This is a genomic window from Chlorobaculum sp. MV4-Y, assembly GCF_025244685.1.
Classification (GTDB): Bacteria; Bacteroidota; Chlorobiia; order Chlorobiales; family Chlorobiaceae; genus Chlorobaculum.
The window spans coordinates 243,400-358,742 of record NZ_CP104202.1; the positions used below are offsets into that span (position 1 = coordinate 243,400).

The 115,343-nt window shown below is 56.5% G+C and carries 92 protein-coding genes, 3 tRNA genes and 10 pseudogenes (2 of these 105 only partly in view); 59 read left to right on the top strand and 46 right to left on the bottom strand.

What is annotated here, in order from left to right; all coding sequences use genetic code 11:
* Both murI and ychF read right to left on the bottom strand, forming a co-directional pair.
* A protein-coding gene (murI, locus tag NY406_RS01195) for a glutamate racemase (protein ID WP_260534777.1) crosses the window boundary here: on the bottom strand, positions 1-683 show its 5' portion. The gene continues 136 nt to the left of window position 1, outside the view; only the first 683 of its 819 coding nucleotides appear in the window; it begins with the start codon at positions 681-683; its stop codon lies off the left edge, out of view.
* Positions 684-689: 6 nt separating this feature from the next.
* A complete protein-coding gene (gene ychF, locus NY406_RS01200) occupies positions 690-1,781 on the bottom strand; it encodes a redox-regulated ATPase YchF (RefSeq protein ID WP_260534778.1) in 1,092 nt (363 codons plus the stop codon).
* Positions 1,782-1,881: 100 nt separating this feature from the next.
* Between ychF and cmk the strand changes: the two genes are divergently transcribed.
* Both cmk and rpsA read left to right on the top strand, forming a co-directional pair.
* A complete protein-coding gene (cmk, locus tag NY406_RS01205; RefSeq protein ID WP_260534779.1) occupies positions 1,882-2,577 on the top strand; it encodes a (d)CMP kinase in 696 nt (231 codons plus the stop codon).
* A 231-nt stretch (positions 2,578-2,808) separates the two neighbouring features.
* Positions 2,809-4,461, top strand: a complete 1,653-nt coding sequence (rpsA, locus tag NY406_RS01210; protein WP_260534780.1) for a 30S ribosomal protein S1 — start codon at positions 2,809-2,811, stop codon at positions 4,459-4,461.
* Between the two features lie 153 nt (positions 4,462-4,614).
* On the opposite strand, the pseudogene era reads toward rpsA, so the two are convergent.
* Positions 4,615-5,531: pseudogene (gene era, locus NY406_RS01215) on the bottom strand (GTPase Era).
* 120 nt (positions 5,532-5,651) lie between these two features.
* Between era and rodA the strand changes: the two are divergent.
* On the top strand, positions 5,652-6,881 hold the full coding sequence (rodA, locus tag NY406_RS01220) for a rod shape-determining protein RodA (RefSeq protein ID WP_260534781.1): 1,230 nt from the start codon (positions 5,652-5,654) through the stop codon (positions 6,879-6,881).
* A gap of 97 nt (positions 6,882-6,978) precedes the next feature.
* Here the strand turns inward: rodA and NY406_RS01225 are convergent, their stop codons facing one another.
* The gene (locus NY406_RS01225) at positions 6,979-7,434 is read right to left on the bottom strand and encodes a hypothetical protein (protein ID WP_317618659.1); all 456 of its coding nucleotides are present in this window, start codon (positions 7,432-7,434) and stop codon (positions 6,979-6,981) included.
* A gap of 195 nt (positions 7,435-7,629) precedes the next feature.
* On the opposite strand from NY406_RS01225, the gene NY406_RS01230 reads away from it, so the two are divergent.
* The 4 genes and pseudogenes from NY406_RS01230 to NY406_RS01245 all read left to right on the top strand — a co-directional run bounded on the left by NY406_RS01230 (position 7,630) and on the right by NY406_RS01245 (position 11,065).
* Entirely contained in the window at positions 7,630-8,682 is a 1,053-nt protein-coding gene (locus NY406_RS01230) for a MiaB/RimO family radical SAM methylthiotransferase (protein WP_260534782.1), read from the top strand.
* 47 nt (positions 8,683-8,729) lie between these two features.
* On the top strand, positions 8,730-8,969 hold the full coding sequence (locus tag NY406_RS01235) for a hypothetical protein (protein ID WP_260534784.1): 240 nt from the start codon (positions 8,730-8,732) through the stop codon (positions 8,967-8,969).
* Positions 8,970-9,063: 94 nt separating this feature from the next.
* The gene (locus NY406_RS01240) at positions 9,064-9,597 is read left to right on the top strand and encodes an adenine phosphoribosyltransferase (RefSeq protein WP_260534786.1); all 534 of its coding nucleotides are present in this window, start codon (positions 9,064-9,066) and stop codon (positions 9,595-9,597) included.
* Between the two features lie 23 nt (positions 9,598-9,620).
* A pseudogene (locus NY406_RS01245) lies at positions 9,621-11,065 on the top strand (sodium:proton antiporter).
* A gap of 198 nt (positions 11,066-11,263) precedes the next feature.
* On the opposite strand, the gene NY406_RS01250 reads toward NY406_RS01245, so the two are convergent.
* The 3 genes and pseudogenes from NY406_RS01250 to ftsH form a co-directional block, all read right to left on the bottom strand.
* A complete protein-coding gene (locus tag NY406_RS01250) occupies positions 11,264-11,569 on the bottom strand; it encodes an HU family DNA-binding protein (RefSeq protein WP_260534788.1) in 306 nt (101 codons plus the stop codon).
* 41 nt (positions 11,570-11,610) lie between these two features.
* Positions 11,611-11,973 carry a sulfite exporter TauE/SafE family protein gene (locus NY406_RS01255; RefSeq protein ID WP_260534790.1) on the bottom strand — a complete coding sequence of 121 codons (363 nt, stop codon included), beginning with the start codon at positions 11,971-11,973 and terminating at the stop codon, positions 11,611-11,613.
* 47 nt (positions 11,974-12,020) lie between these two features.
* Positions 12,021-13,999, bottom strand: a pseudogene (gene ftsH, locus NY406_RS01260) (ATP-dependent zinc metalloprotease FtsH).
* Positions 14,000-14,340: 341 nt separating this feature from the next.
* Between ftsH and gltX the strand changes: the two are divergent.
* The 5 genes and pseudogenes from gltX (at position 14,341) to NY406_RS01285 (ending at position 19,614) form a co-directional block, all read left to right on the top strand.
* Complete coding sequence (gene gltX, locus NY406_RS01265; protein WP_260534792.1) at positions 14,341-15,849, top strand: glutamate--tRNA ligase; 1,509 nt, start codon at positions 14,341-14,343, stop codon at positions 15,847-15,849.
* A 102-nt stretch (positions 15,850-15,951) separates the two neighbouring features.
* Positions 15,952-16,027 (top strand) — tRNA-Phe (locus tag NY406_RS01270).
* A 439-nt stretch (positions 16,028-16,466) separates the two neighbouring features.
* Positions 16,467-17,614: pseudogene (crtC, locus tag NY406_RS01275) on the top strand (hydroxyneurosporene dehydrogenase).
* A gap of 155 nt (positions 17,615-17,769) precedes the next feature.
* The gene (locus tag NY406_RS01280) at positions 17,770-18,315 is read left to right on the top strand and encodes a Rieske 2Fe-2S domain-containing protein (protein ID WP_260534793.1); all 546 of its coding nucleotides are present in this window, start codon (positions 17,770-17,772) and stop codon (positions 18,313-18,315) included.
* 36 nt (positions 18,316-18,351) lie between these two features.
* Positions 18,352-19,614, top strand: a complete 1,263-nt coding sequence (locus NY406_RS01285; protein ID WP_260534794.1) for a cytochrome b — start codon at positions 18,352-18,354, stop codon at positions 19,612-19,614.
* A gap of 95 nt (positions 19,615-19,709) precedes the next feature.
* Here NY406_RS01285 and NY406_RS01290 read toward each other — a convergent pair whose 3' ends face one another.
* Positions 19,710-23,180 (bottom strand): alpha-amylase family glycosyl hydrolase, encoded by a 3,471-nt coding sequence (locus NY406_RS01290; RefSeq protein WP_260534795.1) that lies wholly within the window; start codon positions 23,178-23,180, stop codon positions 19,710-19,712.
* A 299-nt stretch (positions 23,181-23,479) separates the two neighbouring features.
* Here NY406_RS01290 and rfbA point away from each other — a divergent pair, with 299 nt between their 5' ends.
* The 8 genes and pseudogenes from rfbA to NY406_RS01330 all read left to right on the top strand — a co-directional run bounded on the left by rfbA (position 23,480) and on the right by NY406_RS01330 (position 32,796).
* A complete protein-coding gene (gene rfbA / locus NY406_RS01295; protein WP_260633718.1) occupies positions 23,480-24,361 on the top strand; it encodes a glucose-1-phosphate thymidylyltransferase RfbA in 882 nt (293 codons plus the stop codon).
* Between the two features lie 29 nt (positions 24,362-24,390).
* Positions 24,391-24,948: a dTDP-4-dehydrorhamnose 3,5-epimerase gene (gene rfbC / locus NY406_RS01300; protein ID WP_260534797.1), complete on the top strand. Its 558-nt coding sequence runs from the start codon at positions 24,391-24,393 to the stop codon at positions 24,946-24,948.
* A 36-nt stretch (positions 24,949-24,984) separates the two neighbouring features.
* A complete protein-coding gene (rfbD, locus tag NY406_RS01305; RefSeq protein ID WP_260534799.1) occupies positions 24,985-25,860 on the top strand; it encodes a dTDP-4-dehydrorhamnose reductase in 876 nt (291 codons plus the stop codon).
* 84 nt (positions 25,861-25,944) lie between these two features.
* Positions 25,945-26,994, top strand: a complete 1,050-nt coding sequence (gene rfbB / locus NY406_RS01310) for a dTDP-glucose 4,6-dehydratase (protein WP_260534801.1) — start codon at positions 25,945-25,947, stop codon at positions 26,992-26,994.
* A gap of 56 nt (positions 26,995-27,050) precedes the next feature.
* A pseudogene (locus tag NY406_RS01315) lies at positions 27,051-28,462 on the top strand (mannose-1-phosphate guanylyltransferase/mannose-6-phosphate isomerase).
* 187 nt (positions 28,463-28,649) lie between these two features.
* Entirely contained in the window at positions 28,650-28,865 is a 216-nt protein-coding gene (locus NY406_RS01320; protein ID WP_010932002.1) for a hypothetical protein, read from the top strand.
* A 169-nt stretch (positions 28,866-29,034) separates the two neighbouring features.
* Positions 29,035-32,289 carry an isoleucine--tRNA ligase gene (ileS, locus tag NY406_RS01325; protein ID WP_260534803.1) on the top strand — a complete coding sequence of 1,085 codons (3,255 nt, stop codon included), beginning with the start codon at positions 29,035-29,037 and terminating at the stop codon, positions 32,287-32,289.
* A gap of 63 nt (positions 32,290-32,352) precedes the next feature.
* Positions 32,353-32,796 carry a TraR/DksA family transcriptional regulator gene (locus NY406_RS01330; RefSeq protein WP_411267083.1) on the top strand — a complete coding sequence of 148 codons (444 nt, stop codon included), beginning with the start codon at positions 32,353-32,355 and terminating at the stop codon, positions 32,794-32,796.
* A 156-nt stretch (positions 32,797-32,952) separates the two neighbouring features.
* Here the strand turns inward: NY406_RS01330 and purF are convergent, their stop codons facing one another.
* A complete protein-coding gene (purF, locus tag NY406_RS01335) occupies positions 32,953-34,446 on the bottom strand; it encodes an amidophosphoribosyltransferase (RefSeq protein ID WP_260534807.1) in 1,494 nt (497 codons plus the stop codon).
* 299 nt (positions 34,447-34,745) lie between these two features.
* Between purF and NY406_RS01340 the strand changes: the two genes are divergently transcribed.
* Complete coding sequence (locus NY406_RS01340; RefSeq protein WP_260534809.1) at positions 34,746-35,234, top strand: hypothetical protein; 489 nt, start codon at positions 34,746-34,748, stop codon at positions 35,232-35,234.
* A gap of 64 nt (positions 35,235-35,298) precedes the next feature.
* Here the strand turns inward: NY406_RS01340 and NY406_RS01345 are convergent.
* Positions 35,299-35,371, bottom strand: a tRNA-Ala gene (locus tag NY406_RS01345).
* A gap of 101 nt (positions 35,372-35,472) precedes the next feature.
* Between NY406_RS01345 and NY406_RS01350 the strand changes: the two genes are divergently transcribed.
* Complete coding sequence (locus tag NY406_RS01350; RefSeq protein ID WP_260534811.1) at positions 35,473-36,345, top strand: cell division protein FtsX; 873 nt, start codon at positions 35,473-35,475, stop codon at positions 36,343-36,345.
* Positions 36,346-36,367: 22 nt separating this feature from the next.
* Here NY406_RS01350 and nfo read toward each other — a convergent pair whose 3' ends face one another.
* From nfo to purN, 4 genes are all read right to left on the bottom strand, one after another.
* Positions 36,368-37,213, bottom strand: a complete 846-nt coding sequence (gene nfo, locus NY406_RS01355; protein ID WP_260534813.1) for a deoxyribonuclease IV — start codon at positions 37,211-37,213, stop codon at positions 36,368-36,370.
* Positions 37,214-37,274: 61 nt separating this feature from the next.
* Positions 37,275-38,261, bottom strand: coding sequence for a glycosyltransferase family 2 protein (locus NY406_RS01360; protein WP_260534815.1), 987 nt, complete (start codon positions 38,259-38,261; stop codon positions 37,275-37,277).
* On the bottom strand, positions 38,262-38,924 hold the full coding sequence (locus tag NY406_RS01365) for a 7-carboxy-7-deazaguanine synthase QueE (protein WP_260534817.1): 663 nt from the start codon (positions 38,922-38,924) through the stop codon (positions 38,262-38,264).
* A complete protein-coding gene (gene purN / locus NY406_RS01370) occupies positions 38,921-39,499 on the bottom strand; it encodes a phosphoribosylglycinamide formyltransferase (RefSeq protein WP_260534819.1) in 579 nt (192 codons plus the stop codon). The genes NY406_RS01365 and purN overlap by 4 nt, the downstream gene beginning before the upstream one ends.
* A gap of 222 nt (positions 39,500-39,721) precedes the next feature.
* On the opposite strand from purN, the gene purH reads away from it, so the two are divergent.
* Positions 39,722-41,293, top strand: a complete 1,572-nt coding sequence (gene purH / locus NY406_RS01375) for a bifunctional phosphoribosylaminoimidazolecarboxamide formyltransferase/IMP cyclohydrolase (protein WP_260534821.1) — start codon at positions 39,722-39,724, stop codon at positions 41,291-41,293.
* A gap of 109 nt (positions 41,294-41,402) precedes the next feature.
* Here the strand turns inward: purH and NY406_RS01380 are convergent, their stop codons facing one another.
* Together NY406_RS01380 and queG are read right to left on the bottom strand one after the other, a co-directional pair.
* Positions 41,403-41,888 carry a DUF456 domain-containing protein gene (locus NY406_RS01380; protein ID WP_260534823.1) on the bottom strand — a complete coding sequence of 162 codons (486 nt, stop codon included), beginning with the start codon at positions 41,886-41,888 and terminating at the stop codon, positions 41,403-41,405.
* A gap of 9 nt (positions 41,889-41,897) precedes the next feature.
* Positions 41,898-42,830, bottom strand: coding sequence for a tRNA epoxyqueuosine(34) reductase QueG (gene queG, locus NY406_RS01385; protein ID WP_260534825.1), 933 nt, complete (start codon positions 42,828-42,830; stop codon positions 41,898-41,900).
* Positions 42,831-42,933: 103 nt separating this feature from the next.
* On the opposite strand from queG, the gene NY406_RS01390 reads away from it, so the two are divergent.
* Positions 42,934-44,877, top strand: a complete 1,944-nt coding sequence (locus NY406_RS01390) for an FAD-dependent oxidoreductase (protein ID WP_260534827.1) — start codon at positions 42,934-42,936, stop codon at positions 44,875-44,877.
* Positions 44,878-44,928: 51 nt separating this feature from the next.
* Here NY406_RS01390 and NY406_RS01395 read toward each other — a convergent pair whose 3' ends face one another.
* The 8 genes from NY406_RS01395 to NY406_RS01430 form a co-directional block, all read right to left on the bottom strand.
* Positions 44,929-46,074 (bottom strand): serine hydrolase domain-containing protein, encoded by a 1,146-nt coding sequence (locus tag NY406_RS01395; RefSeq protein WP_260534829.1) that lies wholly within the window; start codon positions 46,072-46,074, stop codon positions 44,929-44,931.
* A 17-nt stretch (positions 46,075-46,091) separates the two neighbouring features.
* Entirely contained in the window at positions 46,092-46,970 is an 879-nt protein-coding gene (locus NY406_RS01400; RefSeq protein ID WP_260534831.1) for an MlaD family protein, read from the bottom strand.
* Between the two features lie 24 nt (positions 46,971-46,994).
* Positions 46,995-47,729, bottom strand: coding sequence for an ABC transporter ATP-binding protein (locus tag NY406_RS01405; RefSeq protein ID WP_260534833.1), 735 nt, complete (start codon positions 47,727-47,729; stop codon positions 46,995-46,997).
* A 1-nt stretch (position 47,730) separates the two neighbouring features.
* A complete protein-coding gene (locus tag NY406_RS01410; RefSeq protein ID WP_260534835.1) occupies positions 47,731-48,528 on the bottom strand; it encodes an MlaE family ABC transporter permease in 798 nt (265 codons plus the stop codon).
* A gap of 98 nt (positions 48,529-48,626) precedes the next feature.
* The gene (locus NY406_RS01415; protein WP_260534837.1) at positions 48,627-49,493 is read right to left on the bottom strand and encodes a PHP domain-containing protein; all 867 of its coding nucleotides are present in this window, start codon (positions 49,491-49,493) and stop codon (positions 48,627-48,629) included.
* Between the two features lie 243 nt (positions 49,494-49,736).
* Complete coding sequence (locus NY406_RS01420; protein ID WP_260534839.1) at positions 49,737-50,588, bottom strand: undecaprenyl-diphosphate phosphatase; 852 nt, start codon at positions 50,586-50,588, stop codon at positions 49,737-49,739.
* Positions 50,589-50,607: 19 nt separating this feature from the next.
* Complete coding sequence (gene rdgB, locus NY406_RS01425) at positions 50,608-51,288, bottom strand: RdgB/HAM1 family non-canonical purine NTP pyrophosphatase (RefSeq protein ID WP_260534841.1); 681 nt, start codon at positions 51,286-51,288, stop codon at positions 50,608-50,610.
* Between the two features lie 4 nt (positions 51,289-51,292).
* The gene (locus NY406_RS01430) at positions 51,293-52,006 is read right to left on the bottom strand and encodes a pyridoxine 5'-phosphate synthase (RefSeq protein ID WP_260534843.1); all 714 of its coding nucleotides are present in this window, start codon (positions 52,004-52,006) and stop codon (positions 51,293-51,295) included.
* A gap of 210 nt (positions 52,007-52,216) precedes the next feature.
* Here NY406_RS01430 and NY406_RS01435 point away from each other — a divergent pair, with 210 nt between their 5' ends.
* Both NY406_RS01435 and NY406_RS01440 read left to right on the top strand, forming a co-directional pair.
* Complete coding sequence (locus NY406_RS01435) at positions 52,217-52,444, top strand: AbrB/MazE/SpoVT family DNA-binding domain-containing protein (RefSeq protein WP_260534845.1); 228 nt, start codon at positions 52,217-52,219, stop codon at positions 52,442-52,444.
* Complete coding sequence (locus tag NY406_RS01440) at positions 52,444-52,827, top strand: type II toxin-antitoxin system death-on-curing family toxin (RefSeq protein ID WP_260633719.1); 384 nt, start codon at positions 52,444-52,446, stop codon at positions 52,825-52,827. Before NY406_RS01435 ends, NY406_RS01440 begins: the two co-directional genes overlap by 1 nt.
* A 470-nt stretch (positions 52,828-53,297) precedes the next feature.
* Here NY406_RS01440 and NY406_RS01445 read toward each other — a convergent pair whose 3' ends face one another.
* Positions 53,298-53,852, bottom strand: a complete 555-nt coding sequence (locus NY406_RS01445) for a hypothetical protein (protein ID WP_260534848.1) — start codon at positions 53,850-53,852, stop codon at positions 53,298-53,300.
* A gap of 381 nt (positions 53,853-54,233) precedes the next feature.
* Here NY406_RS01445 and NY406_RS01450 point away from each other — a divergent pair, with 381 nt between their 5' ends.
* The 3 genes and pseudogenes from NY406_RS01450 (at position 54,234) to NY406_RS01460 (ending at position 57,840) form a co-directional block, all read left to right on the top strand.
* Positions 54,234-56,639 (top strand): endonuclease MutS2, encoded by a 2,406-nt coding sequence (locus tag NY406_RS01450; protein WP_260534850.1) that lies wholly within the window; start codon positions 54,234-54,236, stop codon positions 56,637-56,639.
* Positions 56,640-56,763: 124 nt separating this feature from the next.
* A pseudogene (gene pgsA, locus NY406_RS01455) lies at positions 56,764-57,359 on the top strand (CDP-diacylglycerol--glycerol-3-phosphate 3-phosphatidyltransferase).
* 4 nt (positions 57,360-57,363) lie between these two features.
* The gene (locus tag NY406_RS01460; RefSeq protein WP_260534852.1) at positions 57,364-57,840 is read left to right on the top strand and encodes a phosphatidylglycerophosphatase A; all 477 of its coding nucleotides are present in this window, start codon (positions 57,364-57,366) and stop codon (positions 57,838-57,840) included.
* On the opposite strand, the gene dxs is transcribed toward NY406_RS01460, so the two are convergent.
* From dxs to NY406_RS01475, 3 genes are all read right to left on the bottom strand, one after another.
* Complete coding sequence (gene dxs / locus NY406_RS01465; protein WP_260534854.1) at positions 57,822-59,756, bottom strand: 1-deoxy-D-xylulose-5-phosphate synthase; 1,935 nt, start codon at positions 59,754-59,756, stop codon at positions 57,822-57,824. The two genes, NY406_RS01460 and dxs, sit on opposite strands and share 19 nt — an antisense overlap.
* 79 nt (positions 59,757-59,835) lie before the next feature.
* Positions 59,836-60,261, bottom strand: a complete 426-nt coding sequence (locus NY406_RS01470; RefSeq protein WP_260534856.1) for a secondary thiamine-phosphate synthase enzyme YjbQ — start codon at positions 60,259-60,261, stop codon at positions 59,836-59,838.
* 48 nt (positions 60,262-60,309) lie between these two features.
* Complete coding sequence (locus NY406_RS01475; RefSeq protein ID WP_260534858.1) at positions 60,310-61,761, bottom strand: alpha-amylase family glycosyl hydrolase; 1,452 nt, start codon at positions 61,759-61,761, stop codon at positions 60,310-60,312.
* 245 nt (positions 61,762-62,006) lie between these two features.
* On the opposite strand from NY406_RS01475, the gene NY406_RS01480 reads away from it, so the two are divergent.
* On the top strand, positions 62,007-62,342 hold the full coding sequence (locus tag NY406_RS01480) for a 4a-hydroxytetrahydrobiopterin dehydratase (RefSeq protein ID WP_260534860.1): 336 nt from the start codon (positions 62,007-62,009) through the stop codon (positions 62,340-62,342).
* Positions 62,343-62,530: 188 nt separating this feature from the next.
* A complete protein-coding gene (locus NY406_RS01485; RefSeq protein WP_260534862.1) occupies positions 62,531-64,774 on the top strand; it encodes an ATP-dependent helicase in 2,244 nt (747 codons plus the stop codon).
* Between the two features lie 90 nt (positions 64,775-64,864).
* Here the strand turns inward: NY406_RS01485 and NY406_RS01490 are convergent, their stop codons facing one another.
* Entirely contained in the window at positions 64,865-65,608 is a 744-nt protein-coding gene (locus NY406_RS01490; protein ID WP_260534864.1) for a PmeII family type II restriction endonuclease, read from the bottom strand.
* A pseudogene (locus tag NY406_RS11255) lies at positions 65,568-66,538 on the bottom strand (DNA-methyltransferase). The gene NY406_RS01490 and the pseudogene NY406_RS11255 overlap by 41 nt, the downstream one beginning before the upstream one ends.
* A gap of 143 nt (positions 66,539-66,681) precedes the next feature.
* Between NY406_RS11255 and NY406_RS01505 the strand changes: the two are divergent.
* From NY406_RS01505 to NY406_RS01535, 7 genes are all read left to right on the top strand, one after another.
* Complete coding sequence (locus tag NY406_RS01505) at positions 66,682-67,731, top strand: glycosyltransferase family protein (protein WP_260534868.1); 1,050 nt, start codon at positions 66,682-66,684, stop codon at positions 67,729-67,731.
* Positions 67,695-68,324 (top strand): nitroreductase family protein, encoded by a 630-nt coding sequence (locus NY406_RS01510; protein WP_260534870.1) that lies wholly within the window; start codon positions 67,695-67,697, stop codon positions 68,322-68,324. The genes NY406_RS01505 and NY406_RS01510 overlap by 37 nt, the downstream gene beginning before the upstream one ends.
* A 9-nt stretch (positions 68,325-68,333) precedes the next feature.
* Positions 68,334-68,918: a leucyl/phenylalanyl-tRNA--protein transferase gene (gene aat, locus NY406_RS01515; protein ID WP_260534872.1), complete on the top strand. Its 585-nt coding sequence runs from the start codon at positions 68,334-68,336 to the stop codon at positions 68,916-68,918.
* 198 nt (positions 68,919-69,116) lie between these two features.
* Entirely contained in the window at positions 69,117-69,533 is a 417-nt protein-coding gene (locus NY406_RS01520) for a hypothetical protein (RefSeq protein ID WP_260534874.1), read from the top strand.
* 238 nt (positions 69,534-69,771) lie between these two features.
* Positions 69,772-71,073 carry an ArsA family ATPase gene (locus NY406_RS01525; RefSeq protein ID WP_260534876.1) on the top strand — a complete coding sequence of 434 codons (1,302 nt, stop codon included), beginning with the start codon at positions 69,772-69,774 and terminating at the stop codon, positions 71,071-71,073.
* A 183-nt stretch (positions 71,074-71,256) separates the two neighbouring features.
* On the top strand, positions 71,257-72,138 hold the full coding sequence (locus NY406_RS01530; RefSeq protein ID WP_260534878.1) for an enoyl-ACP reductase: 882 nt from the start codon (positions 71,257-71,259) through the stop codon (positions 72,136-72,138).
* A gap of 319 nt (positions 72,139-72,457) precedes the next feature.
* A complete protein-coding gene (locus NY406_RS01535) occupies positions 72,458-74,683 on the top strand; it encodes an NADP-dependent isocitrate dehydrogenase (protein WP_260534880.1) in 2,226 nt (741 codons plus the stop codon).
* 64 nt (positions 74,684-74,747) lie between these two features.
* On the opposite strand, the gene NY406_RS01540 is transcribed toward NY406_RS01535, so the two are convergent.
* Together NY406_RS01540 and NY406_RS01545 are read right to left on the bottom strand one after the other, a co-directional pair.
* A complete protein-coding gene (locus NY406_RS01540; protein ID WP_260534882.1) occupies positions 74,748-75,395 on the bottom strand; it encodes a murein L,D-transpeptidase catalytic domain family protein in 648 nt (215 codons plus the stop codon).
* A 70-nt stretch (positions 75,396-75,465) separates the two neighbouring features.
* Entirely contained in the window at positions 75,466-76,374 is a 909-nt protein-coding gene (locus NY406_RS01545) for a pirin family protein (RefSeq protein ID WP_260534884.1), read from the bottom strand.
* Positions 76,375-76,590: 216 nt separating this feature from the next.
* Here NY406_RS01545 and NY406_RS01550 point away from each other — a divergent pair, with 216 nt between their 5' ends.
* Positions 76,591-77,409 (top strand): TIGR00282 family metallophosphoesterase, encoded by an 819-nt coding sequence (locus NY406_RS01550; protein ID WP_260633721.1) that lies wholly within the window; start codon positions 76,591-76,593, stop codon positions 77,407-77,409.
* 80 nt (positions 77,410-77,489) lie between these two features.
* Here the strand turns inward: NY406_RS01550 and fbp are convergent, their stop codons facing one another.
* Positions 77,490-78,491 (bottom strand): class 1 fructose-bisphosphatase, encoded by a 1,002-nt coding sequence (fbp, locus tag NY406_RS01555; protein WP_260534886.1) that lies wholly within the window; start codon positions 78,489-78,491, stop codon positions 77,490-77,492.
* 215 nt (positions 78,492-78,706) lie between these two features.
* Between fbp and recJ the strand changes: the two genes are divergently transcribed.
* Positions 78,707-80,413, top strand: a complete 1,707-nt coding sequence (recJ, locus tag NY406_RS01560) for a single-stranded-DNA-specific exonuclease RecJ (protein WP_260534888.1) — start codon at positions 78,707-78,709, stop codon at positions 80,411-80,413.
* A gap of 94 nt (positions 80,414-80,507) precedes the next feature.
* Here the strand turns inward: recJ and NY406_RS01565 are convergent.
* From NY406_RS01565 to purE, 9 genes and pseudogenes are all read right to left on the bottom strand, one after another.
* Positions 80,508-81,409: pseudogene (locus NY406_RS01565) on the bottom strand (lysylphosphatidylglycerol synthase transmembrane domain-containing protein).
* Positions 81,393-82,328 (bottom strand): glycosyltransferase family 2 protein, encoded by a 936-nt coding sequence (locus NY406_RS01570; protein ID WP_260534890.1) that lies wholly within the window; start codon positions 82,326-82,328, stop codon positions 81,393-81,395. Before NY406_RS01570 ends, NY406_RS01565 begins: the two are co-directional and overlap by 17 nt.
* A complete protein-coding gene (locus tag NY406_RS01575) occupies positions 82,325-83,890 on the bottom strand; it encodes an ArnT family glycosyltransferase (protein WP_260534892.1) in 1,566 nt (521 codons plus the stop codon). The genes NY406_RS01570 and NY406_RS01575 overlap by 4 nt, the downstream gene beginning before the upstream one ends.
* Positions 83,871-84,497, bottom strand: coding sequence for a phosphatase PAP2 family protein (locus NY406_RS01580; protein WP_260534893.1), 627 nt, complete (start codon positions 84,495-84,497; stop codon positions 83,871-83,873). Before NY406_RS01580 ends, NY406_RS01575 begins: the two co-directional genes overlap by 20 nt.
* Before the next feature lie 228 nt (positions 84,498-84,725).
* Positions 84,726-85,007 (bottom strand): hypothetical protein, encoded by a 282-nt coding sequence (locus NY406_RS01585; RefSeq protein WP_260534895.1) that lies wholly within the window; start codon positions 85,005-85,007, stop codon positions 84,726-84,728.
* Positions 84,970-86,178, bottom strand: a complete 1,209-nt coding sequence (locus NY406_RS01590; protein WP_260534897.1) for an aspartate aminotransferase family protein — start codon at positions 86,176-86,178, stop codon at positions 84,970-84,972. The genes NY406_RS01585 and NY406_RS01590 overlap by 38 nt, the downstream gene beginning before the upstream one ends.
* A gap of 297 nt (positions 86,179-86,475) precedes the next feature.
* Positions 86,476-87,744, bottom strand: a pseudogene (locus NY406_RS01595) (NAD(P)/FAD-dependent oxidoreductase); the annotation flags it as partial.
* 176 nt (positions 87,745-87,920) lie between these two features.
* Entirely contained in the window at positions 87,921-88,427 is a 507-nt protein-coding gene (locus NY406_RS01600) for a cupin domain-containing protein (protein ID WP_260534899.1), read from the bottom strand.
* Positions 88,414-88,941, bottom strand: a complete 528-nt coding sequence (gene purE / locus NY406_RS01605; protein ID WP_260534901.1) for a 5-(carboxyamino)imidazole ribonucleotide mutase — start codon at positions 88,939-88,941, stop codon at positions 88,414-88,416. Before purE ends, NY406_RS01600 begins: the two co-directional genes overlap by 14 nt.
* A 125-nt stretch (positions 88,942-89,066) precedes the next feature.
* On the opposite strand from purE, the pseudogene hemN reads away from it, so the two are divergent.
* The 3 genes and pseudogenes from hemN (at position 89,067) to sugE (ending at position 92,121) form a co-directional block, all read left to right on the top strand.
* A pseudogene (gene hemN / locus NY406_RS01610) lies at positions 89,067-90,496 on the top strand (oxygen-independent coproporphyrinogen III oxidase).
* Positions 90,497-90,562: 66 nt separating this feature from the next.
* Positions 90,563-91,708, top strand: coding sequence for a Gfo/Idh/MocA family protein (locus tag NY406_RS01615; RefSeq protein WP_260534903.1), 1,146 nt, complete (start codon positions 90,563-90,565; stop codon positions 91,706-91,708).
* A 92-nt stretch (positions 91,709-91,800) separates the two neighbouring features.
* Positions 91,801-92,121, top strand: coding sequence for a quaternary ammonium compound efflux SMR transporter SugE (sugE, locus tag NY406_RS01620; protein WP_260534905.1), 321 nt, complete (start codon positions 91,801-91,803; stop codon positions 92,119-92,121).
* 94 nt (positions 92,122-92,215) lie between these two features.
* Here sugE and abc-f read toward each other — a convergent pair whose 3' ends face one another.
* On the bottom strand, positions 92,216-94,171 hold the full coding sequence (abc-f, locus tag NY406_RS01625; RefSeq protein ID WP_260534907.1) for a ribosomal protection-like ABC-F family protein: 1,956 nt from the start codon (positions 94,169-94,171) through the stop codon (positions 92,216-92,218).
* 182 nt (positions 94,172-94,353) lie between these two features.
* Here abc-f and NY406_RS01630 point away from each other — a divergent pair, with 182 nt between their 5' ends.
* From NY406_RS01630 to NY406_RS01640, 3 genes are read left to right on the top strand one after another with little or no spacing between them, the layout of a single operon-like run.
* On the top strand, positions 94,354-95,628 hold the full coding sequence (locus NY406_RS01630) for a TolC family protein (RefSeq protein WP_260534909.1): 1,275 nt from the start codon (positions 94,354-94,356) through the stop codon (positions 95,626-95,628).
* The gene (locus NY406_RS01635) at positions 95,615-96,601 is read left to right on the top strand and encodes an efflux RND transporter periplasmic adaptor subunit (RefSeq protein WP_260534911.1); all 987 of its coding nucleotides are present in this window, start codon (positions 95,615-95,617) and stop codon (positions 96,599-96,601) included. Before NY406_RS01630 ends, NY406_RS01635 begins: the two co-directional genes overlap by 14 nt.
* A complete protein-coding gene (locus NY406_RS01640; RefSeq protein WP_260534913.1) occupies positions 96,598-98,553 on the top strand; it encodes an ABC transporter permease in 1,956 nt (651 codons plus the stop codon). The genes NY406_RS01635 and NY406_RS01640 overlap by 4 nt, the downstream gene beginning before the upstream one ends.
* Before the next feature lie 460 nt (positions 98,554-99,013).
* Here NY406_RS01640 and sucC read toward each other — a convergent pair whose 3' ends face one another.
* Positions 99,014-100,192 (bottom strand): ADP-forming succinate--CoA ligase subunit beta, encoded by a 1,179-nt coding sequence (sucC, locus tag NY406_RS01645; RefSeq protein WP_260534915.1) that lies wholly within the window; start codon positions 100,190-100,192, stop codon positions 99,014-99,016.
* Between the two features lie 147 nt (positions 100,193-100,339).
* Between sucC and NY406_RS01650 the strand changes: the two genes are divergently transcribed.
* Positions 100,340-100,798, top strand: a complete 459-nt coding sequence (locus NY406_RS01650; RefSeq protein WP_260633722.1) for a nucleoside deaminase — start codon at positions 100,340-100,342, stop codon at positions 100,796-100,798.
* Positions 100,799-100,854: 56 nt separating this feature from the next.
* Here the strand turns inward: NY406_RS01650 and NY406_RS01655 are convergent, their stop codons facing one another.
* A complete protein-coding gene (locus tag NY406_RS01655) occupies positions 100,855-101,862 on the bottom strand; it encodes a hypothetical protein (protein WP_260534917.1) in 1,008 nt (335 codons plus the stop codon).
* Positions 101,863-101,981: 119 nt separating this feature from the next.
* Entirely contained in the window at positions 101,982-103,244 is a 1,263-nt protein-coding gene (locus tag NY406_RS01660) for a nitronate monooxygenase (protein ID WP_260534919.1), read from the bottom strand.
* Positions 103,245-103,578: 334 nt separating this feature from the next.
* On the opposite strand from NY406_RS01660, the gene gpmA reads away from it, so the two are divergent.
* The 12 genes from gpmA to cpaB form a co-directional block, all read left to right on the top strand.
* Entirely contained in the window at positions 103,579-104,322 is a 744-nt protein-coding gene (gene gpmA / locus NY406_RS01665; protein ID WP_260534921.1) for a 2,3-diphosphoglycerate-dependent phosphoglycerate mutase, read from the top strand.
* Between the two features lie 160 nt (positions 104,323-104,482).
* A complete protein-coding gene (gene gltB / locus NY406_RS01670; RefSeq protein WP_260534923.1) occupies positions 104,483-109,087 on the top strand; it encodes a glutamate synthase large subunit in 4,605 nt (1,534 codons plus the stop codon).
* Positions 109,088-109,123: 36 nt separating this feature from the next.
* A complete protein-coding gene (locus NY406_RS01675; protein WP_260534925.1) occupies positions 109,124-110,596 on the top strand; it encodes a glutamate synthase subunit beta in 1,473 nt (490 codons plus the stop codon).
* A 64-nt stretch (positions 110,597-110,660) separates the two neighbouring features.
* On the top strand, positions 110,661-110,930 hold the full coding sequence (locus NY406_RS01680) for a DUF4404 family protein (RefSeq protein WP_260534927.1): 270 nt from the start codon (positions 110,661-110,663) through the stop codon (positions 110,928-110,930).
* A gap of 22 nt (positions 110,931-110,952) precedes the next feature.
* Complete coding sequence (gene clpX / locus NY406_RS01685; protein WP_260534929.1) at positions 110,953-112,272, top strand: ATP-dependent Clp protease ATP-binding subunit ClpX; 1,320 nt, start codon at positions 110,953-110,955, stop codon at positions 112,270-112,272.
* A gap of 50 nt (positions 112,273-112,322) precedes the next feature.
* Positions 112,323-112,396: transfer RNA gene (locus NY406_RS01690), tRNA-Val, on the top strand.
* 660 nt (positions 112,397-113,056) lie between these two features.
* Positions 113,057-113,269 carry a Flp family type IVb pilin gene (locus NY406_RS01695; protein ID WP_260534931.1) on the top strand — a complete coding sequence of 71 codons (213 nt, stop codon included), beginning with the start codon at positions 113,057-113,059 and terminating at the stop codon, positions 113,267-113,269.
* 60 nt (positions 113,270-113,329) lie between these two features.
* The gene (locus NY406_RS01700) at positions 113,330-113,596 is read left to right on the top strand and encodes a hypothetical protein (RefSeq protein WP_260534933.1); all 267 of its coding nucleotides are present in this window, start codon (positions 113,330-113,332) and stop codon (positions 113,594-113,596) included.
* 192 nt (positions 113,597-113,788) lie between these two features.
* The gene (locus NY406_RS01705; RefSeq protein ID WP_260534931.1) at positions 113,789-114,001 is read left to right on the top strand and encodes a Flp family type IVb pilin; all 213 of its coding nucleotides are present in this window, start codon (positions 113,789-113,791) and stop codon (positions 113,999-114,001) included.
* A gap of 60 nt (positions 114,002-114,061) precedes the next feature.
* A complete protein-coding gene (locus NY406_RS01710; RefSeq protein ID WP_260534935.1) occupies positions 114,062-114,328 on the top strand; it encodes a hypothetical protein in 267 nt (88 codons plus the stop codon).
* 192 nt (positions 114,329-114,520) lie between these two features.
* The gene (locus NY406_RS01715; RefSeq protein WP_260534931.1) at positions 114,521-114,733 is read left to right on the top strand and encodes a Flp family type IVb pilin; all 213 of its coding nucleotides are present in this window, start codon (positions 114,521-114,523) and stop codon (positions 114,731-114,733) included.
* A gap of 60 nt (positions 114,734-114,793) precedes the next feature.
* A protein-coding gene (gene cpaB / locus NY406_RS01720; RefSeq protein ID WP_260534937.1) for a Flp pilus assembly protein CpaB crosses the window boundary here: on the top strand, positions 114,794-115,343 show its 5' portion. 287 nt of this gene lie beyond the right edge of the window; the window shows 550 of its 837 coding nt (coding positions 1-550); the start codon lies at positions 114,794-114,796; the stop codon falls past the right edge of the window.

Genomic DNA, 115,343 nt, shown 5'->3' on the forward strand with positions numbered 1-115,343 from the left:
GCCGAGAGGAGTTCTCCAGCTTTTTCGGCGACCGCTTCGGCGGAGTCGATGATGGTGATTTCCGGCCCGGCGATGCTTTCGATGACCTTGCGGAGAATCGGGTAGTGCGTGCAGCCAAGCACCAGCGTGTTGATCTCCTTTCCGGCGAAGGCTGACAGGTACTCTTCGGCAACGAGTCGGGTGGCGGGGTGGTCGATGAAGCCCTCTTCGGCGAGCGGCACGAAGAGCGGGCAGGCTTTCGGAAAAACTTCGAGCGCGTCGTTTTCATCCCGAATCGCGCAGGTGTAGGCGTTCGAGCCGATGGTGGCCTGGGTGCCGATGACGCCGATGCGGCCCGATTTCGTGCGCCTGGCAGCCAGCTCCGCGCCCGCCTTCAGTACGCCGATGACCGGAATGCCTCCGGCGGTTTGCTCGACTACGTCGAGCGCGAGCGCCGACACGGTGTTGCACGCCACAATGATCAGCTTCGGCTGGTGCTTCATCAACAGTTCGGTGTCCTCGCGGGCGTACTTCCGAATCGTGACCTGCGATTTCGGGCCGTACGGTACGCGAGCCGTGTCGCCAAAGTATATCAGCCGCTCGGCAGGCAGCGCGGCCTGCACCGCCTTGACGACGGTGAGGCCGCCAATGCCCGAGTCGAAAATGCCGATCGGGCTGTCGGCTGAAATCTTGTGCTGCGGCATGGCGTTTTACACGTTAAACCGGAAAGTGATCACATCACCATCCTTGACGACATATTCTTTGCCTTCAGAGCGCATTTTGCCGGCCTCCTTCACTTTCTGCTCCGAGCCGAGGGCGATCAGGTCTTCGTAGGCCATCACCTCGGCGCGGATGAAGCCCTTCTCGAAGTCAGAGTGGATCGCGGCGGCGGCTTCCGGGGCGGCTGCGCCCTTGCGGATCGTCCAGGCGTGAACCTCCTTGACGCCTGCCGTGAAGTAGTTGTGCAGGCCGAGCAGGTCGTAGGCAGCCATGATCAGGCGGTCGAGGCCTGACATTTCGAGGCCGAGGCTTTCGAGGAAGTCCGGGCGCTCCTCTTCGGGCAATTCGGCGATGTCCGCTTCAGCCTTGGCGCTGATGATGAGCATCTTCGAGCCGTTTTTCGCCGCGATCTTCTCGACCGTCGCGGTGTGTTCGTTGCCGCCGGGCAGGTCGCCCTCGGCCACGTTGGCGGCGAAGAGCACCGGCTTGGCGGTGATGAGGAAGAACTGCTTCGCCATCGCCCGCTCCTCGTCGTTTTCGAGAATGCTGCGCACCGGTACGCCCTCGCCGAGGCCGGCCACGATCTTCTCTGCCAGATCGACCAGCGCCTGCTGCTCCTTCTCCTTGCGGGCGCCCTTGCGGAGCTTGTCGATGCGCTTTTCCATGCTGTCGAGGTCGGCCAGCATCAGCTCGGTCTCGATGGTGGCGATGTCGCCTGCCGGGTCGATCTTGCCCTCGACGTGGATGATGTTCGGATCCTCGAAGCAGCGCACCACGTGAATGATCGCGTCAACCTCGCGGATATGCGAGAGGAACTGGTTGCCAAGCCCTTCGCCTTTGCTGGCGCCTCTGACCAGACCGGCAATATCGACGATTTCGAGCACTGCAGGTACGATGACCGGGGTTTTGACGACGCGGGCGAGTTCACCGAGGCGCGGATCGGGCACCAGCACGGTGCCGACGTTGGGTTCGATGGTGCAGAACGGGTAGTTGGCGGCTTCGGCCTGCTTGGCCGTGATGGCATTGAACAGCGTCGATTTGCCGACATTGGGCAGACCGACAATGCCGCAGCGAAGTGACATGGGCGGAGATGTTTGTTGAGAAAAACGGTTTTAACATGTAATCAATCCGTTTGGAAAAAGCAAATTAATTTTTTACAATTGCAGGCTGTTTTAAAATGCATTGGAGAATCCTATCGAAAAGAAACCGATCATCGTCGCCATAGACGGACCGGCCGCTTCCGGTAAGAGCACGACTGCCAAAATTCTTGCTGGCAAGCTGGGTTACACCTACATCGATACCGGAGCCATGTACCGCTCGGTTACGCTCAAGGTGCTCCGTGAAGGTTTGCTCGACCTTCTTCGCAAGGACGAATCCAGGATTGCCGAACTGCTCCGGACGATCACGATTCAGTTTCAGGGGCAGCGGGTTATGCTTGACGGGGAGGATGTCTCCGAAGCGATCAGGGAGAACCGGGTCAGCCGTGAGGTCAGCTTCATCAGTTCCCTCAAGCCGGTCAGAGACAAGCTTCGCGAGCTTCAGCAGGAGATGGGCCGCAAGCGCGGTATTGTGATGGATGGCCGTGACATCGGTACCGTCATCTTTCCCGACGCTGAGCTGAAAATCTTTCTTGTCGCCGATCCGGCGGAACGCGCCAAACGGCGCCATGCCGAGCTTTCGCTCAAGGCAGGTGGTGCAGCGGTGCCTTCGGTCGAGGAGCTCGAAAAGGAGATAAAACAGCGGGATCGCGATGATGAACAGCGAACCCATGCGCCGCTTAAGCGTCATCCCGACGCGGTTTTGCTCGATACCTCGAACATGACCATCGACGAGCAGGTTAACTTTGTGTACGACCTGGTTAATAAAATTGTAAGGTAATGAGGCAGGTGACGGCGCATTGCCTTTGTTAAGTATAAAGTGTTCTTTCGTGTCATATCCATAACCATAAAAACCGGCAGTCGAAATCTCTCGCGGCTGACGGCAAATCTATCAGAGAGGAAGGAAAACATTAATGTCAGAAACAACAACGCTGGAAACGCCGAAGCCGAAAGTGCCGGGCAGAAAAAAGTCAAGATCTTCGCTCACTACGAGCCCTCCGAACTGCAGCAGATGGAGTCGCTCTACACGAGCACCCTCTCCGAGATTACCGAAGAGGAGATTGTGAAAGGACGTATCGTTTCGATCTCCAACAAGGATGTCACCATCGACGTCGGGTTCAAGTCGGAAGGTATCGTTTCGCTTCTTGAGTTCCGTGATGATGACGAAATCAAGGTCGGCGACGAGGTCGAGGTCTATCTCGAAAACATCGAAGACAAGATGGGGCAGCTCATCCTCTCCAAGAGGAAAGCCGACGTGCTTCGCATCTGGGACAAGATTTACGATTCAATCGAGAACGACACCATTATCAACGGCAAGATCATCAACCGCGTCAAGGGCGGCATGACGGTCTCCCTGTCAGGTGTCGAGGCCTTCTTGCCCGGTTCGCAGATCGACGTCAAGCCGGTTCGCGACTTCGATGCGCTCGTCGGCAAAACGATGGACTTCAGGGTTGTCAAGATCAACCCGGTCACCCAGAACATCGTTGTCAGCCACAAGGTCATCCTCGAAGAGGAGTATGCGGCCAAGCGTGAGGAGATGCTTGCCAACATCAAGGTCGGCATGGTTCTCGAAGGCACCGTCAAGAACATCACCGACTTCGGTATCTTTGTCGATCTCGGCGGTCTGGATGGTCTGGTTCACATCACCGACATCACCTGGGGCAGGATCAACCATCCTTCCGAGGTGGTTGAGCTCGACCAGCCGATCAAGGTTGTGGTCGTCGGCTTCGACGAGAACACCAAGCGTGTTTCGCTCGGCATGAAGCAGCTCGAAACCCATCCGTGGGAGAATATCGAAATCAAATATCCGGTTGGTATCAAGGCTACGGGCCGCGTTGTCTCCATCACCGATTACGGCGCTTTTGTCGAGATCGAGAAGGGCATCGAAGGTCTGGTGCACATCTCCGAGATGAGCTGGACGCAGCACATCAAGCATCCGAGCCAGTTTGTGTCGCTCAATCAGGATGTGGAGGTCATCATTCTCAACATCGACAAGGAGCACACCAAGCTGTCGCTGTCGATGAAGCGCGTGTCGGAAGACCCGTGGATCGCCCTCTCCGAGAAGTATGTCGAGGGTTCGCTGCACAAGGGCACGGTCAGCAACATCACCGACTTCGGTGTGTTCGTCGAGCTGGAGCCTGGCGTTGACGGTCTGGTGCACATCTCCGACCTGTCGTGGACCAAGAAGATTCGCCACCCCAGCGAGCTGGTCAAGAAGGGCCAGGAGCTTGAAGTCAAGGTGTTGAAATTCGACGTCAACGCACGCCGCATTGCGCTTGGCCACAAGCAGATCAACAACGATCCGTGGGGTGAGTTCGAGCAGAAGTATGCTGTCGGCGCAGAATGCAATGGCGCTATTTCGCAGATCATCGAGAAGGGCGTCATCGTCATTCTCCCCGGCGAAGTCGATGGCTTCGTGCCGGTGTCGCACCTGTTGCAGGGTGGTGTGAAGGATATTCACTCCTCCTTCAAGATTGGTGACGAGCTGCCGCTCCGCGTCATCGAGTTCGACAAGGAGAACAAGCGCATCATTCTCTCGGCTCTTGAATATTTCAAGGACAAGAGCAAAGAGGAGATCGAAGCGTATCTCCAGGCTCATCCGAACGAGAAGAAAGAGATCGAGGCCGCCAGCGCCGAGCTTGAGCCGCAGCCGAAAGGCCGCTGATTTTTCACCGGTTGTTACAGCCAAAGCCGGAAAGACCCCTTCCATAGTGGAGGGGTTTTTCTGTTTGGGGTGAGGGCAGTGGACTTTGTGGACGCTGTGGACAAGAAAGAAAAAGAAGTTTTCCGCTGCTTTGTCCACCCAGTCCACCTTTGCTTAGTACCCGTAACTCTTCAGGAGGTTCTTTTTTTTGCGCCAGTCTGGGCGGATTTTTACGAAAATCTCCAGGTACACCGGTCTGCCGAGCAGCTCTTCGATCTCTTTTCTGGCCGCTTGGCCGAGTTTTTTGATGGCCGAGCCTTGCTGGCCGACGATGATCTGCTTCTGGCTGTTGCGCTCGACGATCACCGAGCAGCGGATCAGCTCTTTGCGGGTCGGGTCGTTTTCGTGCTGTTCCTTGAACTCGTCGATGACCACCTCGGTCGAGTAGGGGATTTCCCGTCCGTACATCAGGAATATTTTTTCGCGGACGATCTCGCCGACAAAAAAGCGCTCCGGTTCGGTGCTGAGGATGTCGTCCGGCCAGAGCGGTTCGTCGAGCGGCAACAGTGGCCTGAGCAGCTCGACCAGCTCTGGTATGTTGCCGCCGGTGAGGGCTGACAGGGCGAGCGTCGCCACGGGCTTGTACTTGCTTATGATCTCCGTTTGCACCTCTTTTATGGTCGGTTCCGGCACGAGGTCGGCTTTGTTCAGCGCGATGACGAAGGGTTTGCCTGCGGGCTTTACCCACTGTTCGATCAGTTCGCTGGCGAACTTCCGGTCGAAGGGCTCGTCGCCTTTCTGGAACGGGATGAGGGCCACGATGGTATCCGATTCCCGAAGCGAGCGCCGGGTGATTTCGAGCATCGACTCGTGCAACGACTGCTTCGGCTCCATGATGCCGGGGGTGTCGAGAATGACGATCTGGCTCCGGTCGTCATGGTAAATACCGGTAATTTTTTTCTTGTCGTTTGCGGTTTTGGGGTGACAATCGATAGCTTGTGATCCAGCAGACGGTTCAGCAGGGTCGATTTGCCCGCGTTTGGCGCGCCGACAAAGGTTACGTGGCCGCAAGAAAATGGTGGTAGCTGCACAATAATGATTTTTCTTGTATGATTCGGGAGCAGGGATATGCGTTGAAAACCTGTTCCGGTGGTTTATGGAGCTGTTTTCCGGCAAGATAACATGATCTCTCTCCTCTTTACTGACAAGTGATGGAAAAGCACAATAAATTCGATCTTTTATGGCTCCTGGCTCCCCTGTCGGGACTGATTGTCATGGGGCTTATGGCCGTGTACAGCGCTACCAATGGTTCTGCCGAATCGGTTTCTCTTTTTTACAAGCAGCTCCTCTGGGCGGTGGCCGGCGTCATGGCCACATCGGTCATGTACTCTATGGACTATCGTTTTGTTAAAGACAATGCCTATATCCTCTATGCCGCCGGTCTGCTTCTGCTTGTCGTCGTGCTGGTTTTCGGCAGGAAAATCGCCGGACAGACCAGTTGGGTGCGCATTGGCATGTTCAGTTTTCAGCCCTCCGAGCTGACCAAAATGTTTACCATCATCGCGATGGCGAGGTTTCTGTCCGATGACCAGACCGACATCGGCAACATGATGGATCTGGGCAAAGTGCTTGCCATGGCGCTGGTTCCCGCCGGTCTGATCATGCTTCAGCCGGATATGGGCACGACCCTGACCTGCCTGTCATTCATAGTTCCCATGATTGTTCTCGCCGGTTTCGACCTGTACTATATCCTGCTCGCGGTGGTTCCGGTGGCCTTGATGCTTTCGGGGTTTTTCAATTTGACCATTCTTGCCACCATTGCTGTTCTTTCGATGGTCATATTTGTTCTGTTCAGGCAAAAGTTTTATATCCACCAGTTGCTTGTTACCGGCGGTGGCTTTTTGGGTGGGTTGTTGACCTGGAAGTTTACCTCGATTATTCTCAAGCCTCACCAGATCAAGAGAATACAAATATTTCTCGACCCGACAGCCGACCCTCAGGGCGCGGGCTATAATGCGCTTCAGGCTAAAATTGCCATTGCCTCAGGCGGGATTTTTGGCAAGGGATTTCTTCACGGCACCCAGACGCAGCTTCGATATATTCCCGCGCAGTGGACGGATTTCATTTTCTGCGTGATTGCCGAAGAGCTGGGGTTTTTTGGCTCGACGTTATTGCTTCTGTTCTTTGTGGCTCTTGTGCTTCGTCTCGTCTGGATGGTCGGAGTCATCAAGAACCGTTTCGTCGAACTGTTGCTTGCCGGATATGCCTCGTTGCTTCTGACTCATGTGGTGATCAATATCGGTATGACTATTGGCGTCATGCCTGTTATCGGTGTTCCCCTTCCGTTTATTTCATATGGTGGTTCGTCGCTGGTCGCGAACATGATGATGGTTGGTCTTGCCATGAATTTTTCAAAAAACCGGAGACATATCGGTTATTGAGATGATGATGAGCTTGTATGAGAAATAAAAAAAGGCCATCGTCTTGGATAGCCTTTTTGTCGAAAAAATAATGTGTTTTATTTCGTTGTTTTTTCGATCATTTTTTGATCTGATAGATAAAGCGTTTGCCACCTTCTCCAACAGGAATGCGTTCGATTTCAGGATCCTGATTGCCATATTTGTTGAACCAGAGGCTGACTGCGGTACCTTTCGTCTGAAGTGCAGCAGCGATTTCACGTGGTTTGAATGCTTTATCCGGGTTTGCCTGAAGCAGATTCTTGATCGATATACCGAGTTTACCGCGTCCGAACTTGGCCTTTGCCGGCTTTGCTGCCGGACCGCCTTCCATTTTTGAAAGATTGATTTCAAGCTTTTTTATAATGGCATTCAATTCGGCTTCGTAAGGCTGAATGCTTTCTTCAAACTGACGCTGCATTTCAGCAATTTTTTCCTTTAGCTCATTTTTCTGCTGGTTCAGTGCCTTGAATTCATCTACATTCAGAATGTAAAGATCGAATTTGTCCGGAGCAGCTTCTTTTTTCATAGTGTTCATGATTTGCTTGTGTAACAGGTATAGTTTGGAAAACGAAAGAAATATAACAGGTTTGTATGCAATACTGCAATAAAAAAAATATGAGTTAATTTTTGGACTATAATGCAAGTGCTGTATTATGAATGTATATGAGTTGTGCGCTCAGCTTGCGGTGTTTTTGTTATTATTCCGTTGATTAAAAAGATCATATGTTTTATGAAACAGAAAAGTGTTGCTGCGGTAACTCTTGGTTGTAAAGTGAATTATGCTGAAACATCGTCCATAGTTGATGCGTTGGTTTCCAATGGGTGGCAATTGAATGCAATCGATGACGGGGCTGATGTGATCATTATTCATACCTGTGCTGTTACCGGTGAAGCAGAGCGAAAGTCAAGACAACAGATAAGAAAAATCATAAGAAATCATCCGGGAAGCAGGGTTGGGGTAATTGGTTGCTACGCTCAGCTTGATCCGAAACGGATCGCCGATATTGAGGGCGTTTCATTCGTGCTTGGTACAACTGACAAGTTTGACATCGCTTGGTACGGTGGCGAATCTTTATCGGATGATTCCGAACCTTTGATAAAGGTGTCTCCCACCGATAAGGCAATAGTCGCCCATCCGGCTTGCTCGATGCTTTCTCAACCTGAAAAGGGAAGAACCAGAGCTTTTCTGAAAATCCAGGATGGTTGCAGTTTTGGTTGCGCTTATTGTTCGATTCCTCTGGCGAGGGGGCGTTCGCGCTCGGTGCCTCTTTCAACGGTGCTCGACAGGGCTCAAAAAATTGCCGATGCCGGTTATCGTGAAATCGTGCTTACCGGTATCAATATTGGCGATTACCGGGATGGAGATATCCGCCTGTCCGGTCTGCTCCGGCGTCTCGAAACGATTGACGTCAGCAGGATTCGAATAAGCTCGGTGGAACCGCAACTGCTCGATGACGAGTTGATCGATATTGTTGCGGCTTCCGGCAAGATCATGCCCCATTTCCACCTGCCGTTGCAGAGCGGCTCTGACAAGGTACTCAGGTTGATGAGGCGGCATTACGATACGGCGTTCTATCGCGAACGTCTCATGAAGGCGATTTCTTCGATCAAAGGGTGCGCTATCGGTGCCGATGTGATGGCTGGTTATCCCGGTGAAAGCGAACGCGATTTTGAAGAGATGTGCCGTTTTATCGAGTCTTTGCCGGTTGCCTACCTGCATGTTTTTACCTGTTCGCCAAGGCCCGGCACGAAGCTTTTTGCCGAAATAGCCGAAAAAAGCTGATTCGCATACCTTCTACTGAAGCGTCTTCGAGAGCGGCCCGGCTTGGAGTGATCGGTGAGCAGATCGAACGGCGTTTTGCCGGAGCGTTTATCGGCAGTTTCCTGAAGGTGCTGTTCGAGGAGGTCACGGTGCTTCCTGGAGGATCCGTGCGATGGAGCGGTTACAGCGAAAATTACCTCCGGGTGAGTGTCGATACCAGCGCAGGGGAGTTGCGAGGTCAGGTGCGGGAGGTGATCATCGATGGCTTCGGAGAGGGTTTGCAATTACAGGGTAGACTCTTATCTTGAAATTTTCCAAGCAGAAGGCGCCTTCCCGAGGTCTGGCATCGGAGGCGCCCCGTTTCTGGCAGTTTTTACCAAATCAGAAAAACCCTCCACCGTTATGCCCATCAAATCCAGAATTCGCACTGTTCCCGATTATCCGAAAAAAGGGATCATGTTCCGTGATATTACCACCCTTATCAAGGATCCGGTTGGTTTTCGCCTGGTGATCGACAACATGACCCAGCACTATCTGTCCAACGGAGTCGATTTCGATGTGATCGTGGGTATCGAGGCCAGGGGTTTCATTCTCGGCGGCGCGCTTGCCTATACGCTTGGCAAGGGATTCGTGCCGGTCAGAAAGCCAGGAAAGCTTCCGGCGGATGTGGTGCAGCTCGAATACGAGCTCGAGTATGGTACCGACAAGATCGAGATGCATACCGACGCCCTTGTTCAAGGGTGCCGCGTGCTTCTGGTTGATGATCTTCTCGCTACGGGCGGCACGGCTCTTGCCGCTGCCGGACTGGTCGAGAAGCTCGGCGGTGTCGTGGCCGGCATGGCCTTTATCGTCAACCTGCCCGATATTGGCGGTGAAAAGAAGATTCGTGAAAAAGGCTATAACATCTATTCCCTGACAGAGTTCGAAGGTGATTGATACCTTTCGATCTCGAATGACTCATGGCTTATTGCTCTGATTTTTTGAAGCGTAGCGCGGTGGCGGCCGCTACGCTTATTTTTTCTTTGGCCTTTCCTGCCGTAGCGTTTTGCGCATCCGGAGGTGGGGAGCACTCCTCCCTCCTGCCTCCGGTCTGGCTGGCGGTACCGTTCGTGGTGCTGCTTCTGATGATCGCTACCGGTCCGCTTTTCTATCCGAGATTCTGGGAACACCATTATCAGAAGGTCTCGATCGTTCTGGGGGTACCCGTGGCGCTCTGGTACGCATTCATGGCGGAACATGGTGGGCACATGCTGCTGCACACCCTCGAAGAGTACATCTCCTTCATCGCCCTGATATCCTCGCTCTTTGTTGTAGCGGGAGGCATCCTGATCAAAATCGAACGGCGGGGAACGCCGATTCTTAATGCGCTTATGCTGTTGTTTGGCGCGGTGCTTGCCAATATTGTTGGCACGACAGGCGCGTCGATGCTGCTGATCAGACCGTATCTCAGGGTCAACAAAGGACGCCTGAGGCCATTTCATATCGTTTTTTTCATCTTCATCATCAGCAATATCGGCGGTGCGCTCACTCCGATCGGGGATCCGCCGCTTTTTCTCGGCTTTCTGCGCGGCGTACCGTTCTTCTGGGTGATTCAGCATCTTTGGCTGCCCTGGCTGGTGACGATCGGGTTGCTTACGACTATTTTTCTGGTGCTCGATCTGAAGGCAGGGAAGCGCGAAGCCGAGCAGGAATATTCTGGCCGCATCACGTTGACCGGACGCAGGAATTTCCTCTACCTGATTCCTCTTATCGGCTCGATCTTTCTCGATCCTGCCGTCATTCCGGGATTTCCGAGTCTCCAGGAGATTTTTCATGTGCCGTTTGGCGTCAGGGAGGTCATCATGCTGACGATCGCGGTCGTGGCCTACAGGACGGCCAATCAGGATGCCCTCGGGGGCAACGAGTTTAACTTCGAGCCAATCAAGGAGGTCGCGTTCCTTTTCGTGGGCATCTTTGCCTCCATGATTCCTGCGCTTCAGCTGATTGGCGCGTATGCGCAGTTCCATGCAGCTGAATTCACGGTCACGAAGTTCTACTGGTTCACAGGAATTCTCTCCGGCGTGCTGGATAATGCACCGACCTACCTGAACTTTCTGGCCGGAGCGCTTGGCAAGTTTGGTCTCGATTCCAACAGCATTGCCGATGTCGTGAAGTTTTCCCGGGGCATGGAATCACCGATTGCCGGTGATGTCTCTTCGATGCTTTATCTCATGGCAATATCGGTGGGTGCGGTCTTTTTGGCGCGTTCACCTATATTGGTAACGCCCCGAACTTCATGGTCAAGAACATTGCCGAACAGACCGAGGCCGACGTTCCCTCTTTCGTGGAGTATATTTACCGCTATTCGATTCCGGTGCTGCTGCCGGTATTCGGCATCATCTGGTTTGTGCTGTTCCACTGGTAGCCACGCTTTTCCTGCCGTTCCAGACAGCAAACGGCAGGATCGAAAGCCATTAAACGCACGGTCACTCTCATCCGGCACTCAAGACAAGAGTGACTGACTCTCTCCGTTTCGCCGTTATCCTGAAATACCCCGATCCTTTTGCATGGGATATCCTCCGGTGAAGATCATCGCTTCGCCGGATTTGTGTTGCCGTGGCGGTTATTCGTCGGCTTTCAGGCTTTCGCTGACCGCGTGCTTGAACTCTTTGGAGATTTTGAAGGTCGGCACATTTTTTGGCTCGACGGTCACCTTCTCACCCGTTCTGGGGTTCCTAGCCTGCCTGAGACTCTTGTAGCGAATGTTGAACGAACCGAATCCCCGGATTTCAATGCGTTTTCCGGATTTGAGCGAGTCGATGATGCTTTCGAACAAGCAATCGACGACCGATTCGGTTTCGTTTTTGGTCAGACCTGTGCGTTGGGCGATCACGTTCACCAGGTCGGCTTTGGTGGTTGTCTGTCCCATGGTAGTGTGTGCTTGGGTTGTAGGTTTGCCAATACTGCTGGTTAATACCAAAGGCGGATTGCTACTAATACAAGAAATACTGCGAACATTCGTCTCAAGAGGTCACTTGAGAGCTCAATGGCCAGCTTTGCGCCGAAGAAAGCGCCGGCGAAAAGGCCCAGGGCGACGATCAGTCCGAACCAGATGTGCTCCGTCGTGATCTTGCCGGCCTGATAATATTCGTATACGCCGAGAAGTCCGACCGGCAGCAGCAACGCCATGAGGGACGTCGCGCTGGCGGTTTGCTGGCTCATGCCGAAAAAGAAGATAAGCGCCGGAACGATGATCACGCCACCGCCCACTCCGAACATGCCGGACAAGAGACCTGCGGCGATTCCCGTGATGAACAGAATGAGATACTGCATGATGCTTGTCAAAAAAAGATATTCTGTTGTTACGCTGTCAGCGGCATTCATGCCGGAGAGTTTGCAACAGCTGTTTCCGAACTGACGATAGCGTCGATTTCCTCCGAATCGAGCGACTCCTTTTCAATCAAACGGGCAGCCATCTCGTGCAGAATCCGGACATGCGACGTAAGAATTTTTCGCGCATTGTCCATGCATTCGGTTATGATGCTGCGCACCTCGACATCGATCTGAAGAGCCGTATCCTCGCTGTACTCCCTTACATGCGAATAGTCTTTGCCGAGAAAGACCTCCTTGTGTCCGTCACCGTAATTGATCGGGCCGAGCTTTTCGCTCATACCCCAGTTTTTCACCATCTTTCGGGCGATCTCGGTCGCCTTTTCGATATCGTTGGCAGCGCCGGTACTTACTTCGTCGAAGATCAGCTCTTCTGCTGCCCGACCGCCAAGTGCATAGGTGATCATGGCGATCAGGTACTCCCGGTTTTGGGTATAGCGGTCTTCGAGCGGCAGGTAGGCGGTCTGGCCGAGGCTGCGGCCCCGCGGTATGATCGTGACCTTGTGGATCGGGTCGGAGCCGCTGGTGAACTTCGAGACGATCACGTGACCCGCCTCGTGATAGGCCGTAAGTTTTTCTGGTCGGGCGAAATGAACATGCTTTTCCGCTCTGGCCCCATCAGCACCTTGTCGCGTGCCTCCTCGAAATTTGCTACGGTGATTTCTGTCTGCTCTTTTCTCGCCGCCAGAAGTGCTGCTTCGTTGACCAGATTGGCCAGGTCTGCGCCTGAAAAGCCGGGCGTGCTTTTGGCGATGACGGCTATATCGACATCTCCCGAAAGCGGGGTGTTCCGGGTATGAATCTTCAGGATTGCTTCTCGTCCCCGGATATCCGGCTTGTCGATGACCACCTGCCGGTCGAATCTGCCGGGGCGCAACAGTGCGGTATCGAGCACGTCTGGGCGGTTGGTGGCGGCGATGAGAATCACGTTGTCTTTGGTTGTGAACCCGTCCATCTCTACCAGGAGCTGGTTCAGCGTCTGCTCACGCTCGTCATGGCCGCCGCCGAGACCTGCGCCACGGCTTCGGCCAACAGCGTCGATCTCATCGACGAAGACGATGCACGGCGCGTTTTTCTTGGCGGTTTCGAACAAATCCCGAACTCTCGCCGCGCCGACGCCGACGAACATCTCGACGAAATCTGCACCGGAGATCGAGAAGAATGGCACCTTGGCTTCGCCGGCAATTGCTTTGGCAAGAAGGGTCTTCCCTGTGCCGGGAGGCCCGAGAAGCAGCACGCCTTTTGGGATTTTGCCGCCGATTTTCTGGAACTTCTCAGGATTCATGAGGAACTCCACGGTCTCCCTCAACTCCTCGACCGCTTCATCAACACCAGCCACATCGTTGAACGTTACCTTGACGTCAAACTCGCTGATGAGTTTGGCTCGGCTCTTGCCGAAGCTGAAGATGTTTTTCTGTGCGCCGTTCTGCATCGACATCCGTCTGAAGATGAAGAAGTAGGCGAAACCGAAAAGTATCCACGGCAGCATGAGCAACAGGAAATTTGAAAACTCGTCGCTACTCTGGGTGATCTTGAGCTGGACGCCGCTTGCCGAAAGGCTGTCGGCCTGGGAACGGTCGAAGCCCGGAAGCCTGACCATAAAACGGTCGGAGCGTACAGTGAAACCACTGGTCAGCCGAAGGCTGTCGGGCGCCTTGAGCTTTCCGGTCAGCAGTGCGGAGTTGTCCTGGCTGGTTTTGACGGTTACTTCGGCCAGAGACCCTTCGGAAACAATCGAACGGTACTCATTATAGGAGATTTCCGGGGAAATGTCCTGGGAGAAAAAGCGCTGGAAAACAAACAGGCCAAGCACTGCCAGCATCAGAAAAAGGATGAACCCGGGGAATCTGCCCCCGTTTCCCTCTTTTCCGGGGAAGCGGTCATCCGGATCCGTACCTCTGTCTGGCGGCATGAAACGGTTGCCGGGCCGGGTTTGCGGAGCCTTGCCGTTGCTTTTCTTTGACTGCATCGGGAGTTGTTTTGGTAACGCAAGATAACTTACGGAATAATAAGTAATTAAAAGTAAAACTATGGTGGAAACCAAAAAGTTTATCGCAAACCGCCTCTCGCAAGGTTTTTTCACCGTTATTTTCTTGCCGCAGCCGGAGATATGGCTGCCATCGGGCGCTTGCCGGAGCTTTTTGTTCCACGGTTGTTCAAATTCTCTTGTTATTGCCAAATGCAGTGAGAATTTTTTTAAATTCCCTGCGTTTCGAAAGCGCTCTTGGAATATCTGCACGTTCAGATTTTCGGAAGATGCGCCTGACGTCACAATCTGCCGAAATTATTTAACACCTGATCTTTCGTATTATGGCCGGTCAAAAGGTTAGAACGCGATTTGCCCCATCTCCAACGGGATATCTCCATGTCGGCGGTCTTCGCACCGCACTGTACAACTATCTGTTCGCCAAGAGAATGAACGGGGATTTCGTTATCCGGATCGAGGATACCGACCAGAGCCGCAAGGTCGAGGATGCTGAAAAGAACCTCATCAGTACGCTCGAATGGGCTGGCATCATCGCCGATGAAAGCCCGATGCACGGCGGCAACTACGGGCCTTACGTGCAGTCGCAGCGCCTTTCCATCTATCGCGACTACTGCACCCGCCTGCTCGAAGACAAGAACGCCTACTACTGCTTTTCGACCTCAGAGGAACTCGAAGAGAATCGCCAACTCCAGCTCAAGCAGGGGCTTCAGCCCAAGTACAACCGCAAGTGGCTTCCCGAAGACATGGGCGGCAACATGCCGGAATCCGAAATCAAGAAAAAGCTCGCCGAGGGCGCGCCTTACGTGGTGAGAATGAAGGTGCCGGACTACGTTTCGGTCTGGTTCGAGGATATGATTCGCGGTCCGATCGAGTTCGATTCCGCCACCATCGACGATCAGGTGCTAATGAAGTCTGACGGCTTTCCGACCTACCACTTCGCCAGCGTCATCGACGATCACCTGATGGAGTTCACTCACATCATCCGTGGCGAGGAGTGGCTGCCATCGATGCCGAAGCACCTCTTGCTCTATGAATTCTTTGGCTGGGAGCCGCCGAAGTTCGCGCACCTGCCGCTTTTGCTCAATCCCGACCGCTCCAAGCTCAGCAAGCGCCAGGGTGATGTGGCCGTGGAGGATTACATGCGCAAGGGCTACAGCAGCGAGGCGATTGTGAACTTCGTGGCGCTGCTCGGCTGGAACGAAGGCGAAGGCAGCGAGCAGGAAGTTTTCAGCATGGATGAGCTGATCTCCAAGTTCTCACTCGAACGGGTTGGCAAGGCTGGTGCTGTGTTCAACGTTGAAAAACTCTCGTGGCTGGAGAAGCAGTATATCAAGACCCGGCCTGTTGAAAAGATCGTGGGCAACATCAAGCCGGTGCTTCAGGCGAAGCTGGCCGAGCTTTCGCCGGAGATGTCTGTCGAGCGCATCACTTCCGACGATTATCTCGCCAAGGTGGTCGAGCTGATGCGGGAGCGCGTCAACTTCGAGCACGAGTTCGTGACCTTCAGCAGCTACTTCTTCTTCGAGCCGGAAAGCTACGAGAAGGAGGCCGTGGCCAAGCGCTGGACGCCGAACGTGCCGCCGCTGCTTCAGGAGTTTGTCGAGGTGCTCGACGCGAACAACGACTTTACTGCCGAAAATATCGAGGCGCAGCTCAAGGCTTTCGTGGCTCCGAAGGGACTGAAGCCCGCCGTGCTGATTCATCCGCTCAGGATCGCCGTCTCCGGTGTCAGCTTTGGCCCGAGCCTCTACCACATGCTCGAAGTGCTTGGCAAGGAAACAGTGCTGCGCAGGATCCGCCGCGCCATCGAGCGAATTGAAGTGCCGGTATAGCCTGATCGTCTGACCGCGGGGCATTCCGGTGCCCCGTGGTCGGAAAAAGTTCTTTTTGTTTGGCGTTAAAAAGGCAATTGCTATATTCACCTCACTCCAATTGGACAGATAGCTCAGTTGGTAGAGCAAAGGACTGAAAATCCTTGTGTCGGGGGTTCGATTCCCTCTCTGTCCACCAGAAAAACTGCTCTCAAAGCCCCTGAATTTTCAGGGGTTTTTGCTTTTATGGCGCTCCGCCCTTTCTTTTTCAGCCTTCCGGTCGGCACATAGTTTTTGCCTCTGTGGGCTATTTTTTGCAGTTCGGTTGTGCATCAAACAGGGGTGGCTCTGATTGTCTCGCTGCTTGCGGTGGAGTTCCTGAATGGATCGACAGACAGGCGAGCGCCTCATTCTCCGGTTTGCTGGTGGTGATTAAATGACGGGAAAGCGCTATCTTGATGAAGTTTTTACTGTCTCATAGCGGTTAGTTACGGCTTTAATAAGATCGTTGGCCAAGTCCTGGATATGCGCATCCGAGTCCTTCTTTTTCCTTCAATCTCTCTCGTGCAGGCTGTTCAGCCCCCATGCCCGTTGTGCGGTGATTTCGTCAGCCCGTTCTCCCATCCTCAGCTTCCGGTATGAACATCACGACCGATTCTCTTCAGGAGGCATGGCACCGGCTTGATGCTCCGGGTTCCTACGAGTGGTGGTATTTCGATGCCGAGGATGAATCAGAAGGAATCTCCGTGGTTTTTATCTGGTTTGCCGGGTTTGCTTTCTCGCCCTACTACCTGAGCCATTACGAGGAGTGGAAAGCCCATCGCCGGGACGACCAGCCTTATCCGCTGGACTACGGAGGCTTCAGCTTTCAGCTCTATCAGGATGGTTGCGAAACCATCAATTTCATCAAGGAAGGGGGCGTGAGTTTTTCGCCTCCGAAGATGGTGGAATCGGTGTGCGGTTCGACGGGAACCGTTTTGTCTATGATCCTCAACGAGATGAATACCGCCTTAGCATTGACTTTTCGTTCCCGGCTCGAGACCGCTCGGTTCAGGCTTCATTCTCTTTCCGTCCGTTGCACCGTTTTGATTATCACCTCGATACGGATGTGCACGATGGCGTCGATTTCCGTCACCAGTGGGTGCTGAGCGTCCCCAAAGCCGAGGTGCATGGCCTGCTCGATATCAAATCGCTTTCGTCGGACAATCGTCAGGTTCTGCAATTCCGTGGGCGGGGCTACCACGATCACAATCTCGGCACCGTACCGATGTACGAATCCATCGACCGGTGGTACTGGGGGCGGACCTTTTCAGAACGTTACGATCTGATCTATTACGTGGTTTTTTTGCGCGGCTGTTCCGCCAAGCCACAGGCGGTACTTATGCTTCTCGATCATGAAACTGGGCGGCAGTCAACGTTTGACGCAGTGCGTGTCCGCGAGAGCCGCTTTACGAGAGGGCTGTTTGCGCCGGTTCACGGAAAAACGTTACGGCTCGAAGCGGAAAGCGTCAGCGTGGAGGTGCAGCATCAAAAGGCGCTCGACACCGGCCCGTTCTACCTCCGGTACACCTCATTGCTCTCAATGACGATCGGGGAGGAGGCGCAGGAGGAGGTTAGAGGTATCTCCGAGTTTCTGAATCCTGCGCCGCTGAAGTCGAGGCTGATGCAATTTTTTACGGCAAGTCGTGTCTGGCGTGCTGGCAAGCGATCTGCAATGTATGTCCTGTACAATTTTTTCAAGCACCGATTTGAAAGGTTTAATAGGATAAATAGGAAAAAATTTTAAATTCGGTGTCAATCTTTACGACCAATCCGTGTTTCCGGCATCCTCATCAGGCCTGAACAAGGGCACGTTTCGGTGAAGTATTCACGAGATGCCGTCAGGCAGCCGATGCTTTCTTGATTCATACAACTCAAGTCATTTAAAGGAGATAGATAGTAATGGCGCAAACTGGTAATTTCAAAAGCCCGGCAAGAATGAGTTCGCTGGGTCAGGGAGCCGCTCCCGCTTCAGTCGGTGCGGTTACCGGCGGCAAACCTCGTGAAGAGGGACTCAATGGAGTCGATTTTGAGCGCAGAGGCTTTCTGCACAAGATTGTTGGCGGAGTGGGGGCGATCGTTGCTGTCAGTGCGCTCTATCCGGTTGTGAAGTATATCATTCCTCCCGTGAAAAAGATTAAGATCGTCAACTCAATGACGGTTGGCAAAGCCTCGGAAGTTCCGAACGGCACGGGAAAAATCTACCAGTTCAACGAGGACAAGGTCATCGTTGTCAACCACGGCGGCAACCTTACGGCGGTCAGCGCCGTCTGCACGCACCTCGGTTGCCTGGTGCACTGGGATGAAGCCGCCGACCAGCTGGCATGTCCCTGCCATGGCGCCAAGTACACGCAGACTGGTCAGATTATCTCAGGTCCGCAGCCCTTGCCGCTGAAACAGTACCAAGCCAAGGTCGAGGGTGACAGCATCGTCGTCTCGATAGCGTAATTAATCAATACCTGAAAATCAAGGGAGTCAACTCATATGGCTGAAAATACCCAGAAGCCGGCCGCAGGTACTGCGCCTGCCAAGCCGAAACCGGCGGCCCCAGGCGCGGCAAAACCTGCCGCCAAAGCGCCTGCCAAGCCCGCGGCACCGGCTGCCGCCGCACCTGGTGGCGTTTACAAACCTCCGGTAGATCGTCCGGATCCGAATCCTTTCAAGGATTCCAAAATGAGCGGCCTGGCCTCATGGTTCCAGGAGCGCTTTTACGTGCTCACGCCGATCATCGATTACATGAAGCACAAAGAGGTGCCGAAGCATCGCCTCTCCTTCTGGTACTATTTCGGCGGACTTGGGCTGTTTTTCTTTATTATCCAGATCCTCACTGGCCTGTTGCTTCTTCAGTACTACAAACCGACCGACGCGGCGGCATTTTCATCGTTTGTTTTTATTCAGAAAGAGGTGCCCTTCGGCTGGCTGATCCGCCAGATTCACGCCTGGAGCGCCAACCTGATGATTCTGATGCTGTTCATCCACATGTTCAGCACCTTCTTCATGAAGTCCTACCGCAAGCCTCGTGAGCTGATGTGGGTCAGTGGTTTTATTCTGCTCGTGCTCACCCTCGGCTTCGGCTTCACCGGCTACCTTCTGCCCTGGAACGAGCTGGCTTTCTTCGCCACCCAGGTTGGCACTGAGGTTCCGAAGGTGGCTCCGGGCGGCGCTTTCCTCGTCGAGATTCTGCGTGGCGGTCCCGATGTTTCCGGTGAGACCCTCACCCGCATGTTCTCGCTGCACGTCGTGCTGCTTCCGGGCCTGGTGATGCTGGTGCTGGCCGCTCACCTGACCCTCGTGCAGGTGCTTGGCACCTCTTCGCCGATCGGTTACAAAGAGGCTGGCCTCATCAAGGGTTACGACAAGTTCTTCCCGACCTTTCTTGCCAAGGATGGCATCGGCTGGTTGATCGGTTTTGCCCTGCTCGTCTATCTGGCGGTCATGTTCCCCTGGGAGCTTGGCGTCAAGGCCAATCCGCTGGCCCCAGCTCCGCTCGGCATCAAGCCGGAGTGGTACTTCTGGGCGCAGTTCCAGTTGCTCAAGGACTTCAAGTTCGAGGGCGGCGAGCTGCTCGCTATCGTGCTCTTCACCATCGGCGGCGTTGCTTGGATGTTGGTCCCTTTCCTCGATCGTCAGGCTTCGCAGGAGAAGAAAAGCCCAATGTTCACCATTTTTGGTCTTCTGGTTCTGGCTTTTCTGCTTATCAACACCTACAGGGTCTATGACTCTTATGTTCTGCACCTGCCGAAATAAGTGATCAGTTCGATATGCAAACAGAAAAAGCCCGGATTTCCGGGCTTTTTCGTTTTGGCGTTTTTAGCGGGAAGCGGACGTTGTGGATGACAGGCTTACTTTTTGCCTGCTACCGGTTTCAGCAGTGCTCCCAGTTCGTAGCCGCTGATGAAAGCGGACATTTCGAGCTTGTCGATGGCGTCCAGCCATGTTTGCAAAACGGTTTTGCCACTCAGCGGTTCGTTCAGCATCAGATTCTGCACCATGATCCATGAGGCAAGGAGACTGAGCCGGCGTTCGCGGAACCACTCTTTGCCGTGCAGGTGCTGTACCTGCATGAAGGTTCTGAAGTGGCGCTCCCCCGATTCATGGAGTGCTCGGATCGACTGCATGAGCTGCTCATCCGGAGTTTCATCGCTGCCGGATTTTGTCCTTCGCGAGAGCAGGCAGGAGATGAGATCAACGGCTTCCGCGCCGTTGACCGGCCAGGTGGCGGACTTCTCGGCGAAGACCTTTTCAAGTGTGTTGCCGAGCAACCATTGGTCGATGATCTGCTTTTCGAGAAGCCCGTTTTCGCGTACCATATCCTGAATGCAATTAAGGGCGATCAGGGGTTTTGCCAGCGAGTGAAATGCTTCGTCTGTTTTTTCGTCGAGACCGAGCGAAACTTGCACGCGCTTGATGTTCTCCGCTTCTTCGAGCAGTGATTCGCAGCGCAGGGCGCAGAGGTAGCTCTCCGCAGCTTTTTCGGCGATGTCGTTGGGCTGTGTCAGCGGCTGCTCCATGATCTCCGCGAAGCGTTCCGCGACGGCTTCAAGCATAGTCTGGCACTGCTTTCCGAACTCTGCAGACAGCTTTTCCGGTTTGCCGGATGCGCTCTTTTTCACTTTGACAACGCCTTCGATTGCTGCGGCCACGATCTGGTGAATCGGTCGCAGGCTCATCGAGAGTGCTTCGATTTCAACCGAAGCGACACCCCGCCCGTTCAGCTCCTCGCAGACCTGATCGTACGGCTTGAGCTTCGATGGCCGGACGACCCGGAACTCCATGAAGAGATTGTACTGGTAGCCGCCAAGCGCGACGTACAGACCATCATTTCGCAGCTGCGAGCACGACCGGATGAACTCCAGGCCGTTTCTCTGATCGCGGAAGATGACGTAGCTGCCGTGCTCACCGGGCAGCGCGAGCGCGTCGCCGAGCAGCGTCTGCTGCATCGAGCCGTTTTCGAGCCGTCCGGCGGAGAGGCGTATCCATCCTTCGGAGGCGTCGTAGCGGTTGTTGTAGATGAAGAGACTCTGCTTGCCTTCGTGCCGGTTGGTGTAGGCGAAGACGTTTTCGTTGACCCCGCCATCGGGCGCGTAGAGGTCGAAGAGCTGGAAGTGCGCGACCTCTGCGAACAGCGAACGCTGCTTCATCACCGGGAAGATTTCTTGGTAGTGCCGCTCGACCAGCTCGTGGTCGGGGTGCTCGTCGTAGTAGGCTTTGGCGTATTCCATGCCATATTTTTCGGTGAATCCCTCCACCTGGCCGTGGCCGATCATCGGCAGGCCCGGCATCGTCACCATCATCATGCAGACGCCGAAATACTTGTCGCCCCGCCCGAACTGCGCGATGGCCGTGTCTTCGTCGGGGTTGTTCATGAAGTTGACGTAACGCTTCAGAATCTCCGCGTCGAACTCCAGCGTCTTTTTGATCAGTCCGCGATAGCCCGCGTTGTCCTCCTTTTTGAGCATGTGCATGAAGGCGCTATTATAGACGCGGTGCATGCCGAGCGTGCGGACGAAGTAGCCTTCGAGCATCCAGAACGCTTCGGCGAGCAGCAGCGTGTCGGGCACCTCCTGGGCGACGCGGTCAACCACTTCGCGCCAGAACTCCTGTGGCATGGCGGCCTCGAACTCGGCCATGCTCATCGAGCAGGCACCGCGTGACGGAATGCCCGGCGCGTGGCCGTGCAGCGGGAACCAGAGGCGCTGGATGTGCATCTTTGCCAGCACCATCGCCGCATCGAAGCGGATTACCGGGAACATGCGGGCGACGTGCAGAATCTGCTGGATCACCCCTTCGCGCACCTCGGGATTGAGGAAGTTGAGCTGCGCTGTGTCGTTCCACGGCATGGTGGTGCCGTCGTTGCCGTGGTAGATGTAGCGCGTGTCGCCGGTCATGTGATCGACTCGCTTGAAGGTGACTGCGGCGTCGGAACGGTTCCAGTAGCCATCCTCGATGTGAATGCCGTAGCGGTCGCTGGCGCTCAGGTTCGGGCCGTTGTAGGTGTAGTTCGGATAGGGCGGTACGTTCGATGAGAGGAACCAGTCGGGACGGTTGCGCACCAGTTCCGAATCGATGCCGGTGTGGTTCGGCACCATGTCGCTGGCCAGCCGGATGCCGCGCTGCATAGCTCGGTTGCGCAGATCGACGTAGCCGTCATAGCCGCCCAGCTCGTGGGCGATGTCGTAACTTTCGAGCGCGTAGGCTGACGCTTTGGCTTCCGGATTGCCCTGAAGCTGCTTGATCTTCCGCGATGCGTAGCTGCGCTCCCACAAGCCGATGAGCCACAGCGCGGTGAAGCCTCGGTCGGCGAGCAGGTCGAGTTCCTCGTCGGGAATGTCCTGAAGCCGCGCGATGTGACGACCGTACTGGCGCGAGAGCTGGTCGAGCCAGACGTAGGTGCTCTTGGCGATCATCACCACCTCCGGCATCCACGACGAGTCGTGCGAGTAACGCGCCGGAGCGTTCGCAAGGTCGGTGTAGGAGGGCGCTTGCGCCTCCTTTTCGCCGAACGTGCCGCCATGAGTGGTCTGATTCTGAGCGAGATTTTCAAAAAAGAGGTAGCGATCTTCGTCTTCAATCAGCACGATAGCCTCGTCGAGCAGCTCCCGCCACGGTGAGTCGGCGAGCAAGTCCTGCCAGTTCAGCTTGATAAAACGGAGCTGGTCGAGCAACGAGTCTGGTGCGTGCCGGAACGGGCGCGTGAGCAGCTCTTCCAGATTGTCCTCCCGGTTGCTGACCGGGCCAGCGTTTTGCACGGTGTGCTGCATCGCCCTGACGAGTTGCGGGTAGGCCCGGTCGCCGTGCAGCTCCTGGTCGGAAATCAGCTCCGCAAACTGCTTCAGCGCCGGATTCCGGTTGTTGAGCCAGACCAGGTAGACCTCTTCGAGGGCGTTCGAGCGGTTGGCGGGGCTTTTCAGCCAAGTTTCGGCAGCGGTTTTCGAGTGGTAAATCTCCCCGGCGGGGAAGCGTTTGACGAACCTGCCGAGATACTCGGCGGCATTCCAGTTCGAGGCTTCGCTGTCGAGTACGGCCAGCGCCTGAGTATGCAGGCCCGAGACCTTGTCGATCACATGGTGTTGCAGCTCGTGCAGCAGCTTCATGCCGTGGAACTGCGCGGGCAGCAACGGTTTGGCGCCGTCGCCTTCGATCAGGCGCAACCGCTGGTTGATCGTCTCGGTCTGCCGTTCGGATTGCGCCATCGCCTCGCGCCGGTCGCCGGGCAGTCGCAGCAGATCAGGATCGTCGAGGTGATAACGGTCCCTCGCCACCCTGTTGATGTAGAAATGTTCTTTCGCGGAAGTACGGCTATCGGTGCTCATATGGCAGGTTTGGCGATCTCTGGATTTTGCAGATGTACAAACAAGTTAATCAATAATTGATTCCGGCTGAAACACGGTTTTCAGGAGTGTTTTTGGTAAATAGGTGCTTTTGGTCGTGTACTATTGCATGAGGTAAGCTGTCAGCGCAATGGTTCCGGATTTAATGTTTTGGGGCCAGAAGTTCCTCTGAACGCGCGATTAAAAAAGAAAAAAATTATATAATAGATTAAGTGGCCAAGTGGCTTGAGAAGCTGCGCGGCGGAATTATGACCATCGTTGGCCGAAGATCAACAACCACCATGAAAGGTATCATTCTTGCCGGAGGCTCAGGCACCCGCCTCTATCCTGTGACCAAGGGCGTATCGAAGCAGCTGCTTCCGGTGTACGACAAGCCGATGATCTACTATCCGCTCACCACTCTGATGCTTGCCGGTATCAGGGAGATTCTCGTTATTACCACCCCCGAGGACCAGCCTTCGTTCGTCAAGCTGCTCGGCGATGGTAGCGACTGGAGTATCAACCTTTCCTATATGGTTCAACCCTCGCCCGACGGACTGGCGCAGGCGTTCATTCTCGGTCGCGATTTTATCGGCAATGATGATGTCTGTCTTGTGCTTGGCGACAACATCTTTTTTGGTTATGGTTTCAGCGGGATGCTCGAAGAGGCGGTTCGTGCGGTCGAGAAACGGAGAAAAGCGGTGGTTTTCGGCTACTATGTCAGTGATCCCGAACGTTATGGCGTCGTCGAGTTCGATTCGGCAGGGGAGGTGCTTTCCATCGTCGAGAAGCCTGAAAAACCGAAATCGAACTATGCTGTCGTGGGGCTCTATTTCTATCCGAACGATGTGATTGACATTGCCGCCGGCGTCAAACCGTCGTCGAGAGGGGAACTCGAGATCACCTCGGTGAACCAGACGTACCTCGACCGCGGCGATCTGGTTTGTTCCATCATGGGGCGTGGATTTGCCTGGCTTGATACCGGCACGCACGAATCATTCCAGGAGGCAGGCAACTTCATTGAAACCGTCGAGAAGCGGCAGGGGCTCAAGGTAGCCTGCCCCGAAGAGATTGCCTGGCGGAACGGCTGGATCGGCGATGCCGACATCGAACGTCTCGCCTCGCCGCTCCTCAAGAACCAGTATGGGCAGTATCTGCTCAATCTTCTGGAACGGAGAATCTGAACATCAATCCATCAGCGGTACTGTAACCTATGCAGATCATCCGGACATCAATCCCTGACGTTCTTCTGTTCGAGCCAGAGGTGTTCGGCGACGAACGCGGCTGGTTTTGCGAGTCTTTCCGGCAGGATATATTCGAGCAGCACGCCGGATGCCACCGTTTTGTGCAGGATAACGAATCGTTTTCACGCTATGGCGTTGTCCGGGGTCTGCATTACCAGAAACCGCCGCATGTGCAGGGCAAGCTTGTCCGTGTGACCCGGGGCGAGGTGCTTGATGTGGCTGTCGACATACGCAAGGGCTCTTCAACATTCGGTCATCATGCTGCCCAACTGCTCAATGAGAGCAATCGCCGGATGATGTGGATTCCGCCTGGATTCGCCCACGGCTTTGCGGTGCTGAGCGCGGCGGCAGTGTTCAGTTATAAATGCACGGATTATTATGCGCCATCACACGATGCGGGCATCCGGTGGAACGATCCGGCTATTGGCATAGAATGGGGCGTGCCGGAAAGCGATATGAGCCTTTCGGAAAAGGATCTTCGTCAGCCGATGCTGCATGATATTGATGGCATTGTGCTGGACGCATAGCATATTTTTCGAACCGCTTATACCGACCAGAGAAAAATGAACATTCTTGTCACCGGGAGCCGTGGGCAGCTTGGTTCCGAACTGCAAAAACTGCAACAAGTGCATGGCTGGCGGGAATGGTTTTTCATGGAGCTGCCGGAACTCGACATCACCGATGCGCTGACAGTGGAGCGTGTTTGCCGCGATCGACAGATCGGTGCGATTGTCAACTGCGCAGCCTACACGGCGGTGGACAGGGCCGAGAGCGACGCGGAAGCAGCGTTCAGGGTGAACCGTGATGGCGCTGCGGTGCTTGCTTCGGTTGCAGTGGAGGTTGGCGCACTGTTGCTGCACATTTCAACCGATTATGTCTTCGATGGCAGCTCGAACCGACCTTATTGCGAGGATGACCCGGTTGCGCCTTGCGGTGTTTATGGCTTATCCAAATGGGAGGGTGAAGAGGCGATCCGTGCGAGCGGCTGCTCGTATATCATTCTACGCACCGCCTGGCTCTACTCGGTTTACGGGCAGAACTTCGTGAAAACGATGCTTCGTCTTGGTAGCGAGCGCCAGTCGATTGGCGTTGTGTTTGATCAGGTGGGCAGCCCGACATGGGCGGCAGATCTGGCCGGGGCGATCGTTTCGATTTTCGGCCAATGCGATCCGGCTCGGAGCTACAGCGAGACTTTTCACTACTCGAATGAAGGGGTCTGTTCCTGGTACGACTTTGCCAAAGCGATTATGGATGCCGAAGGGCTTCCGTGCAAGGTCTCGCCCATTGAAAGCTCCGATTACCCGACGCCAGCCAAAAGGCCTCATTTCAGCGTGTTGAACAAGCGAAAAATCAAGAGTACCTTGGGGCTTGAAATCCCGCACTGGCACGACAGCCTGCTGCGGATGCTTGAGGAGCTTCGGGAAGGTGGTCAGGCGTGAGCGGATCGATTTTACAAGGCATTGCGCAATAATTTGTGGCAGGGCAACCGCCAGGGTTGCCCCTACAATGTTCTCTTATAAACTATGCATATTCTCATTACCGGTGGTGCGGGGTTTATCGGTTCGCATGTGGTCAGGCACTTTTTGAATCGTTATGCGGACTACACGATCACCAATCTCGACAAGCTTACCTACGCGGGCAATCTGGCCAATCTGAAAGATGTCGAATCGAATCCGAACTACCGGTTCGTGAAGGGCGATATCGCTGATGGCTCATTTCTGCTCGATCTGTTCAAAAAATATTGCTTCGATGCAGTCATTCATCTGGCCGCCGAGTCGCACGTGGATCGCTCCATTGAAAGCCCGGTCGAGTTCGTGATTGCCAACGTGCTTGGCACGGTGAACCTGCTCAACGCCGCGCGCGCCACGTGGGAAGGCAAGTTCGAGGGCAAGCGGTTTTACCACATCTCGACCGACGAGGTCTATGGTTCGCTCGGCAGCGAGGGGATGTTTTCGGAAACCACGCCCTACGATCCGCATAGCCCCTACTCGGCCTCGAAAGCGTCTTCGGATCACTTTGTCCGGGCATTCCACGATACTTACGGCCTGCCGGTGGTGATTAGCAACTGCTCGAACAACTACGGCTCGCACCAGTTCCCGGAAAAGCTGATTCCTCTCTTCATCAACAACATTCGCCTGGAGAAGCCGCTGCCGGTGTACGGCCAAGGCTTGAACGTCCGTGACTGGCTCTGGGTGGTAGACCACGCGCGAGCCATCGACGAAATTTTCCATCGCGGAGCGGCGGGCGAGACCTACAACATCGGCGGGCACAACGAGTGGACGAACATCGACCTGATCCGCCTGCTCTGCCGCATCATGGACCGCAAGCTTGGTCGCGAGGCGGGGGAGTCCGAAAAGCTCATCACCTACGTGACCGACCGTGCGGGCCACGATCTTCGCTACGCCATTGATGCCTCGAAGCTGCAACGCGAGCTTGGATGGGTGCCGTCTGTGACCTTCGAGGAAGGGCTGGAAAAAACCGTTGACTGGTATCTTGAAAATCAGGCCTGGCTCGACGAGGTGACGTCGGGAGCCTATCAGCGCTACTATGAAAAGATGTACGCCGCCCGCTGAGCGTGGAGCGGAATATCCGGATCCGATAATTGTATTGAAGTATTGAGATTTCGCCTATGATCATGCCTGTCATTTTGAGCGGTGGCGCCGGAACGAGGCTCTGGCCGCTTTCGAGAGCCCTGTACCCGAAACAGCTTCTGCCGCTTTTCGGCGAAAAACCATGCTTCAGGACACGGTGCTCCGGGTCGAATCGATCGAAGAGGTCGGGCCTGTGACCTGCGTCTGCAACGACGAGCACCGCTTTCTGGTTGCCGAGCAGCTCCGGCAGATCAATGCCGACGCCGGAGCGGCCATCATTCTTGAGCCTTTCGGACGCAATACGGCGCCAGCAGCGGCGGCCGCAGCCCTGACCATAGCCGCAAGCCATCCCGGAGCGCTTATGCTTTTGCTGCCTGCCGATCACGTCATTCTCGACAGGCAAGGCTTTGTTGCCTCGATTGAATCGGCACGGAGTGCGGCTGAGTCCGGCAGTCTGGTGACTTTCGGTATCGTGCCGTCCGCGCCTGAAACGAGGTATGGCTACATCCGGGCGGTTGCCGGTTCCATGGGAGTGACCCGTCCTGTCGCTGAATTCGTCGAGAAGCCATCCCTTGAACGGGCGGAAGGCTACGTGGCTTCGGGCGACTATTTCTGGAACAGCGGCATGTTCCTGTTCCGCCCAGAAATCTATCTCGCCGAGCTTGAAGCTTCCTCGCCCGAAATGCTCGACGCATGCCGCAAATCCCTCGAAAATGCCCGGCGAGATCTCGATTTTCTGCGGCTCGATCCCGAGGCCTTTGCAGCCTGTCCCTCAAATTCGATCGACCATGCCGTCATGGAAAAAACTTCCAACGCAGTGGTTGTGCCCATGCAGGCAGGCTGGCGCGATGTTGGCGCGTGGTCGGCACTTTGGGAGGCCCAGGAGCGCGATGCCGAGGGCAACATCAAGCGTGGTGATGTGCTGACGCACGGAGTTCGGAACAGCTACATCCACGCCACCAGCCGGCTGGTGGCGGCAGTCGGCCTCGAAGAGCAGGTGATCGTCGAAACCGCCGACGCGGTGCTGGTCACCTCGAAAGACAAGGTGCAGGAGGTCAAGGCCATCGTCGAGCAGCTCCGGTTGCAGGAGCGCGAAGAGCCGCTGATCCACCGGCGGGTCTACCGGCCATGGGGTTCGTACGAAACCGTCGATGAGGGCGAACGATTCAAGGTCAAGCGCATCACGGTCAAGCCTGGCGCGGCGCTTTCTTTGCAGATGCACAGCAGACGCGCCGAGCACTGGATTGTCGTGACCGGCAGAGCGCTGGTGACGGTCGGGAAAAAACAGGTGCCGCTCGAGGCGAACCAGTCGATCTACATCCCGGTCGAAGAGCTTCACCGGCTCGAAAATCCCGGCGACGAGCCGCTCGAACTCATTGAAGTGCAGTCGGGCGTTTACCTCGGCGAGGACGATATCATTCGGTTTGAAGATCACTACGGACGACTGTGAGCAGTGGGAGGAGTTGCCTTTCCTGCATTTTCTTCTCTTGTAGGACTTATAAGTTTATAATTTCCATAGGGTCTTTAAGTCCCATAGAAGAGGGGGAAGGTTTTGAGAGCAACGATTATTGTGATACATTGACCTGTTGCGATAATGCGGCATTCCAGACGATTTTCAATCAAAATTCCGGTAGCATATGGCTGAAGAAATGAAATCTCCCAACCAGAATCAGCCGGTTGGTGACGTCGTGAAGGGTGATTTTGCGACCATTCTTGTCGGTCTGGGCACGATGCTCGACGGAGCACTGACACCTCTGAGCAAGGTCGTCGCCTCGGCGCTCGATTCGATGACGGTTGTCGCGCACCAGATTCTCAATGGCATCAGCAACTCGATTGACAATAAGCAGCAGTAATTCTCCTTTGCCGGGACTTTTCCTCGCATAGCACCTGAAGGCAGTCTTCTCCGCTCGAAGGCTGCCTTTCTCTTTTCCTGCCGATTCTCGTATATTCAGACTTTTCCGCGAAAACGGGCCATAACCTGCTTTTCGCTTACGATATTTCCAGTTTGACATTTCTCAAGCCATGCCCGACACCTATCCCGAGTACCCGTCCAGCCTTTCCTACAGCGCCATGGAGGCCCAAATCCGTGAGTTCTGGATCGAACGGAATATTTTCAGGAAGAGCCTTGAAAAGGATGCGCCCAAGGGCATCTACTCCTTCTACGAAGGCCCGCCGACGGTGAATGGCAAGCCCGGCGTGCATCACCTCTTCAGCCGCACTATCAAGGATGTGGTGTGCCGCTACCACGCCATGCAGGGCTATCAGGTACCGCGCAAGGCGGGCTGGGACACGCACGGCTTGCCGGTGGAGATTTCCGTCGAGAAGAAGCTTGGCCTGAAGAACAAGTCGCATGTCGAGGAGTATGGCGTCGGCGAGTTCAACCGCGAGGCGCGCGCGCTGGTCTATCACCACATCGACGACAACCGCGAGGGGTGGGGCAAGCTGACCGAGCGCATGGGCTACTGGGTCGATATGGACAGCCCCTACATCACCTGCGACAACAACTACATCGAGTCGGTCTGGTGGGCGCTGAAAACCATTTTCGACAAGGGGCTGATCTACAAGGATTACAAGATCGTGCCGCAGGATCCGAAGTCCGAGACCGTGCTCAGCTCGCACGAGCTGGCGCTGGGCTACAAGGAGGTACAGGATCCGAGCGTCTATATCAAATTCCGTCTGAAGGATTCGGATGAGAGCATCCTCGTCTGGACGACCACGCCGTGGACGCTGATCTCGAACGTCGCGCTTGCCGTCGGACGTGACATCGACTACGTGCGCGTCAAGCATCGCGAAACCGGCGAGGTGCTGATTCTTGCCGAATCGCGCCTGTCGGTGCTTGTCGAGAAGATCGGCGACGAGTCTGCATGGGAAATCATCGACCGCTGCAAAGGCAGCGACCTTGAAGGACGCGACTACGAGCCGCTCTTCAACTACTTCTCGCCCGAGCGCCGTGCCTGGTATGTGGCGTGCGGCGACTTCGTCTCGACCGGCGACGGTACGGGCATTGTGCACATCGCTCCGGCGTTCGGCGCGGATGACTACGAGCTGTCGAAGCAGTACCAGCTTCCGATGCTTCAGCCAGTGGCGCGTAACGGCTGCTTCACCGCCGAGGTTCCCGACTACGAAGGCATGTTCTTCAAGGAGGCCGACAAGCCGATTATGCAGCGGCTCAAGGAGGAGGGCAAGCTCTACCGCCGCGAGACGATCCAGCACACCTACCCATTCTCGTGGCGCTACGATGTGCCGGTGATCTACTACGCCCGCGAGTCGTGGTATATCCGCACCACCGACATCGCGCCGCGCATGGTGGAACTGAACAAGACCATCAACTGGAATCCCTCCGAAATCGGCGCGGGACGCTTTGGCAACTGGCTCGAAGAGAACAAGGACTGGGCGCTCTCCCGCGAACGTTTCTGGGGCACGCCGCTGCCGGTCTGGGTTGCCGAGGACTTCGCCATCGGCGACGGCCCCGACTCGGGCAAGCTCTTTGCGGTCGGTTCCGTCGCGGAGCTGCGCGAGGGTTTCATTGACATCGACGGCGAGTCGATGAATCTCGGCGACGCGCTCGACAAGGGTCTCGTCGAACTCGACCTGCACAAGCCTTTCGTGGATCGCATTTACTTTATCCGCGACGGCAAGCGTTTCAAACGCACGCCCGAACTGATCGACGTCTGGTTCGACAGCGGCTCGATGCCCTTCGCGCAGTTGCACTATCCTTTCGAGAACAAGGAGCTGTTCGACAAGACCTTTCCGGCGGACTTCATCGCCGAGGGCGTGGATCAGACGCGCGGCTGGTTCTACACGCTGCACGCCATCGCGACGCTCATCTTCGACCGTCCGGCCTACCGGAACCTCGTCGTCAATGGTCATATCCTCGACAAGAATGGCCAGAAGATGTCCAAGTCGAAGGGCAACGTGGTCGATCCGTTCGAGTCGATGGAGCAGTACGGCGCGGATGCCATTCGCTGGTATCTCATGATCACCAGCCCGCCGTGGCGCCCGAAGCTTTTCAACGCCGCTGAGATCGAGGAGGAGCAGCGCAAGTTCTTCCGCGCCTTTATCAACAGCTACAACTTCTTCGTGCTCTACGCCAACGTCGATGGTTTCCGGAACGAAGAGGCCGCCATTCCGTTCGCGCAGCGCTCAGAGCTCGACCGCTGGGTGCTCTCCAGCCTCAACACGCTCATCGTTGAAGTGACCAGCCGCATGGAGCAGTATGACCTCACGGGCGCGTGCCGTCTCATTGGCGACTTCACGGTCGATGACCTGTCGAACTGGTATATCCGCCGCTCGCGCAAGCGCTTCTGGAAGGGCGAGATGGGGCCGGACAAGCTCTCGGCTTACCAGACCCTCGCCACGGTGCTCGAAACGCTCTCGAAGCTGCTCGCTCCGTTCGTGCCGTTCATCGCCGAAAAAATCTGGCTTGACCTGAAGAGCGTCGGCGAAACCTCGAAAGCCGAATCGGTGCACCTCGCCGACTGGCCGGTGACGGACGAAAACTGCATTGACGCGGCGCTCGAAGAGCGCATGAAGAAGGCACAGATCATCACCTCACTGGTGCGCACCATGCGCGAGAAGGCCGCCATCAAGGTGCGCCAGCCGCTCAAGCGCATCCTGCTGGTCGCCGCCGAACCCGGTTCTCGCGCAGCCTACGAGCTGGTGTCGGACATCATCAAGGAAGAGGTCAATGTCCAGAAGATCGAGTATGTCGAGGACGAGGATGGCTCTGTGATCAGCAAGAAGGCCAAGCCCAACTTCAAGACCCTCGGGCCACGCTTTGGCAAGGACATGAAGCTCTTGGCCGAGGAGATCAGGATCATGAGTCGCAAGCAGATTTCGCGCCTCGAAACGGAAGGCTCCATCGAGATCGATCTCGGCGGGCGCATCTGCACTGTGCTTCGTGAGGATGTTGACATTGTGCATGAGGACATCGAGGGGTGGCTCGTGGCGGCGGACGACGCGCACCGCATTATGGTGGCGCTCGACACCGAAATCACCGAAGAGCTTGAGATGCTCGGCCTGGCCCGCGAGCTGGTGAGCCGCATTCAGACGCTCCGCAAGGAGAGTGGTCTCGAAATTACCGACCGTATCGCCCTGACGATTGCGGGCAGCGAAAAGCTGCTGGCGGCGGCGAGGAAGAGCGAGTCCTATATTATGGATGAAACGCTTGCCACGTCGATTGCACTGCTGCCGCTCGACGATTCGCAGCCTGGCGATGGCGCGGAGCAGGTCAACAATGAATTGTGCCAGTTGTCGCTTGAAAAATCCGGTTCGTGATCGTATTATATAACTTCGTGTTTTTACGGTTTACCGCTGGGTTGCCGTTGGAACCTCTAAACCATGACCATCATGTCGAAGAAAACCAGCCCTGTTCAGGAAAGCCCTGCGGAGCCTACGGAAGAGACCAGACTGACCAGGACTTACCTGAGCGACGAGGAGCTCGAACACTTCAGGCAGCTTCTGCTGAAGCGGCGTGATGAGGTGTTACGCGATCTCGATATTCTGCGTTCATCGCTGTCCGAGGAGAGCGTCGAGGACTCGATCAACTCGAACTACTCGATGCACATGGCCGATCACGGCACCGAAACTATGGATCGCGAGCAGCGCTTCATGTTCATCGCCCGTGACGAGAAATACCTACACTACATCGATCAGGCGCTCGACCGCATCCGTAACAAGACCTACGGCATCTGCACCAAATCGGGCAAGCCGATTCCCAAAAAGCGCCTCGAAGCCGTGCCGCACACCTCGGTGAGGATTGAATTCAAGCAGACAAAGAAGTAAAGCTTCAAGACTTCGGGAGGCATCATCACAGATTGAAAAGGCTGTCCACACCGGGCAGCCTTTCGTTTTTCCATTCAAAAAGAAAAGCCGTCCGGCCTGGAAGCGAAGACGGCTTTTTTATCTGGTGCTGTTTTTCCGTTCAGCAAACAGGAAGGCTTAGTCGTTTTCCTCTTTGTCGGTTGTTGCGTCGGTGATCGGGATGGGGTAATCTCCGCTGAAGCAGGCGGTGCAGTAGCCGCACTCTTCACCTTCGAATTTCGGTACGCTGTTCAGGAGTCCTTGCATGGAGAGGTATCTCAGTGAATCCACGCCGATGTACTCTCTGATCTTTTCGATGTCACCCAGCTCGTGCTCGGCATCAGCAAGCATGTGGGTGAGCAGCTGGCGCTTGGTCGGGAAGTCCATGCCGTAGAAGCAGGGATTGGTGATCGGCGGCGAGCTGATGTGCAGATGGATTTCCGCGGGATTGGCCTCCCGAACAAGCTTGATGAGCATTTTGGCCGTTGTGCCGCGCACGATCGAGTCATCGACAAGAATGATCGGTCGATCCTGCATGACGCCGCGCACGATGTTGTATTTGGAGCGAACCTTGATTTCGCGGCTCTGGATGCCGGGCTGGATGAAGGTGCGTCCAACGTAGTGATTGCGGATGAGGCCGTGCTCGAAACGGGCCGGTTTGCCAAGCTTGTTGCTCTCCCGGACGAAGCCGAGTGCGGCCGTGTTCGACGAGTCGGGTACGCTAACAACGGTCAACTCCTTTTCATCCGGTTGCCGCTCGATGGTCGATTCGCGCGCGAGATTTTTTCCGAGGTTCCGGCGCACCTTGTCCACCGAGTTCCGGAAAATGAAGCTATCGGGACGGGCAAAATAGACATACTCGAAGATGCAGCGGGCCTTGCGCTCGACTGGCGGAAGGTAGAGCGAAACCGGCTTTTCGTTGTCCACGGCGAGGTGATCGATCAGGAGGATTTCCCCCGGCGCGATGTCGCGGATGTACTCAGCCTTGATGATGTCGAAGGCACAGGTTTCGCTTGCCACGACGTAAGCCATCTCTCCGGTTGACGGATCGATTTTCTTGCCGAGGGCCAGAGGACGGACGCCGTATGGATCGCGGGCGGCAATCATCTGGTTGTTGGCCAGAATGACGATCGAATAGGCTCCCTCTACCTGCCTCAAGGCATCGTAAATCTGGTGCAGCGGCTCCTTCTCCTTGCTTCGCGCAGCCAGGTGCGGAATAATTTCTGTATCCGATGAGGCCTGGAAGATCACGCCCTGTTCGGTCAGTTCTTTGCGTAGCGCTCTTGAATTGGTGAGATTTCCGTTGTGGGCGATGGCGAGGCTTCCGGAGCGGTAGGTGAGGGAGAAGGGCTGGATATTGTTGTTCGATTTTGATGCGCCAGTAGTCGAGTATCTATTGTGTCCGATGGCGGCATAGCCGCTCAGGCTCTCGAAAATCTGCTCATCCCTGAACACTTCCGAAACCAGACCAGGCCCCTTGTGCTGCTTGAAGAGTGTTTTTTTCTTTGCTTTGTTGTATTCAGCTACCACGATACCTGCAGCTTCCTGCCCCCGGTGTTGAAGGGAGTAGAGACCGTAAAAGGTATCTTCGGCGGGAGTTTTTGAATTAAAAACGCCGAAAACTCCGCACATATCAGTAAAATCTTAAGATTGTGTAAAATCTTTGCCTCTGAGAGGCACGTAAAACTAATATATCAAGACCAAAATTAAAAACAATCAAACAGGCAAAAGCGCTCGCGTTTGGTTTTTCACTGCATCAGGTCGTACCATGTCCAGCCGCACCAGATACCATTGTTATTCTTCAGGTTTACACTCTGAAGGAATTGAATGGCTGCTTACGTCGTTTGTCTGTATGGAAGCCATCGCCCGCAAGAACATTCAACGCAAATAGTTATGAACACTGTAGCCAAAAAACCCGCACCCCAGTCGCCATGGACCTGGATTCTCATTACCCTGCTCTGGGGGAGCGTTTTCTTTTTACTTCTACGTGGATGCTGGGCAAGGCTTCGGCGTGGCTCGATGCTGGCGGATTCCTGCCTGACGGTGCCGCGACGCTGATCGTGTATCTGTTGTATGTGCCGGTGCTGATCGTCATCGCGCTCGTGGCGATGGCCGTGAAAAACCGTCTCGATCCGGGTTCGCTCAAGCAGCTTGAGCGGCAGAAAGCGGTCAAAGAGGGAAAGCGCGAGCGCTATTTTGTCTCTTTCGCGGGAGGAATCGCGAGCAGCTTTCTTTTCACTGTTCTGACGGCAATCGCTCACATTGCGGCGGTTCCGATCACCGGGGCGGTCATCCGGCTGAACCCGGCCACGGTGGCTGTTGCGGGAGTGCTGAACATTGCGGCTGGTCTCGGAGCTTCCTTGCTGGTGGGAATGATTTTTCTCGTTTCGGGAGTCGGGCGGAAGGCGAAGCGTGCCTGAGTGTAAAGGCGGTGCAATAAAAAAGCGCAGTGTAACAGCTGCGCTTCTTATTACTTGATTTCTGTGGAGCTAAGGAGACTCGAACTCCTGACCCTTTGCATGCCATGCAAATGCTCTACCAACTGAGCTATAGCCCCATCGTGATGGACTAATAATCTGAAAAAAAAGTTGGATTTCCAACAGCTTTTTTTGAATCTTCGATATAAAATTTTCCAAAGAAGAAGAATAAACTGAGGTTATGAGTTTCTTCTACAGCATCAAAGAAGGGTTTGCAGGAATAGGCCGGGCCAAGTTGCCGGCAAGCGTGACCATCGCCACGGGCTTTTTTTCATTGCTGTTGCTTGGGCTCTTCGGGACGGTCTCTTTCAGCTTTTACCAGTTGATTCACGAGGTTCGTTCGCGCGTCGAGCTTGAGGTCTTTTTCGATGATCGTACCGGTGATCTTCAGGCCGATTCGCTGACCGAACGGATGAAAGCGATCACCGGGATCGCCAAAACCCGATTCATTTCGCGCAACGAAGCTGCTTCAAGGTTTGCCCGTGACTTTGGGGCGGATGTCGTGGGCATTCTCGGCATGAATCCGCTGCCGCGTTCTGTCGAAGTGAGCATTCAGCCGGGTTACGCTGCTCCGGATAGTATTGCGCACATAGAAAAACAGATCGCGGCGCTCGACGGGGGGCTCGATATCCGTTATAACAAAGAGTATCTGAGGGGTATCGAAAGGAACGCGCGCCTGTTTACGCTCATCACTGCAGGAGTTGGCGGGGTGATCGCTCTGGCGACCATTATCCTGAACGCCTTTACCGTCCAGCTTGCCATGTACGCCCGCCGCGACCGGATCAAAACCATGCGTCTGGTTGGTGCGACCCGCTGGTTCATCAGTGCGCCGTTTCTTTTCGAGGGGATCATTCAGGGCCTGGTTTCGGGTGGGCTTGCTGCGCTCGGTCTCTGGCTCATTTTCGAGCAGGCGCTGTTACGCTACGAACCGGCGATCTACCAGATACTGCATCCATCGACCTATGTGATCTATCCGGGACTTGTCCTGCTTGGCATCGTGCTCGGCTTTTTCGGCAGCACCTGGTCAGTGGCGCGCTTCCTGCGCGTTTCCTGAGCGCTGCCGCAGGGATAAACGGCTATTCGTTGGTGAAGTTGTAGAGCATCGCAATTTCTTCGGGCCAGCCCTCGGCGTTGGGGGTTTCGAGTATCAGCGGTATCTCCTCCAGCGCCGGGTGATGCATGATGTGCGCGAAGGCGTCGATGCCGATCATTCCCTTGCCGAGGCACTCGTGCCGGTCAACCTTGCTGCCGAGCTTCTGCTTGGCGTCGTTCAGGTGCATTCCCCTCAGATAAGCCATTCCTACCACGCGGTCAAACTCGGCCAGCGTTGCGTCCAATGCTTCCGGCGTTCTCAAATCGTAGCCACTGGCGAAGAGGTGACAGGTGTCGAGGCAGACGCCGACGCGCGATTTGTCCTCCACCAGTTCGATGATTCGCGCCAGATGTTCGAAGCACCAGCCGAGATTACTGCCCTGTCCTGCCGTGTTTTCGATTACCGCCGTCACGCCCGCCGTCGCTTCGAGTGACAGGTTCACCGACTCGGCGATGATTGCGAGGCAGGCATCTTCGTCAGTCAGATTGAGGTGGCTGCCGGGGTGGAAATTCAGCATCGTGAGCCCGAGCGCTTCGGCGCGCTGCATTTCGGTGATGAACGCTTTGCGGGACTTTTCGAGCTTGTCGGCTTCGGGCGCGCCGAGGTTGATGAGGTAGCTGTCGTGCGGCAGGATGTGGCCGGGCAGGAATCCTGCCTCCTCGCAGTTCCGTCGAAACGCTTCGATCGACTCTGTCGAAAGTGGAGCGGAGTGCCACTGGCGCTGGTTGCGGGTGAACATGGCGAACGCTTTCGCGCCGATCTTTTGTGCGTTCAGCGGGGCGTTCTCGACGCCTCCGGCAATACTGACATGGGCGCCGACCCGTTTCATAGTTCGTCTGGTTTGGAGGTTTTCGTGAATCAGAGGCTAACGACGATCTGCCATCGAAGGTTCAATCGGTCAGTTTTTCCACGATCTCGTCCGGCAGGTTCGCCGTCCGGCGGATCGACCACCCGCCGTTGCGCGATGGCCGGGTCGAGAGCATCTCGCCGAGCAGGCCGGTCGAGAAGAATTGCACGCCGAGGATGATGAGCAGTATGCCGAGGAACAGAATCGGCCGGTTGCCCGCCGGTTTGTCGAAAACGTACTTTTCGATGGTGACGTAAAGGCTGATACAGAGGCCAAAGAAAAAACTGCCGAGGCTCATCATGCCGAAAAAGTGCATCGGACGTTTGAGGTAGCGGGTAATGAACATCACCGAAAGGAAATCAAACAGGCCGGGCAGGAACCGCGATGCTCCGAACTTGCTTTCGCCGAACTTGCGAGCGTGGTGCATGACGGGAATTTCGGTGACGCGGAATCCTTTCCACTTTGCCAGCACCGGAATATAGCGGTGCATTTCGCCGTGCAGGTCGAGTGAAGCGACGAGTTCGCGGCTGTAGCCTTTCAGGCCGCAGTTGAAGTCGTGCAGCGGGATGCCGCTGAAGATGCGCGTCGTCAGGTTGAAGAGCTTCGAAGGTATGGTTTTGCTCATCGGGTCGTTCCGTTCCCGCTTCCATCCGCTCACCAGGTCGAACCCTTCGTTCATTTTCAGAACAAGGCTGGTGATCTCCCGAGGATCGTCCTGCATGTCGGCGTCGATGGTCACGACCACATCGCCCGACGCAGCGCGGAAGCCCGCCGAGAGTGCCTCGGTTTTTCCGTAATTCCGTCGGAATGAGATGAGGCGAATCTCCGGTTTCCCGGCAATCAGCTCTTCGATCACCTTGTCGGAGCCGTCGGTCGAACCGTCATCGATCATGATCACCTCGAAACTGAAGGGTGCATCGAAGCATCGCGCCAGATCGGGACTGTTCAGCGCTGCGAACAGTTGGGTGCACAGCTCGGGGAGCGACTCCCGCTCGTTGTAGAGCGGCACGATGACGGAGAGGCTCGTCATTTATACACCTCGAGCGTCGGGTTGCCAGATGTACTTGTGCAGCTGGAGCTGCATCCGCACCGGGAGGCGGTCGCAGAGAATCCACTCAGCGAGGAGGCGCGGTTCGAGCTGGCCGAACACCGGGCCGAAGATGATCGAGCACTTGCCGAGGATGCCGTGCCCGGCGATATACGATTTTGCCCACAGGTAATCCGCCTCCGAGGCTACGACGATCTTGAATTCGAAGCGTTCCGGCTCGTTGAGGGCGAGTGTGAAGTTGGCGGCGCAATTATGCTCCATGACTCCCGACGACGGCGCCTTGATGTCGATGATCGCGTGCACGCGCGGATCGACGCGATCCACCGGCAGGAAGCCGCCTGTTTCGAGTAGCACCGCTGGATGCCGATCGCAGAGTTCGGTGAGCAGCTCGAAGGCGCCCGGCTGGAGCAGCGGCTCGCCGCCGGTCACTTCAACGCACGGCGCGTCGAACGCCAGCACGCGCTGCACGATTTCGTCAACCGTCATCGTTGTGCCTTGCTTCTCAGCATATGCCGTGTCGCAGTAGCGGCATCCGTGGCCGCATCCCGCGAGCCGCACGAAACCGCATGGCCAGCCCGCAAAGGACGACTCGCCCTGGATCGAGTGGAAAATCTCGCTGATGTGGAGGGTCGTTTCCGTGCTCATGGCTGCTCGTCAAGCAGTTTTTCGAGCGCGGCGGGGTAGAGGCGATGCTCGCACCGGAGCACCCGCTCGGCCAGCGTTTCCGCGGTGTCGCCCGGCAGCACCGGCACATGGTTCTGCATGATGATCCGGCCCTTGTCGTACTCCTCGTTCACGAAGTGCACCGTCGCGCCGCTCCGGGTTTCGCCGGATTCGATCACCGCTTCGTGCACGCGCATTCCGTACATCCCGTGCCCGCCGAACTGCGGCAGCAGCGATGGATGGATGTTCACGATCTTCTCGGGGTAGGCAGCAATCACCGCGTCCGGAATCTTGCGCAGATACCCGGCAAGCAGAATCATGTCGATCTGCCGTTCCTGTAACGCCGAAAGCATTGCATGGGCGAAATCGTCATTCGTGCCGAACTGTTTTTCCGAGAGGTGCAGGGTCTCGATACCATACTCTTTCGCGAAATCGACCGCGCCGCACTGCGAGCGATTCGACAGGCAAAGCACGATTTCCGCGGGCAGCTCGTGTTCGATGATCGCGTGGAACAGCGCCTTGAAGTTCGAGCCCGTTCCCGAGCAGAATACCGCCAACCGTTTTTCTTGTCACTCATGCAGATCGCGTACAAAGGATTTCGTGAATTTCCTCTAATATGCACCCGAACGCTGCTTTTTTCAAGCTGAAAGGTTCCCGGTGAACGGTTCGGTTGGGAGTGTGCTTTGCGCGGAGTCGCAGTTCTCCGGTCGGTATAATCGCGGATTTTTGTAAATTCCCGGTCTATTTTTGCTTTCCGAACACAACACAACTCTCTGCTCATGCTTGATCCTGTCATCAAACGGGCGCTCGTTTCCGTTTCCGACAAAACCGGCATCGTCGATTTCTGCCGTGAACTGGCCTCGATGGGTGTCGAAATTTTCTCCACCGGTGGTACGCTGAAGGCGCTTCAAGATGCCGGTATCGCCGCGCAATCCATCTCGACCATCACCGGTTTTCCGGAAATCATGGACGGCAGGGTCAAAACGCTTCACCCGAAAATCCACGGCGGCCTGCTTGCCGTGCGTGACAATGCCGAGCATCAGCAGGCTGCGCGCGAGAACGGCATCGAGTTCATCGACCTTGTGGCGGTAAACCTCTATCCCTTCGAGGCGACCATTGCCAAGCCGGACGTGAGCTTCGAGGAGGCGATCGAAAATATCGACATCGGCGGCCCGTCGATGCTGCGCAGCGCGGCGAAGAATAACGAGTCGGTCACGGTGATCACCGATGCCGCCGATTACGCCACCGTGCTTGAAGAAATGAAGTCCAACGGCGGCGCGACCACGAGGGCGACCCGCCTGACGCTCGCGGCGAAGGTCTATGCGCTCACCTCGCGCTACGACACGGCCATCGCGGCTTACATGGCCAAAGCTGCTGGAATCGAGTCCGCCGCCGATACGATGACCGTCCGGCTCGAAAAAGAGCTGGGGATGCGTTACGGCGAGAACCCGCACCAGAGCGCCGGACTTTATAAAATGGACGACGGTAACGGAGTGCGCTCGTTCGGCGCGATTTTCGAGAAGCTGCACGGTAAAGAGTTGTCGTACAACAACATGCTCGATATCGCTGCCGCAACTGACCTCATCGAGGAGTTCCGCGGTGAAGAGCCGTCGGTGGTGATCGTCAAGCACACCAACCCGTGCGGCGTCGCGCAGGCTCCGACGCTCTGCAAGGCGTACCGCAAGGCCTTCTCGACCGACACGCAGGCCCCGTTCGGCGGCATCATCGCTTTCAACCGTTCGCTCGACATGGAGACGGCCAACGCGGTCAACGAAATCTTCACCGAAATCCTCATCGCTCCGGCCTTCGAGGAGGGCGTGCTCGATCTGCTCATGAAGAAGAAGGATCGCCGCCTCGTGCTCCAGAAGCAGCCGCTGCCGAAAGCGGGCTGGGAGTTCAAGTCCACGCCGTTCGGAATGCTCGTGCAGGAGCGCGACAGCAAGATGGTCACCCCCGAAGAGCTGACAGTGGTGACGAAGCGCCAGCCGACCGAGGAAGAGCTGGCTGACCTGATGTTTGCCTGGAAGATTGCCCGCCACATCAAATCCAACACGATTCTCTACGTCAAGAACCGCCAGACCTTTGGTGTTGGCGCAGGCCAGATGTCGCGAGTCGATTCTTCGAAGATCGCCCGCTGGAAAGCCTCGGAAGTGGGCCTCGATTTGAAAGGCTCGGTCGTCGCCTCCGACGCCTTCTTCCCCTTCGCCGACGGCCTTCTCGCCGCTGCCGAAGCCGGAGTGACCGCCGTCATCCAGCCCGGGGGCTCGATCCGCGACAACGAAGTCATAGAAGCAGCCGACGCGAACAATTTGGCGATGGTGTTTACCGGCATGAGGCACTTCAAGCACTGAGGTAGCGAGACGGGACATAGAACTGCAAAGGCAACAGGGACAGTGCAATGAGCGTTGTTCCTGCTCCCTTTTTTACTTTCTGAGCGATGCCAGTCAGGCCCGCATCTTCTCACACAAATCTCACCACTAAAAACACCCCGACCATAACAAACGCCACGGCGACCCGTACGGCGATGCCGATGGCCATGCCGATCCAGACTCCGAATCCTGCTGTGCTGGCTGTGCGGAGGTCTTTCTGGGCGTAGAGTTCGCCGAGGACGGCTCCGATGAAAGGCCCGATGATGATTCCGGGCAGACTGAAAAGGAGGCCGGTCACGGTGCCGATTGCTGCGCCGATGACGCCGTATTTGCCTGCGCCGAAACGTTTTGCGCCGAAAAGTCCGGCGAAGAAATCGATGAGGTAAGCCGCCGCGGTGAGCACGCCAAGAATGGTGATCGTGCCCCAGCCGACGTAGGCGAAGTTTTCCGCCCAGGCGGCGAAAACAAGACCGGCGAAGATCAGCAGAACGCCTGGTAATGCTGGCAGCACAAGGCCTGCGAATCCGGCGATAAGCAGGAGGGCGGAGGTGATCCAGAGAATGGTGGTGGTGTCCATGATGAACTACTATTTGTTCGTTTTTGCAAGTACCGCTCTTGCATTTCGTTTCAGTCGCTTGATGCCAAGGCGGAGGACTGGGGTTCCGGCGAAAAGCTTCCGGAATTGCGAGTTGGTGAGCTCGAGGGCTTGCTGAGGGGTAAGGTTGACGAGTTCCTCTTTTGGCTGAAAGCCGGAGTACGCGCTATCAACGCCAATGGTGTTGTGTGGGCAGGCGTCGAGGCAGTGGTCGCAGCCGTAGAGCCAGCCTTCGGTCATCGCCGATTCCTCGTCGGTGAAGTCGCGTTTCAGCTCTATCGTCAGGTATGAAATGCAGCGGGTAGCGTCGAGTTTGCCGGGGGCGATGAGCGCTCCGGTGGGGCAGGCGTCGAGGCAGGCAGTGCAGCCCTCGCAGGGGTTCCATTCGAGTGGTGTGTCGGGTTTGAGTTCGAGGTCGAGCAGCAGCTCACCGAGGAAAATTCGCGAGCCGTAACCGGGCACGATGAGCAGCGAGTTTTTGCCGGCGCGCCCGATTCCGGCGGCTTCGCCCCAGCCTGTTTCGAGCACGGGCAAGCTGTCCACACAGGCTCGTCCGTGGACCGGTTGCGCGCAGATCGAACGGATGAAATCGAGCAGCTCATGGAGCAGGTCACCGACCACGCGGTGGTAGTCCGCCATGACGGCGTAGCCGGAGATTGCGCCGGACTTTACAGGCGCGGGCCACGGCAAAGCGACGGAGATGACGGTTTTTACGCCGGGCAGAAGCAGTTCTGGATTGGCGCGTGCTTCGAGGCCGGTTTCGAGGTAGCCCATCTCGCCGTGCCGCTTCTCGTCGATCATTGTGCGATACTTCTCCAGCGCTTCGGAAAGCGGCATTGCGTCAGCAAACCCGGCGGCGCAAAAGCCGAATTCGAGGGCTTTCCGGCGGATCACTCCTTTTAAATCATTGAGCGTTTCAGACATCGTTGATTGCTTCCCGGTTGCGATATCATCCAATAATGCTTAAATATACGAGTCAACTTCACGTAGTTGTTCCGCAATCTTTCGAACCGCCACTACTTCCCTCATGCAGCGACGCGAGTTTTTCCAGCATTTTCTCAAACGCGCCAGTATCGGCGCGGGCGCATTGACCGCCGCAACTGCCAGTCTTGTCGGCTATTACCAACCGCGCAAGGCGGTGTTCGACACCTCCGGCAAGAACAACTCAGAGCTGCCCGAGAAGCTGACGACGCCGAAGAAGGCGGTGGTGATCGGCGGCGGTCTGGCTGGCATCAGCTCGGCGCTGGAGCTGGCGCGGCGGAACTTCGAGGTGACGCTGGTCGAGGCCTCGCCTTCACTTGGCGGCAAGTTGACTGGCTGGCCTATCGAGGCGCTTGGCGAGCGGTTTCCGGTAGAGCACGGCTTTCACGGCTTTTTCGATCAGTACTACAACCTCAACGAAATGTTCGCCTCGGCGGGCATCGGCAGCGAGATGTTCACCGCTTCACCCGGCTATCCGGTCATTTTCAGCGACCGGCAGGTGGAGGTGTTCGGTCAGACGCCCAAGTGGTTTCCTTTCAACATCCTGTCGGTGGTGCAGCAGTCCAAACGGCTCGATATCGCCTCGTTCCTAAAGGACTACCCCGGTCTGTGGCCGGTCATCAGCATGTTCCGCTACCAGTATGACCGCACCTTTCATGACTGGGACAGCATCGATTTCATGACCTACTGCAAGCGCGGCGAGGTGCTTCCGGCTTTCATCGACACGGTGCTGCACCCGTTTTCGGACGCCACGATGAACCGCATGGAGGTGCTTTCGGCAGCCGAGGCGATACGCTATTTCCATTTCTACTTTATGGGCAGTCCGGAGGGGTTGTCGTTCAGAATCACCACGAAGGATTGCATGAGTGCCCTCATCGATCCGCTGGAGAAGAAGCTAATGTCGATGGGCGTGCGGGTGCTGAAAGGGCAAAAGGTGCAGAACCTCGCGATGCAGGATGGGCGCGTCAAATCGGTGCGTCTCGCTGGCACGGGGGCTGCGAGCGGCGCGATTGCTTCGATTCCGAAGCGCGAGGTACCGGTGACGGGGTGGCTGCAACATACCTCCGAAGCGGGGATTCCGATGCTCGTGGCGCGGCTCGGCGCGGCGTGGGTGGCCCTCGACGGGCGCTGTACTCACATGGGGTGTCCGGTGGCTCCCGAGGCTGGAACGGGCGGCTTTCACTGCCCTTGCCACGATGGCCGCTTCAACGCCGAAGGGGTGCCGGTCAGCGGCCCGCCGAAAGCGCCGCTCGCCAGGCTCGACGTGCGTGAAGCGGGGGAGATGCTCGTTATCGAACAGGCTTCGACAGCCTCGTCATCGGTGGTCGTTACCGCCGAAGAGCTGCCGTGCGACTACTGCGTCGTGGCTTCGGACGTGCGCGGCACTCGCGAGCTGATCGCCGGTAGCCAGCCCGACAACCGCGATTTCGCCGGACGGGTGGCTGCGCTTGGCGAGGCCGATCCCTACGTCGTCTGGCGCGTTTGGCTCGACCGTCCGCTTCCGTCCGCCGACTTCCCGTTCTATACCGTGTCGGGCTACACCTACACCGACTCGATCACCTTCTATTCGAGCTTCCAGCAGCCCTTCATCGACTGGGCGAAGCGCATCGGCGGCTGCGTCGTCGAGCTGCACGCTTACGCCGTCGCGCCGCAAGACATTCGCCCCGAGCCGGAGATCCGCGCTGCGATGCTGCAAGAGCTGTACGCTATGTTTCCGGAGTCGAAAGGCGCCACGATCCGGCACGAAATTTTCATGATGCAATCCAACTTCACCCGCTGGGCCCCCGGCGACCACGCCACAAGACCGGGTGTCGAAACGCCCTACGCGAACCTTTTCCTCGCGGGCGACTGGGTAAGCACCAATGCCCCGGTTTTCCTGATGGAAGCCGCCGCTTTCACAGGCCGACAGGCGGCGAACGCCATTGCCGCGAAAGAGTCGCTACGGCAAAGGCCATTGCCGATTGTGCCGATGGACGGGATCTTTGCTTAGAACAGAAATTGGGATCAAAATCGAAAGGAAAAATCTCAAAAGCAGAATTTCTTATCTCCCCTCAAGGCACTCCACCACCGTGTCGTGCAGCACGGGTCGGAACTTGCGAATCCTGATATTCTCCGGCGTCGGCCAAACTCTGTTGCTTAACAGAATTACCGCTAAATCTTTTTCCGGATCGACCCAGATGCTTGTGCCGGTAAAGCCGAGGTGGCCCCAGGAGTTGGAAGAGAAGTAGTGGCCTGCGGATGATTTCCCTCCCGGGGTGACCAGGTCCCAGCCAAGCGCTCTCGGGGTATCGCCTCGTTCCCGGAAGCGTTTGACCGTCGAGGCTTTGATGTAGCGCTTGCCGTCGAGTTGGCCTCCGTTCATCAGCATTTTCACCATTTTCGTCAGGTCACCGGTCGTGGTGAAGAGCCCCGCGTGGCCTGAGATGCCCCCGAGCAGCGCGGCGTTCTGGTCGTTGACGAGCGGACGCGGGCGCGGAAGCTTCCAGATGCCATCCTCGCCGGTTGGCGCGATGCGAGCGGCAAGTGACAGTGGCGGTGTGAACATGGTCGAATTCATGGTGAGCGGCGCGGCGAAGCGGGTGTGAAAGTTGGCCGCGAGGCTTTTGCCCGTGATCTGTTCGACGATGCTACCGAGCAGAATGAAGTTCAGGTCGCTGTACTCGGTCTTCGCGCCCGGTACGGATACGACAGAGTCGCGGTCGATGGCTTGCAGCGCCTCCTCGCGAGTGGCGCAGGTTTCGGCGAAGTAGGTGTGTGCCCGAAGTCCCGAGGTGTGGCGCATGAGCTGCTCGATGGTGATTCGCTCCTTGCCGTTGCAGGCGAATCCGGGCCGGTAACGGCTGACGGGGGCGCGCAGGTCAAGCGAGTCGCGCTCGACGAGCTGCATGGCGATGCTGGTGGTGACAACCGCCTTGGTGAGCGATGCAGCGTCGTAGATTGTTGTTGTGTCCGCAGGAGCGCTGTGCGGATCGTAGGTTAAGTGACCGAACGCTTTGTGGAACACTGTTTTGCCCCGGTAGATCACCGCGAGGCTCGCGCCGGGGAAGACGCTATCGCGCACGGCCCCATTCATGAGCGTATCGAGCTTTCTGAAATCCGTCGCATCTGCGTTAGCCGGAACGGCAGTCGCCATCAGCAGAATAGCTACGCAAGCGCAGGCGGTAATGAGTTTCCGGAACAGGCGCATAAGCGTTCGGGATGCGGTCAGAAGAGCGTGAAGCGCACGTACCGGTTCGGCCTCTTCTTCAGATCGATGAGCAGGGTGTCGAGCGAAATCAGCGTCTTGCTTAGGTTGTTATAAAGCGCCGGATCGCTGTTGAGCTTGCCGAGCGTGCCCTTACCTTCGTTGAGCTGCTTCATCAGCGTTTCGGTTTCGGCGGCGGCGTTTTTCAGGTTCACGATGGTCTGCTCGGTGTTGTCGGCCAGTGACTTGTCGTTGATCAGCTTCGGCAGCAGCCCCTTGCCGTTGTGAAGTTCCGCGCTGACTCTGGTCAGCTCGTCCGAACTCTTGCGCAGGTTGGCCACGGTTTTTTGCAGGTCTTCGCCCATCTGTTTGTCTGAAATAAGTCGCCCGGCGGGGCCGTCGCCGTTATTGAGCTTGTCGAGCAACGTATTTAGTTTTTCAACAGTATTTTTGGCATTGTTGGTAAGACCCGTCAGGCCATCTTCCGGGACGAGCTGGATGAAATCGCCCTCCTTGACCGGTTTGCCGGTGCCAGCCTTGATGTCGATATATTTGTCGCCAAGCACGCCGAGGGAGCGGATTGAAGCCTTCGAGTCCTTGGTGACGAGGTTTGCATACTCGTTCTGCAACTTCAGTTCAGCTACCACGAACAGCGAGTCGTTCTGTGTGCTGAAGTCGAGTCGCGAGACAGTGCCGATTTTTTTACCCGCGACTGCAACGTAGTTGTTCTCGGCCAGGCCGTTGACGTTGCTGGTCATGACCTTGATGGTGGTCACGCCGGTGAAAACGCTCGTGTTTTTGCCAATTACCAGGCCGAGATAGGCCGCAAACCCGAGCCCAAGCAGGAAGAAGATGCCGGTTTTCAGGTCGCTCCATTTCAGTTCTTTCAGATTTCTCATGCTATCGCAGGGGTCTTGAAAAAATTAAAGTTCGAGAATTTTGTCCGACAGGATCGACTTGATGAACGGGTGCTGCGAATCGTGCAGCTGTCCGGTCGGGCCGTCGAAGATGATTTTGCTCTGGTACAGCACGGCGACTTCGTCCGCGATGGCGAAGACGTCGTCAATGATGTGGGTCACGAACACCGCGCCGAGGTCGTTGCTTTTTTTGAGCGAGGCGATCAGGTTCAGGATTTTGCGCGAGCTGACCGGATCGAGTCCGGCGGTCGGCTCGTCGAAGAGGATCATCTTTGGATTGAAAATCAGCGCCCGGCCAATCGCCACGCGCTTTTTCATGCCGCCGCTGAGGCTTTCAGGGAGTTGATCCTCGTAGCCTTCGAGTCCGGCAAAGCGGAGCTGCTCGACCACACGACGGTTTATCTCCTCATCGGGCAGGCGGAGGTTCTCGCGCAGGAAGAAACTCATGTTCTGGCTGATGGTCATCGAGTCGAAGAGTGCGTTGCCCTGAAAGACGATGCCCATTTTGCGCCGTATCGGGTAAAGGTCGGTCTCCTTGAGTGGAGTGATGTCCACCCCATCGACGAATACCTGCCCGCTGTTGGGCTTGATGAGGCCGAGCATGAGCTTGATGATCGTGCTCTTGCCGACGCCGCTGGGGCCAAGTATCGCCTTGATGGTGTTGTCCTGCACGGTCAGCGAAACCTTGTCGAGAATCACCTTTTCGCCGTATCTGAGTGTGACGTTCCGGAGTTCAATCATATCAGTGCATAATGTCGAGCACGAGTTTCGAGACGTAGAAGTTGGCTACCAGCACCAGACCCGACGAAGCCACAATGCCCTTGATGGTCGATCGGCCTACACCCGCCGTGCCGCCTCGCGCCGAGAAGCCGTTGAAACTGCTGACCAGCGTGATGATGATGGCAAAGACCGGAGCCTTGAGGAAGCTGACGACGAAATCTTTGGGCAGTAGCCTCGGGTAGATCGAATTCCAGAAGATACCGGGGTCGAGCTTGTGGTAGAACTGGGCGACAAGGGCACCGGTCTGCAATCCGGCGAAGTCGGAGAGGGCGATGAGTGGTACGAACATGATGAGCGCAGCCAACAGCCTCGGCATGACGAGTTTGGCGATAGGGTCGGTGCCAAAGGCGCGCAGGGCGTCGATCTGCTCGGAAATCTGCATTGCGCCAAGTTCCGCGCCGTTGCGCGATCCATAGCGCGCCGAAAGCATCAGGCCCATCAAGAGCGGTCCGAGCTCGCGCAGCACCGCGTTTGAGGTAGAGCGGCCAAGCATCGTTTTCGCGCCGAACTCTTCAAGCAGGTTGCCCACCTCCATCGACATCAGCGCTCCGATGGAGATCGAACTGACCAGCACGATCGGAATCGACTCGACGCCGCAGATCAGCGCTTGGTCGAGCACGTCACGCCAGTAGCGCTTTGCCTTGGGCAGAGTAGCAAAGGCCCGGAGAGCGAAATGAAAAAATTCCTGCATGGTCAGCACAAACTCCTTGAAGCGGAGCATCTTGCTTTCCAAGAGGTTACCGATGAGCGTTGCTGCCATAATTACAGGGTCAATTCATCAAAAAAACGCAGTGCATGGCGTCCCGGTGCAAGTATATGAAAACCTGACCGAATCTTCAGCCAAAGGGCGGAAAAATCTCACTCTTTGGCTGCCGGGGCAAGCCGGCTTTTCATTTTGGTCACCCATTCATAGGGGATCCATACCTGGCCGAAGTTGTCTTCGTGATCTTTCAGGCCGTGATAATCCGAGCCGCCCGAAAAGAGCAGGAAGTACTCGTTGGCAATTTCGCGGTAGTAGTTCTGGCGGTACGTGTCATGCGAAGGATGGATGATTTCGAGACCGTCCAGTCCGAAGGAGATGAGCTGCCGGAGGATTTCATCGGGCACGTTCTGCGCCGGATGGGCGAGGAACGACAGCCCGCCAGCTTCGTTGATGAGGCGGATAACCTCTTCCGGATGCGTTTCGATGCTCTTGACGTAAGCTGGGCTGTGCGAGCCGAGGTACTTGCTGAAAGCTTCGCTGAAACTTTTGACAAAGCCGCCATCCTGAAGCACCGCCGCGATGTGCGGACGCCCCACGCTGCCGTTCTGGGCCTTCATGATGATCTGTTCGATCTCGATTTTGACGCCCATCTTCGCCAGTTTCTGCACCATGCGTTCAGCCCGTTCCGTGCGGAGAAGGCGGCAGTGGTCAAGATAACGCTTCAGCTCGGATTGCTGATAGTCAAAAAAATAACCCAGGATATGAATGTCATACCCTTTGTAGGCCGAGCTCATCTCTACACCGGGGATAAGCTCCAGACCCAATTCGAGTGCTAATGGCTTTGCTTGGTCTATACCCTTAACGGTATCATGATCGGTGATGCTGATGGCTTTCAGCCCGGCATAAACCGCCTTGCGCACGATCTCTTCTGGCGTGAACAGACCGTCCGAACATTTGGTGTGTATGTGTAAATCTGCTTTATCAAAGCCATTATGCCCTACACCTGACGAGCTGTATGGCATGGCCAAAGTTTTGTTTAGTGTTTTTTTAATCTGACTATATAATAAAATTTCCTTCTCTGTTGTACACAATTAACAATAATTTTTGTGGTAGAAAGTTGCAGTGCGGCAGACGGCGCCCTCTGCGCTATCGCGCACGTATCCGCCAGCGAGTCAGCTCCTCCAGGTGAGCACATCGTTTACGGGCGCAGATCAGACGGATTGAACAGCGCAGTCTGATCTGCGACTGCCAGGCAGCCGCGCTTGTCACATGGGCAGCAGGTGGCCGGTGCCGAGCATGACGATGAGGCCGATGCCGACAATCAGGCGGTAGGCGATGAAGATACCGGTGGTGTGGCGCTTGAGGTAGTTGAGCAGAAAGGCGATGGAGAGGTAGCCGACAATGAAGGCGGCGATAGTTGCGACCACAAGGTTGATGATGTTGTGTGTCGATAACATGATTTCGTGCCGGGTCTGGTACAGTTCGAGCATTCCGGCAGCGAAGACCGAAGGAAGTGAGAGCAGGAACGAGAAGCGCGCGGCGGTTTCTCGGTCGAGGTTGCGGAACAGCCCGCCGGTGATGGTGACGCCGGAGCGCGACGAACCGGGAATGAGCGCCGTCGCCTGGGCCAGTCCGATGATGATGGCGTCCGTCCAGCTGAGTTCATTGATCGATTTGCCTCTGCGCCCGTTGCGGGTGCGATTGGCGGTGTGTTTCTCGGCTACGACCAGCACAAGTGCCAAGCTGATCATCGAGGCGGAGACGATGTAGAGCGAGCGCAGAACGGTTTCGATCTCGTGCTTGAACAAGAGGCCGAAGACGACGATCGGTATCGTGCCGACGGCGATCATCCAGCCCGTTCGTGCCTCGTCCGTTGCGAGTGGTCTGCCCTTGAAGATGCCGGAGATAACCGCCCCGCTGATCGAGACGATGTCCTTTGCAAAGTAGATCATCACCGCCGCGAGCGTGCCGATCTGGATGATCGCCGTGAAAGCTGCACCCGGATCGCCCCATCCCATGAGGGCTGGTACGATGCGCAAGTGCGCCGAGCTGCTGATGGGCAGGAATTCGGTGAGACCTTGTACGATGCCGAGGATGATGGCCTGAAAGAGGTTCATTGGATGGTTGTGACTTCGGTTATTTGATTCCGCATTGTGAAAGGGCCTCGCCGATGCGCTTTGCTGCTGCCATGACAGCGCGGCCACGGTGGCTGATGGCGTTTTTCTCGTCGATGGTGAGCTGGGCGAAGGTGCGCTCCATCCCCTCCGGCGCGAAGACCGGGTCGTAACCGAAGCCTCCGTCCCCCTGCGGCTCTGTGGTGATGACGCCGTCGATGTGCCCGTCGGTGGTTTCGTCGAAGAGCATCGCGCCGCCCTCCGTCACGGGCAGACGCCCCTTCATGGCGATGACCGTCCGGAAGCGGGCCGTGCGATCGCTTTTGCCTTGCATCGCCGAGAGCAGGTGGCGGACGTTGTCTTCGTAGGTTCTTGCGACGCCCTCCGGCACGGGCGCGTAGCGAGCGGAGTAAACGCCGGGCGCGCCGCCGAGCGCGTCAACTTCGAGGCCGGTGTCGTCGGCCAGCGCGATGAACCAGTCGAGGCGCGGCGCGACCAGCTCGAAGATCGCGTCCGCCTTGAGCCGGGCGTTGTCTTCGAGGGTCGGCTCGGTCTCCTCCACGTCGATGTCAAGTCCAAGATCTTGGAGCGAGCGGACGCTGATGCCGGAGGCCAGGCCTTCGAGCACGGGCTTCAGCTCGCGAACCTTGTCCTTGTTGCCGGTGGCGAGGACGATGGTGATGTCGGGATGTTTCGGTTCCATAGCGTTATCGGCGGATGAGGTCGAGAATTTCCTGTATGGCTGCCGGAAGCCCGATGAGCACGGCGCGAGAGATGATGGCGTGGCCGATGCTGACCTCCTCGATGTCGTGCAGCTCCCTGAATGGCGCGATGTTGAGGACGCTGAGGCCGTGCCCCGCAACCACGGTCAGCCCCATTTCGCGGGCGATGCGCGCCGACTTGCGGATGCGTTCCAGCTCATATGCCGTCTGTTCGTCGCTGGTGCAGAGCGAGTAGGTGCCGGTGTGAAACTCGACGATGTTCGCTCCGGCTTTGGAGGCAAGTGCGATCGACTCCTCTTCCGGCTCGATAAAGACGCTGACGCCGATCTCCTTGTCGCGCAACGGCTTGACGAATTCAGTCAGACGAATGAAGTGTTTCTGGATGGCGAATCCGCCCTCGGTGGTCAGCTCCTCACGCTTCTCCGGCACGAGTGTGACGAGGTCGGGTTTGACCGACAGCGCGATGCGCTGCATCTCGTCGGTCATGGCCATTTCGAGGTCGAGCTTGGTGGTAATCTCCTCCCTCAGCCGCGCGAGGTCGTTGTCCTTGATGTGGCGGCGGTCTTCGCGCAAATGGCAAACGATGCCCGCCGCGCCGTACTTTTCGGCGAGCAGGGCGGCTTCGACGGGATCGGGATGTCCTTCATTTCGTGCGTTACGCAGCGTGGCGATATGGTCAATATTGACGGCAAGTCTCATGTTCGTAGTCTCTTATGCGATGTTCATGCTTGGGGAATTGTCCCGGTGAGTTGAGAAGATAGATAAAACAAAAGAAACAAAACGTAAAATCAGCGGCAGGAAGGTGGATGGAGGCGCGGCTGTATTCGGATGCTTGCTTCGGGAACTTGGCGGTGATGCGGTAGCGTTATAACTTTGTATTGACGAAATTACAACCTTACCAAAGCAGCCATGATCAAGCAACTCACAAAACACGGCAACAGCATGGCGATGGTTATCGAAAAACCGATTCTCGAACTGATCGGCGCCGATGCCGACACTCCGTTTGAAATCACGACCGACGGCCAGGCGCTCATTCTCACGCCGCTGAAAAATCCAGAAGGGAGCGCGGCGTTCGGCGTGGCGCTTGAAAAGGTGAATACCCGCTATGCCAGGGCGTTGAAAAAACTTGCGGAGTGATGAGATTTCTGGAGCTTCACGAGGTTCTGCACATCCACCACGATCAGATCACCCGTTATGGCGGAACTCTCGGCGTTCGGGATATGGGCCTGCTCACCTCGGCGATTGCCATGCCGACAGCGACATTCAAGGGCGATTTTCTGCACACCGACATCCACGAAATGGCTGCGGCGTACCTTTTTCACTTGGTGAGGAGTTGCCCGTTTCTCGACGGAAACAAACGGGTCGGCGCGGTGTCAGCCATCGTTTTTCTCGCGTTGAACGGCTATGATTTTGAAGCGCCGGAAGACGATCTCGTTGAAATGGTTTGCGGTGTCGCCCGAAGCGAGCTGGAAAAAACTGATGTTGCTTTGTTTATGAGAATGTGGAGTGGAAAACGGTGAGTGTAGATAATCGTCTCCATTGTGGAAACAGAAGATTTAGACTCGTTTCTTTAGGAGCCATGTTAAGAACGTTTAGCTTCAATGGGATCAGCTTCTGCAGAAAAACGGCCGCGAAGTTTGAGCGTGGCTTCAACTGCGCGAATAGCCGCCCATAATATTATTAGTGAGAGAAAAATGTTGTTGCCTCCGCCCAAGTTTGCCCCTGCTTTATTGGCAAAAGTGACGCCAGCTGCAACAGAGGCGAGTATTAGCAAAATAACAGCGGCAGCTCGACTGTTATAACGGCGCAAAAAGAAACCACCGACAGCATAAATGACAGCGTCGAAAATGATGAAAAACCCAAGAAAGAAAGATAAAACTATTTGAAGAGCTGCGACAAAAAGAACCCCATCGATGTGTCTTTGACTACTTTAAGAGCATCGTCACGTGATTCAATTTTTGCAAACAACCCCTTCTTTTTCTCTTTTGATTTAGACATAAAAAGTTTTATCAATTTTTGTGATTGTATTTATTGCTTTATGAATAAGATCTTCAAATTTTTCTTTTTGGTTTTCTTTATAAAAAAATATTCCAATAGCTTTTTCTGGGGTTATAGAAATAGCATCTAAAGCCTCTTTGCAGCATCTAAGGGCAGATTCAATATGAATGCTAAAACTATCAGTGTTGAAATGGACGAGGTGGTTTCTTGTATTGTTTAGCCATTCGATATTTCTGCGATTTATGCTTTGATTATTTGAGAACACCTTGTCGAATAAATCCATAAAATAATCGAGTTTAGTGTTCGGTAATTCGCCATTATTGCTGTATGCTTCCAACCATTTTTTTCGATACTTTTCATTCCATGTTTGAAAGCTATTTCCTCCATGAAGGTTTATGCACATATATGCTTGTAATGCATTGTGAATAGATATTATGGCGTATTTCCAAGACAGGGGGTTCTCTTGAACCCGTTCAATGCAAGTGCAGAATTCAATTAATGACGCTTGCCCATCCGTGAGCCTATCAAAGTTTACGTAGTAATCCATTTTTAGACTCTAAATTGTATGGTTTTTGCATAAGACGCCAAAACATTGCTGTATGTCATTTACAATCCTATAGCTTCGCTACAACACTATTGAGCTAAGTCGAACAGAGCAACAACCTCCATGCTTTACCGCGCTCAATCACGGCACCAGTCCATTCAGCAAAAGTTTTTTTCCACAAATGTAGTGTTTCAGCAGAAAAAAGCTCGCACTTTCCGCCCATCTGAGCACAACAGACCACAGATTTTTCTGGATCGATCGAGTCGCTCGTCACCTGTCACGACATTCCACACCCATCCCCCCAACAAAATCCCTCGTCCTCAGCTTTTTCAGGATTATCTTTTATCTTGGCGGCCAGAAGCGTGAACGAAGTGAAACAGTGTTATGGTGAATATAGACGAAACGACAGCGACGGAATCAGTCTCCCTGCTCCGGAAACTCGAATTTGACAAGGTGGCGCGTCATGCGGCAGGATTCTGCATTTCGCCGATGGGGAGCGATCTCGTTATGGAGATGGGGCTTCCCGACGAGCGCGAGCGGGAGCTGGTGCGGGTGCTTGAACTGAAAGAGTTTCTGCTTGAAGGGCAGCCGCTGCCGTTTTCGCGCCTGCCCGATACGCGCCATCTGCTCGACAAGCTCGAAGTGCTCGACAGCTGGCTCGACGCCGCCGAGCTGCTCGATATTTTTTATCTGTTGCAAAGTGCAGTGCAGCTCCGCAAGTTCATGTTCACCAGCCGCGAGCGCTTTCCGGAACTGAACGAATTCACCATCCGCATCTGGCTCGAAAAGAGCATCCAGTACTCGATTTCGCAGGCCATCGACGAGCGGGCCGTGGTGCGCGATACGGCGAGCGACGGCTTGTATGAAATCCGCAAAAACCTCGGCGAGGCGCGTGACGGATTGCGCCGCAAGATGGAGCGCATTCTGCGGCGCTGCCAGGCCGAAGGGTGGCTGATGGAGGAGACCGTGGCGCTGAAAAACGGACGGCAGGTGCTGGCGCTCAGGGTCGAGAACAAGCACAAGCTGCACGGCTACATTCAGGACTACTCGCAGACCGGCCAAACGGTGTTCGTCGAACCGGCGGAGACGCTCGAAATCAGCAACCGCATCCAGGAGCTTGAAATCGCCGAGCGGCGCGAGATCGAGCGCATCCTGAAGGCGCTCTCCGACGGCGTGCGGCAGGAGCTGGAGAACGTGCGCCACAACGAGCGCATCATGGCCGCCTTCGACTCGCTCTACGCGCGGGCGCGGCTTGCCGTCGAGACGGCCTCCACGTTGCCGCAGATTTCGATGGGGCGGCGGCTGAAGATCGTCAAGGGCTACCATCCGTGGCTCTTCATTTCGCATGGCTTCTCGAAGGAAAAGGTTTTGCCGCTCGACCTGGAGCTTGGCGAGGATGAGCACGCGCTGGTCATTTCGGGGCCGAACGCGGGAGGCAAGTCGGTGGCGATGAAGACCGCCGGGCTGCTCGTCTGCATGTTGCGCCACGGCTATCTCGCGCCGTGCAGCGAGAGTTCGGTCTTTCCGCTCTTCAACGGCATCTTCATCGAAATCGGCGACGAGCAGTCCATCGAAAACGACCTCTCGACCTTCAGCTCGCACCTTTCGGCGATCCGCGACATTCTCGACCACGCTCAGCCCGACAGCCTTGTCTTGATCGACGAGCTGTGCTCTGGCACCGACGTTGAGGAGGGAAGCGCCATCGCCCGCGCGGTGATCGAGGAGCTGCTCCAGCGCGGCGTCAAAACCATCGTGACCACCCACCTCGGCGAACTGAAGCTCTACGCCCACCGGCGCGAAGGGGTTGTCAACGGCGCGATGGAGTTTGACCAGCACGGCCTCGCGCCGACCTTCCGCTTCCTCAAAGGCGTGCCGGGCAACAGCTTTGCCTTCGCGATGATGCGGCGCATGGGCTTTTCCGACGAGATTGTCAGCCGCGCGTCGGGCTTCCTCAAGAGCGGCCACACCGGGCTGGAGGAGATGATCGAGGATTTCCGTCAGGGTGCGGCGCGGAACCGCGAGCTGGAGGCGGAGCTCCGGCGTGAGCGCACGGCGCTTGCGGAGATTCGTTCCACGCTCACTTTGCAGCGGGCGGAGTTGCGCAAGAAGACGCAGGAGCTGAAAAGCCGTGGCTTGCGAGACTTGAACCGCCAGCTCGAACAGGCGCGCAAGGAGATTCGCGATCTGGTGCGCGAGGTGAAGGAGCATCCCGGCGACGAGGCCACGCTGCACAATGCGCGGACGAAGTTGGCCGGGATGAAGCAGGAGGCCGCGTCGAAAGAGGAGGCCGTCGAACGCGAGATCGCGCCGCAGGCTGACCTGAGTATCCGCCCCGGCGACACGGTGCGGATCGGCGATACCAACACCACAGGCGAGGTGGAGTCGATCCAGGGCGACTCCGCAGTGTTGATGTGCGGCAACTTCAGGTTGACCACGGCGCTGCGCGGTCTCGAAAAGATTTCCCGCGCCGGAGCGAAGCAGCTGCAAAAGGATGCGGCGACAGGCGCGGCGGGGAGCAAGAGCTGGTCGGTGCAATCGACGCCGCTCGAATCGACGCGGCTCGACCTGCGCGGCCTGACCGGCGACGAGGCGATTGCCGAGATCGGGCGCTTCATCGACGGGCTGGCGGTGCACCGGATGCCGTCGGGCACCATCGTTCACGGTAAAGGCTCGGGCGCGCTCCGGCTGCGCACTTCGGAATTTCTCAAGCAGCATCCGCGTGTCAAGAGCTTCCGCCTCGGCGACTGGCAGGAGGGCGGCGCAGGCGTGACGGTAGTGGAAATTCGCTGAGACAGTGCATGAAAAAGTCGCGCCCGCACATTGCCGCAGCGTTGAAAATAAGTGCGGGATGACGTATCTTTCCGCCTTGCGAGCGTCCGGACGCTGCCTTGCCGATTTCAATTTCATCATCGACATGACTTTCTCCAACCAGCTTACCATACTGAGAATCATTCTCGTGCCGGTTTTTGTGCTGCTGCTCATGCAGTCCGGCGCGTGGTACAAGCTGGCGGGGGTCATCGTGTTCGCCTTCGCGTCGCTGACCGACATCTACGACGGCTACCACGCGCGAAAGTATGACCAGATCACCAGGCTTGGCGCCTTTCTCGATCCCTTGGCCGACAAGCTGCTCATCACCTCGGCATTTCTTTTCTATGTATGGGAAGGCTATCTGGCGCTCTGGATGGTGTTGCTCGTGGCCGCCCGTGACATTGTGGTGACAGGGCTGCGCGTCTATGCGGAGCACATCGACCACCCTGTGGTGACCAGTAAGGAGGCCAAGTACAAAACCTTCGCCCAGAACCTGTTCGCCTATGTCATCATGCTTTTCATTCTACTGAAAGAAAAGAGCTTTTCGGCCCGAAGATGGCGGATTTCATGGAGGTGGTTCTCCATTCGCCCTGGCTTGGTTACGTGATGTTCGCCATTACGCTCTTCACGGTCTGGACAGGGGTTTCCTACCTCATCAGCAACAGGAGCCTCATTTTCCGCAACCCTGCGGGAGGGCGCTGAAGTCATGCAGAAATGGCTCGGCAGGATTTTCGGGAGCGCCTTTGGTATCGGGTATGTGCCGTTTGCTCCGGGCACCTTTGCCAGCGGAGCCGCCGCCTTGCTCTGCCTGTATGTGCCCGCGATTCGTGAATTGCCTATGCTCGTTTTTCTGATCGCGCTTTCGACGATGATCGGTGTGTGGGCAAGCGGGGTGATGGAGGAGGAGTACGGCGAGGATCCTTCGCAGGCGGTGATCGACGAGGTTGCCGGGCAGTGGATTTCGCTTTTTGCGATTCCATTTTCACCGCTCGCCGTGCTGCTGGCGTTTATCCTCTTCAGGCTTTTCGATGTCCTCAAGCCTGGGCCAGTTGATTGGGCGCAACGCCTGCCCGGTGGCTGGGGCATCATGTCGGACGATGTGCTGGCCGGAATTCTGGCCAACCTGTCACTCCGCCTCGTGATGTTTGCCCTCCCGATGCTGCCTTACGGCCTATCCCTGTAAAACTCCAGAATCTTTCCCGACAGACTTCCTGCGTCGAGGCCGACTTCACGGTACAGCTCATCCATGCTTCCGTGGGTGACGAAGTCGTCCGGCAGCCCGAAGGTAACGCACTTCACGCCGGGGTGGGCGTGGTGCAGGTAGTTGACCACGCTGCTTCCGAATCCCCCGATGATGCTGTTCTCCTCGATGGTGACGATGTGCGTGCATCTTTCAGCGGCCATGTCGATCATCTTGGTGTCGAGCGGTTTGAGGAAGCGCATGTCGCACACCAGCGGATCGAGGCCCGCCGTTTCGAGCAGCGCGGCGGTTTCGAGTGCCCGTTGTGACATTGTGCCGATGCCGAGCAGCGCCACCGATCTGCCCTCCCGCAGGATTCGTCCCTTGCCGACCGGAATCGGCGTGAACTCCTTGTGCAGCGTCGCGCCGCTGCCGCTGCCTCGCGGGTAGCGGATGGCGACCGGCCCTTTGATTTCGTACAGCGCGGTGTAGAGCATGTTGCGCAGCTCCTGCTCGTCGCCGGGAGCCATGATCGTCAGGTGCGGCACGGCGTTCAGGAACGACAGGTCGAATGCGCCGTGGTGCGTCGGGCCGTCCTCGCCGACGAGTCCGGCGCGGTCGATGGCAAACACCACGTGCAGGTTTTGCAGCGCCACGTCGTGGATGAGCTGGTCGTAGCCGCGTTGCAGGAAGGTCGAGTAGATCGCGCAGACCGGCTTGAAGCCGCCGCATGCCAGCCCTGCCGCAAAGGTGACGGCGTGCTGCTCGGCGATACCGACGTCGAAGCATCGCGATGGAATGGCTTTCTGGAGCAGGTCGAGCGAGGTGCCGCTCGGCATGGCTGCGGTGATGGCCGTGATGGTCGGGTCTTTCAGCGCCAGCTCGACCAGCGCTTCGCCGAACACCTCCTGATACTTCGGCTTCGCAGGTTTGCCGGGAGCCTTGACGTTCTTGCCGGTCTCGATGTCGAAGCCGCCCGCGCTGGCGTGCCACTTGGGCTGGTTTTCCTCGGCGGGCTTGAAGCCTTTCCCCTTGGTGGTGATGACGTGCAGCAGTTTCGGATGGTGGAGCTGGCGCATTTCGTGCAGTGCCTTGGTGAGCTGCTCAATGTTGTGGCCGTCGATCGGGCCGAAGTAGCGGAAACCGAGCGCCTCGAAGTAGGCGCCGGGCGTGAAGGCCGCCTTGATGCCGTCTTCGAGCCGGTGCACTGCGGTTTTGGCAGTTTCGCCGATTTCGTTGTGCAGCAGGGAGATGCTGTCCCAGACGAACTTGCGCAGCCGGTTGTAGGTCTTGTTCAGGGTGAGGTTGACCAGGTAGTTTTTCAGTCCGCCGGTGCTTGGCGAAATCGCCATCTGGTTGTCGTTGAGAATGACCAGCACGTCGGACTTCGTGTCGCCAAGGTGGTTCATCGCCTCAAAGGCCATGCCACCCGTGAGGCTGCCGTCGCCGATGATCGCCACCACCTTCTCTTTTCGCCCGGCCAGGTCTCGCGCCGCCGCCAGTCCCGCCGCCGCCGAGATCGAGGTCGAAGCGTGGCCGGTGTCGAAGGCGTCGTGAGGACTTTCGCTGCGCTTCGGGAAACCGGCCAGTCCGTGATACTGGCGGTTGGTGTCCATCTGCGCCAGTCGGCCGGTGAGGATTTTGTGCACGTAGGCCTGATGACCCACGTCCCAGACGATCCGGTCGGTCGGGCTGTTATAGACGTAGTGCAGCGCCACGGTCAGCTCGACGACGCCGAGGCTCGATCCGAAGTGGCCGCCGTTCTGCGAAACCAGCTCGATCACCTTTTTCCGGCACTCCGCGGCCACCTGTTCGAGTTCGTGCAAATTCAGCTTCTTGAGGTCGGCGGGGGAGTGGATGGACGAAAGCAGCGGATAGGCCTGCGGCACAGTGGCCGGAGTCGAGACAAGGTCTGCCATAGCATCAGGGGATGAGGTTCAGATGAAAGTACGTAGTTTTCTAACCTTTCGGATCACCCTACGGTTCCGGTCTGGAGCGCTATTCTCCCTGGATGTGCACCAGCACCTCGCGCTTTGGTCGCGGGCCGTCGAGTTCGATGAAGAAGATGGACTGCCATTCGCCGAGCATGAGCTGGCCCTCGGAGAACGGAATCGTTTCGGAGCTGTTCATGAAGAGGCCCAGCAGGTGTGAGTGGGCGTTGTCCCGCCCGTCAATCGTTTCGATGTTGTGCAGCCAGTCGCCGTCTTTCGGAATGAAGCGCTTCAGCCAGGTGGTCATGTCCTGCATGAGCCGCTCCTCCCGCTCGTTGATGTTGAGGCAGGCCGTGGTGTGGCGGCTGAGCAGCGTGACGGTGCCCTGTTGCAGGCCGGACTCTTCGAGCGCCGAACGCACGTCGGCGGTGATGTCGATGATGTCGATCGGCTGGGTGGTCTGACAGGCGATAGTGGTGGTCTGGTAGTTCATGGATGCGCGTTCGGAAATGTGGTGGTGAAAAACGCCGGTCGAGCCGCGTCAGCTGGTCTTGGCTATGAGCAGCACTCCTTCGTGGGGTGCGAGGCGGATGCTCAGGGTCGAGTCTTCGAGCTGGCGTTCATGCGGATGCTCCGGAAAGCGGGTTGAAAAGACATTGACCGCCGAATTGTCCAGACCGGCGAGCGCCGGGTGGCTGAAACGCGTGTCGATGCCGGTCGCCGAAAAGTTGGCGAGGATGAAGGCGTGAACGCCCGGAATCGTGCGGCAGTAGCCGAAGCAGAGCGACTGGCCGTTCGTGTTCAGTTCGAGCCATTCGGTATGACCTTCCTGGAATACCTCTTCGCGCCGGAACTCGAAGAGCTTGAGGTATAAATGCAGGAGCGCCTTGTGTGACGGTTCTCTGGAATGTCGGATGAGCTGCACGGGTATCTTTTTCTTCAGGCCGAGCATTTGCCCCTGATGTATCAGATCCATGCCTGGTGAAGTGAGCATTACCAGGGCCGCGACGGCGTGGTTCGGGCCGAAGCGCTCCGAGGCTCGAACCTCGTCGTGGTTCTCGATAAACCTGCACAGCTTTTTCTGGTACTCCCAGTCGGCGAGCAGGTGCCCCTTGAGCTTCGGCACATTGACCGGCGACGCGCCGAGATAGTCGTAAAAGGGCTTGTCGTAGGTGAAGTCGAACCCCATCTGCTGCAACTCCCACTCGCGATTCCAGTACGATTCGGCCAGAAAGAGGAACTTCGGGTGTTTCTTTCTGATCGCCTCGATCGCTTTGGGCCAGAACTCCTCGGTCATCTTTCCAGCCAGATTTTCCCAGGTGGTGTTGAACACATCCTTCAGAATCAGCATGGCCACATCACATCTTACGCCATCGCACAGGTCGCTGATGTGCGACAGGTTGTGGATCATCATCTCGTGGGTGGCCGGATTGGCGTAGTTGAGCTGAAGGGTGTCGCTCCAGGGCGGGAAGTACGGGTCTTTGCCGTGGGCCAGATATTTGCCTCTCGTGTATTCGAAGCACGATGACGGGTCATGACACTGTTCATGCCTCGAAATGCTGACGAACAACTCGGGATGTTCCGGCAGCCAGCGGTTGTCGAGGGCCATGTGGTTCGGTACGAAATCGAGCATCAGCCTGATGCCCATCTCTGCCAGTCGCCGGCGGAACGCCACGAGCGCGTCGTGGCCGCCGATGATTTCGCTCACCTCGTAGGCGGGGATGGAGTAGGGAGAGCTGACAATATCCTCGGGTTGCAGATCCTTGAGATGATCGAGCAACTCCGGGCGAAGCCCACGGTGCGAAGCCGCGATAGCCGCGCTGTAACGGCTCGGTCTCCACACGCCCATGAGCCAGACATGGGTGAACTTGCCGTCGAGAAGAATCTGCAGCTCCTCATCGGGCACTGCTTCAAGGGTGACAGGGTGCCCAAGCCTCGCCGAAATCTCTTTCAGCCAGACTCGCGTATTGATTTCATAAACCAGAGGAAACATGCCTGTACCAGTTGAGCGGAGGCGGCCAGTGTCGAGGCCGGAAATTTCGGATGCCTAATATAGCAAGGAAATACCAAAAGATAGGGAGCTAGCAGAGGTTTTACAGTTTCCGGACATGACCCGCGTGCAACTCTGGGATGGATGGCGCGGTTGAAAATTAGGCAAAGGCAAAGCAGCATTCCGGTGACATATCCAGCGGGGCGAGCCGGGCCTGATCTGCGGAACTCAAGACAAGAGAACATTTCATGACACAGCTCGAAAACAAACATTGTGTGCCCTGCGAGGGAACGGCAGCTCCGATGGCTCCGGAAGAGCTTCAGCGGCAACTCTCTTTCCTGCCGGAGTGGAACCTTGTTGATGATGCCGGAACGCCGAAGCTTGTCAGGGTTTTCACGTTCAAGGATTTCCAGGATGCGCTCGACTTCACCAACAGGGTTGGCCAGCTCGCCGAATCCGAGGGGCACCACCCGGCGCTCCTGACCGAATGGGGCAAAGTGACCGTCTCGTGGTGGACGCACGCCATCGGAGGCATCCACCTGAACGACCTCATCATGGCAACGAAAACCGAAAAGCTGGTTTGATTGGTGGGAGTTGCTGGTTACTTGGCTGGTGCTGAAAGTCTTTTATGGCGATGTCAGGACGCTCATGACACTTTTTCTGGATGTCCTTGTAATTGCAACCCGGATGTGCGAAATTCTTCTGAGCTTTGTGACGGCCTGCCAATCTCCATCCGGGAATGCAGGTCGCTAACCTTTTATTTTCAGAAGCGTTGACAGATTTTCTTCAGGGCCTCAATGAGGTTCAGCGACAGGCCGTGCTCGCGACCGAAGGCCCCGTGATGGTGCTTGCGGGCGCGGGGTCGGGCAAGACGCGCGTCATTACCTACCGCATCGCGCACCTCATCCGCAACGTCCGGGTTTCGCCTCAGAACATCCTCGCTCTCACCTTTACCAACAAGGCGGCGGGCGAGATGCGCCAGCGTATCGACGGCATTCTCGAACGGGGCAGCGCCTCCAGCCTCTGGATCGGCACCTTCCACTCGGTGTTCGCGCGGCTCTTGCGCAGTTACATCCACCTGATCGGCTACGACCGCAACTTCTCGATCTTCGACGCCGATGACAGCAAGAGCCTCATCAAGCAGTGCATGAAGGAGCTGAACCTGTCGCCCGAAACGCTGCCGGCGAACCTTGTGCACTCGGCTATCAGCAAGGCCAAGAACAGCTTTGTGTTGCCGCCGGAGTTCCACCGCAAGGCGATCGACGACCAGTCGCAGAAGATTTCGCTGGTCTATGAGCGCTACGTCCACAAGCTCCGCGAAAACAACGCGCTCGATTTCGACGACCTGCTCATCAAGCCCATCGAGCTGTTCACCGAGCATCCGCCCGTCCTCGAACAGTTGCAGGATTACTTCAAATACCTGCTCATCGACGAGTACCAGGACACCAACCGTGTGCAGTACCTCGTGGCGAAGATGCTCGCGGGCAAGCATCGCAACATCTTCGTGGTGGGTGACGACGCGCAGTCGATCTACTCGTGGCGCGGGGCGGACATCTCGAACATGCTCAACTTCAACGACGATTACGGCGACGCGCAGCTTTTCAAGCTGGTCGATAACTATCGCAGCACCAAGACGATTCTCGACGCGGCCAACAGCGTCATCAGCCGCAATACGCGCCAGATCAAGAAGGAGCTGGTGGCCAACGCGGGCACGGGCGAGCCGATCACGCTCATCGAGGCGTTCAACGAAAAGCGTGAGGCCGAAAAGATCGCCGAGCATATCAACTCAATCCGGTTGTCGAAGGGCGCGCAGTACCGCTCGTTCGCGGTCTTTTACCGCACCAACGCCCAGTCGCGCGTGATCGAGGATATGATGCGGCAGAACCGCATTCCCTACAAGATTTTCGGCAGCGTGTCGTTCTACAAGCGCAAGGAGATCAAGGACGCCGTGGCCTACATGCGGCTCGTGCTGAACGACCGCGACAGCGAGTCGCTTTTGCGGGTCATCAACTTTCCGCCGCGCAAGATCGGCGACGTGAGCATCAACAAGCTCAAGGAGTTCGCCGAGGAGCGGAACATTTCGCTCTACGAAGCGGTGAAGCGCGCGGGTGAGGGGGGATTCCAGGCGCGGCTGGTGAACGCGCTGACGCAGTTTGCCGATCTCATCGAGGCGATGCGCCAGCAGGCCGAAGCGGGCACGGCCTACGACGTGCTCTCGATGCTCTACGACACGACCGGCCTGCTCTCGCTGCTCAAGGAGGAGAATACGCCCGAAGCGCTGGCGCGGCACGAGAACCTTCAGGAGCTGCTCTCGATGACGCGTGACTTCGCCGACCACAATCCCAATTCGGCCACGCTTGGCGACTTCCTTTCGACCATTTCGCTTGCGTCGGATTACGACGAGACGCAGGAGTCGGACAACTACGTCTCGCTCATGACGGTGCACGCGGCAAAAGGTCTTGAATTTCCGGTGGTGTTCGTCACCGGCATGGAGGAGAAGCTCTTTCCGCTCAACAGCTACGAGCCGAGCGAACTTGAGGAGGAGCGGCGGCTGTTTTACGTGGCGATCACCCGCGCGCGCGAAAAGCTGTTTCTCTCGTGGGCTCAGAGCCGCTACATGTACGGCCAGCCGCAGATGTGCCTGCGCTCGACCTTCATCAACGAAATCGATCCGGATATCATCGTCACCGAAGGGGGGCGCAAGCTCTCCGAAAGCCCGAAAAAGGTCGCTGCGACGGCAATGGCCGGACGCCCGGTCTTCGGCTCCTCGCTGAGGCCTCAGCCGGGCAGCCCGGCGGCAAAGGTGCCGACCGTCAAACCCGCCGGATCGGCGCGCCCCACCGGCGCGGCCAAAAGCGAGTACCGGCCCGGCACCAGAGTGCAGCACGCCATTTTCGGCCCCGGCACGGTGCTCGATGTGCAGGGCAGCGGTGCGAAGCAGAAGGTCAAGATCAACTTCCGCACCGCCGGAGAAAAAACGCTGATGGTGCAGTACGCCAATCTGAAGATCGTGTGATGAAAGCAGCCTGACGGGATGCTTCGCTCTGCTCAGCATGACAGAAGCGCAGCATCCGGGAGTGACGGAGGGCTAAGGCTTGATAACAGCTTACGCCTGTCCTGCTGCTGATGAATTGAAGCGCACCAGCTTCGGCCAGTCTATGGCTCCCTTGCTGTCGCAATACTTATTGCCGAACTCCAGTGTAAACCGGTTGAGCATCTGGACGTAGGATTGCTGGAACGCTTCGTTTTTCTCCTGCGCCTTGTGGCCGAGAGGTTCGATGATTTGGGTATAAAGTTCGGTTTCTCCCGAAATGAAGGCCCAGAAATCCTGCCCGCAATATTTGAAATAGTCACCTTTGTCAGGATTTCTGTCTTGACCGTAACAGCATCCATTGACTGCAACCACCTGTATCCCGGAATTGCTCGTGCGAAGCGTTCTTTTCGCAGACCGGAAATTATCGGTCATTTTCTTGATCTGGCCGCTGTTACCCCAGTTGGGGCCTGATTTGATACTCACAATGTAGCGGCTGTTATCCCGGTCGAATTCGAGGTCGATGCCTGGAATGCCTGATTTCCATCCACGAAAAACCTTCTCATTGATGAAGATAGCCAACCCTTCAAGCCAGTCTCCGAAAACAGTCTCTTCGTTCGAGGAAATGTGGGCATCGACCAGTCCCCTAACGATCTGTTCAGCGGTTTGCATGTGCTTGGCCTTGAACAGGTAAGGGTTCTTCCGTTTCAGTACTGTCGAAAGGCGCAGGCTGTCGAGGCTGGCGATTCTTTTCTGGTGAAAGAGGCCGATGTTTTCTTCAACGTAGTTCGATACGTCGCCGAGGTTCAGTTGGGGCATAACTGTCCTTTTTATCAAGCAGATAGAGTTCCACCGGCTTGAGTTCCTGTTCAACCATCTCGTGATACTCCGGCATGATTTCGATGCCGATGGAGTTGCGTTTCATCCGCTGGGCGACGAAATTTGTGGTGCCGGAACCCATGAAGGGGTCGAGCACGGTGTCGCCCTCTTTCGTGAAGAGTTTGATGAACCACTCCGGCAATCCTTCGGGAAAGGCCGCACTGTGGTTTTTGTTATTACACTCGGTGGCAAGGTGCAGCACATTGGTCGGGTAGGCCATTTCGCGCTGAAGCCAGTTGGAGATGTTTTTGCCAAAGCCGCTCCCGACTTTCGATTCGTCGCGCGTCTTGTCTGTCTCGCTGAGATTTTTCAGGCGCGTTTTTGACCAGTTGCCCATTGGTACCATGACCGCTTCCTGATTCATGTAAAAGTGCCGATTCTTGTTGAACTGAATAAGCCGCTCCCACGAATCCCTGAATCGGTTGGGCCATTTGCCGGGGTAGCAGTTTTTTTGTGCCAGATGAACTCTTCTGTCCAGAGCCATGCCTGCTGTCTTCGCATTTCGAGGATCAACTCCATCACATATGTGCTGCGTTCGCCGTTGACCACTTTCTCCTTGATATTAAGGATGAAGGTTCCTGTGGGCTTGAGCACCCTTTTCAGCTCTGCTGCTATCGGCAGGAACCATTCAACGTAGTCATCGGGATGGATGCCGCCATAGGTTTTTTTTCGCTGGTCGGCATAGGGCGGTGAGGTGAAGACGAGATCCACCGAATCGTCTGGCAGCGTTTTCAGAACTTCTTTGCAGTCGCCAAGAAGAATGTCGGTCTTGATTTCCATTGAAAAACAGGCATGAAAAGATTGCTTGGGTGTATCACTGGCTTTCGGGCCGGACTCTCTTAAACTAACACTTTTCTCCGTTTCTCTCATACCGCCGGTCAATCTGTGATGCAACGGTGTTACGCCGTTGCCGCCTTCTTCTATATTTCCGTAATAATTGTAATTTTAAGCTATTGGCATCCAGTCCCGTGGCTTTTGACTGGCAACGGGAGGGCATTAAACAAACGCATTGCATGAAGATCCTTTTTGGCGTTCAGGGAACAGGGAATGGCCATATCAGCAGAAGCAGGGAGCTGGTCAGAAAGCTCAAGGAGGATGGTCATGAGGTTCAGGTCATCATCAGCGGCAGAAAGGAGGAGGAGCTTCGCGAGATAGAGGTGTTCGCTCCCTACAAGGTGCTCAAGGGCTTCACCCTGGTGACGCGCCGTGGCAAGATGAGTTACATGGAGACCATGTTCCAGCTCGATTTTGTCAGTCTTTGGGCCGATGTTCTGTCGCTTGATACCACGTGTGTCGATCTGGTGATCACCGATTTCGAGCCGGTCACTTCGATGGCTGCCCGGCTCAAAGGGATCGTGAGTGTCGGGTTTGGTCACCAGTACGCATTTCCTTTCCATATCCCCATCGCGCGCGGTAACCTCTTCGAAAAGTACACTCTGCTCAATTTCGCTCCGGCCCGCTACAACGCCGGATTGCACTGGGACCATTTTAATCAGCCAATCTTTCCGCCGGTTATTCCCCAAACGCTTTACAATGCCGTCTGGCCAGAGGAGGATCCGCAGAAGATTCTGGTTTACCTGCCTTTCGAGGAGGTCGAGGACATCGAAGCGTTTCTCCGCCCGTTCGATGCGTACCGCTTTTTTATTTACGGCAAGGTCAAAGAGGATCGCGATGATGCTCATCTCTGCTTCCGGGGCTATTCGCGGGAGGGGTTCCTGCGCGACCTCATGGAGTGCTCCGGGGTGGTTTGCAACGCGGGTTTCGAGCTGCCGGGCGAGGCGTTGCATCTCGGCAAGAAGATGCTGCTCCGTCCGCTCGACGGCCAGATCGAGCAGGAGTCCAACGCGCTGGCAATGGTGCAGCTCGGCTATGGCATGTCGATGCACACGCTTGATGGCGAGCTGCTCAAAGAGTGGCTCGCCATGCCGCCGGGCAAGCCGCTTAACTATTCGAGGACGGTCGATTACATTGCCGAATGGATCGCCTCTGGCAGATGGAACGATCTGCGCGTCTTTACCGATGCCGCATGGAAGGATCACTGTTGCGAGGGGTCGAAATCATGAAGCTCAGGGAACTGGTGACCCGGAGCCGCAGCATCCGGCGGTTCGACGAGCATGTCGCCGTGAATGATGCAACGCTTCGCGATCTGGTCGAGCTGGTCTGCTATACGCCGTCCGCGGCCAACAGGCAGTTGTTGCGGTTTTTGCCGGTTACAGGCGCTGATATGCTCGACAAGCTTTTCCCTTGCCTGAAGTGGGCGGGTTATCTCGATGAGTGGCTGGGGCCCGAGCCGGGCGAGCGTCCCACCGCCGGGCTGGTCATGCTGTGCCGGAACGAAGATGCAGCGGGCACTGCCTGCGACAGCGGCATTGCCGCGCAGACCATCATGCTCGGCGCGGCGGAGAAGGAGCTGGGTGGCTGCATCGTTGCCGCCATCGATCGGGAACGGCTCATGGCGTCGCTCGGCATTCCCGACACATGGACGGTGCTTCTTGTGATCGCGCTCGGCAAGCCCGCCGAGACGGTGGTGATCAACCAGATCGAGCCGGGTGACGATATTCGCTACTGGCGCGACAAATACGGTATTCACCATGTGCCGAAGCGGCAGGTCGATGAATTGCTGGTGACGGCGGAGCAGTTTCGTGAACGCGGGTAAGTCCGGAGTATGATAAAAGTTGAAGATATTCTGCGCGCCTACCGGCACGGCTTTTTTCCGATGGCCGACTCTCGCGAGGGGACGGTGAGCTGGTGCCAGCCCTACCAGCGCGCGCTGGTGCCGCTCGACAGTTTTCGCCCGTCGCGAAGCCTCCGGCGCGTCATTGGCGAAAAGCGTTTTACCATCAAAATCAACTCAGCCTTCGAGCAGGTGATCCGTGCCTGCTCGCAGCCTCGTTCAACCGAACAGGAGACCTGGCTTTCGGAGGAGATTATCGAGGTGTTTCTCAAGCTGCACCGTCTAGGCCTGGCGCACAGCGTCGAGAGCTGGCAGAACGGCGAGCTTGCCGGAGGGCTCTACGGCATGACGATGGGCGGAGCATTTTTTGGCGAGTCGATGTTTTTCGTTCGTCCCAACGCCTCGAAAGTCGCCTTCGCCTGGCTGGTGGCGCACCTCAGGCGGAAGGGGTACCTCTTGCTCGACGCGCAGATCATGAACCCTCACCTTGCGAGTCTCGGCGCAATTGAAATCCCTCACGAAGAGTACATGGTGCAGCTCGAACACGCGCTTGGGAAAAAGATTTCGTTTTTCTGAAAAANAAAGGGAAAAAGCTACTTTTTTGCAGAAAACGGAGGAGTATTCGGGCCTGATTTTTCTCTTCTCGACAACTTCCCGAAGCGCAGCCACCATTCAACGCTCGATCATGCGCTGTTTTCAAAGCGTGACAGGGAGAATCGGTGCTTTTGAGTTGGGGCGTAAGGGTTCATTAATCAAAAACAAAGGCAGACCGCAATGAAACAGAGATTTGTTCCAGCTCTCATTATCGTGCTTGCGATGAGTGGTTTTTTCAGTGGCGCATCGGTTGCTGCTGATTCATCACCCGCAGTTCCGAAAAAGGCGGCAACCACTCCGGAATCCGGGAAAACGGTTGCCAAGGATGTTCCAAAACCGGGTGGTTGGTCCAGGTTTGAATTGCTGTCATCTACGGATCGGGCAGTATTCAAGGAGACTATGGCTGGTCTCACAGGGGTGGGTTATGAGCCTCTTGCCGTCAGAAAGCAGGCGGTTGAAGGCGTGAACTACGAATTTTTCTGTAACGCGAGGGCCGTCTATCCCGGCACCGATTGGCATCCTGCAATGGTGATGATTTACAAGCCACTGAAAGGCAATGCAGTCATCAAGAAAATCAGCAAGATAGATGTGCGCTGAAACGGTGATCTAAAAAATTCACTTTTTACGGAAGCAAGACGGTGGAGGCCGTCTCGCGATGCTCTTCGAGACTTCCTCTTTTTTTATGAAACAGGTCTGTTTGTTCTGTCTTGTAATTGTTTATATCATTACCCCAGAATGGGTTAACGATCTTTTGAAAATGTTGGTGTAAAAGTGCTAACTTCACAATTCGTTTTATCGGGATCATTTTTCGGGCTGTATCAAAGGAGTGTGCCGCATGTCGTCGAGGGATTTATCTGAAAAACAGTCTCAGCCGAGAATTATCATCTATTCCGGCAAGGGCGGAACGGGCAAGACCACCATTTCGTCCTCCACGGCAGTCGCCCTTGCACGGCAAGGCAAACGGGTGCTCATCATGTCCTCCGATCCGGCTCACTCGCTCTCCGATGTGTTCGGCGTGCAGATCGGGCGCAACGAGCCGCTGAAGATCGAAAAAAATCTCTACGGTCTCGAAGTCGATACCATCTACGAGCTGAAGAAAAACATGTCGGGCTTCCAGAAGTTTGTCTCTTCGTCGTACAAAAATCAGGGCATCGACAGCGGCATGGCTTCGGAGCTGACCACGCAGCCGGGTCTCGACGAAATCTTCGCGCTTTCCCGCCTGCTCGACGAGTCGCAGTCCGGACGCTGGGACGCCATTGTGCTCGACACCTCGCCGACTGGCAACACGCTCCGCCTGCTCGCCTACCCGGAGATCATTATCGGCGGCAACATGGGCAAGCAGTTCTTCAAGCTCTACAAGAGCATGTCTTCGCTGGCCCGTCCTCTCTCGGGCAACAATATTCCCGACGACGACTTCTTCAACGAGGTCAACGTGCTGCTCAAGCAGATGGAGGATATCAACGAGTTCATCCTCAGCCCGGAGGTGACATTCCGGCTGGTGCTGAACCCGGAGAAACTCTCGATTCTCGAAACCAAGCGCGCCTACACCTTCGTGCATCTTTATGGCATCAACATCGACGGCATTTTCATCAACAAGATTCTGCCGACCTCGCGCACCGTGGGCGAGTACTTCGAGTTCTGGGCCGACCTGCACAGCAAGTATCTGATGGAGATCGACAACTCCTTCTATCCGACGCCGGTCTTCCGATGCCACCTGCAACGCACCGAGCCGATCGGTCCCGACGCGCTGTACGACATCAGCCAGATCGTCTTTGGTGAAGAGGCTCCCGACAAGACCTTCTATTCGGGCAAGAACTTCTGGATCGAGAGCAAGAAGAACCAGGCGACCTCCGATCATCGCGAAGTGCTCTGCATCCGGATTCCGTTCCTCAAGGATGCTGAGGATGTTTCGGTCGAGCGCATGGGTACCGACATCATCGTCACGGTCGATCGCGCCCAGCGCAACATCACATTGCCGAGAGCGCTCTACAGCCTCGACATGGACCGCTTCGTCCGTGAAGACAACATGCTGAGGGTGATCTTCAAGGAGGTCAAGGTCGATAAAGAGGATATGGAGCTGAACGTCAACAAGAACGTGCTCGACAAGCTGCGTTCGATGCGCCGCCTGAAAATCTGACGTTGACGCGCGTGGCGTGACCGAAGTCAGCGCGTCGCGTTTGCCGCGTCGCATTTTCAGCAGGGTATAAAATTTACCGGTAGCTGTTTAACAATTCACCGGAAACTTGTATCTTAACAGCTTTGAACGATCATCAAAGGGGTAACCGCTACCCTTATTTTCTGAATAGAATCAGATTGTATCATGCCCGAAAAAGCGCACTATGGTCTTTTGAAAGGAAAAAAAGGAATTGTTTTCGGCCCGCTCGATGAAAGCAGCATTGGCTGGCAGATCGCGCTTCATGCCTACCGCGAAGGTGCGGAAATCGCGCTTTCGAATGTTGCGACGGCCATTCGCTTCGGCAATCTCCAGGAGCTGTCCGCGCTTTGCGGTAACGCCCCGATTCTGATCTGCGATGCGTCCAAGAACGAGGATGTCGATAATACCTTCAGGGAACTCAAAGAGAAAATGGGTCCCGTCGATTTCATCGTGCACTCGATCGGTATGTCCCAGAACATCCGCAAGCAGGTGCCATACGAGGAGCTGAACTACGAGTGGTTTATGAGAACGCTCGATGTGTCGGGCATTTCGTTCCACAGGCTTGTGGCTTATGCGCTGAAGAACGAGGCTATCAATGACGGCGCCAGCATCGTTGCGCTTTCTTACATCGCTTCGCAGCGAAACTACTGGACCTATTCGGATATGGGCGACGCGAAATCGCTGCTCGAATCGATTGCACGCAGCTTCGGCCCGAGACTGGCACCTCGCGGCATCCGGATCAACACGATTTCACAGAGCCCGACCTACACGAAAGCCGGCAGCGGTATTCCCGGTTTCGAGAAGATGTACGATTACGGTGAACTGATGTCGCCGCTCGGTAACGCGAGTGCTGAAGAGTGCGCCGAGTACACCATGACGATCCTGAGCGATCTGACGCGCAAGGTGACCATGCAGAATCTTTTCCATGATGGCGGTTACAGCTCGATGGGTGCAACCATTCCCATGATCAAGCTTGCTCATGAGGTTTTACATGACAAGGAGCTTGCCGAAAGAGTTGGACTCGAAGGCCGTCATTCATCCAAGTAAGCTTTGATGGAGCGTCGGCTTCCGCTGGCCTTCCGTTTTCCTTCATCACTTCCATACCCATTCGTTTTATGGCCTTGTTGACCAGGGCCAGAAGGCAGGTTTCACCTTTTTTGCAGGTCAACTGCCATTTGAGGAGGTGATCGTTTTTCAGGCACGATACGTGCATTTACAGTACGCCAGTCAATCCCGGTGCGTTTTCGGGAGCACACAACAGCAGTTTTTTTACTGACAGGGGGGGGAGTGCGACTCCTGATCGGGATACGAGGTTTTCTTTTTCTCAGAAGTCATTCATAACCATAATACCTTTAATAGCAACGATATGGCAAGCAAATCGACCATCATCTACACCAAGATCGACGAGGCTCCAGCCCTGGCGACCTACTCGCTGCTTCCGATCATCCAGGCCTTTACCCGCGGAACCGGTGTCGAGGTCGAGACGAGGGACATTTCTCTCGCCGGCAGGATCATCGCCAATTTTCCGGAGAATCTGACTGAAGAACAGAGAATTCCCGACTACCTCAGCCAGCTTGGCGAACTCGCGCTCACCCCGGAAGCCAACATCATCAAGTTGCCGAATATCAGCGCTTCGATTCCCCAGCTCAAAGCCGCCATCAAGGAGCTTCAGGAGCATGGCTACAACGTGCCGGACTACCCGGAAGCTCCGTCGAACGACGAAGAGAAGGCGATCAACGCCCGCTACGCCAAAGTGCTTGGCAGCGCCGTGAACCCGGTGCTTCGCGAGGGCAACTCCGACCGCCGCGCTCCGCTCTCCGTCAAAGCCTACGCCAAGAAGCATCCGCACCGCATGGCTGCATGGAGCAAAGACTCCAAGGCTCACGTCTCCCACATGAACGAGGGCGACTTCTACGGCACCGAGCAGTCCGTGACCGTGCCTGCCGCCACCACCGTCCGTATCGAGTATGTCAGCGGCGCGAACGAAGTGAAGGTGCTGAAAGAGAAAACCGCGCTGCTTCCCGGCGAAGTGATCGACACCTCGGTCATGAACGTCCGCAAGCTCCGCGACTTCTACGCCGAGCAAATCGCGGACGCGCAGGACAAAGGTGTGCTCTTGTCGCTGCACCTGAAGGCGACCATGATGAAGATTTCCGATCCGGTGATGTTCGGCCACGCCGTGTCGGTCTTTTACAAGGATGTGTTCGACAAGCATGGCGCATTACTTGCCGAGCTTGGTGTGAACGTCAACAACGGCCTTGGTGATCTCTATGCCAAAATCCAGAACCTGCCGGAAGAGAAGCGTGCCGAGATCGAGGCTGATATCATGGCGGTCTACAAGACCCGCCCGGCGCTCGCGATGGTCGATTCCGACAAGGGCATCACCAACTTGCATGTGCCGAACGACATCATCATCGACGCTTCGATGCCGGTCGTTGTGCGCGACGGCGGCAAGATGTGGGGTCCCGACGGCCAGCTTCACGACTGCAAGGCCGTGATTCCCGACCGCTGCTACGCCACCATGTACCGCGAGATCGTGGACGACTGCCGCAAGAACGGCGCGTTCGACCCGGCCACCATCGGCAGCGTGTCGAACGTCGGCCTGATGGCGCAGAAGGCTGAAGAGTACGGCTCGCACGACAAGACCTTCATCGCCCCCGGCGACGGCGTCATCCGCGTGGTCGATGCCGATGGTTCGGTGCTGATGGAGCAGAAGGTCGAGACCGGCGACATCTTTCGCATGTGCCAGGCTAAGGACGCTCCGATCCGCGACTGGGTGAAGCTCGCCGTGCGCCGTGCCAGAGCCACCGGCGCTCCAGCCATCTTCTGGCTCGACGAGAACCGCGCTCACGATCGCCAGATCATCGCCAAGGTGAACGAGTACCTCAAAGAGCACGACACCACAGGCCTGGGAATCAAAATCATGCCGCCGGTCGAAGCGATGCGCTTCACCCTCGGTCGCTTCCGTGCCGGAGAGGACACCATTTCGGTGACCGGCAACGTGCTTCGCGACTACCTGACTGACCTGTTCCCGATCATCGAGCTCGGCACCAGCGCCAAGATGCTCTCCATCGTTCCGCTGCTCAACGGCGGTGGCCTGTTCGAGACCGGCGCGGGCGGCTCTGCTCCCAAGCATGTCCAGCAGTTCCAGAAAGAGGGCTACCTCCGCTGGGATTCGCTCGGCGAGTTCTCCGCTCTGGCCGCATCGCTGGAGCACCTCGCGCAGACCTTCGGCAACCCGAAAGCGCAGGTGCTTGCCGACACGCTCGACCAGGCTATTGGCAAGTTCCTTGACAACCAGAAGTCGCCCGCCCGTAAAGTCGGCCAGATCGACAACCGCGGCAGCCACTTCTACCTGGCTCTCTACTGGGCCGAAGCGCTGGCCGCGCAGGACAAGGATGCCGAGATGAAGGCTCGTTTCGCCGGTGTGGCCAAAGCGCTCGCCGAGAAGGAGGAGCTGATCAACGCCGAGCTGATCGCCGCGCAGGGCAGTCCGGTCGACATGGGTGGCTACTACCAGCCCGACGATGAAAAGATCACGCGCGCCATGCGCCCGAGTGGCACCTTCAACGCGATCATCAACGCCATGTGAGTTCTGTCGCAAGACAGCACATCGTCAACAGAGAAGCCCGGTGCATCGCCGGGCTTCTCTGTTTTCAGGGAGTTTCGTTACCGGGCGCCCACGCATAGATAAACCCCCCGGCGGAGAGCTTTTGCACCACCTCGCTGATGTCGCTTTTTGAAACGACAAAACAGCCGTTGCTTCTGCCGATCCTCGGTCCCTGGAAGGTGAGCGTGTTCAGCAGGATGAAGGGAATCGAGACATACCCGGCCTGGTGCAGCACGATGTCACGTTTCGAGGCGTTGCCATTCCGCAGCGAATCGAGGCCGTCGAGCCGCAGCGCGAGTCCGTGGTCGCCGTAATATTGCTCTCCGATGCGGAACAGCCCGAGGCTGCTCATGTTCGACTCCGGAGTGTTCGAAAACTGCCGGGCGAAAAGCTCGCCGGAGTTTTTGCCGTGGGCAACCCGATAGAACGACTGTCGACCGGTTTTCAGGTCGATGATGACCATCCGCTTCATGAACGATGGCTTTGAGTAGTCGATGACGGCAAGCGTCCGGGGCGGCTCGCTTGCGGGGTTCCGGCGCCGGTACTCCTGCATGGCGGCGAAAGCCTCTCTTGTCGCCTCCGCCGAAACATTTCCCGAATCGAGCAGGAGTGCGATAGTTCCGAGGTTCAGCAGGAGAAGCAGGAGTAGAAGCAGCAAGCCTGCCGTGCCGGACGCTTTTTTTACAGGATTCACGAACGTGGATCTGGCGTTGATGGATGGTCAAAATAGCCCGCCTCGTCGATTTGGCCAAACGCAGCTCTACTCAGCGCTCTTTGATGAAGGTGCCGTTCTGGTACTCCTCGAAGGCGGTGCGCAACTCTTCTCTGGTGTTCATGACGATCGGGCCGTACCAGGCGACCGGTTCGTTGAGCGGTTTGCCCGAGATGAGCAGAAACCGGACCGAATCGTTTTCGGTGCTTATCGTCACGCTGTCTCCATCGCTGAACAGAATGAGGATTTCATTATCCTGATATGGTGCAGGCTCCATGTCGAAATAGTTGACCCCCTCTGTATCATGGGAGAACGGTTCGTCGGCATGGCAGAAGATGCCCCTGCCCCCGATGACGTAGGCGAGCACCGTGTGCCCCCGTTTGACTGGATGGGTGAAAGAGGTCGATGGCGGCACGGTGACGTCGAGATATTCCGGGTCGATGGCGATGTCGTCAACCGGGCCGACCGTCTCACTGATCCTGCCGCTGAAGAGCGAGATGGTGACGCCGCTGTCAAGCTTCAGCTTCGGCACCTGGGAGTCGGTGATGTCGCGGTACCGCGGCCTGGTCATCTTCTGTGAGGCGGGCAGGTTTGCCCAGAGCTGGAGTCCGCCCATTCTTTTGTGCCGGTCGCCCTCCGGCATCTCCTGATGGATGATGCCGCTCCCGGCGGTCATCCACTGCAAGCCGCCGGGCCGGATCACGCCGCTGTTGCCCAGGCTGTCGCCGTGCTCCACCTGGCCTTCGAGCATGTAGGTGATGGTTTCGATGCCGCGATGCGGGTGCCAGGGAAACCCCTTGCGATAGTCCTCACTGTCTCCTGAACGGAAATCGTCAAGCAGCAAGAAAGGGTCGAACAGCGGAAGCTCGCTGAATCCGAAGGCTCGTTTGAGCCGCACTCCGGCGCCTTCGGTTACCGGTTTGCTTCTGAACGCCTTGCTGATGGTTCTCGGCTTGGTCATGGCATTCGCTCCTGTTCTGGATTTGCGAGGGTACGCGATCAGATAACGAACGACGAGCCGGAGCCATTAAGTTCATATTCGGCGACCCTGCGGGTATATTTCGGGAAGCGATGAATTTTCTGCCGATGATCGAAAAGGGCTGTTCAATATGGCTGTTAATGTGTAATTTCACGCCAAAAGATGAACGACAATACCAGCTTTACCAAGGACTTCGACATGTCAGCAAAAACCGCGAATATTCTCTTTATCGGCGATGTCGTCGGCAATCCTGGCCTGCAGATCGTCAGCCGGATGCTCAAGGGATTCATCTCGAAGTACGAGGTCGATTTCGTCATTTGTAACGGCGAGAACGCCCACAACGGTAAAGGCATGAGCCTTGAAGCGCTGAATCTGATGCTCGAAGCGGGCGTCGATGTGGTGACTGGCGGCAATCACATCTGGAACAACTTCAACTTTTTCGACACGCTCAAGACGCACGAGCGGGTGCTCCGCCCGCAGAATTACCCCAAGGGCACGTATGGCAAAGGTTACGGTGTGTACAAACTTCCTCGCGGGCTGGGTAACATCACCGTGCTGAATCTGCAAGGGCGCACCTTCATGTCTCCGATCGACTGCCCGTTTCGCACGGCGGACTGGGTGATCAAGCAGACCAAAGAGCAGTCATCGCTCCTCGTGGTCGATTTCCACGCCGAAGCGACCGCCGAAAAGCTCGCCTTGGCCTGGTACCTCGATGGCCGGGTGTCGGCGGTGATCGGCACGCACACCCACGTGCAGACCGCTGACGAACGCATTTTTCCGAAAGGCACGGCCTACCTGACCGATGTCGGCATGACCGGACCTTACCAGTCGGTGATCGGCATGCAGGTCAAATCGGCGGTTGACCGGATGCTTTACCAGACCCCCCACAAATATGAATGCGCCACCGACGACGTCCATTTTTCTGCCGTGCTGCTCAAGCTCGACGTCGAGACTGGCAAAGCGGTTGGCATCGAGCGGATTTTCTATCCGGAGTTCGAGAACGCGCCGCAGGCATAATCTCGATTCCGATCCTGAAAAACACAAAACCCCAACCAATCGGCTGGGGTTTTGTCGTTATCAAAAAAGTTCAGTAAACTTTACCTCTTTCCCTGCTCGAACTCTTCGGCGATGAGTACGTCGTTCTTGCTGCCGATGTAGAGCGGGGTGCGCTGGTGCAGCTCGGTCGGCTCGATGTCGAGGATTCTCTGGTGGCCGTCGGTGGCGCGGCCTCCGGCCTGCTCGCAGATGAAGGCCATCGGATTGGCTTCGTACATCAGGCGGAGCTTGCCGTTTTTGTGCTTCTTCGTGGCCGGATAGACGAACACACCGCCGGTGAGCAGGTTGCGGTGGAAATCGGCGACGAACGAGCCGATGTAGCGGGTGCTGTAGGGGCGTCCGGTTGCCTTGTCTTCCTCCTTGAGGTAGTCGAGAAAGCGCTTCGTGCCGTCGTTAAAATCCTGCCAGGAGCCTTCGTTGACCGAGTAGTATTTGCCTCGCTCCGGGGTGGTGATGTTTTCATGCGAGAGCAGGAACTCGCCGACGGTCTGGTCGTAGGTGAAACCGTGCACGCCGTGGCCGGTGGTATAAACCATCATGACCGACGAGCCGTAGATGACGTATCCGGCGGCAACCTGGTCGGCCCCTTTCTGCAGGCAGTCTTCAAGGCTTGCCTGCGTGGGGTCGTCGCTCTTGAGCTTGTAGATCGAGAAGATCGTGCCCACGCTGACGTTCACGTCGATGTTTGACGAGCCGTCGAGCGGGTCGAAAAGCAGCACGTAGTTACCGGTTTCGTTTTTCGGGGGTACGATGACGCTTTCGTTTTCCTCCGATCCCATGAGTGCGAACCGCCCATGCTGGCCGATGGCGCAGATGATCTTTTCGTTGGCGAACAGGTCGAGCTTTTTGACCTCCTCGCCCTGCACGTTGGTCGTTCCGGCCAGCCCGAGGATATCGGCGAGACCTGCCCTGACAACTTCACGCCGGACCAGTTTGGCGGCGAAGGCGACGTCGTTCAACAGGTCAGTCACTTCGCTGTTGACTTCCGGGTTGAGTTTCTGCTGCTGGAGAAAATGGCTTTCGATGGTGGTGAGCTTGTTCATCACAGAGTCGTTCAGAAGTTTGAATAAAGGCCAGTTAGCCGACGCGTTCAAGCGGGTGAGTGCCGTACTGATAAACAGGAATGCCTTGAAATCTATGCTATTTTCAAGGGTATTCCAACGCTGCAGGATTTCAGTTTCAAAAACTGTTTTTTCCTGAAGAAACGATGAATTATCCGTACATTCACCGACCATTTTCCTGATTCAAGGATTCATTCATGAAACGATACCGGTGGACATGCCTTGAACCCGAACCCACGCTGGTTCAGGCTCTTTCCGAAGCGATCAACGTCAGCGCGCCCATTGCCGCCGCGCTGTGCAATCGTGGCATTTCGAGCTTCGAGGAGGCCCGCCGGTTTTTTCGTCCTTCGCTCGACGAGATACCGTCACCATTTCTTTTCAATGACATGAAGCGCGCCGTAGGCCGCCTGTCGAAGGCGATTTCCGGTGGCGAGAAGATCATGGTCTATGGTGACTACGATGTCGATGGCACCTCCGGGACCGCCATGCTTTCGCTGTTTCTGCGTGAAATGGGGGCTGATGTCTGTCACTATATCAATGACCGTTTCACGGAAGGCTACGGTCTTTCGGAGGCCGGAATTGCCTGGGCCTTTGAACAGGGGGTGTCGCTCATTGTTACGGTGGATTGCGGCATTCGCGCTATTGCCGAGGTGCAGGCGTGTTCGGGTAAAGGGATCGACGTTATCATCTGCGACCACCACGAGGCCGGAGAACTTCCGGATGCGTGCGCGATTCTCAACCCGAAAGTGGAGGGCTGCGGTTATCCTTTCCGGGAGCTTTGCGGTTGCGGCGTGGCGCTCAAGCTCATGCAGGCAATGGTCGAAGCGAGGGGGGATGGCGTGGAGAGTTGGCGGACATATCTCGACTTCGTGGCCGTCGCGACCGCCGCAGACATGGTTTCGCTGCATGGCGAGAACCGCGTCTATCTGCACGAGGGAATCGAGCTGATGCGCCGGTCGCCCCGCGTGAGTTTTCGGGCGATGGCCGAGAACATGAAGGTCAACCTCGCCGAGTTCGGCATGATGAACATCACCTATGGCATTGCTCCCCGAATCAACGCCGCCGGGCGCATGGAGTCCGCCGACGCGGCGATGCAGTGGATGCTCTGTTCCGGCGAGGCGGAGGCGCGCCTTCACGCGGCGGAACTCGAAGCGCTGAATGCACGGCGGCGGGAGATCGATGCCGAAATTACGTCGCGCGCTGAAACGATGGTGGCGGGTCATTGCGCCAGTTATTGCTCTTCGATTGTGCTGTATGACGAAACGTGGCATCTCGGCGTGCTCGGCATCGTTGCCTCGAAGCTGCTCGACAAATATCAGTTGCCCACCGTCGTGATGGGCCGGATGAATGGTCTCATCAAGGGTTCGGTCAGGAGCGTCGATCAGCTGAACATCTATGATGTTTTGCACGAGTGCCGTGACCATCTCGAACAGTTTGGCGGTCACCACCAGGCGGCGGGGCTGACGCTCAGGCCGGAACAGCTCGAAGCGTTCCGGCGCCGTTTTGACGAGGTGTGCCGCGAATTGCTGCCGGTCGAGGCCCGCCAGAAGGCGCTGCTGATCGATGCTGAACTCACGCTTGACGAGATAACCCCGAATTTCCTTAACGTGCTCGAACAGTTCGCCCCTTTCGGCTTCTCCAACCGCGAGCCGCTTTTCACCGCCACCGGCTGCCGCCTCGTCGGCAAGCCGAAGCTCCTTCGGGAGCGGCACGTCAAGTTTACGGTGCGCGGCGAGCGCAGCCCGTCATTCGAAGTGATTGCTTTCGACCGGCCCGATATTTTCACCGATCTCGAAGCTCACGGTTCCGCCTCAGCCCTGCAGTTGGTCTGCATTCCCGAAAGAAATCAATGGAACGGTCGCGAATACGTGCAACTCCGGGTAAAGGATATGGCAATTGGGTAGCATCATAGGCTGAAAAAGAGGAGATTGCTGAAATCTCCTCTTTTCGTTTTACGCTGCTGTTTTTAGTGCCTCTGACGTCACTGTCGTCTTTTCTTCACTCACTGGCCGCCGGTAACGGTTCGCCGCTTTTCTCATGCCTGATTCTCGACAGAATTCCCACGAGAGACGAGATCGCCGAGATGGCGAAGAAGATCAGCGACAGGGCAATGCCTGTGTTGACATCGAGCCCGAGGTGGTTCAGCGCGTAGAAGAAGGTGACCTCTCGTGCTCCGGCTCCGCCAACGGTGAGTGGCAGGATGGTAGCGACGCTCGAAATCAGGAAGATGGCGAGGTAGTCGATCTGGTTCGCCGTGGCCGAAAGCGCCATGAGAATGAACCAGGCCGAGATGACCTGCGTTGCCTGAATCACCAGCGACTCAAATGTTGTGATGATGAAGACCGGCATGAACTGTCGGTAAAAGAGCCAGGTCAGCAGCAGTGAGAGCGGGTAAGCCGCACCGGCGATCACCCATATCCACACCATTTCACCGGGGTAGAATGTCGCGAAAGAGCTCGGGATGATCAGAAGCGCTGACAGAAAAATGAGCGCGAAAATACCGCTGACACGGTCCCAGAATACCGCGCCGAAAATATTGATGACCGTCAGGCCGTGATTTTTTTCAGCACGTAGATTTTGTACCCGTCACCGCCGATGCCTCCCGGCAGGAAGAGATTGTAAAACATGCCGAGGTAATAGAGCTTCAGGTTGTACCATGCCGAGAGCCGCAGGCCGATTGACATAAAAAAGCGGTTCAGCCGAATGGCGTTCACGATCTTGGAGATGTTGAAAAAGAGGATCGCGCCCAAGAGGTGCCATGGGTTGGCATGGCTCATGAGCGAAGTCAGTCGGCCAATATCGGTCTTGCTCAGTACGATGGCCAACGCCGCCACGGTGAGCAGGAGCTGGATCACCGTTTTGAGCACCTTGCTTCTGATGGAGCTACTTGCTTTTGTCAATGATCTCTCTGATGATGTAGGGTTTCTTGTTCTGCGACTCGTAGTAGGTGCGCATGATGAATTCGGCGATGAAGCCGGTGGTGATCAGCTGGATGCCGATGAAGGTCAGAATGACGCCGAGGCTGAGGAGCGGGCGACCACCGATGTCGTGTCCGAGGATTTTGAGCGCGAGCAGGTAGAAATCGATACCGAGGCCGAGGAACAGCGTCATAAAGCCGAGCGAGCCGAACAGATGCATCGGCCTGTGCGCGTATTTCTGGTAAAAGACCATGAAGAAGAGGTCGCTCAGCACCTTCAGCGTTCTGCCGATGCCGTACTTCGACTTGCCGTATTTCCTCGCGTGGTGCCGTACATCGACCTCCTCCATCCTTGCGCCGTAAAGCTGCACGAGCACCGGAATGAAGCGGTGCAGTTCGCCGTACAGACCGAGGTTTTTGGCCACGTCGCGCTTGAACACCTTCAGCGTGCAGCCGTAATCGCGGATGTGCACGTTGGTCAGGTTCCGGATCATCGCGTTGGCGATCTTGCTCGGAATCTTGCGCAGTACCATGCCGTCCTTCCGTCCCGCGCGTCGTCCCGCTACCACGTCGAGACCCTTCGATTCGAGGTGGGCGATCATCATCGGAATATCGGCAGGATCGTTCTGCAAATCGCCATCCATCGTGGCGATCAGGTCGCCCTGCGCCTCGTCGATACCTGCCGACATGGCCGCCGTTTGGCCGTAATTTTTGTTGAGCACCACCAGGCGCGCGTTCTCCGGAGCGAGGCGCTCGATTTCGGCAACTGTTGAGTCAGTCGAGCCGTCATCGACCAGAATGATTTCGTGATCGATGCCCCGAAGCGCCGAGGTGAGGGCGTCGAAGAGCGGGCCGATGCTTTCGGCCTCGTTCATGAGCGGTATGACGACAGAGAGTTTCATCGGGAAGTCGGTTGAGTCGGCATTCTGACAAGCATGATTCCGTTCCTGCCATACAGGCGCTCGACAGGTCCGAGCTTTTCAAGACGGTCGATGGTGGTCAGCACCACGTCACCCGGTTCAGGGAAGCGCCTTTCGGCAAAAGAGCCTGAATATACAAAAAAAGAGGGGTAATAGACCTTCCACATCACGATTTTGAGCTTCTCCTTCCGGGCAAACTGCGCTGCCTCCTTGACCGGTTCCTGCATCACTCTGGCCGCCATCGGCATGGCGATGAAGTTGAACGAAAAGGTCAGGAACGCTCCGCCGATGATGAATCGCAGTGACGGGGCGAGCACCGGGGCGAATTGCAGCAGCAGGCAGAGCGCCGCCGCCGCGAGCATGAGCAGCGAGAAGTGGATTGCCGCCATTTCAGTCAGAAATCCCTGAAGCTGAGCCTGGATGAAGAGATTGTCCATCGAAGGCATCAAGTGTTGCAGCGCGAATGGCAGGGCGGCGAGGAGTAGCAGCAGAGCCGTTGGCCAGAGTGCGAGCTGCCACGAGCGCTCGATTTTCGACAATGCCGCGCCGAAGAGAATGAAAAGCGGCGTGTAGCCGTAGATCATGTAGTGCGGCAGCTTGGTGCCCGACAGCGAGAAGAAAACGAAGACGAAAGCGAACCAGATCAGGCAGAACTGCCAGAGCGGATCGGCGAGGCGTTGTCTGAGGCTGGCGAAGAGGCCGAAAAGCAGCCCGGTCGAAGGCATGATGCCGATGAGTACCACCGGAATGTAGTAGAAGAGAGAACCCGAGTGACCCTCCATCGAACCTTCGAAACGGCCAATGTTGTGCTTCATGAAAAAGCCGTCGATGAACGCCTGTCCCTGTTCGCGGTATTCGAGCACGTACCACGGCAGCGCAATCACGAGAAAAAGCGCGATGGCCGTTGGATTGAGCATGGCCCGGAACCACGCCTTCAGCTCCTTCTGCGAGAGGAAGAAAACGAACGAGACCACGACCGGAATGAGAATCGCCACCGGTCCCTTGTCGAGCATGCCGAAGCCCATCGCCGCGAAGGCGATGTAGATCCACGATCGCCGCTTCGTTCGCCAGTGCGTGAAGAGCGCCGTCAGCGTGACCGCAAGGCAGAGATTGAGCACTGCGTCGGCGATGGCCGCCTTGGCGATGATGCTCACCTGCAACGACAGTGCCATCAGTGCTGTGGCCAGAATCGCCTCGGTTTCGTTGCGCTCGCGCCGCACGAAGAAGAAAATTGCGCCCGCCCAGAGCGTCGCCGCGATAGCCGACGGCAGCCGGAAGGCGAACTCATTGATGCCGAACGACTCGATCGACAGCAGTTGCAGCCAGTAGATCAAAATCGGCTTGTCGAAGCGCAGCGCGCCGTTCAGGTAGGTGGTCAGGTAATTTTTCGACACGAGCATTTCTCTCGTCGCCTCGCTGAACGCGCCCTCGTCCACGTCGAAGAGCGGGCCGGAGCCGATTCCTGCAAAGAAGCTCAGGAATACGAACAGGGCGAGTCCGGCAAAGAGGATGTTTCTGTCGGGTCTATACAGTTGCGGTTTCATCGAGGGCATTGCGGAAATAGCGTTGGTAAAGGAGCACGACCGTTACGACGCCGAGCGCCGATCCGGCCACGATGTCGCTCAGGTAGTGCTGGCAGAGTACGACGCGGCTTGCGGCGATTGTGGCTCCGGCGATGACGAACACCGGTCTGAAGCGTGGAAACAGCAGTGACAGCGTCAGCGCAGCGCTTAGCGCTGTAGCTGAATGGCCGGAGGGAAACGACTGCCAGGCATGGTCGAAATGCCATCCGAACAGGTCGAATCCATAGATGCCATGTTGCAGGAAAAGCTTGGGCCGGGCGCGGCAGAGGATCACTTTTACCAGATCCGCCGCCAGTCCCGAGACAGCCACCGTGCTGAACAGAAAGAGTCCGCTCAGTGAGAGGCACCGGTTCCATTTCCAGAATCCTGCAAACAGAAGGAGTCCGCCCACGAGATACCATTCAGATTGCCCCGCTTTTGTAATGGCTTTCCAGATTTCGTGCCAGAGTCCGGTGTCAAATCGGTGGAAAAAGAGTGTCAGCAGCTGGTCAAAGAGGAAAAACGAGACGAGGCAGAACAGCAGCGTTGCTCCAAGCAGCAGTTGTTTCTGACCTCTTTCATCTATCATGGTTCGTTTTGGTTTGCTTCGATGACTAGTGCCTGGCGTTGTCAAAACTTTTCGGGACGATTTTCGGGGGTTCATTTTCTTCGATCATGATTTTTCCCGCGGTTTCCCCGTACCGGCTATATGGTTGCTATCGACGAAAAATAACCATTTTTTATGGGCCTTCCGGGGCGGAAAAAAGTAAAGAGGGGCTGGCTGCGGGTCAGTGGTGCGGATTGATCCGGTTCCGGGTCAGTCCTGTTTCTTTTTCCCCCGGTAGAAAATCGCGAACAGAATCCACGCATATGCGCCAACCAGCGTGAATGGCGCGATGTCGAGGGCGAAGAGGCCGTCAACCGATTTTTCGATGTACATCGCGGCGTAGCTCAGGGCGAGCACCGCCGCGCCCAGCGCGATGAAAAGGTAGTTCATCGCGCCGAGCGGCATGACGGCGGGTTCGGCTTTGGGCGAAGGCTGCGGCTGCTTTATCGCAGGCTCAACCTTGCGCTTTTGCTTCTTCGGTGAAGATGGCATCGAGTGTATCGAGACAGAGTTGCGCCTCCTCCTTGCTGATCGAGAGCGGCGGAAGAAGCCTGATGACATTGTTGCTGGTGGCGTTGACCAGCACATTTCTTTTTAGCGCCTCTTCGACGTAGTACTTCGCTTCGCGATGCACCGTGATGCCGATCATGAGGCCGTACTGGCGGATTTCAAGAATCTGCGCGTGCTTCTCAGCCATTTTCTCGAAAGCGGCACGCATCATCGCACCGGTTTCGAGCGCGTTCTGCATCAAGCCGTCCGCCTGGATCGCCTCGATCATCGCCAGACCCGCAGCGCAGGCGACCGGGTTGCCGCCGAAGGTTGTGCCGTGGCTGCCGGGGGTGAACACCTCCGCGACCTTCTCCGAGCCGATGATCGCGCCGAGCGGCAGTCCGCCGCCGAGCGGTTTGGCTATGCAGACCAGGTCAGGCTGGATGTCGAACGGCATGTAGCTGAAGAAGCTGCCCGTGCGTCCGCAACCGGCCTGGATTTCATCGGCCACGATGAGGAAGTCGTGCTTTTTCGCCAGCTCTTTCAGTTTCGCGATGAAGGCTTCGCTCACCTTGTGGATGCCTCCCTCGCCCTGCACGAACTCCACGAAGACCGCCGCCGTGCGGTTTGAAACCTTACGTTCGAGGTCTTTGGCGTCGTTGAAGTCGATCATGCCGGTTTCGGGCACAAGCGGCTCGAAGCCGCCGACGTATTTCGGCTTGGCGGTCAGCGAGAGCGCGCCGTAGGTTCTGCCGTGGAAGCAGTTGGTCAGGGAGAGCACCTGGGTTTTGTCGGCGTTGCCGTCACGTGATGCGAATCTTCTGGCGAGCTTGATGGCCGCCTCGATCGCCTCGGTGCCGCTGTTGCAGAAGAAGACCTTCGACATGCCCGAAATTTCGAGCAGCTTCGCGGCCAGGTCGAACTGCGGCTTCTGCATGAAGAGGTTCGAGACATGGATGTATTTGGCGGCCTGTTCGGCGATTGCCTGTTCGAGGCGCGAGTCGCCATAGCCGATGGCGTTGACGCCGACGCCGGCGATCATGTCGAGATAACGTTCACCGCTGGAGGTGTACAGGAACGATCCTTTGCCGTAGGCGATGTCGAGCGGCAGCCTTGCGTAATTGTGAAAGAAAAGCTGCTTTTCGGTTTCGAGATTCATTGCAGGAGTGTTCATCGTGATAGTTTGATAGAGAAAATGTTTACTGCAAAAAAGTCAGAGAGATTCTTCCCATTCGCGTCGTCGATGGCGGATCACGCTCCGGATTGCCCGCCAGATGCCATACGCGCCGAGAAGTATCGAAAAGTACAACAGATCGCGGCCATTGTTTCCGCTCACCGCTGGCGCATAGTACCAAATATACGCGGCGAGCACCAGAAATGTCACGGAAAGAAGCGCGTCGAGTGTCATCATGATTGGGAGACGCTCTTTTTTTTGTGCTTTTTCGGTGTTGTCTGAACCGGTGTCAGGTCTTTTGTCATCGCAGGGCGAAGATTTCCGCTCCGGGTAGAACCGCCAGTCTTTGTTGACGATCAGGCGCGCTCCGTAGCCGAAGGTGAAGTAGGACCATGCCCACTGCATCAGCACGAAGACGCGGTGCCGGAAGGTCGAAAGGTAGTAAATGTGCACCAACAGCCAGGTGAACCAGGCGAACGCACCGTTGATCTTCAGGTTGCCGATCTCGACAATCGCCTTGTTGCGGCCGATGGTGGCCATCTGCCCCTTGTCGCGATATTTGAACGGCTTGCGCGGTTTGCCCTTCAGGTCGTCGAGAATCATCCGACCGATGGCGTTGCCCTCTTGCATCGCCGCCGGAGCCATGCCCGGCAGGGTCGAGCCGTTTTCGAGGGTGAAGCAGGCCTGGTCGCCGCCGACGAACACCTCGGGATGACCGGGCAGGCTCAAATCCTGCTCGACCACGATCCGCCCACTGCGGTCGGTTTCGACACCCATCGCCTGGCCGATCTCCGATGCCTTCACGCCTGCCGCCCAGAGCACCGTGGCGGCCTCGATGCGCTCGCGCCCGATCTGCACGCCATCAGCGTCCACGTCGCTCACCATGCTCGACGTCCAGACCTGCACACCGAGCTTTTCCAGCTCGCGGGTCGCCTTGCTCGACAGCTCGGGCGAGAAGGTGCCAAGAATGCGCTCGGCGGCTTCGACGATGAAGATACGGGTCAGCTTCGGGTCAATGTGGCGGTAGAATCTCGACAGGGTGAAGCGGCTCATTTCGCCGATCGACCCGGCAAGCTCCACGCCGGTCGGTCCGCCGCCGACAATGACAAAGGTGAGCTGCTTTTTGCGCTCTTTTGGATCGTTCGTGCGTTCGGCGGCTTCGTACGCTTCCATCACGCGGCGCCGAATCTCGGACGCTTGGGCGAGGTTTTTCAGGCCGGGTGCGTGCTCTTCCCATGAGTTGTTGCCGAAGTAGTGGTGCTGCGCACCGCAGGCGAGGACGAGATAGTCATACTCGACATCGCCGAAATCGGTTTTCACCTTTTTCTGTTCGAGATCGACGTTGCAGACGTTGCCTTTAAAGACCGTGACATTATCGTTTCCGGCCAGCATGTTGCGCAGCGGTGTGGCAATGTCGCCTTCACCGAGCGCGGCCATGGCGACCTGGTAGAGGAGCGGCTGGAAAAGGTGGTAGTTTTTCCTGTCGATGAGCGTGACCTCGACATCCTTTCTGTTGCTGAGGATTCTCGCAGTGTTCAGACCGGTAAAACCGCCACCGACAATCACGACCTTTTTTTCATCTCGTTCAAATTCTCACGATTCAATTCATCAGTGCTTCGGGCATCACTTTAAGTCAGGTTAAAAACATCGATGCCCTCATCGTATACAAACGCTGGAATGTAATAAAAATGCGTTGAATATCGCTGCGGACGTTGCCAAAGCGTTACGCGGAACGGCGCATTTCAACTCAGCATTTCGATGATCCGGGCGTGGGCGGGAAATTTTGCGGTCAGCTCCTTACAATCGGCGAAGGAGAAGTCGCGGAAATCGAAGCCCGGAGCGACGACGCAGCTTACGAGGGTGTATGTGCCGGGGGCGTCGGACTGTTCCGAAAGAGACGCGCCAAACCAGTTTCCGGCTGGCACCCACGAGTGCAGTACCTGTCCGGCGTCCGGCTCATCGCCGAGCGTGAACGACGATGGCACGCCGGTTGCGGGGAAGCAGTGCACGTCGAGCGGCGAACCGGCGTGGAAGTACCACTGCTCGTCGGAGTTGATGCGGTGCAGGCGCGAGCGGTCGCCGCGTTCGAGCAGGTAGAAGATCGAGGTCGCGTAGGAGCGGGGCGAGCCGAAGAGGCTGTTGCTGTCGAAACCGTACTCGCCCTCGCTGCGGTAGGTTTCGCGGTACCAGCCCCCTTCGGGATGACGTTCGAGGCCGAGTCGCCCGATCCAGAACTCAGCCGTTCGCACGCAGCTTTTTCCGGATTTTGGCAGTTTTCTGGCGTGAAGCTTCGGCAAGTTTCTGGCGAAACTCCTTGAGCTTTTCCATCAGTTCGGCGTCGCCGAGGGCAAGCATCTGTACGGCGAGCAAGGCGGCGTTGCGGGCGTTGTCGATGCCGACGGTGGCCACCGGGATTCCGGCGGGCATCTGCACAATGGCGTAAAGTGAATCCTGACCACTGAGCTTCTTGCTGTAGATCGGCACGCCGATGATCGGCAGGGGAGTCATGGCTGCCGTGACCCCCGGCAGGTGCGCCGCGCCGCCCGCTCCGGCGATGATCGCCTTCAGGCCGCGCTCCTGTGCTGACGAAGCGTAGGCTTCGAGGTCGCCCGGTGTGCGGTGCGCCGAGATGACCGATATTTCAAACGGAATGCCGAACTCGTCGAGCACTGTGGCGGCCTCTTTCATGATGTCGAAATCGGAATCGGAACCCATCAGGATGCCGATCAGCGGCGCCTGCGCCTCAGAGGATGGTGGTGTCATGGAAAAACGAGATTATCCGGCCTTGTGCATGTTAAAGCCGTTGCAGTTTGAGGGCTAAAAATTCGCGGAGTTTTTGTATTTTCACCAGTCAAACAAAAAAATAACACTTGCCAAGGAAGAATACAATGACAACAGATGTCGTCGCAAAGCTGGCTTTGAAGTACAGCAATCCCGGGCCGCGCTACACCAGTTACCCCACCATTCCGTCCTGGAGCGAGGATGGCGTGACTCAGGAGCAGTGGAAAGAGGCTATGGTCAAGGGCTTCAATGAGAGCAACGAGACCACGGGTATCAGCATGTATATCCACATCCCGTTCTGCGAGAACTACTGCTACTTCTGCGGCTGCAACGCCCACCGCACCAACGACCACTCGTTCGAGAAGCCCTACATCGACGCCCTCATCAATGAGTGGCAGATGTACCTCGATGTGTTTCCCGGCAAGCTCAACGTCAAGGAGCTGCACATCGGCGGCGGCACACCGACCTTCTTCAGCCCGGAAAATCTTATCCGTCTTGTCGATACCCTTTTCAAGGATGTCAACAAGATGGACGATTACATCTTCAGTTTCGAAACCAACCCCGCTCGACTTCGAAAGAGCACCTCGAAGCGCTCTACAGCGTCGGCTTCCGCCGCATGAGCTTCGGCATCCAGGACTTCGATCCCACCGTTCAGGCCGAGATCAATCGTCCCCAGTCCTTCGAGCTGGTCAAGGAGAAGATCGACATGGCCCGCAAGATCGGCTTCAACTCGGTCAACTTCGATCTTGTTTACGGCTTGCCCAAGCAGACGCTTGCCACAGTGACCGACACCATCCAGAAGGTGATGGAGCTGCGTCCTGACCGCCTTGCCTTCTACGGCTATGGTCACAACCCGCATCTCTATGAAGGCCAGCGCCGCTTCAAGCTCGAAGACCTGCCGGTGGGTGACGTCAAACAGGAGCTGTACGACAAGGGCCGCGCCATGCTTGAGTCAATCGGCTATCACGAGGTTGGCATGGACCATTTCGCCATTGAGGGCGACGCGCTCTACGAGGCGATGAAGAACGGCACTTTGCACAGGAACTTCATGGGTTACACCGAGAACACCACCCAGATGATGCTTGCGCTTGGCGCTTCGTCAATCAGCGACACCTGGTACGCCTTCGCGCAGAACGAGCGCACCGACGACCGCTACATGGAGGAGGTCAACAAGGGCCGCTTCCCGATCATGCGTGGTCACCTGCTTACCGACGAAGACCTGGTGCTTCGCCGCCACATCCTCAACCTGATGTGCCGCCAGGAGACCTCGTGGGAAGACCCGAAGCTCTACACCGAAGAGCTCGACGTGGCCCGCTACCGTCTCGAAGACATGGAGAACGATGGTATTGTGGTGCTTGGTGAAAAGAGCGTCAAGGTCACCGAAATCGGCGTGCCGTTCCTCCGCAATGTCTGCATGGCCTTCGACGCGCACCTCTGGCGCTCCGACAGCCTCTCGAAGGCATACAATGTTTCGCGCGACATCCAGAAGGAGTACATCGAAAAGGCCCGTCAGGCCAAGCTTCAAAAGGTTGACTGACCTTGCGGCAAGTTTCGTAACGATGAAGGGTGATCTTTTGGTCGCCCTTTTTTTATGACCAGAACGATGAACAAACGAATCAGAATCGGATTTATCGGTAGCGGCTGGGCGCAGGTGGCGCAGGCCCCGGCCTTTTCGCTGATGGAAGATGTGGTGCTGGCGGCGGTCGCCAGTCCGACCGAACGTCGCCGCCAGAAGTTCATGGATCGTTTCGGCATTCCGAACGGGTACGCCGACTGGCGCGAGATGCTCGACGAGTGCCCGCTCGACCTGGTGTGCGTCACCACGCCGACCTGGCTGCACGAGCCGATGGTGACTGGCGTGCTGGAAAAAAGTGTCGGTGTGCTGTGCGAAAAGCCCTTTGCCCTGACCGTCGAGGAGGCCGAACGAATGAACGCGCTCGCGTCGAAATCTCCCGGTATCTCGTTGATCGATCACCAGTTGAGGTTCCATCCATCGCTCAGGAGCATGAAGCAGATGATCGACAGCGGCGAGATCGGCAAGGTGTATGAGGTGCGTGCCGTAGTGAATCTCGCCTCGCGCAACCGGCACGACCTTCCGTGGTCGTGGTGGAGCGACGCATCGCGGGGCGGCGGCGCGCTTCGGGCGCTCGGTTCGCACCTGATCGACCTGAACCGCTTTCTTGTCGGCGAAATCTCCGAAGTGTGCTGCAATCTCTCGACCTCGATTCCGCAGCGCCCCGACGCCTCGAGGCCCGGCAGGAGCCTGCCGGTTACCTCGGATGACAGCTTCGCCATGTTCATGAGGTTCGGTCCCTCGTCGGTGGCCCTCGGTGCGTCGTCGCTCATGCATGTGACCACCGTCGGCTCCTACACCTGGTTCTCGCTCGAAGTGGTCGGCAGCCTGAAAACGATCCGGCTGGACGGCGCGGGTCGTCTCTGGGAGATCGTCAACGGTGAGGTCAAGGGCGGTCGCAGCCTCATCGACGCGCCGCGCTGGAAGCAGTTGGAGCCGATGCTGCCGTGGGACGAGCTCGTGCTTCAGGAGAAAATCAAACTCTCATCGCTCGCCGTGCACGGCATTTTCGCCGTTGGATTTGCTTTCCTTGCACATCGCATCGTCAAGGCGTTGAAGAGTGGTGACCCGGTTATCCTGCAGGACGCCGCAAGCTTCCGCGACGGCCTTGCCATCCAGAAGGTGATGCAGGCCGGGCTCGACTCTGATCGTGAGAAGCGCTGGGTGAAGGTTTAATGGATAATGGATAGTTGACAATTGATAATGTAGGGGCAGACCTGCGTGTTTGCCCTGATCGACCGATCCTTTAATCGCTTGAAAAAGGTGTTATGGCGTGGTTAATGTTGTTTGTCGCCGGGTTGTTTGAGTGCGTCTGGGCGGTGGGGCTGAAATATTCCGAGGGCTTCACCAAACCAGTGCCGTCGGCGTTGACCATCGCGGCGATGCTGGTGAGCTTCTGGCTGCTCTCCGTGGCGATGAAAACCGTGCCGGTCGGCACAGCCTACGCCGTCTGGACTGGCATCGGCGCGGCGGGTGTTGCTGTGGCCGGGATACTGCTTTTCAACGAACCGCGCGATCTGGCGCGAGTTTTCTGCATTTTTCTGATCATCGCCGGAGTGGCCGGCCTGCGGGTGTTGGCGGGGAAGTGAGCGACGGCTCTGGCTGTCGAGGCGGACGGAATGGACTTTGTTCGCCTAATGACCAAGTTCGTCCTGGATTATCCATGTTGTCCATTTTTCTCCATTACCCTGCTTCTTCCTCCCAGCACTGGTAGAGCACATCCAGCTCTTTGCACAGCTCTTCGTACTCTGCGGTGGCTTTGCGCGTCTCTTCTGCGGATTGTTCGTAGAATACGGGTTGGGCCATCATATCCTCGTGCTGTTTTTTTGACTCCTCCAGCCGCTGAATCTCCTTTTCGATTGCCGCGATCTTTTTGCTGTTCGCTTTGGGCGCGGCTGGTTTTTTCTCGACAGGTTTCGCCGTAGCGGCTTTGCGTGCAGCTTCTTCTTTCGCCTGGGTTTCAGCCTGCTGTTTCTTCTCCTCTTCCCACGCTTTTTCCGCTTTTTCGAGGTATTCGGCATAGGTGCCGAGATAGACCTGAACGGAGCCGTTTTTGATTTCGAACACCTTGTTGACGAGGCTGTCGAGGAAGTAGCGATCGTGCGAGACGATGAGGAGCGTGCCGTCGTAGTTTTCGAGCGAGTCGATCAGCATCTCCTTGGAGCGCATGTCGAGGTGGTTGGTCGGCTCATCCATGATGAGCAGGTTCGAGGCCTGGAGCAGAATCTTGGCCAGCGCCACCCTCGACTTTTCGCCTCCTGAAAGCACGGCGGTCTTCTTCTCCACCGCGTCGCCGCTGAAGAGGAAGCAGCCCAGAATGTCGCGCACGCGGCGTTGCGCCTCGGAGGTCGGGGCGGCGTCCATCATCTCCTGAAGGACGCTCTTTTCCGGCGCGAGATTGTCGGTCTGGTGCTGCGCGAAGTAGTTCATGCTGACGTGGTGGCCGGTCTGGCGCTTGCCCTCGAAGTCGATCTCGTCGGCAAGAATCCGGCAAAACGTCGTTTTGCCCGCGCCGTTCGAGCCGACGATGGCGATGCGGTCGCCGCGCATGATTTCGAGGTCGATGTCTTTGAGCACGGTTTTGGTCGTGCCGTCTGGCAGCGTGAACGACTTCGAGACGCCCTCCAGCCGCAGCACTTCGCGGCCCGATGGTCTGGCCTTCGGGAAGGAGAATGAAATCTGCGACAGATCCTCCTCCGGCGCCTGCAACTCCTCTTCGAGCTTCTGCATCTGGCGCAACCGGCTCTGCGCCTGCCGCGCCTTGGTGGCCTTGTAGCGGAAGCGATCGACGAATGACTTCAGGTCGGCCATTTTTTTGAGGTCGTTCTCGTAGCGCGACATCATGAGTGTGTAGCGCTCGGCCTTCTCTTTTTCGTAAAAGCTGTAGTTTCCCTTGTACTCGGTGATTTCGTTGAAGGCGATTTCGAGCGTTTTGGTGGTAAGCTTGTCGAGAAAGAAGCGGTCGTGCGAGACGATCAGGTAGCTGTGCTCGTAGTTCAGCAGGTACTGTTCGAGCCAGCGGAGTGAGTCGATGTCGAGGTGGTTGGTCGGCTCGTCGAGCAGGAGCAGCGTCGGGTTCTGCAAGAGCAAACGGGCGATGAGCAGGCGCATCTGCCAGCCGCCGGAGAACTCCTTGACCTTTTTGTAGAAATCTGCCCCGCTGAAGCCGAGGCCCGACAAAATCTTCTCGGCATCGGACTGCATCCGGTAGCCGCCGAGCCGCTCGAAGTCGTGCGAGGCGTCGCTGAATCGTTCGATCAGCTTGTGGTACTCGTCGCTCGCGTGATCCTGATCGGGAAGGGCGAGCTCGTGCTCCATGCGCGAAATCCTTTCAGAAAGTTCATGCAGCGTTTTGTTAGCTTCGAGAGCGTACTGGAGCGCGGTTTTGTCGAGGTCGCCCTCGAAGGAAATCTCCTGCGGAAGGTAGCCGATGGTGGTGGTCGCGGACTTCATGATCTGCCCGTCGCTCTGGGGGCCGTCCTCCTTGAGTTGGCCGCTGAGCAGGCGCAAGAGCGTGGATTTGCCGGTGCCGTTCAGGCCGACCAACGAGGCGCGATCCTTGTCGCCGATCCGGAATGAGGTGTCGCGCAGGAGCACTTTGGTGCCTGCCGAAAGAGAGAGATTTCGTGCTTCGAGCATGGTGGAGTCGCTGTTTCAGGTTTGGTGTGAAGATACGATATTTCGTTAAAGCGCCATGCGGCATCTGGTTTCAAGTCGAAAAGCCCGGCATCGGGAATTTCCGCTCGAAGCGCCGGAAACAGGGGGCTGAGACGTCAAACCCGTGAGCCATTATCAACTTTTTCTATAATCACATCCGGATTATGAGACTACTCAGGTCAGCTTTGTTTGTTGCTCTTTTGCCGCTTTTCGCCTGCCTGCCGCAAGCCTCAGCCGCGACGGCGGCAACGCTCGACTGGGCGCAGTGCCTTGCCGAAGCGGCCACCCATCATCCCGATCTGCGCTCGGCGGCGGAAAGCGTCCGGCAGTCCGAGGAGCAGCGAAATATTGTCAAGGGCGGAATGCTTCCCGCCGTCGGCGCGTCGGCGGGCGGCGAGCGTTCGGGCTCGAGTGCCGCGGCTCCGGTTGGGGCGTGGTCGTACAGCGTCAACGCCAGCCAGTTGCTCTACGACGGCGCGAAAACCTCCAGCGAGGTAAGCTCCGCCAGCGAAACGGTCAAGGCGTCGAGGTACAATGAAAGCGAGGTTTCAGTCGCCACGCGCCACGCCTTGCGCACGGCGTTCGTGCAGCTTCTGACCGCACAGAAGCAGGTGGCGCTCGCCCAGGAGATCATGACGAAAAGAAAGCAGAATCTGCGGTTGATCGCTCTGCTCTACAAGTCGGGCACGGAGAATATCGGCTCGCTCAGCAAGGCGCAGGCCGATCTTGCCGAGGCGGAGTACGAAGTTGCTCAGTCGAAACGTGGCCTCGAACTGGCACAGGTGGTGCTGGCGACGCAGCTTGGCCGCTCGTCTTCCGGTGCGCTTCGCGTGACCGGCAAGTTCACGGCGAACGAGAACACCCGCCAGTTGCCTGATTTCGACCGCATCGCGAAGGAGAGTCCATCCTATCTCAATCTCACCGCGCAAAAGAGTGCTGCCGGATACAGCTTGCAGGCGGCCCGGAGCGCGTTCATGCCGTCGGTTTACCTGAGCGCCGGCTTCGGCAACAGCGCATTCCGGCAGCTTCCGCCCGACCGCACCGACTGGCAGGCGGGCATCGATGTGTCGGTGCCCATCTACGCGGGCGGTGCGGGACGGGCGGGCGTCGCCAAAGCGCGGGCGGTGGTCAATCAGCTCTCCGCCGACGAGGAGAGCCTCTATCTTTCGCTCAAGCGAAATCTCGCGCAGGCGTGGAAGAATTTTATCGATGCCTCGGGCAATGTGGATGTCCAGAAAAAATATCTCGCCGCCGCCTCCGAGCGGGCGCGGATCGCCGATGCGCAGTACTCGGCGGGTCTGATTTCGTTTAACGACTGGACGATTATCGAAGACAATCTCGTCAGCGCGAAAAAATCATATCTCAATGCCCAGTCCAATTTGCTGATCGCCGAGGCGGACTGGGTTCAGGCAAAAGGAGGTACTCTTGAAAGCAGGTAAACCGCAACTCATCTGGGGAGCGGTGGCCGTCGTCATCGCTCTGGTCGCCGGTTATGTTGTGTACAGAACGGCGTTTGTCGGCAAGCCGAAAGTTTCGTATCGCGAGTACCGCCCGACGGTCGGCGCGATCCGCCAGATGGTTTCGACCACGGCCACCATCAGGCCGCAGAACCGGCTCGAAATCAAGTCGCCCGTGAGCGGACGCATCGACAAAATTCTCGTCAAAGAGGGGGATTTCGTAAAGAAAGGGCAGGTGCTCGCGCTCGTCAGTTCCACCGAACGCGCGGCGCTGCTCGACGCGGCCACGCAGAAGGGGCAGAGCGAAATCGATTACTGGAACAAGGTCTATAACCAGACCGTGCTGATTTCGCCCATCGACGGGCAGGTGATCGTCAGCAGCCTCAATCCGGGCCAGACCATCACCACGAGCGACGCCGTGATGGTGCTCTCCGACCGGCTGATCGTGCAGGCCGACGTTGACGAAACCGACATCGGCAGCGTGAAAGTCGGCCAGAAGGCGCAGATCAGCCTCGACGCCTATCCCGACATCCACGTCGAAGGGGTCGTGGATCATATCTATTACGAGTCCACCCTGGTGAACAACGTCAATATTTACCACGTTGACATCGCACCCGTGAAGGTGCCCGAGGTGTTCCGGTCGGGCATGAGCGCCAATATCGACATTATCGTCAACGAGAAAGAGAACGTGCTCACGCTTCCGCTCGCGGCTGTCAAGAGCCAGAACGGGCGGTCGTTCGTGCTGATGCGGGCGGCGGCTCCCGATTCTGTCCGGAAAGTACCGGTGCAACTCGGCTTGCAGGACGACAGCAACGTCGAGATCGAGAGCGGCCTGTCGGCATCGGATGTTGTTGTGGTCAGGGAGAATGCGTTTGTTCTGCCGAAGGATAACAATGGCGGCAGCAATCCATTCCTGCCCTCCCCGCCGCGTGACAAGCAGAAGAAGAGCCAATGATCGAAGTCGTTGACATCAGAAAAACCTACACCATCGGCGAGAGTCCGGTTCGAGCCCTGAATGGCGTGAGCCTGACCATCGAGCAGGGCGAGTTCGTGGCCATCATGGGGGCCTCCGGCTCGGGCAAGTCCACACTCATGCACATCCTCGGTCTGCTCGATGTGCCCGACAGCGGCCAGTATCGGCTCATGGGCAAGGAGGTCGGCAAGCTGAACGACGACGAGCTGGCGACGCTGCGCAACAATGTCGCAGGATTTGTCTTCCAGCAGTTCCACCTGCTCGGGCGCATGAGTACCATTGACAATGTGATGCTGCCCTGCATCTACAGCGACGAGCGCGGCGATTTTCGCTCGGACGCGCTGAAGCGGCTCGAAATGGTCGGGCTTGGTCACCGCGCCGGTCATCGTCCGAGCCAGATGTCGGGCGGCGAGCAGCAGCGGGTGGCCATAGCCAGGGCGCTGATCCGCGATCCGATGCTCATCTTCGCCGATGAACCGACCGGTAACCTTGATACAAAGAATTCGCACGAGATCATGCGGATTCTCACCGACCTGCACAGGCAGGGCAAGACCATCGTCATGGTGACGCACGAGCCGGACATCGCCGAATATGCCGGGCGGGTGATTACCATGCAGGACGGGAAGATCATCGAAGACCGGAAAAAAGAGGACATGGAGTTCCGGCCCGAAGCGAAACAGGCGGTCATGAAGGTCGAGCACCAGCCGCTCTTCAAGCCATCTCGGATGCTTGGTTTCGTCTTGCAGGCGCTCCGGTCGATCACCTCCAACAAGATCAGGACGCTGCTTTCGGTGCTTGGTATTCTGGTGGGTGTCGCCTCGGTCATCGCGATGATGGCGCTCGGCACGGGGGCGAAGGCGTCGATGGAGGCGCGGCTCAAGTCGATGGGCTCGAACCTGCTCTCCATCCGGGGCGGTTCGGCCAAGATCATGGGAGCCGCGCAGGGATCGGGTACCTTCACGCGCTTCACTGCGCAGGATGCCGAGGCCATTGCGGAACTCAAGCCTCTGGTCAATTATGTCTCCGGCGATGTGACCGGTTCGGCCCAGATGGTCTATCTCGACAAAAACACGAACAGTACTGTTGAAGGTGTTGGGTACGATTACGCCAAAATGCGTGATGCGACGCCCACCATCGGACGGTGGTTCACTCCCCAGGAGATTCAGTCGCGCCGCAAGGTGGCCATTGTCGGCACGACCGTGGTTTCGGAGCTGTTCGGCAACGAGGATCCTGTTGGCAAAACCATCAAGATCAACCGCATCAACTTCACGATTATCGGCGTCGCACCGCCGAAAGGTTTCGCCGGTCACCGCGACCAGGACGATGTGGTGCTCATCCCGGTGACGACCGCGATGTATCGGGTGCTTGGCAAGGACTACTTCGACAGCATCTACGTCGAGGTGTCGAGTGCGGAGAACATAGAGCCGGCCAAGCAGGCCATCGACGCACTCGTCCGCAAGAGGCACAAGATTCAGCCCGATGACGATGACTCCTTCAACATCCGTGACATGACGGAGTTCCAGCAGATGCTCAGCGCTACGACGCAGACCATGAGTATGCTGCTCGGCTCGATTGCGGCTATTTCGCTGGTGGTCGGTGGTATTGGCATCATGAACATCATGCTGGTCTCGGTGACTGAACGCACCAAAGAGATTGGCCTTCGCAAGGCCATCGGCGCGCGGAAAGGGGATATCATGCTTCAGTTTCTGATCGAATCGGTGGGCATGACGCTCACCGGCGGCATCATCGGTATCGTGGTTGGCGTCGGTGTTTCGGTGATGCTCTCGACCTTTGCCGGGTGGGCGGTGAAAACCTCGATGTTCTCGGTGGTGCTTGCCACAGGCTTTTCCGTGCTGATCGGTCTGTTTTTTGGCTTGTGGCCCGCCCGGAAAGCCGCCGCTCTCAAGCCAGTCGAGGCGTTGCGTTACGAGTGAGGAGCGGCTGGATTCGACAGGGCAAAATTATTTTTGAAAAAAATAAAAAACGTGCAAGGAAGTTTGAGCATCATCGTCTCAATAGTTGTAAGGGATGAGCTGAATGATACAATGAGTTTTTGTGTTGAATGTTTTTGAGTATGGTTGTGATGTGTTGTTCTTTGCGTGTTGAGTGACAGCAACGTTCCGGCTCTTCTTCGCCATGTTATGTGTTATAGTTGATTGTGATGTGTGAAGATGAATGTGTGAGTAAACGATGAATCGCGGAGAAGGACGGGTTGTTGCTGACGTAGCCGGGCGATAGGCTGGTTGATCCTTTCGCCCAGCTTTTTTTTTGAAATTTGCAAGCGCGGCTTGCAAGAAACCTCAATTTTTTCTCCTGTTAGTGGCAAAACGGAAAAGCCCGCCTCCATGAAGTTCTGTGGAGACGGGCTTTTCCGTTTGTATTCGTGTGCGGGATTTATGCCGTGGCGAGCGCTTTCTGCACCTTTTCGGCGGCGTCGCGCAGACCTTTGGCCGAGATGAGGTTGAGACCCGATTCGTCGAGCATTTTCTGAGCCTCAGTGGCGTTTGTGCCTTCGAGACGCACGATCACCGGTACCTTCAGGCCGATGTTCTTGGCGGCTTCGATGACGCCACCGGCCACGCGGTCGCAGCGGACGATACCGCCGAAGATGTTGACCAGAATCGCCTTGACGTTCTTGTCGCCGAGGATGATCTTGAAGCCCTCTTCGACTGTCTTGGGGCTTGCACCGCCGCCTACGTCCAGGAAGTTGGCCGGTCTGCCGCCGGAGAGCTGGATGAGGTCCATGGTGCCCATCGCCAGGCCCGCGCCGTTGACCATGCAGCCGACGTTGCCGTCAAGACGCACGTAGTTGAGGTTCGATTTCGAGGCCTCGTATTCGAGTGGATCCTCTTCGCTCACATCGCGCAGTTCGAGGTACTCCTTGTGGCGGTAGAGGGCGTTGTCGTCGAAGTTGATCTTGGCGTCGAGTGCGAGCACGCGGCCCTCCTTAGTCACGACGAGCGGGTTGATCTCGGCCAGCGAGGCGTCGATGGTGGTGTAGGCGTTGTAGAGCGCCTCGATGAACTTGACACCGTTGCGGAACTGTTCACCCTGCAAGCCAAGGAAGAATGCTGCTTCGCGAGCCTGGAAGCCCTGAAGGCCATAGACCGGATCGACGTGGATTTTAAGCAGCTTTTCGGGGGTCTCTTCAGCCACCTTCTCAATCTCCATGCCGCCTTCGGTCGAAACCATCAGCACGTTGCTCGATGTGGCGCGGTCGAGGGTGATACCGAGGTAGAACTCCTTGTCGATATTCATGCCCTCTTCGATGAGCAGGCGGCGAACCTCCTTGCCTTCGGGGCCGGTCTGGTGCGTCACCAGGGTCGCGCCAAGCATTTTCTGAGCAATCTCGAACACCTCCTCAGGCGATTTGGCCAGCTTGACGCCACCCGCCTTGCCGCGACCACCGGCGTGAATCTGGGCCTTGACAACCACCACGGGGCTCGACTGCTCCTCGAAGAGCTGGATTGCTGCCTGTTTTGCTTCTTCAGCCGAAAATGCTACTATGCCCTTGGGAACGGCCACACCGAACTGCTTCAGGATGCCTTTGCCCTGATACTCATGAATATTCATAGCAAAAGTTCTATGGTTATGATAGAAAGATTGCCGGACAAGACCGGCGTCAACGCGGAATGAAAAAGAGGTTTAAACCTTATGATAATAAAAAATCCCTTTTGCTGAAACCCCTGTGGAACCAAGCGCAGATTTCTTTTGTCGCTCATGCATGACCTGAATTACTGTATGGAACTGGCTATCCGGGAAGCCATCAAGGCTTATGAGAGCAAGGAGGTGCCGGTCGGTGCGGTGGTGCTCGATCCCAACGGCTCAGTCATTGGACGTGGTTACAACCAGGTGGAGACCCTTTCTGACGCCACTGCGCATGCCGAAATGATCGCCCTCACCTCGGCGATGGCCACACTCGACAGCAAATATCTCGAAGGATGCACGCTCGCCGTCACACTTGAGCCCTGTCCGATGTGTGCCGGAGCGATTGTGCTGTCGAAAATCGGTCGGGTGGTCTTCGGCGCGTGGGATCCCAAGATGGGTGCCGCAGGAACCGTGCTCAATATCACCGGCTGTCGAACCCTTAACCACCAGCCCGAAGTCTACGGCGGCATCATGGAGCGTAAAGCCGAAAGCTTGCTGCAGGATTTTTTCAGGGGGCTGAGGAGCAAATAAAGGCTTCGAATTTGCGCAGCATGGACGGGGCGGATGAATAAACCCGTTACGTCTCTCTACTCTTTTCCGCTTTCCATAATAATATGCTTGATCGAGCTGGCCAGGTGAGAGACGATGTCCTGCGCCACGCTGCTGCCCGATGTCGGTGCGGTGACGGTGTCGAGGCTTTCGATGCCCGCTTTCTTGACGGCGTTGCTGATCGTCACGGAGAGAATCGGGTTGCACTCCTTGACGATCTCCTTGAGCATGAATGCCGCTTCAAACATGCTTTGCTGGATGATTTCATCTTTGTCTTCGAGCGAGAGCACCTGGCAGTGCTTCGAGGCGATGATGCCCGCGAGGCAGGTGAGGTAGGTGTTGGTTGCACCCGCAAGGAACAGGTTCAGGAAGAAGGGCGTCAGCAGGTTTCCGCCTGGCAAAAGCGAGGAGAGTGTGTTGCTGAACGAGCACTGGATGATCGGCTTGATATGCGCTGGAAGCTCCTCCTTGTTGAAATCCGACAGCGGCAGGCACTCGTAGACCGACCTGAGCAGCCGCAGGAACTCTCTGATCGAGTGTTTGCGGTGGTATCTCGCGTAGATGTTCCAGACAAGCTTGATGTTGTTGACCAGCGATGTCGTTGTACCGTAGGAGGTGTTCTGGGCGAAGGCTCCGATGAAGAAGTTTTTCGTGGCTACGGTTTTGGTTGTGTTGAGCGCATCGACCTCGTGGAGTTTGATATTGGCCTTGATCCAGCGCAGGTCGTGCTCCTCTTTGCCGCCGTCAGGATGGGCGTGATGCACGGCGAGCGATTTGCCCAGATACGCGATATACGGCTCGAAGTTGTTGCCTCCTACCCGGTCGGCCAGTGGAGGCACTTTTGGTGCGTTCCAGAGCTGCAGACCGGTGAAAAGCGTAACGGCGAAAAAGAGACCCCAAAGGGTAAGGAATGCATAGCCGGAGTAGGGGAGAAGGCCGTTCAGCACTACTGAAAGACTGTAGAGCTGGTTGACGGCGACAGCCGCCACGAGGAGAGTGATGAACGAGGCCAGAAGCCTCAACCAGGAAAGCAGTTGTTTCTTCATGCTGGCAGGAAGCTGGTTTCTGGCCGGAATGTGATTATGGAACAGACACCTGCGTCGCGCTTGTTCCTTTCCACCAAAGGTAAGCTATCTGAATGTTAGAGGCAAAAAACAGCCAGAGATCACGGCTGTTTTTCGATCTCCGGTTTCCTGATCGAGTGGTTTTCACTCAGGAGGTAGTCCATGAAAATATCCTCCGCAAATGGCAGTTGCCACGAACCGTCCGGCAGCCGGTTGGTGGTCTCTTTCAGGCGCGAGACCGTATGGCCGCAAGTCCAGCAATCATAGCGTGCCATGCCGGTGCAGAGACAGGTGTGGCCTTTGACGACGAAACGGCTTGCAGCAGGGTCTCTCGATTCGAGCGACTGGTAATAGTCGTCGATATAGGAACACTTACCATCGTTGTCGAGCAGATAGCCAAGTCCTTCGCAGTTCGGCTTTATGCCGTAGAGCAGGGTAGGCGACTGTTTCAGCATCCGCATCGGATAACCGGTTGGCGATGAAAGGTTGACCTCCACATCCTCCGGGCTTGCATTGAGGTAATGTTGCTTGACCTCGTCCGGAAGGCCCGACTCTTTGGCGATGGTGAATCGCGTGGCCACCTGCACGGCGGCAGCGCCCGCTTGCAGGTACTCGACCGCGTCGGTGCCGGTGAAGATGCCACCCGCTGGAATGATCGGAATATCCAGATCCTCCTTTTTGAGGAAGGCGAGCGTTTCGGCCACGATGGATTGCAGACTTTGCGACTGCCAGTCGTCCGGACTGAAGCCGAGATGGCCTCCGGCCAGCGGGCCTTCGACCACGATATAGTCTGGCAGCCGCTGCAAACGCATGGCTCGTTTCAGGAAGATCGAGAGTGCCCGCACCGAAGAGATGATGATGCCGAGCTTGACGTCGCGGAACCGTTCGTGCTCGCTGATGAGATCGAGGCTTCTGAGATTCAGGCCCGCAGCCAGTGTGATGCCGTCGATCCCCGCATCCAACGCAGCTTCCATGCGTACCTTGAGCGTGGCGGCGGAGTTGTTCATCGTGAGCTTCTCCATGCAATTCATGAAGATCGCTCCATTGCCTGTTTTCTGACTGATGGTATGGGATACAAACCGCTTCTGCGCTTCGGCGAGCTGTTCCAGTTCGAAATGCACCGACGATTTGTCGCGATTGTTGATGTTCGACGCATATATCTGGCGCTTGTCGGCTACGTATGAGGTACCAAACAGCTGGTCGCAGACAAACATCACCTCGGCATCGGAAATGTGGCCAATGCCTCCCAGCCGTTCCGCCGACAAGGCAAGCTCCGAAGTCGAGATATTGACTCCCATGCCGCCGATGACGATGGGGACGAACTCTTTGCCGCCGAGCTTTAATCTGAAATTGTTGACGTTCATGGTGTTCAGATCTGATACGTGCTGGTTACTGAGGTGCAGCCCGGAGGGCGCTGGCTTGTTCCACCGTCCGACGGGCAACGGTAGCCGTTGCCCTGAACTCAGGTTCGGTCATCAAGCGTCAAAAAGCATATAAGATATAATATTTCGAACGATAATGCCATAACAGGGTGTTCAACGCCGTATAAAAAATACCCTTGCCTCAGGTATTTCAGGGGGTCGCACGTCGCTGAGAGAATGTTTGAGAATGGTTTTTCAGAATATTAAATTGCCAAGCCTGTAAATGGCGCACTCTTTTCTTTTTCAAGAATCAATTTACGAGCACAAGGAGCGTTACATGAAGAAACTTGTCCTGCTGAGGCACGGCGAAAGCCAGTGGAACCGGGAGAACCGTTTCACCGGATGGGTGGATGTCGATCTTTCCGAGAAAGGAAGAGAAGAGGCGAGAACCGCTGGCCAGTTGCTCAAGGATGAGGGTTTCGTGTTTGACCTCGCCTACACTTCGGTGCTCAAGCGCGCCATAAGGACGCTTTGGACGGTGCTCGACGAGATGAATCTCATGTGGATTCCCGTTACGAAAAACTGGCGTCTCAACGAACGCCACTACGGTGCATTGCAGGGACTCAACAAGGCAGAGACTGCACAGCGCCACGGCGACGAGCAGGTGCTCGTCTGGCGCCGCAGCTACGACACGCCGCCACCGGCTCTCACCGAGAACGATGAGTTCTGGCCAGGCAAAGATCCGCGCTACGCCTCGCTCTCCGCTGGGGAGCTGCCCGCGACGGAGTGTCTGAAGGATACGGTCGCGCGCTTCCTGCCCTACTGGCACGAAACCATTGCTCCGCAGATTCGCGATGGCAAGAATGTCATCATTACAGCCCACGGCAATTCGCTCCGGGCGCTGGTCAAATATCTCGACAATATCTCCGACGAGGATATCGTTGGCCTGAACATTCCCACCGGTATTCCGCTGGTGTACGAACTCGACGACGATCTCAAGCCGCTGAAGAGCTACTATCTGGGCGACCAGGAGGAGCTGAAGAAAAAGGTGGAGGCAGTCGCCAAACAGGGCAAAGCCTGAACTTTCAAGGACTTCCGGTTCCGCGACATTCTGTTTGGCGTGGAGCTTTTGGCTTGAAGGTAAAAGGTCATGAATTTTCTGTTCAATACCTTATATTCTGGCCTTTGCACAAGGAAAGTCCTGTATTTTTGAATTTTTCTGAATTGATGTGCCTGAAAATATGAAAGCAAAGCATGAAGGGGGCCTGTACGATCCACAGTTCGAGCATGATGCCTGCGGTGTTGGTTTCGTAGCCAATATCAAGGGGGTCAAGTCTCATCAGATCATCAAGCAGGGCTTGCAGGTGCTGGTGAACATGAAGCACCGTGGAGCTACCGGTTACGAAAAGAACACCGGTGATGGCGCTGGTATTCTGATGCAGATTCCCGACAAGTTCATGCGTAAAGTGTGCGCCCAGAGGAATATCGAACTGCCCCCCGCAGGCCATTACGGTGTCGGCATGGTTTTCCTTCCGCCCGATCTCTCGCAGCGCCGCGCCATTGAGGAAATCTGCCGCCAGATGGTGCAGGCAGAGGGGCAGAAATATCTCGGCCTGCGCAAGGTGCCGACCGACAACTCCACCCTCGGCCAGACCGCCCGTTCGCAGGAGCCGGTGGTCAAGCAGATTTTCGTTGGCCGCGGCAGCGACAACATGACCGATATCGAGTTCGAGCGCAAGCTTTACATCATCCGCCGCCGTATTTTCAAGCGCGTCCGATTCACCTCTGGCCTGCTCGGCAGCGGCTACTTCTACGCTTCGAGCTTTTCATCGCGCACGATTGTCTATAAAGGTATGCTCAATCCGGAGCAGGTCGAGGAGTTCTATCCCGAGCTGAAAGATCCGGACATGGAGAGCGCCATCGCGATGGTGCACTCGCGTTTCAGCACCAACACCTTCCCGAGCTGGGATCGCGCCCATCCGTACCGCTTCCTGAGCCACAACGGCGAAATCAACACGCTGCGCGGCAACGTGAACTGGATGAAGGCTCGCGAAAAGAACATGCAGTCCTCCATCTTCAAGGGCGCGCTGGAAGAGATCAAGCCGATCCTGCTCGAAGAGGGCAGCGACTCGGCCACGCTCGACAACGCGTTCGAGCTGCTCGTCATGTGCGGCCGCTCAATGGCTCACGCGGCGATGATGGTCATCCCGGAGCCGTGGTCTGGCAACGAATCGATGGACCCGGACAAACGCGCCTTCTACGAATATCACAGCTGCCTCATGGAGCCGTGGGACGGCCCCGCATCGGTGGTTTTCACCGATGGTATCCAGATCGGCGCGGTGCTCGACCGTAACGGCCTGCGCCCGTCGCGTTATTATATAACCAGCGACGACCTGGTGGTGATGGCCTCAGAGGTCGGCGTGCTCGACATCGATCCCGAAAAGATCATCAAGAAAGATCGCCTCCAGCCGGGGCGCATGTTCCTGGTCGATACCAAGGAGGGGCGCATCATCTCCGACGAGGAGATCAAGAAGAGCATCGCTTCGGAGAAGCCATACACGGAGTGGATCGAGCGCAATGTCATCGATCTCGCTTCACTGCCGGAGCGTGAGCGCATGAAGAATCCCGACGAGGACAACTACAGCATTACCGCCCGCCAGAAGGCGTTTGGTTATACCAACGAAGACCTCACGCTCCACATCAGGCCGATGGCCCAGAACGCCATCGAACGCATTGGCTCGATGGGCAACGATACGCCGCTGGCAGTGCTTTCCAACCGTCCGAGGCTGCTTTATGACTATTTCAAGCAGCTCTTTGCCCAGGTGACCAACCCGCCGATCGACTCGATCCGCGAGGAGATTGTCACCTCCACAACCGTCATGCTCGGCTCCGAAGGCAATTTGCTCGAATCGGACGAAATTAACTGCCGCCGTATCAGGATTCCTCACCCGATCCTGACCAACGAGGACCTCGAAAAGATTCGCGGCATCGACAAGCCGGGCTTCAAGGCGATCACCCTGCCGATCTTCTACAATGTGGAAGAGGGTGGTCAGGGCATCCAGTGTACGATGCAGGACCTGTACCGCCAGGCCGAAAAGGCGATCAACCACGACGGGGTCAACATCATCATTCTCTCCGACAAGGGCGAACTTGAACATTCGCGTGCGCCGATTCCAGCGCTCTTGGCGCTTGCCGGGTTCCACCACTTTCTCATCAGTGCAGGCCTCAGAACCAAGGTTGGCCTGATCGTCGAGTCGGGCGAGCCGCGCACGGTGCACCATTTCTCGATGCTGATCGGCTACGGTGCCGGGGCGATCAATCCGTATCTTGCTTTCGAGACCGTCAGCCAGCAGGTGGCCGAGGGGCGCATCATGCACGACGAGAAGAAGGCGATCAAGAACTACGTGAAAGCGGCCGTGAAGGGCGTGGTGAAGACGATGGCCAAGATGGGCATTTCGACCGTGCAGAGCTATCGTGGTGCACAGATTTTCGAGGCGGTCGGCCTGAACACCGAGGTAGTCGATACCTACTTCACCAAGACTCCGTCGCGCATCGAGGGCATCGGCCTCGACACGCTGGCCGAAGAGGTCCGCAAGCGTCACGAGGCGGCATTCCCGCCCGGAGGCAACAAGGTCAATCGCGGCCTCGAAGCTGGCGGCGACCGCAAGTGGCGTCACGACGGCGAGTTCCACCTTTTCAATCCGGAGACGATCCACTATCTCCAGCACTCCTGCCGGACGGGTGATTACGAACTGTTCAAGAAGTACGAGAAGCTCATCGATGACCAGAGCGAGCACTACTGCACGATTCGCGGTCTGATGGATATCCGCTTCTCCGAGAAGCCGATCCCGATCGACGAGGTCGAACCGGTAGAGTCAATCGTCAAGCGCTTCAAGACCGGTGCCATGTCCTACGGCTCCATCAGCAAGGAGGCGCACGAGACGCTCGCCATTGCGATGAACCGCCTCGGCGGCAAGAGCAACACCGGTGAAGGCGGCGAGGAGCCGGAGCGCTTCGTGCGCGACGCCAACGGCGACAGCCGCATGTCGGCGATCAAGCAGGTCGCGTCGGGACGTTTCGGCGTCACCAGCGAGTACCTGACCAATGCCGAGGAGATTCAGATCAAGATGGCGCAGGGTGCCAAGCCCGGCGAGGGTGGCCAGTTGCCCGGCACCAAGGTCTATCCGTGGGTTGCCAAGACCCGCCACTCTACCCCCGGCGTCGGGCTGATTTCGCCGCCGCCGCACCACGATATTTACTCCATCGAAGATTTGGCGCAGCTGATCTTCGATCTCAAGAACGCCAATCCGTCGGCGCGCATCAACGTCAAGCTGGTCTCGACGGTCGGCGTTGGCACCATCGCGGCGGGCGTCGCCAAAGCTCACGCCGACGTGGTGCTCATCAGTGGCCACGACGGCGGCACAGGCGCATCGCCGGTTTCGAGCATCATGCACGCCGGTATGCCGTGGGAACTCGGTCTTGCCGAAACGCACCAGACGCTCATGCTCAACAACCTGCGCAGCCGCATCGTCGTCGAGGCGGACGGTCAGCTCAAGACCGCGCGTGACATCGTCATCGCGGCCATGCTCGGTGCGGAGGAGTTCGGTTTCGCCACCACCGGTTTGGTGGTGATGGGCTGCATCATGATGCGTTGCTGCCAGGACGACTCCTGTCCGGTCGGCATTGCCACGCAAAATCCGGAGCTTCGCAAAAACTTCAAGGGCAAGCCGGAGCACGTCGAGAACTTCATGCGCTTCCTCGCCCAGGGTGTGCGCGAGTACATGGCAAAACTCGGCATCCGCACGCTCAACGAGCTGGTTGGCCGCTCCGATCTGCTTGCCACCTCTCGCACCATCCAGCACTGGAAGGCCAAGGGCGTCGATCTTTCCAAGATTCTGCATCAGGTCGATACCGGTGACAACGATACGCCGTACTGCACCACGACGCAGGATCATGGTATCGAGGAGAGCCTCGACATGCGCGTACTCATGGCGATCTGCGAACCGGCTATCAAGCGCGGCGAGAAGGTTTCGACCACGCTGCCGATCAAGAATATCAACCGTGTCGCAGGCACCATTGTTGGTCACGAGGTCACGAAAGCTCATGGCAGCAAGGGACTGCCGGATGACACCATCCATCTGAAGTTTATCGGTTCGGCTGGTCAGAGCCTCGGTGCCTTTATTCCGAAAGGCATGACCATCGAGCTGGTTGGCGACGCCAACGACTACATCGGCAAGGGCCTCTCGGGCGGCAGGATCATCGCCTACCCGCCGAAATCGTCGAAGTTCGTGCCTGAAGAGAACATCATCGTCGGTAACGTGGCCTTCTACGGCGCGACCTCCGGCGAGGCCTTCATCCGCGGTATGGCTGGCGAGCGCTTCTGCGTGCGCAACAGCGGCATGGAGGCGGTTGTCGAGTCGGTGGGCGACCACGGCTGCGAGTACATGACTGGTGGCAAGGTGGTCATTCTCGGCAAGACTGGTCGCAACTTCGCGGCGGGCATGTCGGGCGGCGTGGCCTACGTTTACGACGTCGATGGCGCATTCGCCGGACGCTGCAACCTTGAAATGGTCAGCCTCTCGGCGGTCGAAGCCGAGGACGAGCTCGAATGGCTCCGCTCGAAAATCGAGCAGCATGTGGAGGTTACCGGCAGCGAACTCGGCAAGGGCATGCTCGCAACGTGGCCGAACGCCTCGCAGCGCTTCGTCAAGGTGCTGCCGAACGATTACAAACGCGCCATTGAGGCCATGAAAGAGGTCGAAACGATGGGTATGACCGGCGATGAAGCCGTTATGGCCGCTTTTGAAAAGAACGTGCATGATCCTTCCCGCGTCTCGGGGAACTGAAATTGGGCGAGTCGCCTGAACAACGTATTACGACTTATGGGTAAACTGAAAGGATTTATGGAGTACCGGAGAGTCCTTCCCGCAGACAGGGAGCCTCTGGAGAGAATAAAGGACTGGAACGAGTTCCACGGGGAGATGTCGGCTGAACAGCTCGGCGATCAGGGCGCGCGCTGCATGGATTGCGGCACGCCGTTCTGCCACTCGGGCTTCATGCTCAGCGGTATGACTGCTGGCTGCCCGATTCACAACCTTATCCCCGAGTGGAACGATCACGTCTATCGCGGCTTCTGGCGCGATGCTTACGACAGGCTGATGAAAACCAACAACTTCCCGGAGTTCACGGGCCGCGTCTGCCCCGCTCCGTGCGAAGGCTCCTGCGTGCTCGGCATTATCCAGCCGCCGGTGACCATCAAGAATATCGAGTGCTCGATCATCGAACATGCCTTCGCCGAAGGATGGGTCGAACCGAAGCAGATTGCTGTTCGCACCGGTAAAAAGGTGGCTGTCGTGGGTTCCGGCCCGTCGGGCCTTGCCTGCGCCGACCAGCTCAACAAGGCGGGACATACGATCACGGTCTTTGAGCGTGACGACCGTATCGGAGGTCTGCTCATGTACGGTATTCCGAACATGAAGCTCGACAAGCAGACTGTGGTGCAGCGCCGCGTCGATCTCATGAGCGCCGAGGGCGTGGAGTTCGTCGCCAGCACCGAAGTTGGCGTGAACTATCCCGCTGACAAGCTGCTCTCGGAGTTTGACGCTGTGGTACTCTGCACCGGCGCAACCAATCCGCGTGATCTGAATGCCGAAGGACGCGAGCTTGGGGGCATCCACTACGCGATGGAGTTCCTCCGTTCCAGCACCAAATCGGTTCTCGATGGCACCGAACCGGCGCTCTCCGCAAAAGACAAAAATGTCGTCGTGATCGGCGGTGGTGACACCGGAACCGACTGCGTTGCCACCTCGCTGCGTCAGGGGTGCAAGAGCGTCATCCAGCTCGAAATCATGCCGAAACCGGCCGATTTTCGTCAGGACGACAACCCGTGGCCCGAATGGCCGAAGGTCTTCAAGGTCGATTACGGCCAGGAGGAAGCTGCCGCCGTGCAGGGTCAGGACCCGCGCCGCTATCTCATGATGACCAAGAAGTTCATCGGCGAGAACGGACAGGTCAGTGCCGTCGAGGTCTCGAAGGTCGAGTGGATCAAACAGGAGGGCCGCACCATTCCCGTGCCGGTATCCGGCAGCGAAGAGATCATTCCGGCCCAGCTTGTGTTGCTCGCGATGGGATTCCTCGGGCCGGAAGCACAACTCCTGCAGTCGCTCGGCGTCGAGCAGGACAGCCGCAGTAACATCAAAGCTGACGAGAAAAGCTACCGCACCAGCCTTGACAAGGTTTTCGCCGCGGGCGACGCACGCCGTGGCCAGAGTCTCGTGGTCTGGGCGATCAACGAGGGGCGCGCCGCTGCGAGGGAGTGTGACCGATTCCTGATGGGTTGCACCAGCCTGCCATGAACGAGTCGACAGACAAGAGTGTTGCAAGAGAACGAAAATGGCTGAATAACTCCGGATACGTTGTATGGAACAGCAAAAACTGAGGGAGCTGCTCGAAACCCTGCATCAGGAGCTGGGGCAGATTGGAACGGTCGATGAAAAGACCGCAGAGGTGCTTGCCACGCTGAATGAAGACATCTCGAAGCTTGTCGAAGGCGGTAAGGAGGCCGCCGAGAATGAGGAGAGTCTGACTGATAGAATGGGCAAAGCAGTGGGTCATTTCGAGGAGGAGCATCCTCAGCTCAGCATGATGATCCAGCACGTGCTCGACAGCCTCGCCCGCATGGGATTATGAAGAGAGAAGTTAACGCTACCAAATGATCAAAGACAAAGAGCCGCGTAAAGACCAGGGCGGCGGAAGGAAGGGTTACGGATCGGAACCGCCGGTCGTCTGCTCCTTTTGCGGCAGAACCAGCCATGAAGTCAACAGTATGGTCGCCGGACCGAGTGCCTTCATCTGTGACCGCTGCATTCTCAGCTCGGTTGAAATCCTGCGCAAGGAAATAAGCGCTATCCGCCATCCGGAAAAGCCCGCAGAACCCGCATTTCAGCCCCGTCTGAAGAGTCCCCTGAACATCAAGGAGGCTCTTGACCATTATGTTATCGGTCAGGAGCAGGCAAAAAAATCGCTTGCAGTGGCGGTCTACAACCACTACAAGCGTCTCGATGCCCACGACTGGTCTTCTGAAGACGATGTGGTGATTGAAAAGAGCAATATTCTGCTTATCGGTCCAACCGGCACCGGCAAGACGCTGCTTGCCCAGACGCTCGCCAATTTGCTCGAAGTGCCTTTCACCATTGCCGACGCCACCTCGCTTACCGAAGCAGGCTACGTAGGCGACGACGTGGAGACCATTCTTGCGCGTCTTCTCCACGCCTCCGATTTCAACCTCGAACGTGCCGAGCGCGGTATCATCTACGTGGATGAAATTGACAAGATTGCCCGTAAATCGGCCAACGTTTCCATCACGAGAGATGTCTCTGGCGAAGGCGTTCAGCAGGCGTTGCTCAAGATTCTTGAAGGTTCGGTTGTCGGCGTACCACCGAAAGGCGGGCGCAAGCATCCGGAGCAGCAGTTGATCAACATCAACACCAAGAACATCCTCTTTATCTGCGGTGGCGCGTTCGAAGGACTCGACAAAATCATCGCTCGCCGCGTCTCGAAATCATCGATGGGTTTCGGCTCGAAGGTCAAGGACAAGCAGACAGGCTACGATCCGGAGATTCTCAAGCTTGTCACGCAGGACGATCTGCACGACTACGGCCTCATCCCCGAATTCATCGGCAGGCTACCCGTCATGAGCGTGCTCGAGCCGCTTGACGCCGCCGCATTGCGGAACATTCTTGTCGAGCCGAAAAACGCGCTCGTCAAGCAGTACAAGCGTCTGTTCGAGATGGATGGTGTGGAACTCGAATTCATGGACGAAGCGCTCGATCGGGTGGTGGATATTGCTATCGAACGCGGCACCGGCGCACGCGCGCTGCGTTCCGTGCTGGAGAACGTCATGATCGACATCATGTTCGAGCTGCCCACCCTCAAGGATGTGCAGAAGTGTGTCATCACCCCTGAAACCATCGACAAAACCAGCGAGCCAGTGTACGAGAAAAAGGACGGAGAGGAGCGCAAAATCGCATAAAAAGAGTTTGTATTCGATCGGGAAAGTCCTATATTGAGGTCTTCTCGGACGGGCGGTTAGCTCAGTTGGTTAGAGCGCTACCTTGACACGGTAGAGGTCAGAAGTTCGAATCTTCTACCGCCCACATCCCTCCTAAAGCCCTGTAAGCTATTGTCTTACAGGGCTTTTTCTTTTCCTGAAAATCCCCTGAAAATCCCCGTTTTTCCGCGTTTTTGAGCATTTTTATTCATGTCGGTTATCAATGTTGTTGTCGGTGTCCGAACGCTTATCGAAAATTGGCAGAATGATTATTGAACAGCAGTCTCTGTTATGTAGTTATCTAAAGAGCTGAATGTATAAAGATTCAGCAGGTCAGATTGCCTTTTGATGCTCAGGTTCAAATACTTTTTGCTGATTATGCGGCCGTGCTTCTGAACGGATTTAGTAAATCATCATATATTATTTTTTAATAATGATTTATATGATATAAAATTACCTGTTTTGACAATTGTAGGCCTATGCTTCTTATGCGCTGTTTGTTATTTTTATTTTGGTTAGTTCATTGCGCGTGTGTACATTATATATGGGAACACTACCCCGCTGTTTAGAGTGAAGACCTAAAATAATTGGCCAATACAGACCGGTTGTTATGAAACAGTAAAAAACCTCGCAAGGATTTGCCGAAAAGACAGGTTTGCTATAAGCAACGGTAGGTATTTAATATTTTTCCCCTTGTCTCGCTGGTCCCAAGGCGGCTCGTCCAAGAAAAAACTGACGATTACAATTTCTGGTTAACTAAAAACAAATGGAGGAAAAAATCATGCTAAACATGATCGTTTACACGTTGATGGCGGCTTTGAACAAGCTCTTCCCCGTCAAGTCACAAAAAGGTGTCACCATGATTGAGTACGCCTTGATTGCCGCTCTGATTGCTGTGGCGGTGATTGCGGTTCTTGTGACTGTTGGATCGAGCCTGAACAATATTTTCAGCTATATCGGTAGCAAGCTCACGACGTAATTGGTTTCCTGGTCACGCATAGGCGCTTTTACTACGTAAAAACTCTTTTACAGATTAACAGTGAAACGACCAATCTTTGTTGTCATCGCACTCGTTTTGGGTGCGATGACAGCTTTTATCGCAGCTCGCATGATGAGCGGTCCTCAAGCTTCAGGGCCCAGTGTTGTCATCGTTGAGCAGCCTATCGACGCCGGCAAGCCTATTTTGGGCGAACAAATCAAGGCTATCAGTTGGTCAGGTTCGGTTGTGCCTGTTATTTTTATTTTGGTTAGTTCATTGCGCGTGTGTACATTATATATGGGAACACTATCCCGCTGTTTAGAGTGAAGACCTAAAATAATTGGCCAATACAGACCGGTTGTTATGAAACAGTAAAAAACCTCGCAAGGATTTGCCGAAAAGACAGGTTTGCTATAAGCAACGGTAGGTATTTAATATTTTTCCCCTTGTTTCGCTGGTCCCAAGGCGGCTCGTCCAAGAAAAAACTGACGATTACAATTTCTGGTTAACTAAAAACAAATGGAGGAAAAAATCATGCTAAACATGATCGTTTACACGTTGATGGCGGCTTTGAACAAGCTCTTCCCCGTCAAGTCACAAAAAGGTGTCACCATGATTGAGTACGCCTTGATTGCCGCTCTGATTGCTGTGGCGGTGATTGCGGTTCTTGTGACTGTTGGATCGAGCCTGAACAATATTTTCAGCTATATCGGTAGCAAGCTCACGACGTAATTGGTTTCCTGGTCACGCATAGGCGCTTTTACTACGTAAAAACTCTTTTACAGATTAACAGTGAAACGACCAATCTTTGTTGTCATCGCACTCGTTTTGGGTGCGATGACAGCTTTTATCGCAGCTCGCATGATGAGCGGTCCTCAAGCTTCAGGGCCCAGTGTTGTCATCGTTGAGCAGCCTATCGACGCCGGCAAGCCTATTTTGGGCGAACAAATCAAGGCTATCAGTTGGTCAGGTTCGGTTGTGCCTGTTATTTTTATTTTGGTTAGTTCATTGCGCGTGTGTACATTATATATGGGAACACTACCCCGCTGTTTAGAGTGAAGACCTAAAATAATTGGCCAATACAGACCGGTTGTTATGAAACAGTAAAAAACCTCGCAAGGATTTGCCGAAAAGACAGGTTTGCTATAAGCAACGGTAGGTATTTAATATTTTTCCCCTTGTCTCGCTGGTCCCAAGGCGGCTCGTCCAAGAAAAAACTGACGATTACAATTTCTGGTTAACTAAAAACAAATGGAGGAAAAAATCATGCTAAACATGATCGTTTACACGTTGATGGCGGCTTTGAACAAGCTCTTCCCCGTCAAGTCACAAAAAGGTGTCACCATGATTGAGTACGCCTTGATTGCCGCTCTGATTGCTGTGGCGGTGATTGCGGTTCTTGTGACTGTTGGATCGAGCCTGAACAATATTTTCAGCTATATCGGTAGCAAGCTCACGACGTAATTGGTTTCCTGGTCACGCATAGGCGCTTTTACTACGTAAAAACTCTTTTACAGATTAACAGTGAAACGACCAATCTTTGTTGTCATCGCACTCGTTTTGGGTGCGATGACAGCTTTTATCGCAGCTCGCATGATGAGCGGTCCTCAAGCTTCAGGGCCCAGTGTTGTCATCGTTGAGCAGCCTATCGACGCCGGCAAGCCTATTTTGGGCGAACAAATCAAGGCTATCAGTTGGTCAGGTTCGGTTGTGCCGCAAGAGGCATTCAGCCGGACTGCGGATGTGGTTGGCCGAATTGCTCTTGTCTCCATGATCCCTGGTGAGCCTGTTCTGCCTGGCAAGCTTGCTCCAACTGGTGCGACCGGCGGGCTATCCTCGATAATCCCGAAAGGCAAGCGCGCCATTAGCGTTCGTGTGAATGATGTGGTCGGGGTTGCCGGATTTGCCCTGCCCGGCAGTTATGTGGATGTTCTGGTCAGCGGCAGAGACGTCAGCGGCCAGCCGTTTTCCCGAATAGTGCTGTCGCGAGTCAAGGTATTGGCTGTGGAACAGGATACCGTTGCGGAAAAAGACAAGCCGAAAGTTGTTAATGCGGTGACTCTTGAGCTTTCAC

Coding starts and splice junctions, on each gene's coding strand:
- ychF (WP_260534778.1), bottom strand. CDS start 1,781: ATGTCACTTCGCTGCGGCATTGTCGGTCTGCCCAATGTCGGCAAATCG.
- rpsA (WP_260534780.1), top strand. CDS start 2,809: ATGGAGTCGCTCTACACGAGCACCCTCTCCGAGATTACCGAAGAGGAG.
- rodA (WP_260534781.1), top strand. CDS start 5,652: ATGGAAAAGCACAATAAATTCGATCTTTTATGGCTCCTGGCTCCCCTG.
- NY406_RS01225 (WP_317618659.1), bottom strand. CDS start 7,434: ATGAACACTATGAAAAAAGAAGCTGCTCCGGACAAATTCGATCTTTAC.
- NY406_RS01230 (WP_260534782.1), top strand. CDS start 7,630: ATGAAACAGAAAAGTGTTGCTGCGGTAACTCTTGGTTGTAAAGTGAAT.
- NY406_RS01240 (WP_260534786.1), top strand. CDS start 9,064: ATGCCCATCAAATCCAGAATTCGCACTGTTCCCGATTATCCGAAAAAA.
- NY406_RS01250 (WP_260534788.1), bottom strand. CDS start 11,569: ATGGGACAGACAACCACCAAAGCCGACCTGGTGAACGTGATCGCCCAA.
- NY406_RS01255 (WP_260534790.1), bottom strand. CDS start 11,973: ATGCAGTATCTCATTCTGTTCATCACGGGAATCGCCGCAGGTCTCTTG.
- gltX (WP_260534792.1), top strand. CDS start 14,341: ATGGCCGGTCAAAAGGTTAGAACGCGATTTGCCCCATCTCCAACGGGA.
- NY406_RS01280 (WP_260534793.1), top strand. CDS start 17,770: ATGGCGCAAACTGGTAATTTCAAAAGCCCGGCAAGAATGAGTTCGCTG.
- NY406_RS01285 (WP_260534794.1), top strand. CDS start 18,352: ATGGCTGAAAATACCCAGAAGCCGGCCGCAGGTACTGCGCCTGCCAAG.
- NY406_RS01290 (WP_260534795.1), bottom strand. CDS start 23,180: ATGAGCACCGATAGCCGTACTTCCGCGAAAGAACATTTCTACATCAAC.
- rfbA (WP_260633718.1), top strand. CDS start 23,480: ATGAAAGGTATCATTCTTGCCGGAGGCTCAGGCACCCGCCTCTATCCT.
- rfbC (WP_260534797.1), top strand. CDS start 24,391: ATGCAGATCATCCGGACATCAATCCCTGACGTTCTTCTGTTCGAGCCA.
- rfbD (WP_260534799.1), top strand. CDS start 24,985: ATGAACATTCTTGTCACCGGGAGCCGTGGGCAGCTTGGTTCCGAACTG.
- rfbB (WP_260534801.1), top strand. CDS start 25,945: ATGCATATTCTCATTACCGGTGGTGCGGGGTTTATCGGTTCGCATGTG.
- NY406_RS01320 (WP_010932002.1), top strand. CDS start 28,650: ATGGCTGAAGAAATGAAATCTCCCAACCAGAATCAGCCGGTTGGTGAC.
- ileS (WP_260534803.1), top strand. CDS start 29,035: ATGCCCGACACCTATCCCGAGTACCCGTCCAGCCTTTCCTACAGCGCC.
- NY406_RS01330 (WP_411267083.1), top strand. CDS start 32,353: ATGACCATCATGTCGAAGAAAACCAGCCCTGTTCAGGAAAGCCCTGCG.
- purF (WP_260534807.1), bottom strand. CDS start 34,446: ATGTGCGGAGTTTTCGGCGTTTTTAATTCAAAAACTCCCGCCGAAGAT.
- NY406_RS01340 (WP_260534809.1), top strand. CDS start 34,746: ATGGACCTGGATTCTCATTACCCTGCTCTGGGGGAGCGTTTTCTTTTT.
- NY406_RS01350 (WP_260534811.1), top strand. CDS start 35,473: ATGAGTTTCTTCTACAGCATCAAAGAAGGGTTTGCAGGAATAGGCCGG.
- nfo (WP_260534813.1), bottom strand. CDS start 37,213: ATGAAACGGGTCGGCGCCCATGTCAGTATTGCCGGAGGCGTCGAGAAC.
- NY406_RS01360 (WP_260534815.1), bottom strand. CDS start 38,261: ATGACGAGCCTCTCCGTCATCGTGCCGCTCTACAACGAGCGGGAGTCG.
- NY406_RS01365 (WP_260534817.1), bottom strand. CDS start 38,924: ATGAGCACGGAAACGACCCTCCACATCAGCGAGATTTTCCACTCGATC.
- purH (WP_260534821.1), top strand. CDS start 39,722: ATGCTTGATCCTGTCATCAAACGGGCGCTCGTTTCCGTTTCCGACAAA.
- NY406_RS01380 (WP_260534823.1), bottom strand. CDS start 41,888: ATGGACACCACCACCATTCTCTGGATCACCTCCGCCCTCCTGCTTATC.
- queG (WP_260534825.1), bottom strand. CDS start 42,830: ATGTCTGAAACGCTCAATGATTTAAAAGGAGTGATCCGCCGGAAAGCC.
- NY406_RS01390 (WP_260534827.1), top strand. CDS start 42,934: ATGCAGCGACGCGAGTTTTTCCAGCATTTTCTCAAACGCGCCAGTATC.
- NY406_RS01395 (WP_260534829.1), bottom strand. CDS start 46,074: ATGCGCCTGTTCCGGAAACTCATTACCGCCTGCGCTTGCGTAGCTATT.
- NY406_RS01400 (WP_260534831.1), bottom strand. CDS start 46,970: ATGAGAAATCTGAAAGAACTGAAATGGAGCGACCTGAAAACCGGCATC.
- NY406_RS01405 (WP_260534833.1), bottom strand. CDS start 47,729: ATGATTGAACTCCGGAACGTCACACTCAGATACGGCGAAAAGGTGATT.
- NY406_RS01410 (WP_260534835.1), bottom strand. CDS start 48,528: ATGGCAGCAACGCTCATCGGTAACCTCTTGGAAAGCAAGATGCTCCGC.
- NY406_RS01415 (WP_260534837.1), bottom strand. CDS start 49,493: ATGCCATACAGCTCGTCAGGTGTAGGGCATAATGGCTTTGATAAAGCA.
- NY406_RS01420 (WP_260534839.1), bottom strand. CDS start 50,588: ATGAACCTCTTTCAGGCCATCATCCTCGGCATCGTACAAGGTCTCACC.
- rdgB (WP_260534841.1), bottom strand. CDS start 51,288: ATGGAACCGAAACATCCCGACATCACCATCGTCCTCGCCACCGGCAAC.
- NY406_RS01430 (WP_260534843.1), bottom strand. CDS start 52,006: ATGAGACTTGCCGTCAATATTGACCATATCGCCACGCTGCGTAACGCA.
- NY406_RS01435 (WP_260534845.1), top strand. CDS start 52,217: ATGATCAAGCAACTCACAAAACACGGCAACAGCATGGCGATGGTTATC.
- NY406_RS01440 (WP_260633719.1), top strand. CDS start 52,444: ATGAGATTTCTGGAGCTTCACGAGGTTCTGCACATCCACCACGATCAG.
- NY406_RS01445 (WP_260534848.1), bottom strand. CDS start 53,852: ATGGATTACTACGTAAACTTTGATAGGCTCACGGATGGGCAAGCGTCA.
- NY406_RS01450 (WP_260534850.1), top strand. CDS start 54,234: ATGGTGAATATAGACGAAACGACAGCGACGGAATCAGTCTCCCTGCTC.
- NY406_RS01460 (WP_260534852.1), top strand. CDS start 57,364: ATGCAGAAATGGCTCGGCAGGATTTTCGGGAGCGCCTTTGGTATCGGG.
- dxs (WP_260534854.1), bottom strand. CDS start 59,756: ATGGCAGACCTTGTCTCGACTCCGGCCACTGTGCCGCAGGCCTATCCG.
- NY406_RS01470 (WP_260534856.1), bottom strand. CDS start 60,261: ATGAACTACCAGACCACCACTATCGCCTGTCAGACCACCCAGCCGATC.
- NY406_RS01475 (WP_260534858.1), bottom strand. CDS start 61,761: ATGTTTCCTCTGGTTTATGAAATCAATACGCGAGTCTGGCTGAAAGAG.
- NY406_RS01480 (WP_260534860.1), top strand. CDS start 62,007: ATGACACAGCTCGAAAACAAACATTGTGTGCCCTGCGAGGGAACGGCA.
- NY406_RS01490 (WP_260534864.1), bottom strand. CDS start 65,608: ATGCCCCAACTGAACCTCGGCGACGTATCGAACTACGTTGAAGAAAAC.
- NY406_RS01505 (WP_260534868.1), top strand. CDS start 66,682: ATGAAGATCCTTTTTGGCGTTCAGGGAACAGGGAATGGCCATATCAGC.
- NY406_RS01510 (WP_260534870.1), top strand. CDS start 67,695: ATGGAAGGATCACTGTTGCGAGGGGTCGAAATCATGAAGCTCAGGGAA.
- aat (WP_260534872.1), top strand. CDS start 68,334: ATGATAAAAGTTGAAGATATTCTGCGCGCCTACCGGCACGGCTTTTTT.
- NY406_RS01520 (WP_260534874.1), top strand. CDS start 69,117: ATGAAACAGAGATTTGTTCCAGCTCTCATTATCGTGCTTGCGATGAGT.
- NY406_RS01525 (WP_260534876.1), top strand. CDS start 69,772: ATGTCGTCGAGGGATTTATCTGAAAAACAGTCTCAGCCGAGAATTATC.
- NY406_RS01530 (WP_260534878.1), top strand. CDS start 71,257: ATGCCCGAAAAAGCGCACTATGGTCTTTTGAAAGGAAAAAAAGGAATT.
- NY406_RS01535 (WP_260534880.1), top strand. CDS start 72,458: ATGGCAAGCAAATCGACCATCATCTACACCAAGATCGACGAGGCTCCA.
- NY406_RS01545 (WP_260534884.1), bottom strand. CDS start 76,374: ATGACCAAGCCGAGAACCATCAGCAAGGCGTTCAGAAGCAAACCGGTA.
- NY406_RS01550 (WP_260633721.1), top strand. CDS start 76,591: ATGTCAGCAAAAACCGCGAATATTCTCTTTATCGGCGATGTCGTCGGC.
- fbp (WP_260534886.1), bottom strand. CDS start 78,491: ATGAACAAGCTCACCACCATCGAAAGCCATTTTCTCCAGCAGCAGAAA.
- recJ (WP_260534888.1), top strand. CDS start 78,707: ATGAAACGATACCGGTGGACATGCCTTGAACCCGAACCCACGCTGGTT.
- NY406_RS01570 (WP_260534890.1), bottom strand. CDS start 82,328: ATGAAACTCTCTGTCGTCATACCGCTCATGAACGAGGCCGAAAGCATC.
- NY406_RS01575 (WP_260534892.1), bottom strand. CDS start 83,890: ATGAAACCGCAACTGTATAGACCCGACAGAAACATCCTCTTTGCCGGA.
- NY406_RS01580 (WP_260534893.1), bottom strand. CDS start 84,497: ATGATAGATGAAAGAGGTCAGAAACAACTGCTGCTTGGAGCAACGCTG.
- NY406_RS01585 (WP_260534895.1), bottom strand. CDS start 85,007: ATGCCATCTTCACCGAAGAAGCAAAAGCGCAAGGTTGAGCCTGCGATA.
- NY406_RS01590 (WP_260534897.1), bottom strand. CDS start 86,178: ATGAACACTCCTGCAATGAATCTCGAAACCGAAAAGCAGCTTTTCTTT.
- purE (WP_260534901.1), bottom strand. CDS start 88,941: ATGACACCACCATCCTCTGAGGCGCAGGCGCCGCTGATCGGCATCCTG.
- NY406_RS01615 (WP_260534903.1), top strand. CDS start 90,563: ATGAACAAACGAATCAGAATCGGATTTATCGGTAGCGGCTGGGCGCAG.
- sugE (WP_260534905.1), top strand. CDS start 91,801: ATGGCGTGGTTAATGTTGTTTGTCGCCGGGTTGTTTGAGTGCGTCTGG.
- abc-f (WP_260534907.1), bottom strand. CDS start 94,171: ATGCTCGAAGCACGAAATCTCTCTCTTTCGGCAGGCACCAAAGTGCTC.
- NY406_RS01630 (WP_260534909.1), top strand. CDS start 94,354: ATGAGACTACTCAGGTCAGCTTTGTTTGTTGCTCTTTTGCCGCTTTTC.
- NY406_RS01640 (WP_260534913.1), top strand. CDS start 96,598: ATGATCGAAGTCGTTGACATCAGAAAAACCTACACCATCGGCGAGAGT.
- sucC (WP_260534915.1), bottom strand. CDS start 100,192: ATGAATATTCATGAGTATCAGGGCAAAGGCATCCTGAAGCAGTTCGGT.
- NY406_RS01650 (WP_260633722.1), top strand. CDS start 100,340: ATGCATGACCTGAATTACTGTATGGAACTGGCTATCCGGGAAGCCATC.
- NY406_RS01655 (WP_260534917.1), bottom strand. CDS start 101,862: ATGAAGAAACAACTGCTTTCCTGGTTGAGGCTTCTGGCCTCGTTCATC.
- NY406_RS01660 (WP_260534919.1), bottom strand. CDS start 103,244: ATGAACGTCAACAATTTCAGATTAAAGCTCGGCGGCAAAGAGTTCGTC.
- gpmA (WP_260534921.1), top strand. CDS start 103,579: ATGAAGAAACTTGTCCTGCTGAGGCACGGCGAAAGCCAGTGGAACCGG.
- gltB (WP_260534923.1), top strand. CDS start 104,483: ATGAAAGCAAAGCATGAAGGGGGCCTGTACGATCCACAGTTCGAGCAT.
- NY406_RS01675 (WP_260534925.1), top strand. CDS start 109,124: ATGGGTAAACTGAAAGGATTTATGGAGTACCGGAGAGTCCTTCCCGCA.
- NY406_RS01680 (WP_260534927.1), top strand. CDS start 110,661: ATGGAACAGCAAAAACTGAGGGAGCTGCTCGAAACCCTGCATCAGGAG.
- clpX (WP_260534929.1), top strand. CDS start 110,953: ATGATCAAAGACAAAGAGCCGCGTAAAGACCAGGGCGGCGGAAGGAAG.
- NY406_RS01695 (WP_260534931.1), top strand. CDS start 113,057: ATGGAGGAAAAAATCATGCTAAACATGATCGTTTACACGTTGATGGCG.
- NY406_RS01705 (WP_260534931.1), top strand. CDS start 113,789: ATGGAGGAAAAAATCATGCTAAACATGATCGTTTACACGTTGATGGCG.
- NY406_RS01715 (WP_260534931.1), top strand. CDS start 114,521: ATGGAGGAAAAAATCATGCTAAACATGATCGTTTACACGTTGATGGCG.